General features: G+C 70.8%; 93 protein-coding genes and 1 pseudogene (1 of these 94 only partly in view). 37 read left to right on the top strand and 57 right to left on the bottom strand.

Going from position 1 to position 115,343, the window contains the following annotated elements:
• Positions 1-157: 157 nt before the first annotated feature.
• On the bottom strand, positions 158-736 hold the full coding sequence (locus tag ABD817_RS08525; protein ID WP_344916778.1) for a hypothetical protein: 579 nt from the start codon (positions 734-736) through the stop codon (positions 158-160).
• A gap of 123 nt (positions 737-859) precedes the next feature.
• Between ABD817_RS08525 and npdG the strand changes: the two genes are divergently transcribed.
• The 3 genes from npdG (at position 860) to ABD817_RS08510 (ending at position 3,830) form a co-directional block, all read left to right on the top strand.
• A complete protein-coding gene (gene npdG, locus ABD817_RS08520) occupies positions 860-1,525 on the top strand; it encodes an NADPH-dependent F420 reductase (RefSeq protein WP_344916776.1) in 666 nt (221 codons plus the stop codon).
• 120 nt (positions 1,526-1,645) lie between these two features.
• A complete protein-coding gene (locus tag ABD817_RS08515; RefSeq protein ID WP_344916773.1) occupies positions 1,646-2,818 on the top strand; it encodes a trans-sulfuration enzyme family protein in 1,173 nt (390 codons plus the stop codon).
• Positions 2,819-2,918: 100 nt separating this feature from the next.
• Positions 2,919-3,830: a threonine/serine dehydratase gene (locus tag ABD817_RS08510; RefSeq protein WP_344916772.1), complete on the top strand. Its 912-nt coding sequence runs from the start codon at positions 2,919-2,921 to the stop codon at positions 3,828-3,830.
• Positions 3,831-3,877: 47 nt separating this feature from the next.
• Here ABD817_RS08510 and panB read toward each other — a convergent pair whose 3' ends face one another.
• On the bottom strand, positions 3,878-4,723 hold the full coding sequence (panB, locus tag ABD817_RS08505; protein ID WP_329092631.1) for a 3-methyl-2-oxobutanoate hydroxymethyltransferase: 846 nt from the start codon (positions 4,721-4,723) through the stop codon (positions 3,878-3,880).
• A gap of 327 nt (positions 4,724-5,050) precedes the next feature.
• On the opposite strand from panB, the gene ABD817_RS08500 reads away from it, so the two are divergent.
• The 3 genes from ABD817_RS08500 to ABD817_RS08490 all read left to right on the top strand — a co-directional run bounded on the left by ABD817_RS08500 (position 5,051) and on the right by ABD817_RS08490 (position 8,592).
• Positions 5,051-6,253 carry an MFS transporter gene (locus ABD817_RS08500; protein ID WP_344916769.1) on the top strand — a complete coding sequence of 401 codons (1,203 nt, stop codon included), beginning with the start codon at positions 5,051-5,053 and terminating at the stop codon, positions 6,251-6,253.
• 142 nt (positions 6,254-6,395) lie between these two features.
• Positions 6,396-7,958, top strand: a complete 1,563-nt coding sequence (locus ABD817_RS08495; protein WP_344916767.1) for an MFS transporter — start codon at positions 6,396-6,398, stop codon at positions 7,956-7,958.
• A 7-nt stretch (positions 7,959-7,965) separates the two neighbouring features.
• Positions 7,966-8,592, top strand: a complete 627-nt coding sequence (locus tag ABD817_RS08490; RefSeq protein WP_344916765.1) for a TetR/AcrR family transcriptional regulator — start codon at positions 7,966-7,968, stop codon at positions 8,590-8,592.
• Positions 8,593-8,628: 36 nt separating this feature from the next.
• Here the strand turns inward: ABD817_RS08490 and ABD817_RS08485 are convergent, their stop codons facing one another.
• The 8 genes from ABD817_RS08485 to ABD817_RS08450 form a co-directional block, all read right to left on the bottom strand.
• Positions 8,629-10,413, bottom strand: coding sequence for an NAD+ synthase (locus tag ABD817_RS08485; protein ID WP_344916763.1), 1,785 nt, complete (start codon positions 10,411-10,413; stop codon positions 8,629-8,631).
• A gap of 353 nt (positions 10,414-10,766) precedes the next feature.
• Positions 10,767-11,744, bottom strand: coding sequence for a hypothetical protein (locus ABD817_RS08480; RefSeq protein ID WP_344916761.1), 978 nt, complete (start codon positions 11,742-11,744; stop codon positions 10,767-10,769).
• Between the two features lie 60 nt (positions 11,745-11,804).
• A complete protein-coding gene (locus tag ABD817_RS08475) occupies positions 11,805-13,919 on the bottom strand; it encodes a sensor histidine kinase (RefSeq protein ID WP_344916759.1) in 2,115 nt (704 codons plus the stop codon).
• A 14-nt stretch (positions 13,920-13,933) separates the two neighbouring features.
• Complete coding sequence (locus ABD817_RS08470; RefSeq protein ID WP_344916757.1) at positions 13,934-15,424, bottom strand: BTAD domain-containing putative transcriptional regulator; 1,491 nt, start codon at positions 15,422-15,424, stop codon at positions 13,934-13,936.
• Positions 15,425-15,509: 85 nt separating this feature from the next.
• Positions 15,510-17,474, bottom strand: a complete 1,965-nt coding sequence (locus ABD817_RS08465) for a sensor histidine kinase (RefSeq protein ID WP_344916755.1) — start codon at positions 17,472-17,474, stop codon at positions 15,510-15,512.
• 167 nt (positions 17,475-17,641) lie between these two features.
• Entirely contained in the window at positions 17,642-18,781 is a 1,140-nt protein-coding gene (locus ABD817_RS08460; protein ID WP_344916753.1) for a terpene synthase family protein, read from the bottom strand.
• Between the two features lie 71 nt (positions 18,782-18,852).
• On the bottom strand, positions 18,853-19,398 hold the full coding sequence (locus tag ABD817_RS08455; RefSeq protein WP_344916751.1) for an EF-hand domain-containing protein: 546 nt from the start codon (positions 19,396-19,398) through the stop codon (positions 18,853-18,855).
• Between the two features lie 35 nt (positions 19,399-19,433).
• A complete protein-coding gene (locus ABD817_RS08450) occupies positions 19,434-20,339 on the bottom strand; it encodes a terpene synthase family protein (protein WP_344916749.1) in 906 nt (301 codons plus the stop codon).
• Between the two features lie 194 nt (positions 20,340-20,533).
• Between ABD817_RS08450 and ABD817_RS08445 the strand changes: the two genes are divergently transcribed.
• Both ABD817_RS08445 and ABD817_RS08440 read left to right on the top strand, forming a co-directional pair.
• Positions 20,534-21,895: a glutamine synthetase family protein gene (locus tag ABD817_RS08445; protein ID WP_344916747.1), complete on the top strand. Its 1,362-nt coding sequence runs from the start codon at positions 20,534-20,536 to the stop codon at positions 21,893-21,895.
• Positions 21,896-22,296: 401 nt separating this feature from the next.
• Positions 22,297-23,031: a hotdog fold domain-containing protein gene (locus ABD817_RS08440; RefSeq protein WP_344916745.1), complete on the top strand. Its 735-nt coding sequence runs from the start codon at positions 22,297-22,299 to the stop codon at positions 23,029-23,031.
• A gap of 172 nt (positions 23,032-23,203) precedes the next feature.
• On the opposite strand, the gene ABD817_RS08435 is transcribed toward ABD817_RS08440, so the two are convergent.
• A complete protein-coding gene (locus tag ABD817_RS08435; protein ID WP_344916743.1) occupies positions 23,204-24,067 on the bottom strand; it encodes an alpha/beta hydrolase in 864 nt (287 codons plus the stop codon).
• A 169-nt stretch (positions 24,068-24,236) separates the two neighbouring features.
• Here ABD817_RS08435 and ABD817_RS08430 point away from each other — a divergent pair, with 169 nt between their 5' ends.
• From ABD817_RS08430 to ABD817_RS08420, 3 genes are all read left to right on the top strand, one after another.
• Complete coding sequence (locus ABD817_RS08430; RefSeq protein WP_344916741.1) at positions 24,237-24,947, top strand: type 1 glutamine amidotransferase; 711 nt, start codon at positions 24,237-24,239, stop codon at positions 24,945-24,947.
• A 262-nt stretch (positions 24,948-25,209) separates the two neighbouring features.
• Positions 25,210-28,200, top strand: a complete 2,991-nt coding sequence (locus ABD817_RS08425) for a bifunctional [glutamine synthetase] adenylyltransferase/[glutamine synthetase]-adenylyl-L-tyrosine phosphorylase (RefSeq protein ID WP_344917246.1) — start codon at positions 25,210-25,212, stop codon at positions 28,198-28,200.
• Positions 28,201-28,456: 256 nt separating this feature from the next.
• The gene (locus ABD817_RS08420; protein WP_344916739.1) at positions 28,457-29,695 is read left to right on the top strand and encodes a hypothetical protein; all 1,239 of its coding nucleotides are present in this window, start codon (positions 28,457-28,459) and stop codon (positions 29,693-29,695) included.
• A gap of 10 nt (positions 29,696-29,705) precedes the next feature.
• Here the strand turns inward: ABD817_RS08420 and ABD817_RS08415 are convergent, their stop codons facing one another.
• From ABD817_RS08415 to ABD817_RS08400, 4 genes are all read right to left on the bottom strand, one after another.
• Positions 29,706-30,542, bottom strand: a complete 837-nt coding sequence (locus tag ABD817_RS08415) for an LLM class flavin-dependent oxidoreductase (protein WP_344916737.1) — start codon at positions 30,540-30,542, stop codon at positions 29,706-29,708.
• 51 nt (positions 30,543-30,593) lie between these two features.
• On the bottom strand, positions 30,594-31,145 hold the full coding sequence (locus ABD817_RS08410) for a C40 family peptidase (RefSeq protein WP_344916735.1): 552 nt from the start codon (positions 31,143-31,145) through the stop codon (positions 30,594-30,596).
• 397 nt (positions 31,146-31,542) lie between these two features.
• Positions 31,543-31,731 carry a hypothetical protein gene (locus ABD817_RS08405; protein ID WP_344916733.1) on the bottom strand — a complete coding sequence of 63 codons (189 nt, stop codon included), beginning with the start codon at positions 31,729-31,731 and terminating at the stop codon, positions 31,543-31,545.
• Positions 31,732-31,907: 176 nt separating this feature from the next.
• Positions 31,908-32,816, bottom strand: a complete 909-nt coding sequence (locus ABD817_RS08400) for a maleylpyruvate isomerase N-terminal domain-containing protein (protein WP_344916731.1) — start codon at positions 32,814-32,816, stop codon at positions 31,908-31,910.
• Between the two features lie 216 nt (positions 32,817-33,032).
• On the opposite strand from ABD817_RS08400, the gene ABD817_RS08395 reads away from it, so the two are divergent.
• The 3 genes from ABD817_RS08395 to ABD817_RS08385 all read left to right on the top strand — a co-directional run bounded on the left by ABD817_RS08395 (position 33,033) and on the right by ABD817_RS08385 (position 36,206).
• Complete coding sequence (locus tag ABD817_RS08395; protein ID WP_344916729.1) at positions 33,033-33,587, top strand: carboxymuconolactone decarboxylase family protein; 555 nt, start codon at positions 33,033-33,035, stop codon at positions 33,585-33,587.
• Positions 33,588-33,886: 299 nt separating this feature from the next.
• On the top strand, positions 33,887-34,321 hold the full coding sequence (locus ABD817_RS08390; protein ID WP_344916727.1) for a carboxymuconolactone decarboxylase family protein: 435 nt from the start codon (positions 33,887-33,889) through the stop codon (positions 34,319-34,321).
• A gap of 316 nt (positions 34,322-34,637) precedes the next feature.
• Positions 34,638-36,206 (top strand): NAD(P)-binding domain-containing protein, encoded by a 1,569-nt coding sequence (locus tag ABD817_RS08385; RefSeq protein ID WP_344916725.1) that lies wholly within the window; start codon positions 34,638-34,640, stop codon positions 36,204-36,206.
• Here ABD817_RS08385 and ABD817_RS08380 read toward each other — a convergent pair.
• Positions 36,189-37,343 carry a carboxylate-amine ligase gene (locus tag ABD817_RS08380; RefSeq protein ID WP_344916723.1) on the bottom strand — a complete coding sequence of 385 codons (1,155 nt, stop codon included), beginning with the start codon at positions 37,341-37,343 and terminating at the stop codon, positions 36,189-36,191. The genes ABD817_RS08385 and ABD817_RS08380 overlap by 18 nt on opposite strands.
• 141 nt (positions 37,344-37,484) lie before the next feature.
• Complete coding sequence (locus ABD817_RS08375; RefSeq protein ID WP_344916721.1) at positions 37,485-37,691, bottom strand: hypothetical protein; 207 nt, start codon at positions 37,689-37,691, stop codon at positions 37,485-37,487.
• 201 nt (positions 37,692-37,892) lie between these two features.
• Between ABD817_RS08375 and ABD817_RS08370 the strand changes: the two genes are divergently transcribed.
• Positions 37,893-38,114, top strand: coding sequence for a DUF397 domain-containing protein (locus ABD817_RS08370; protein ID WP_344916719.1), 222 nt, complete (start codon positions 37,893-37,895; stop codon positions 38,112-38,114).
• Between the two features lie 83 nt (positions 38,115-38,197).
• Here the strand turns inward: ABD817_RS08370 and ABD817_RS08365 are convergent, their stop codons facing one another.
• The 10 genes from ABD817_RS08365 to ABD817_RS08320 form a co-directional block, all read right to left on the bottom strand.
• Complete coding sequence (locus tag ABD817_RS08365; protein WP_344916717.1) at positions 38,198-38,632, bottom strand: nuclear transport factor 2 family protein; 435 nt, start codon at positions 38,630-38,632, stop codon at positions 38,198-38,200.
• Positions 38,633-38,653: 21 nt separating this feature from the next.
• Positions 38,654-40,018 carry a phthiocerol/phthiodiolone dimycocerosyl transferase family protein gene (locus ABD817_RS08360; RefSeq protein ID WP_344916715.1) on the bottom strand — a complete coding sequence of 455 codons (1,365 nt, stop codon included), beginning with the start codon at positions 40,016-40,018 and terminating at the stop codon, positions 38,654-38,656.
• Complete coding sequence (locus tag ABD817_RS08355) at positions 40,015-41,181, bottom strand: FAD-dependent monooxygenase (protein ID WP_344916713.1); 1,167 nt, start codon at positions 41,179-41,181, stop codon at positions 40,015-40,017. The genes ABD817_RS08360 and ABD817_RS08355 overlap by 4 nt, the downstream gene beginning before the upstream one ends.
• Complete coding sequence (locus ABD817_RS08350; protein WP_344917243.1) at positions 41,178-48,329, bottom strand: amino acid adenylation domain-containing protein; 7,152 nt, start codon at positions 48,327-48,329, stop codon at positions 41,178-41,180. Before ABD817_RS08350 ends, ABD817_RS08355 begins: the two co-directional genes overlap by 4 nt.
• Positions 48,330-48,451: 122 nt before the next feature.
• Complete coding sequence (locus tag ABD817_RS08345; RefSeq protein WP_344916711.1) at positions 48,452-49,279, bottom strand: helix-turn-helix transcriptional regulator; 828 nt, start codon at positions 49,277-49,279, stop codon at positions 48,452-48,454.
• A 119-nt stretch (positions 49,280-49,398) separates the two neighbouring features.
• The gene (locus tag ABD817_RS08340; protein ID WP_344916709.1) at positions 49,399-54,657 is read right to left on the bottom strand and encodes a type I polyketide synthase; all 5,259 of its coding nucleotides are present in this window, start codon (positions 54,655-54,657) and stop codon (positions 49,399-49,401) included.
• A gap of 43 nt (positions 54,658-54,700) precedes the next feature.
• Complete coding sequence (locus ABD817_RS08335) at positions 54,701-60,256, bottom strand: type I polyketide synthase (RefSeq protein ID WP_344916707.1); 5,556 nt, start codon at positions 60,254-60,256, stop codon at positions 54,701-54,703.
• Between the two features lie 36 nt (positions 60,257-60,292).
• Positions 60,293-61,048, bottom strand: a complete 756-nt coding sequence (locus tag ABD817_RS08330) for an SDR family NAD(P)-dependent oxidoreductase (RefSeq protein WP_344916705.1) — start codon at positions 61,046-61,048, stop codon at positions 60,293-60,295.
• Between the two features lie 67 nt (positions 61,049-61,115).
• Positions 61,116-61,526, bottom strand: coding sequence for a RidA family protein (locus ABD817_RS08325; RefSeq protein ID WP_344916703.1), 411 nt, complete (start codon positions 61,524-61,526; stop codon positions 61,116-61,118).
• A gap of 32 nt (positions 61,527-61,558) precedes the next feature.
• The gene (locus ABD817_RS08320) at positions 61,559-61,681 is read right to left on the bottom strand and encodes a hypothetical protein (protein WP_344916701.1); all 123 of its coding nucleotides are present in this window, start codon (positions 61,679-61,681) and stop codon (positions 61,559-61,561) included.
• Here ABD817_RS08320 and ABD817_RS39560 point away from each other — a divergent pair.
• Positions 61,628-62,422: pseudogene (locus ABD817_RS39560) on the top strand (LysR family transcriptional regulator); the annotation flags it as partial. The gene ABD817_RS08320 and the pseudogene ABD817_RS39560 sit on opposite strands and share 54 nt — an antisense overlap.
• 108 nt (positions 62,423-62,530) lie before the next feature.
• Here the strand turns inward: ABD817_RS39560 and ABD817_RS08305 are convergent.
• Positions 62,531-63,442 (bottom strand): aminotransferase class IV, encoded by a 912-nt coding sequence (locus tag ABD817_RS08305; RefSeq protein ID WP_344916695.1) that lies wholly within the window; start codon positions 63,440-63,442, stop codon positions 62,531-62,533.
• Positions 63,443-63,608: 166 nt separating this feature from the next.
• Here ABD817_RS08305 and ABD817_RS08300 point away from each other — a divergent pair, with 166 nt between their 5' ends.
• Together ABD817_RS08300 and mtnP are read left to right on the top strand one after the other, a co-directional pair.
• The gene (locus ABD817_RS08300; protein WP_344916693.1) at positions 63,609-64,424 is read left to right on the top strand and encodes an SAM hydrolase/SAM-dependent halogenase family protein; all 816 of its coding nucleotides are present in this window, start codon (positions 63,609-63,611) and stop codon (positions 64,422-64,424) included.
• 7 nt (positions 64,425-64,431) lie between these two features.
• Positions 64,432-65,286: an S-methyl-5'-thioadenosine phosphorylase gene (gene mtnP / locus ABD817_RS08295; protein ID WP_344916691.1), complete on the top strand. Its 855-nt coding sequence runs from the start codon at positions 64,432-64,434 to the stop codon at positions 65,284-65,286.
• 1 nt (position 65,287) lies between these two features.
• Here mtnP and ABD817_RS08290 read toward each other — a convergent pair whose 3' ends face one another.
• Positions 65,288-66,244 (bottom strand): LysR family transcriptional regulator, encoded by a 957-nt coding sequence (locus ABD817_RS08290; protein WP_344916689.1) that lies wholly within the window; start codon positions 66,242-66,244, stop codon positions 65,288-65,290.
• Positions 66,245-66,378: 134 nt separating this feature from the next.
• On the opposite strand from ABD817_RS08290, the gene ABD817_RS08285 reads away from it, so the two are divergent.
• The 4 genes from ABD817_RS08285 to ABD817_RS08270 all read left to right on the top strand — a co-directional run bounded on the left by ABD817_RS08285 (position 66,379) and on the right by ABD817_RS08270 (position 69,410).
• Complete coding sequence (locus tag ABD817_RS08285) at positions 66,379-66,930, top strand: ClpP family protease (RefSeq protein WP_344917241.1); 552 nt, start codon at positions 66,379-66,381, stop codon at positions 66,928-66,930.
• 11 nt (positions 66,931-66,941) lie between these two features.
• Positions 66,942-67,577, top strand: coding sequence for an ATP-dependent Clp protease proteolytic subunit (locus tag ABD817_RS08280; protein ID WP_344916687.1), 636 nt, complete (start codon positions 66,942-66,944; stop codon positions 67,575-67,577).
• 211 nt (positions 67,578-67,788) lie between these two features.
• Complete coding sequence (locus ABD817_RS08275) at positions 67,789-68,508, top strand: MBL fold metallo-hydrolase (RefSeq protein ID WP_344916685.1); 720 nt, start codon at positions 67,789-67,791, stop codon at positions 68,506-68,508.
• A gap of 113 nt (positions 68,509-68,621) precedes the next feature.
• On the top strand, positions 68,622-69,410 hold the full coding sequence (locus tag ABD817_RS08270) for an SDR family NAD(P)-dependent oxidoreductase (protein ID WP_344916683.1): 789 nt from the start codon (positions 68,622-68,624) through the stop codon (positions 69,408-69,410).
• Between the two features lie 47 nt (positions 69,411-69,457).
• On the opposite strand, the gene ABD817_RS08265 is transcribed toward ABD817_RS08270, so the two are convergent.
• Together ABD817_RS08265 and ABD817_RS08260 are read right to left on the bottom strand one after the other, a co-directional pair.
• On the bottom strand, positions 69,458-70,684 hold the full coding sequence (locus ABD817_RS08265; RefSeq protein WP_344916681.1) for a cytochrome P450 family protein: 1,227 nt from the start codon (positions 70,682-70,684) through the stop codon (positions 69,458-69,460).
• A 62-nt stretch (positions 70,685-70,746) separates the two neighbouring features.
• On the bottom strand, positions 70,747-71,631 hold the full coding sequence (locus ABD817_RS08260) for an SDR family oxidoreductase (protein WP_344916679.1): 885 nt from the start codon (positions 71,629-71,631) through the stop codon (positions 70,747-70,749).
• Between the two features lie 457 nt (positions 71,632-72,088).
• Here ABD817_RS08260 and ABD817_RS08255 point away from each other — a divergent pair, with 457 nt between their 5' ends.
• A complete protein-coding gene (locus ABD817_RS08255; protein WP_344916677.1) occupies positions 72,089-72,679 on the top strand; it encodes a sensor histidine kinase in 591 nt (196 codons plus the stop codon).
• A 9-nt stretch (positions 72,680-72,688) separates the two neighbouring features.
• Here ABD817_RS08255 and ABD817_RS08250 read toward each other — a convergent pair whose 3' ends face one another.
• The 5 genes from ABD817_RS08250 to leuC all read right to left on the bottom strand — a co-directional run bounded on the left by ABD817_RS08250 (position 72,689) and on the right by leuC (position 77,634).
• Positions 72,689-73,522 (bottom strand): cyclase family protein, encoded by an 834-nt coding sequence (locus tag ABD817_RS08250; RefSeq protein WP_344916675.1) that lies wholly within the window; start codon positions 73,520-73,522, stop codon positions 72,689-72,691.
• Positions 73,519-74,301, bottom strand: coding sequence for a YmdB family metallophosphoesterase (locus ABD817_RS08245; RefSeq protein ID WP_344916673.1), 783 nt, complete (start codon positions 74,299-74,301; stop codon positions 73,519-73,521). Before ABD817_RS08245 ends, ABD817_RS08250 begins: the two co-directional genes overlap by 4 nt.
• A gap of 35 nt (positions 74,302-74,336) precedes the next feature.
• Positions 74,337-74,993, bottom strand: coding sequence for a response regulator (locus ABD817_RS08240; RefSeq protein ID WP_344916671.1), 657 nt, complete (start codon positions 74,991-74,993; stop codon positions 74,337-74,339).
• A gap of 77 nt (positions 74,994-75,070) precedes the next feature.
• Positions 75,071-76,237, bottom strand: coding sequence for a 3-isopropylmalate dehydrogenase (gene leuB / locus ABD817_RS08235; RefSeq protein WP_344916669.1), 1,167 nt, complete (start codon positions 76,235-76,237; stop codon positions 75,071-75,073).
• Positions 76,234-77,634: a 3-isopropylmalate dehydratase large subunit gene (leuC, locus tag ABD817_RS08230; RefSeq protein WP_344916667.1), complete on the bottom strand. Its 1,401-nt coding sequence runs from the start codon at positions 77,632-77,634 to the stop codon at positions 76,234-76,236. Before leuC ends, leuB begins: the two co-directional genes overlap by 4 nt.
• 167 nt (positions 77,635-77,801) lie before the next feature.
• Here leuC and ABD817_RS08225 point away from each other — a divergent pair, with 167 nt between their 5' ends.
• The 5 genes from ABD817_RS08225 (at position 77,802) to ABD817_RS08205 (ending at position 82,903) form a co-directional block, all read left to right on the top strand.
• Positions 77,802-79,391 carry a 2-isopropylmalate synthase gene (locus ABD817_RS08225; protein ID WP_344916665.1) on the top strand — a complete coding sequence of 530 codons (1,590 nt, stop codon included), beginning with the start codon at positions 77,802-77,804 and terminating at the stop codon, positions 79,389-79,391.
• Positions 79,388-79,993, top strand: coding sequence for a 3-isopropylmalate dehydratase small subunit (leuD, locus tag ABD817_RS08220; RefSeq protein WP_344916663.1), 606 nt, complete (start codon positions 79,388-79,390; stop codon positions 79,991-79,993). The genes ABD817_RS08225 and leuD overlap by 4 nt, the downstream gene beginning before the upstream one ends.
• A complete protein-coding gene (locus ABD817_RS08215) occupies positions 79,990-81,663 on the top strand; it encodes a dihydroxy-acid dehydratase (protein WP_344916661.1) in 1,674 nt (557 codons plus the stop codon). Before leuD ends, ABD817_RS08215 begins: the two co-directional genes overlap by 4 nt.
• Positions 81,558-82,430, top strand: a complete 873-nt coding sequence (locus ABD817_RS08210; RefSeq protein ID WP_344916659.1) for an SDR family NAD(P)-dependent oxidoreductase — start codon at positions 81,558-81,560, stop codon at positions 82,428-82,430. The genes ABD817_RS08215 and ABD817_RS08210 overlap by 106 nt, the downstream gene beginning before the upstream one ends.
• Before the next feature lie 95 nt (positions 82,431-82,525).
• Positions 82,526-82,903 (top strand): DUF1330 domain-containing protein, encoded by a 378-nt coding sequence (locus ABD817_RS08205; protein ID WP_344916658.1) that lies wholly within the window; start codon positions 82,526-82,528, stop codon positions 82,901-82,903.
• Between the two features lie 418 nt (positions 82,904-83,321).
• Here ABD817_RS08205 and ABD817_RS08200 read toward each other — a convergent pair whose 3' ends face one another.
• The 7 genes from ABD817_RS08200 to ABD817_RS08170 form a co-directional block, all read right to left on the bottom strand.
• Positions 83,322-84,449 (bottom strand): hypothetical protein, encoded by a 1,128-nt coding sequence (locus ABD817_RS08200; protein ID WP_344916657.1) that lies wholly within the window; start codon positions 84,447-84,449, stop codon positions 83,322-83,324.
• Between the two features lie 2 nt (positions 84,450-84,451).
• Positions 84,452-85,417, bottom strand: a complete 966-nt coding sequence (locus tag ABD817_RS08195; protein ID WP_344916655.1) for a thiopeptide-type bacteriocin biosynthesis protein — start codon at positions 85,415-85,417, stop codon at positions 84,452-84,454.
• Positions 85,399-86,553: a lanthionine synthetase C family protein gene (locus tag ABD817_RS08190; RefSeq protein WP_344916653.1), complete on the bottom strand. Its 1,155-nt coding sequence runs from the start codon at positions 86,551-86,553 to the stop codon at positions 85,399-85,401. The genes ABD817_RS08195 and ABD817_RS08190 overlap by 19 nt, the downstream gene beginning before the upstream one ends.
• 11 nt (positions 86,554-86,564) lie before the next feature.
• Positions 86,565-89,636: a lantibiotic dehydratase gene (locus ABD817_RS08185; protein ID WP_344916651.1), complete on the bottom strand. Its 3,072-nt coding sequence runs from the start codon at positions 89,634-89,636 to the stop codon at positions 86,565-86,567.
• Between the two features lie 70 nt (positions 89,637-89,706).
• Positions 89,707-89,898 carry an FxLD family lanthipeptide gene (locus tag ABD817_RS08180; protein ID WP_344916650.1) on the bottom strand — a complete coding sequence of 64 codons (192 nt, stop codon included), beginning with the start codon at positions 89,896-89,898 and terminating at the stop codon, positions 89,707-89,709.
• A 56-nt stretch (positions 89,899-89,954) separates the two neighbouring features.
• Positions 89,955-91,181: a methyltransferase, FxLD system gene (gene fxlM / locus ABD817_RS08175; protein ID WP_344916648.1), complete on the bottom strand. Its 1,227-nt coding sequence runs from the start codon at positions 91,179-91,181 to the stop codon at positions 89,955-89,957.
• Between the two features lie 30 nt (positions 91,182-91,211).
• Entirely contained in the window at positions 91,212-91,541 is a 330-nt protein-coding gene (locus tag ABD817_RS08170) for a hypothetical protein (RefSeq protein ID WP_344916646.1), read from the bottom strand.
• 215 nt (positions 91,542-91,756) lie between these two features.
• Between ABD817_RS08170 and ABD817_RS08165 the strand changes: the two genes are divergently transcribed.
• The gene (locus ABD817_RS08165) at positions 91,757-92,929 is read left to right on the top strand and encodes a helix-turn-helix domain-containing protein (protein WP_344916644.1); all 1,173 of its coding nucleotides are present in this window, start codon (positions 91,757-91,759) and stop codon (positions 92,927-92,929) included.
• Here ABD817_RS08165 and ABD817_RS08160 read toward each other — a convergent pair.
• Positions 92,906-93,763, bottom strand: coding sequence for an alpha/beta hydrolase (locus tag ABD817_RS08160; RefSeq protein ID WP_344916642.1), 858 nt, complete (start codon positions 93,761-93,763; stop codon positions 92,906-92,908). The genes ABD817_RS08165 and ABD817_RS08160 overlap by 24 nt on opposite strands.
• 306 nt (positions 93,764-94,069) lie before the next feature.
• Positions 94,070-95,494 (bottom strand): type I glutamate--ammonia ligase, encoded by a 1,425-nt coding sequence (glnA, locus tag ABD817_RS08155; RefSeq protein ID WP_344916640.1) that lies wholly within the window; start codon positions 95,492-95,494, stop codon positions 94,070-94,072.
• A gap of 319 nt (positions 95,495-95,813) precedes the next feature.
• Here glnA and ABD817_RS08150 point away from each other — a divergent pair, with 319 nt between their 5' ends.
• The 4 genes from ABD817_RS08150 to ABD817_RS08135 all read left to right on the top strand — a co-directional run bounded on the left by ABD817_RS08150 (position 95,814) and on the right by ABD817_RS08135 (position 99,095).
• A complete protein-coding gene (locus ABD817_RS08150; protein WP_344916637.1) occupies positions 95,814-96,275 on the top strand; it encodes an RDD family protein in 462 nt (153 codons plus the stop codon).
• Positions 96,276-96,439: 164 nt separating this feature from the next.
• Positions 96,440-97,486: an RNA polymerase subunit sigma-70 gene (locus ABD817_RS08145; RefSeq protein WP_344916635.1), complete on the top strand. Its 1,047-nt coding sequence runs from the start codon at positions 96,440-96,442 to the stop codon at positions 97,484-97,486.
• A gap of 59 nt (positions 97,487-97,545) precedes the next feature.
• Positions 97,546-97,785 carry a hypothetical protein gene (locus ABD817_RS08140; RefSeq protein ID WP_344916633.1) on the top strand — a complete coding sequence of 80 codons (240 nt, stop codon included), beginning with the start codon at positions 97,546-97,548 and terminating at the stop codon, positions 97,783-97,785.
• Between the two features lie 182 nt (positions 97,786-97,967).
• The gene (locus ABD817_RS08135) at positions 97,968-99,095 is read left to right on the top strand and encodes a serine hydrolase domain-containing protein (RefSeq protein WP_344916628.1); all 1,128 of its coding nucleotides are present in this window, start codon (positions 97,968-97,970) and stop codon (positions 99,093-99,095) included.
• 112 nt (positions 99,096-99,207) lie between these two features.
• On the opposite strand, the gene ABD817_RS08130 is transcribed toward ABD817_RS08135, so the two are convergent.
• The 9 genes from ABD817_RS08130 to ABD817_RS08090 all read right to left on the bottom strand — a co-directional run bounded on the left by ABD817_RS08130 (position 99,208) and on the right by ABD817_RS08090 (position 109,469).
• On the bottom strand, positions 99,208-100,002 hold the full coding sequence (locus ABD817_RS08130; protein WP_344916626.1) for a class I SAM-dependent methyltransferase: 795 nt from the start codon (positions 100,000-100,002) through the stop codon (positions 99,208-99,210).
• Positions 100,002-100,682 (bottom strand): DUF4191 domain-containing protein, encoded by a 681-nt coding sequence (locus tag ABD817_RS08125; RefSeq protein WP_344916624.1) that lies wholly within the window; start codon positions 100,680-100,682, stop codon positions 100,002-100,004. The genes ABD817_RS08130 and ABD817_RS08125 overlap by 1 nt, the downstream gene beginning before the upstream one ends.
• Before the next feature lie 316 nt (positions 100,683-100,998).
• Positions 100,999-101,928: a lipoyl synthase gene (gene lipA, locus ABD817_RS08120; RefSeq protein WP_344916623.1), complete on the bottom strand. Its 930-nt coding sequence runs from the start codon at positions 101,926-101,928 to the stop codon at positions 100,999-101,001.
• A 307-nt stretch (positions 101,929-102,235) separates the two neighbouring features.
• Positions 102,236-102,913: a lipoyl(octanoyl) transferase LipB gene (gene lipB / locus ABD817_RS08115; RefSeq protein ID WP_344916622.1), complete on the bottom strand. Its 678-nt coding sequence runs from the start codon at positions 102,911-102,913 to the stop codon at positions 102,236-102,238.
• A gap of 28 nt (positions 102,914-102,941) precedes the next feature.
• Complete coding sequence (locus ABD817_RS08110) at positions 102,942-103,679, bottom strand: Type 1 glutamine amidotransferase-like domain-containing protein (RefSeq protein WP_344916620.1); 738 nt, start codon at positions 103,677-103,679, stop codon at positions 102,942-102,944.
• A gap of 48 nt (positions 103,680-103,727) precedes the next feature.
• The gene (locus ABD817_RS08105; RefSeq protein ID WP_344916618.1) at positions 103,728-104,624 is read right to left on the bottom strand and encodes a TIGR01777 family oxidoreductase; all 897 of its coding nucleotides are present in this window, start codon (positions 104,622-104,624) and stop codon (positions 103,728-103,730) included.
• A 168-nt stretch (positions 104,625-104,792) separates the two neighbouring features.
• Entirely contained in the window at positions 104,793-106,298 is a 1,506-nt protein-coding gene (gene sucB, locus ABD817_RS08100) for a 2-oxoglutarate dehydrogenase, E2 component, dihydrolipoamide succinyltransferase (protein ID WP_344916616.1), read from the bottom strand.
• Positions 106,299-106,334: 36 nt separating this feature from the next.
• Positions 106,335-107,714, bottom strand: a complete 1,380-nt coding sequence (lpdA, locus tag ABD817_RS08095) for a dihydrolipoyl dehydrogenase (protein WP_344916614.1) — start codon at positions 107,712-107,714, stop codon at positions 106,335-106,337.
• 207 nt (positions 107,715-107,921) lie between these two features.
• Positions 107,922-109,469, bottom strand: a complete 1,548-nt coding sequence (locus tag ABD817_RS08090; protein ID WP_344916612.1) for a leucyl aminopeptidase — start codon at positions 109,467-109,469, stop codon at positions 107,922-107,924.
• A 102-nt stretch (positions 109,470-109,571) separates the two neighbouring features.
• On the opposite strand from ABD817_RS08090, the gene ABD817_RS08085 reads away from it, so the two are divergent.
• The 3 genes from ABD817_RS08085 (at position 109,572) to ABD817_RS08075 (ending at position 112,052) form a co-directional block, all read left to right on the top strand.
• A complete protein-coding gene (locus ABD817_RS08085; RefSeq protein WP_344916610.1) occupies positions 109,572-109,907 on the top strand; it encodes a GntR family transcriptional regulator in 336 nt (111 codons plus the stop codon).
• Positions 109,904-110,941, top strand: coding sequence for a DUF1648 domain-containing protein (locus tag ABD817_RS08080; RefSeq protein WP_344916608.1), 1,038 nt, complete (start codon positions 109,904-109,906; stop codon positions 110,939-110,941). Before ABD817_RS08085 ends, ABD817_RS08080 begins: the two co-directional genes overlap by 4 nt.
• Before the next feature lie 190 nt (positions 110,942-111,131).
• Positions 111,132-112,052, top strand: coding sequence for a CPBP family intramembrane glutamic endopeptidase (locus ABD817_RS08075; RefSeq protein WP_344916606.1), 921 nt, complete (start codon positions 111,132-111,134; stop codon positions 112,050-112,052).
• 73 nt (positions 112,053-112,125) lie between these two features.
• Here ABD817_RS08075 and ABD817_RS08070 read toward each other — a convergent pair whose 3' ends face one another.
• Together ABD817_RS08070 and ABD817_RS08065 are read right to left on the bottom strand one after the other, a co-directional pair.
• The gene (locus ABD817_RS08070; RefSeq protein ID WP_344916604.1) at positions 112,126-113,094 is read right to left on the bottom strand and encodes an adenosylcobinamide-GDP ribazoletransferase; all 969 of its coding nucleotides are present in this window, start codon (positions 113,092-113,094) and stop codon (positions 112,126-112,128) included.
• Positions 113,095-113,296: 202 nt separating this feature from the next.
• Positions 113,297-114,496 (bottom strand): bifunctional adenosylcobinamide kinase/adenosylcobinamide-phosphate guanylyltransferase, encoded by a 1,200-nt coding sequence (locus ABD817_RS08065; protein WP_344916602.1) that lies wholly within the window; start codon positions 114,494-114,496, stop codon positions 113,297-113,299.
• A 221-nt stretch (positions 114,497-114,717) separates the two neighbouring features.
• Between ABD817_RS08065 and ABD817_RS08060 the strand changes: the two genes are divergently transcribed.
• A complete protein-coding gene (locus ABD817_RS08060) occupies positions 114,718-114,924 on the top strand; it encodes a hypothetical protein (protein WP_344916600.1) in 207 nt (68 codons plus the stop codon).
• A gap of 291 nt (positions 114,925-115,215) precedes the next feature.
• Here the strand turns inward: ABD817_RS08060 and ABD817_RS08055 are convergent, their stop codons facing one another.
• A protein-coding gene (locus tag ABD817_RS08055) for an aldo/keto reductase family protein (RefSeq protein WP_344916598.1) crosses the window boundary here: on the bottom strand, positions 115,216-115,343 show its final stretch. It continues 871 nt past the right edge of the window; only the last 128 of its 999 coding nucleotides appear in the window; its start codon lies off the right edge, out of view; it ends in the stop codon at positions 115,216-115,218.

The raw sequence follows: 115,343 nt of genomic DNA, 5'->3' as shown, positions 1-115,343 counted from the left end.
TCCACGACGGCGTACGCGCGGACGGGGAAGATCCCTAAGCCGGTCGGCGGCGCGGCGTGGAGGCGGAACCCGCCGCCGGGCGGCGGCGGGTGCGCGGGCCGCTCACCGCGGGGCGGGGGGTCGTCGATCCCGCGGCACCGGCCGGTGATCCGCGGGGCTAGTCGGCGACCCTCGGGCCGCTGATCCGCTCCAGCAGCCCGGCCAGGCGGTCGCGCAGGCCGGGACGGCGCCCGGTCTCGCCCGCGGCCATGCTCACCAGGTGCTGGGCCCCGTCGAAGGAGAACGGCGCCCGCTCGGGCACCGTCAGCGCGTCGTGGGCCAGACCCGCCAGGTCCGGGTCACCGCCGTCCAGGGCCAGGATCGTCGTACCGGTCCTGCGGGCGTCGCTCACCCGTTCCAGCAGCGTCTCGGGGGCGCGCTCCTCGGCCACCACGAACAGCGTCTCGCCCCGCCCGGCCCGCTCGATCCGCTCCAGCCCGACCCGCAGGTGCGCGGGCGCCCCGGGGGCGGGCGCCCAGCGGACCAGTGTCGGGGCGAGCTGGGGCAGCCCGGCGAACCTGGCCTCGTCACTCAGGTGCGCGGTCAGGTGCCAGGGCTCCTCCTGGGGCGTGCCGACCACCAGCAGCCCACCGGGGGAGCGCGTCGCGCGGAGGGCGAGACCCAGCTCGCGGGTCCGCTCGATCCAGCCGGTCGAAGCGAGGATCTCGCGCAGCAGCGTCACCGATCCAGCGTCCATCGCACCATCGTGCCCCAGACACCCCACGCCGATCCTGGAAACGCGCCCCTGAGATGATCGGGACAGGCGATATGGTCGATGAAGTCCGGCCTTGAGCGACCGGGGGACGATGAGGAGCGGTGAGTGAGCACTGACATTCCGGATGTGAGCGGGATCTCGATCGGGATCCTGGGCGGGACCGGTGATCAGGGCAGGGGCCTGGCCCGGAGGTTCGCCCTCGCCGGGCACACCGTGCTGATCGGCTCGCGGAGCGCGGAACGGGCTCGGGCGGCGGCGGAGGGCGTCGACGGATCGGTGCGCGGCGCGGACAACGCGGCCGTGGCGGCGGAGGCCGACGTGGTGATCGTGGCCATTCCCTGGGACGGGCACCGCTCCACGCTGGAGTCCCTCCGCTCCGAGCTGGCCGGAAAGATCGTCATCGACTGCGTCAACCCGCTCGGCTTCGACAAGCAGGGCGCGTACGCGCTCGCGGTCGAGGAGGGCAGCGCCGCCCAGCAGGCAGCCGCCGTCCTGCCCGACAGCCGCGTGGTCGCCGCGTTCCACCACGTCTCGGCCGTCCTGCTGCTGGATCCCGAGGTCGAGGAGATCGCCCTGGACGTGCTCGTGCTGGGGGACGACCGCGAGGCCGCCGACACGGTCCAGGCGCTGGCGGGCCGGATTCCCGGCGTGCGCGGTGTGTACGCGGGCCGTCTGCGCAACGCCCACCAGGTCGAGGCGCTGACCGCGAACCTCATCTCGATCAACCGCCGCTACAAGGCCCACGCGGGACTGCGCGTCACCGACGTCTAGTGAATCGTCGGCTCGGTGGCCGCGAATACGGGGACGGTTGGCGGGATCCGGTCTCCAAGCCGGGCCAATCTTGCCCGATTGGATCTGACAAGTAGCTCGCTAACCGGACATCCTTGACGTATGACTGATTTTCGTCCGGAGACCCGTACCGTTCACCTGCCCCAACCGCCCCTGAACGGCAGCCGCTCCATCACGGTGCCGCTCTACCAGACCTCCGGATTCGTCTTCGACGACCCGGCCGTCTTCGCCGACGGGATGGGCCGCCCGGACGGAGCCTTCGTCTACGGGCGGCTGTCGAACCCGACGGTCCGCTCCCTCGAGGAGGCCGTCGCCGGGCTGGAGGGCGGGGTCGGCGCGGTGGCCACCGGCTCCGGGATGGGCGCCATCAACTCCGTGCTGCTCGGGCTGCTGGAGCCCGGTGACCACCTGATCGCGCAGAAGCCGCTCTACGGCGGCACCGCCTCGATGATCAACGACCTGGCGGGGCGGTTCCGGATCGAGGTCTCCTACGTCCCCGAGGACGACCCGGCGGCGTTGCGCGCGGCCGTGCGGCCGGAGACGAAGCTCGTCTACCTGGAGACCATCGCCAACCCGGTGACCCAGGTCGCCGACCTGCCGGGCATGTGCGCCGCGGCCCGCGAGGCCGGACTGATCTCCGTGGTCGACAACACCTTCGCCTCCCCGATCCTGTGCAGGCCGATCGAGCACGGCGCCGACATCGTGGTGCACTCCACGACCAAGTACCTGAGCGGGCACACCGACGTGCTCGGCGGGATCGCCGTCTTCGCCTCCGACGAGCTCTACCGCAAGGTGTGGTCCTTCACCGTCAAGCTGGGCACCACCGCGGACCCGTTCGCCGCCTGGCTCACCCTGCGCGGCATCCAGACGCTGCCGCTGCGGATGGAGCGCCACTGTGCCAACACCCGCGAGCTGGCCACCCGCCTGAACGCCCACCCCGCCGTCTCCGTCGTGCACTGGCCGGGACTGCCCTCGCATCCCTCGTACGAGCTGGCGGCCAAGCTCCTGCCCGACTTCGGGGGAGTCTTCTCCTTCGACCTGGTCGGTGGGCGGGAGGCGGGAGAGCGGTTCATGAGCTCGGTGAAGCTGGCCCTGCTGGCCCCGTCCCTCGGCGGCGTCGAGACGCTCATCCTGCATCCCGCGACCACCTCCCACCGTTCCCTGACGGCCGAGGAGCTCGCCCGGCACGGGATCGGCGAGGGTACCGTGCGGGTGGCGGTCGGCATCGAGCACGTCGAGGACCTGTGGGCCGACTTCGAGCAGGCGCTCGCCTGACGCCGCCGGGGGGCACGATCCGCGGTGTCTCCCGCCCGAGGCGCGGGGCCGTCCACGAGGCCGGACGGTCCGCCGGATCACTTCTGGGGAGGAAACACACGTGAGCGTGTCGATCGGGGACGTGGAGCGGGCCGCCGAGCGCATCGCCGGACATGTCCTGCGCACACCGGTGGTCGAGGTGTCGCCGGGGCTGTTCCTGAAACTGGAGGGGCTGCAGCACTCGGGGTCGTTCAAGGCGCGAGGAGGCTTCAACCGCGCCCTGGCCTGCGAGGGGATCCCGGAGGCGGGGCTGATCGCGGCGAGCGGGGGCAACCACGGCCTGGCGGTGGCGTACGTGGCGCGCGACCTCGGCGTTCAGGCGGAGATCTTCGTGCCGACGGTCGCCAGCCCGGTGAAGGTCGCCGGGCTGCGCGCGCTCGGCGCGCGGGTGACCCAGGTCGGCGCCGTCTACGCCGACGCGTACGAGGCGTCGGTCAAGCGCGCGGCCGAGACCGGGGCCCTGGACATCCACGCCTACGACCAGGCCGAGGTGGTCGCGGGGCAGGGCACGGTCGGCCTGGAGATCCTGGAGCAGACCGGGGGAGTGGACACGGTCGTCGTCGCGGTCGGCGGCGGCGGGCTCGTCGCGGGGATCACCGTCGCCCTCGGCGGCCGTGCCCGCGTGGTCGCGGTCGAGCCCGCGCTCATCCCGACCCTGCACCGGGCCCTGGAGGCGGGCGGGCCGGTGGGTGTCGAGGTCGCCGGGGTGGGGGCCGACGCCCTGGGCGCCAGCCGGGCGGGTGAGATCGCCTTCGAGATCACGAGCGCGGCCGGGGTGCGGAGTCTCCTGGTCTCCGACGAGGCCATCGTCGAGGCGCGGCGCGAGCTGTGGCGGAACCACAGGGTCGCCGCCGAGTACGCGGGCGCCGCGGCGTACGCGGCCCTGCTGTCCGGCGTCTACACCCCGGCTCCCGGTGAGCGGGTGGCCGTCGTCGTGTGCGGCGCCAACACCGATCCGGCCACGCTCGTCTGATCCCTCGCGCGAAGCCGCCCCGGTCTCCCCGGGGCGGCGGCGCGGCGTCAGCGGTAGCTGTGCTCGGCGGCGGGGAAGGCGCCGGTCGACACCTCGTCGGCGAAGCTGCGCACGGCCCTGTCCATCTCGTGGGCCAGGTCGAAGTACTTCTTGACGAACTTGGCGGGGCTGGCGGTCAGGCCCATCAGGTCCTGCCAGACGAGGACCTGCGCGTCGGTGCCCGGCCCGGCGCCGATGCCGATCGTGGGGATCGACAGGGACGCGGTGACCCGCTCGGCCAGGTCCGCGGGGACGCACTCCAGGACCACGGAGAACGCGCCGGCGTACTCCAGGTCCTTGGCGTCGGCCATCAGCTCGTCGCCCGACTGGCCGCGGCCCTGTACGCGGTAGCCGCCGAGGGTGTTGACCGACTGGGGGGTCAGGCCCAGGTGGGCCATCACCGGGATGCCGGCCGAGACCAGCGCCTCGACCTGGGGGAGCACCCGCCGCCCGCCCTCCAGCTTGACCGCGTGGGCCCCGGCCTCCTTCATGAAGCGGGCGGCCGTCTCCAGGGCCTGCTGGGGAGAGGACTGGTAGGAGCCGAACGGCAGGTCGGCCACGACCATCGCGCGGGAGGAGCCGCGGACCACGGCCGCCGTCAGGGGCATGAGATCGTCCACCGACACGGGCAGCGTCGAGTCGTACCCGTACACGACCATCGCGGCCGAGTCGCCGACGAGCAGCACGGGGATTCCGGCCTCGTCGAAGACCCTGGCGGTCATGGCGTCGTACGCGGTGACCATCGGCCACCGCTCGCCGCGCTCCTTGGCGGCGGCGACGTCGCGCACGGTGATCCTTCGTCCAGCCTGGCCGCCGTAGAGAGAGGTCGGCCGGTTGGTGACGGAAGAGGACATGGGACCTCCAGTGAAGTCTCGAGGCGCCCCTGTGGCGTCCCCGGACGGTTCCGATGATTGCACGCGTACGACAGGTTCAACAGACCCGGTCGGCGTGGTAATCCGATGAGGGGTATATGGACATATGACACGTTTGTACGGTTGGACCGGTAACGGAGGGTGACGGGGAAGCGTGTCCGTGAGGTGATCCGGCGGTGCGCGGCACATTCGAGGGGCTTTGGGGGGCCGAGCCGGGACGCGGGCGGTGCGCGGCGCCTCGGCGCGGTAATCCAGTGGCGGAAGTGTCGGGGGTGTACGGCACAATGCTCGCGGAGGTAAGTAATCACAATGGCTTTCGAACCTTACCGCCGCCTGCTGGCGATTCCGGGCGTGCGGTCGTTGCTGCTGGTGGGGCTGGTCGCCCGCATCCCCTCGACCGCGGTCGCCATCACGCTGACGCTGCACGTCGTCGACCCCAGCGGGCTCGGGCTCGGCTTCGCCGCGGCCGGGCTGGTGACCATGGCGAGCACGGTGGGGATGGCGGTCGGCTCACCGCTGGCCGGAAGGTTCGTCGACAGCCACGGCCTGCGCCCGGTGCTGGTGGTGACCACGCTCGCCCAGCTCGCCTTCTGGTCCACCGCGTGGGCGATGCCGCTCCCCGTGCTGCTCGCGGCGTCGATGCTCGCGGGCCTGCTCAGCCTCCCGGTGTTCAGCGTGATCAGGCAGTGTCTCGCGGCGCTGGTCCCGATCGACCAGCGCAGGATGGGCTTCTCCCTCGACTCCATGATCGTTGAAGTGTCGTACATGACCGGTCCCGCCCTGGCGGTCGCGGGGGTGACGCTCCTCGGCAGCGTGCCCACCATGGGCGTCGTCGCCGCAGGGCTGGTCGCCTCGGGGGCGACGCTGATCCTGCTGAACCCGCCCATCCGCTCGGACGAGGAGCTCCAGAGGCCGGCGGGGAAGGTCCCCCGGCGCCAGTGGCTCACCCCGGGCATGCTCGGGCTGCTCGGCACGGTCGCCGCGGCGGCCTTCGTGCTGGCCGCCACCGAGCTCTCCCTGGTGGCGACGATGAAGCAGGGCGGCGACACCGCGTGGATCGGGCTGGCGATCGGGCTGTGGTGCGCCTACTCGCTGACGGGCGGCTTCGTGTACGGCATGCTGCCCCGCGGGCTGTCGCCGCTGGTCCTGATCGGTGCCATGGGGGTGCTCACCGTCCCCGTCGGGCTGGCCGGCGCCGACTGGCGCTGGCTGCTGCTGGCCCTGCTGCCCGCCGGGGTGCTGTGCGCCCCCGCGTTGTCCTCCACGGTCGACACCGTGAGCCGCTGGGTGCCCGCCGGGGCCCGTGGCGAGGCGATGGGCCTGCACGGCACGGCGCTGCTGATCGGAGCGGGCTCCTCGGCGCCCATCGCGGGCTTGATCATCGACGGTCCCGGTCCCGGGTGGGGCTTCGCCGCCGCCGGACTGGTCAGCGTGATGATGGTGCTGATCGCCCTGCCGTTCTGGCGGCGCACCTCGGCCGTGGTCGGGGAGCCGCTCCCGATGGCCGCCTGACCTCGGCCGTCCCCGCTCTCGGCGGGCGCATCCCGGGGGCAGGATATTTCACGACAAATACGAAACGATACGGTTGCGTATCGTAATGATCAGCGCTACGGTTGTGTTTCGAAACTCAAGCGTATCGAATACGGGGCTTTTCGTGGAACAACAGCTCGGCCACCCGCGACGGTGGCAGATCCTGGGAGTGCTGGTCTTCAGCCTCCTGGCGGTCGTGCTCGACAACACCATCCTCAACGTCGCACTGAAGACGATCGCGGACCCCGTGGCGGGCCTGGGAGCCACCCAGAGCCAGATGGAATGGGCGATCAACTCCTACACGCTCGTGTTCGCGAGCCTGCTCTTCACCTTCGGGGTGATCGGCGACCGCACCGGGCGCAAGCGCATGCTCATGATCGGCATGGTCCTCTTCGGCCTGGCCTCGCTGGCCAGCGCCTACGCCCAGGACCCCATGCAGCTGATCGTCGCCCGCGCGTTCATGGGCATCGGCGGCGCCGCGATCATGCCGGCCACCCTGGCGATCATCTCCAACGTCTTCCCCCCGAGGGAGCGCGGCAAGGCGATCGGCGTCTGGGCCGGCGGGGTGGGCCTGGCCGTGGCGATCGGGCCGATCACCGGCGGCCTGCTCATCGAGCACTTCTGGTGGGGCTCGGTCTTCCTGATCAACCTGCCGATCGTGCTGATCAGCATGGTGCTCATCCGCCTGGTCGTGCCCGAGTCGCGTGACCCCAAGCCCTCCAGGCTCGACCCGGTCGGCGTGATCCTCTCCATCGTCGGCCTCGTCGCCGTCACCTACGGCATCATCCGGGGCGGAGAGCTGGCCACGATCGCCAGCGCCGAGGTGCTCGTCCCGACGATCCTCGGCATCGTCGTGCTCGCCGTCTTCGCCTGGTACGAACGCCGCATCGACCACCCGGCCTTCGACGTCGGCTACTTCCGCGACCCGCGCTTCGCGACCGCGGTCGGCATGATCGGCATCGTGTTCTTCGCGATGATGGGCGCGATGTTCTTCCTGGTCTTCTACCTGCAGATCGTGCTGGGCTTCAGCCCGATGCAGGCGGGTGCCCTGATGATCCCCTTCGCCGCCGCACAGCTGATCTTCGCCCCGCTGAGCCAGCAGATGGCCACGCGCTTCGGCGGCAAGCTGAGCGCCACCGTCAGCATGGTCATCGTGGCCGGTGCGCTGGCCTCGTACGCGCTGATGGACCAGAACACCCCGATCGTCCTGCTGGAGATCGTGTTCTTCGTCCAGGGCGCGGCGATGGCCAACATCATGCCCCCGGCGACCACCGCGATCATGGAGGCGCTCCCCAGGGAGAAGGCCGGCGTCGGCTCGGCCATGAGCAACACCGTCCGCCAGGTGGCCGGCGCGCTCGGCGTCGCGCTTCTCGGCTCGCTGCTCTCGGCCACCTACCGCGACCAGATCGCCCCCGCCCTGACCGGCCTGCCCGACCAGCTCAGGCACCTCGCGGGCGAGTCGCTGACCGGCACGCTGGGCGTGGCCCAGGGCCTCGGCGCCCGAGGCGCGGCGCTCGTCGAACCGGCCAAGCTCGCCTTCGTCGAGGGCATGCACACCACCGCCCTCGTCTCCGCGGTCATCGCGCTGCTCGGGGCACTGGTGGTGTTCAGGTGGCTGCCGGGAAAGTCCTCAGCGGCCCCCGTCCCCGAAGAGATCGGCTCGGACAAGGAACCAGCGGTAGTGTAGGAACGCCATGACGACCACCGACGAGATCCAGGCGGCCGAGGCCCGCACCCCCCGCCCCGCGGGCCGTCCCCGCAGTGCCAGGGCGGAGAAGGCCATCATCGACGCGACCCTCGACCTGATCGGGGAGAGCGTCGGCCTCTCCGAGCTGTCGATCGAGGCGATCGCCGCCCGCGCGGGGGTCGGCAAGACCACGATCTACCGGCGCTGGTCGAACAAGGAGGACCTCCTCGTCGACGCGCTGGCGACCCTCAAGTCGCCGCTGCCCCCTGTCGCGGGCGTCTCGGTCCGCGAGGATCTCGTCGCCTACGCGCGGGTGTTCCTGCGCGACGCGTGCGACGCGCGCAACCGCTGCGTGATGAACATCGCGATGAACGAGGCCGAGAGGCACCCCCGCCTGGTGGAGCGCATCCGCCAGGCGACCATCGAGCCGCGCAGGGCGGCGATCACCGCCCTGCTGCGGCGCGGCGTCACCACCGGCGAGCTGCGGGCCGGCCTCGACGTCCCCATCGCGATGGCGAACCTGGTCGGCACCGTGATGTGGTACATCCGCACCGAGGGGGCCGACGAGTGCGCCGCGTCCTCCGACCTGGCCGAACGGATCGTCGACCACCTCCTGGTGGGCCTCGGCCCCTGAGGTCTCCCGCACGATCGCCCGGAGACGGGCCGGGTGTCAGATGGTGGTCTCGCGCCAGCGGTTGGTGATGGGGAGACGGCGGTCGCGGCCGAAGTTCTTGGGAGTGATCTTCGGCCCCGGGGGATACTGGCGGCGCTTGTACTCGGCCAGGTCGACCAGGCGGATCACCCTGGTGACCAGGGCCGGGTCGTGTCCGGCGGCGACGAGTTCGGCGGATCCCATGTCCTTTTCGACGTAGTCGTCCAGTAGCCGGTCCAGGATCTCGTACTCGGGCAGGGAGTCGGTGTCGCGCTGGTCGGGGCGGAGCTCCGCGCTGGGCTCCTTCTCGATCGAGCTCTCCGGGATCGGCGGCACCGCGAACCCGTGCAGGAACTCGCCCGACCGGCCCGCCTGGGCGTTGCGCCAGCGCGACAGCTCCCAGACGAGGGTCTTGAGCACGTCCTTGATGGGGGCGAAGCCGCCCGCGGAGTCGCCGTACAGGGTGGAGTAGCCGGTGGCCAGCTCGCTCTTGTTGCCGGTGGTGAGGACGAGGTGGCCGTGCTCGTTGGACAGGCCCATCAGGATCATGCCGCGCACCCGGGCCTGGAGGTTCTCCGCGGCCAGGCCGGAGAGCTCGATCTCCTTCTCGAAGCCGCTGACGATCTCGGCGATCGGCACGGTCCTGGCGTTGATCCCCTGCCGGTCGACCAGCTCCCGCGCGTCGCTCACCGAGTGGTCGGAGGAGTAGCGGGAGGGCATCAGCACCACGTGCACCCGGTCGGGGCCGATGGCGTCGGAGGCGATCGTGGCGGTCAGCGCCGAGTCGATGCCGCCGGACAGGCCGAGGATGACCGACCGGAAACCATTCTTGGCGACGTAGTCGCGGACCGCGAGGACCAGCGCCGAGTAGACCTCGGCGGTGTCGTCGAGCTGCTCGGCGATCGTGGGGGCCTGCGGCTCGTACGGCTCGACGGGGCGGGCCGACAGCTCCAGCCGCTCCACCGTGATCACGGTGCCGTCCCCGGCGTCCACCTGGAACGTGCCGAGCCCCCCGTACCTGGCCTCGGGCAGCTCCAGGTCCGTGATCAGCAGCTCCTCCGAGAAGCGCGCCGCGCGCGCGACCAGCTCGCCGGAGGCGGAGACGACCACCGAGTCTCCGTCGAAGACCAGCTCGTCCTGGCCGCCGACCTGGTTGACGTAGGCGAGGGCGCATCCGGCCTCGCGGGCGCGCCTGGCCACCAGCGCCAGGCGTACGTCGTCCTTCTCCTTCTCGTACGGGGAGGCGTTCGGCACTACGAGCAGCCCGGCTCCGGCCTCGGCCACCACCGCGACGGGGCCGCCCTCCTGCCAGAGGTCCTCGCAGACCGCGATCGCCACGTCGACGCCGTGCAGCCTGAAGATCGGCAGCCGGTCGCCGCGGACGAAGTAGCGGTACTCGTCGAAGACGCCGTAGTTCGGCAGGTGGTGCTTGGCGGTCTTGACGACCACCTGGCCCCGGTGCAGCAGCGCGGCCGCGTCGAGCGGGGCACCCTTGGGCTGGCCGACGCGCGGGGCGAGCTTCGCGCGGTCCACGTAGCCGACCACCACGGGGATCTCGCCGAGCCCCGCCTCGTCCAGTCGTCGCGCGGCCTCCTCGATCGCCGCGATCGACGCCTCCACGAACGAGGTGCGCAGCACGAGGTCCTCGACGGGATATCCGGTCAGGAACATCTCGGTGAAGACGACCAGGTGCGCGCCGCGATCGGCGGCACGGCGGGTCCACTCGACGAGCCTGTCCGTGTTGGCGGCCAGGTCACCGACGGCGGGATTGCTCTGGGCCAGGGCGATGCGGAGTTGAGCCACGTGGACATCCTATTGGGGCGTGCCCGGCGCTCGCCGTTCAGGTGATCCCCGCCCGGTCGCCGAATCAGGGAACCGGGCGACCGGCGGTGTCCACGGGCCGCCGGGGAGGCTCTCACGGGTCCGTGAGGGCCCCGGCCTTGGGGGCTGCACCGATCGGTCGGCCGGTTTCGACCACTGAGATCCGCTGAGATCCGCTGAGATCCGCTGAGATCCGCCGGGATCCGCCGGTCCGCGCTGGGCGGCGCCGGGCGACGCCGCCGGGGTCGGCCGGAGGAGCCGATCGGCTGATTCCTCCGGGACCGGTGAATATCGGGCCGGGGAACTCAGGCTGGTGAATTCAGGCCGAGGACCCGTCAGCCGAGGACCCAGAGCAGCCCGAGGTTCTTCGCCCTGGCGGGCTCGGTCACCCGCTGGACCTCCCTGCCCGAGCGGGAGAGGACCACGATCGTGTTGGCGGCCGTGCCCTTGACCCGGACCGCCAGACGGCCGTCGCGCAGGTAGCGCGCGCCCAGCAGCCGCCCCCTGACCGGGATGGCGACCTTCGCGCCGGTCCTGGTGTCGTAGACCGACGGGGTGAACGACAGGGGCCAGGAGCCGTCGCCGCTCTCGGCGTTCGCGCCGATGGCGTTGACCACCACCCGGCGGCCGTCGGGCGACAGGCTCTCCACGTGGTTGGCGAGCCTGACGCCCGGGACGCGGCTGGAGGTCCGCCGCCTGGTGTCCAGGAGGTGGACACCGACGGTGTCGCCCGCGTACCCGGCGAGGGTCCTGCCGTCGGCCGACCAGGTCAGGTGGCAGGGGCCGAGGGTCTTCCCCGCGTCGAACCGGCCCCTGCCGTCGGCGCCGACCACCGCGACCGTCACCGCCTCGCTCGTGCCCTTCACCGGGTAGGCGATCCGCTTGCCGTCGGCCGTCCAGGCCGGGGTCAGGCAGGGGCCGCCGTAGGCCGCGTTCCTGGCGACCACCGTCTCCGCGCCGGACCCGGTGGCCTTGACGCGCAGCCTGTTCCTGTCGTCGATCCAGGCGACCTTCCGGCCGTCGGGCGCGACCGCGAACTGGCCGGCGAAGGCTCCGGCACCGGCCGTCAGGCTGGTCCAGCCTCCCCGGTGGGTCAGCACCTCGACCCCGCTTCCCCCGTGGCGGAAGTAGACGGCGCCCGAGACGGGGGCCGCCTCGTGCGAAGCCGCCGCGAGAGCGGTACCCCCGGTGCCCTCGGTGGGTCCGGCCACTCCGGAACCCCCGAAACCCCCGGTGGACCCGGCGAGCGCGGGAGTGATGGTGGTGGCCGTCAGGGCGAGTACGACGCCGGTGGCCAGGACCCAGTGCTTCAAGGGGATCTCCTCGGACGAATTCCGTAACGGCTGGTTAGAGTCCCGAGAAGCCGAAAAGGTTTACCGGCGGCCCGCCACGACCGGCGCGGCGGGGATCGGCAGCACGGCCTCCACGACCGTCCCGCCCCCGGGGGCCGCCCCGATCACGCAGGTGCCGCCCAGCTCGGCGGCCCGCTCGCGCATGGAGAGCAGCCCGACCCCGGAGCGCGGTCCCGGGGGCAGCCCGTCCCCGTCGTCCTCGACCCGTACCACCAGCGACTCCCCGCGCCGCAGCGAGATCACCGCGGAACCGGCCCGCGCGTGCTTGCGGATGTTGGTGAGCCCCTCCTGCGCGATGCGGTACGCGGCCACCTCGGCCGCCGCGGGCAGGTCCGACAGGTCGCCCTCGATCTCCACCGCGACCCTCGGCGTGCCCTCCTGGGCGAGGGCGCGTACGGCCCCCGCCAGGCCGAGTTCGTCGAGGGTGGGCGGGCGCAGGCCGTACACCAGTTCCCTGATCTCCTGGCTCACCGCGTCCATGCCGCCGCGCAGTTCGAGCAGGAGCCTGTCCGCCGAGGCGGGGGCGGTGCGCAGGCTGATCCTGGCCATGTTGATGGACATGGCCATGTCGGTCAGCGCGTGGCCGAGTCCGTCGTGCAGGTCCCTGCGCAGGCGGCGGCGCTCCTCCTCGCGGGCGGTGAGGATGCGCTCCCGGGAGCGCTGCAGGTCGGCGGTCATCCGTACGGCGTGCGCCACGTCGGCGACGTACGGGACGGCCACCGCGACCAGGCGGCCGTTGTGCGCGGCGGCGAACCGGCGAGGGCCGGGGGAGCCGAGGAGCAGCCGCCCGACCGGCTCGCCGTGCCAGATCAGCGGGACCTCGCGCGGCGCCGGGCCCAGCAGGCCGACCTGGACCTGCCGGGTGCCGGGCTCGTGGACCTCGACGGCGACGCCGGTGACGCTCAGCCCGTCCCTGACCACGGCGGCGACGGCGGCGAGCGCGTTGGCCGGTTCGGTCTCGCGGACCTCCCTGGCCAGGAGCGCGGCGAGCGCCTGCGGGTCGCCGTGCGTGCCGTACATGAGCCGGTCGACCAGGCTCCTGAGCCTGTGCCGGAGCGGGTGGAAGATGACCCCGGCGAGCAGGGCGGCCATCAGGCCGCCGATCCGGTCGTACCCCGACAGTGCCAGCCCGGCGACCGCGCCGACCGCGTACACGGCGCTGACCGCGGCGATGAGCCCGGCGGCGACGAAGGCGCGGCTGACCACCGTGTCGATGCCGTAGAGCTGGTAGCGCAGCACCGAGAAGACGATGGCCGCCGGGATCAGCCCGGCCCAGATCGTCCCGGGCAGCCACCAGGCGGGTCCGGCGAGCAGGAAGGCGACGTAGACGGCGAACGCGAAGATCGGCCAGGCGATCTGGCGGCGCAGCACCGGTCCGGCCCGCCGGAAGCGCAGCACCATCGAGAACAGCGCCAGGACCGCGAGGGCCGAGATCAGGACGGCGGTCACCTCGCGCGCCGCCATGTTGTACGGGGCGAGGAGGTCCAGCACGATCGGATTGGGGATGACTCTCGGCCAGGGGTACAGCGCGGGGTCGGGGTCCGGGCGGGTGAGGTTCAGCAGCAGGTCCGCCGCGAACACGACCACACCGGCCGTCACCAGCGGCCGCCACCGCCGCGAGGGCAGCCGCCCGTCGGGGGAGCACAGCGGGAGCAGGATCGCGAGCAGGAACCCGCCGATCACCTTCCCCGTGATCATGCTCAGCCGGAGGTACCCGGCGGACTCCATGTCGCCCGCCGCGGCGAAGGTGAACATCACCGAATCGGAGAACGCGTTGACCGCGCACATCAGGCCGCCCGCGCACATCAGCCACGCCGTGGCCGGGCGCGCGCGGTGGGCCAGCAGGAACGCGCCCACCACGGGGAACGTCAGCCCGGCCGCCAGGTCGGGCGTGGCGGGCACCTCCGGCTGCCACTCGGGCGGCAGGTCGAGACGGAACACGAAGCCGATCACGGTGAGCGCCACCGAGAGGACCGCCATCGAGACGGCGGCGAGCCGAGGCGGGGAGCGCAGCAGGCTACGCGCCACCGAGGTGGCGGGCCCCTCCTCGGCCACGGTGACGGCATCGACGACCCGCCTGGGTACGTCACCGACGCCGTCGAGCGTCCGGCCGAGGTCGGGTGGCCGAGGGCGCATCGCTATCGGCCCATCTATCTGGCCACGTCGCCGGGGTTGACCAGCCCGGACTCGTACGCGGTGACGACCAGCTGGGCCCGGTCGAACAGCCCGAGGTGGTCGAGCAGCCTGACCACCGACCGTGAGACCGCCCCCTCGGGGACCGCCAGGGTCGTCGCGATCTGCCGGTTGGTCAGTCCCCGGGCGACCAGCTTCATCAGGTCGAGGTCCGCGTCCCCGAGTCCGGCGAGGCCGGGCGGCGCCGACGGGTCGGTGCGCCCGGCGAAGGCCGCGATCAGGCGGGTGGTGACGGCGGGGTCGATCAGCGCGTCACCGGCCTGCGCGGCCCGCATCGCGGTGATGAGCTGCTCGGGCGCCGACGTCTTGAGGACGAACCCGCTCACCCCGGCCCGCAGCGCCGCGTAGAGGTTGTCGTCCGTGCCGAAGGTGGTCATCATGACGACCTTCGGCGGTGTCTTGTCGGCCAGGATCCGCCGCGCGGCGGTCAGCCCGTCCAGCCTGGGCATCTGGATGTCCATCAGCACCAGGTCGGGGGAGGTCTCCCTGACCACCGCGATCGCCTGCTCGCCGTTCTCGGCCTCCCCGACCAGCTCGAAGCCGGGTTCGCTGTCCAACACCACGCGCAGGCCGGTCCGGACCAGCGCCTGGTCGTCCACCACCACGATCCGCAGCCCCGGCAGCGACCGTTCCTCGGCGGGGGTCGCGCGCGCCGCCGGTTCCGTGGCCGGCACGGTGGCCCGTACGGTCCCGGCGGGCGGGTCGAGGTGGACGGCCTGGGCCAGCATGTCCGACTCCAGGCGCTGCAGGGTGGCGCCCAGGTCGAGGCCGAGCTCGTCGCGGAGCATCACCCTGGCGCGCCGGAGCGCTCCCAGCGCGTCCCCCTGCCTGCCGTTGCGGTACAGGGCCAGCGCGAGCAGCCGCCAGGCCTCCTCCCGCAGCGGGTGCGCCGAGGCGTGCGCCTCCAGGTCGGCGACCAGGGCGCCGGAGTGTCCCAGCAGGAGCCCGGCGTCGGCGCGGCGCTCGACCGCGATCAGCCGCAGCTCCTCCAGCCTGCCCGCCTCGCTCGCCGCCCACGGCAGGTCGGAGAACTCGGCCAGGGCCGGGCCGCGCCAGAGCGCGAGCGCCGCGTCCAGACGCCTCCACACCTCGGCGGGCTCGCCGCCCGTCTTGACCGCGCTCTCGAAACTCCAGGCGTCCACCTGGCCGGGGGAGGCGCGCAGCGCGTACCCCGGCGGGGCGGAGACCAGGACCTCGGCCTCCTCCCGGGGCGCGCGGCCGGGCTCCAGGGCGCGCCGCAGCCGCGACACGTATCCCTGGATGGTCGACAGGGCCTGGGCGGGAGGCTCGCCGGGCCACAGCTCGTCGATGAGCATGGTCACCGGGACGGCGCGGCCCCCGGCCACGAGGAGCCGGGCCAGCACCGCCATCTGGCGCTGGCCTCCGAGGTCGAGTGATGTCTCACCGTGCCGCGCCTGGAACGGTCCGAGAGCACGAAATGTCAGCATTGCAGGCGTAAGGGTAGGGCTACCTGGACCAACCTCATAGAGCAATACTCACCATCGTTCGCGGGCCGTAAGGAATCATCGGTGGTCAGATCTCCACATTCAACTTCACCGGAAGTATCGCCTCGACCACGGTTCCTCCCTCGGGGGGCGTGGTGATCACGCATGTCCCGCCCAGTTCGGCGGCGCGCTCGCGCATCGACGCCAGCCCGACCCCCGAGCGCCGCCCGGGGGGCACGCCGATCCCGTCGTCGCGCACCCGGACGCTCAGATCGTCCTCGTCCCGCTCCAGCGACACCCGCACCGTCGCCGCTCCGGCGTGCTTGCGCGCGTTGGTCAGCGCCTCCTGCACGATCCGGTACGCGGCGACCTCGGTCGCGGCGGGCAGCCCCGGCAGCTCGCCCCTGACCTCGACGGCGACACCGGGGCCCGCCATCTCCGCCACGGCCCCGGCCAGGCCGAGGTCGTCCAGCGCCGGTGGACGCAGGCCGTACACCAGGTGCCTGATGTCGCTGGTGACGCTGTCCATGCCGGAGCGCAGCTCGCCGAGCATGCGCTCGGCCGTCTCGGGGGAGGCGCGCAGGGAGAGCCTGGCCGCGTTGATGGACATCGCCATCCCGCTGAGCGACTGGCCGAGGCCGTCGTGCAGGTCGCGGCGCAGGCGGCGGCGCTCCTCCTCGCGGGTGGTGACGATCCGCTCCCGGGAGCGCCGCAGCGCGCCGACCAGCCGGACCGCGTGGGCCGCGTCGGCCACGTACGGCGTGAGCGCGGCGATGACCCGTTCGTTGTGCGCGGCGGGAAGGCGCCGGGCCCCCGGCGGGCCGATGAGCAGGCGGCCGACGGGCTCGCCGTGCCAGACCAGCCGGATGTCGCGCGTCACCTCCTCCAGCGTCCCCACCGTCGCCTCCTCGGGCCAGCCGCCCTGGAAGCGCACGCCGGTGCCGGTGACCGCCAGGCCCTCGCGCAGCACGTCCAGCGTCGCGGCCAGCCCGCCCGCGGGATCGGTGCGCTGGATCCTGCGCCCGAGTTCGGCGGCCAGCGCCACCGGGTCGCCCTTGCTGCCGTACAGCAGGCGGTCGGCGCCACGCTGGAGCACCCGCCGCATCGGGTGGAAGAACGCCCCTGCGCAGAGCGCGGCGAACAGGCCGCCGATCCGGTCCACGTCCGACAGGAACAGGCTGGAGGCGGCGCCCACCGCCACGTACACCCCGCCGATCACGCCGACCAGGCCCGCGCCGACCAGTGCCCTGGTGATGAGCGTGTCGATCCCGTAGAGGCGGTGCCGCAGCACCGAGAAGGTGATCGCGACCGGGACCAGCGGGATCGTGAACGACGCCAGCCACCACACCGGATTGCCGATCACCCAGGGGACGATGACGGTGGCGATCGCGACCAGCGGCCAGAGGATCTGCCCGCGCTCCTCACGGCCGGCCCGCCGGAACCGCGTGGCCAGCGAGGCGAAGGCCAGGATCATCATCGCGTTGGTGAGCATGTCCAGTGAGAACCGCAGCGGGTGGGTGGCGAGGCCCGTGTACCGCTGCCAGGAGAGGGACATGATGTCCATGACGAGCACGTCGGCGCCCAGGACGGCGACGGAGACCCAGACCAGCGCCCGCCAGCGCGGGGAGGGCAGCCTCCCGTCCGGGTAGAGCAGCGGCAGCAGCACGACCAGGAAGAGGATGGTCAGCTTCCAGCTCACCCCGGCGACCGCCCACATCACCTCCGGCGGGACCGCCCATGCCCGTGCCGTGTCCAGGAGCGCCAGGTTCACCGTGAGGCTGTTCAGCGCGGAGCACAGCCCGCCCAGGCAGAGCAGCCAGCCGATGACCAGCCGGGGTCGCTGGAAGACCAGCAGCGCTCCGAGGACGGGGAACGCGGCGCCGGCCACGTCCTCGGGCGCGAACGGCAGCGGCGTGTAGGAGGGCTGCGGAAGCTGCGCCGTGACCCAGATGTTGACGCACTCCATCGCCACCGACGCGGCGGCGGCCACCACCGCCGCCACCCGACGCTGGACGGGCGTCACCGTGGGGATCACCCGGTACAGCCCGCGCATGATGGTTGAGGCCCTTCACTTTGTACTTGAAGGGACCCTAACCGGCGCGGACCGCAATCCGATCAACGAGTGATCAAAACCGGTTGGACACCGTATGGCGCCTGACCTTCCCGGCCAAAGCCGAGGGGCTGAGGGGCCCCCGGGCGGCTCCACCCGGGGGCGGCGGGTCACGGCACGTCGTACCGGCTGGACTCCAGGAGCCATTCCAGCTGGGCCCTCGGCGCCGTGAGGAACGCGCACGCGACCTTGCTGACGTCCCTGGCCTGGCCGGTCGAGAACCCGAACCGGTCGAACAGCGCCGGCAGCCGGCGCGCGGAGGTCCGCAGGTCCTCGGCGCGGGCGGCGATCCGGTTGTTCACCCAGGCGACGGCGGCGGTGTCGGAGAGCCCGAACGCGGTCGCGGCGACCGTCACGTAGTTGTGCACGTCGCCGTTGGCGCGCTCCTTGTGGTGCGAGGCGACGTCGTTGCACCAGGCGGTGACGTCGTTGCAGGCGTCCACCAGCGTCCGCCAGGTCGTGCTCTCGCGCAGCCCCGCGGGCACCTCCACCCCCAGGCAGGGCTCCACCAGGTCGAACAGGTAGGGGCCCGCGGTGCCCCGCCGCAGCCGTGGGTACTCGGCGGGGGAGGGCACGCGACCCGCGCACCGGTTCTCGGCCTCGGTACGGCAGGCCGCGCCCTGCGCCGCCAGCCCCGCCAGGAACCGGTGCCGCCACCGGGTGCTCATCCGCTCGGTGGTGACCTTCCACAGGTCGCCGAAGGCCAGCTCGACGGGAGAGGAGGCGTGGGCGGGGGCACGGGCGACGAGGTCGAGCCGCGCGAAGGTGGCCTCGACGATCTCGGCCGCGCGCCCGGCGGGCTTCTCGTCCCACTCGTCGTCGAAGTGGAACAGCCAGGTCAGCCATTTGGCGAACAGCAGCGCCGACTCCATGCCGAACCCGCAGAAGGCGCGGCCCGCCATCCGCTCGAACCCGGCGCCCGGGGGAGGTTCGAGCCCCACCTCGCGGGCCCAGGCGGCGAGCTCGGCGCCGATCAGGCCGACCGAGGGGTGCATCGGGCACGGCGCCGACATCACCGGTACGAGCTCGGTGAGGGGCAGCAGCAGGGTCGCGGCCACCCCGGAGGGGCGCGGCGGCCCGGGATGTCCCGCCGTTCCGGCAGGCGTGACGGACGCGGGGTGCACGGGGTGCACGGGGTGCACGGGGTGCACGGGGTGCACGGTGGGCGTGGCGGGTGCGGTGAGTTCGGTGGGCGCGGTGAGTCCGGCGGGGTCGCTGGGGGAGGGACACGGGGACAGGGAAAGGGGCATTGAGGATGGCAAGGGCTTTTGAAGGGGTCGGGGACGGGTCAGGGGTTCGCCGAACGTCGGGGTGAGGGCCACTACAGCGGACCGAACAGCCAGTTGCCGGCCACGTCCGGATCGGCACTCGTGTAGAACTGCCGGGTCGCCTCGACCAGCTCGCCCACGGACACGACGCCGTCGCCGTCGCCGTCGAGCCGCTCGAAGGTGGCCCGCACGTCCTCGCGCGGGGTGCCGAACGCGGCCATCATGATCCAGAACTCGTCCGGCCCCACGGCCCCGTCGCCGTCGGTGTCGCACAGACCGGCCACCGCCTCGGCGGCGGGCGCGAAGACGGCGTCGAACCGGTCGCCCTCGACGAACGCGGAGGTCATCCCGGCGCGGAACTCCTCGGACGAGATCGAGCCGTCGCCGTCGGCGTCGATCTCCTCGGCCAGGGTCCGCCAGATCTCCTCGAAGCCCTGGGCGAGCCTGCTGCCGGCCCGCGAGGTCGGCGACTCGCCGAAGCCGACGAGGATCCGGGCACCGAGACCGAGGAGGTCCTCGCGCTCGATCGACCCGCTGCCGTCGACGTCCATGTGCCCGAAGGCGCGGTCGAGCTTGTGATTGAGGAGCGTGGTGCTCATCGTTTACTCCAGCGTTACCCATTGAAATCGAACAGTTACCGTAAGTGACGATAGCGAGGTGTTTCCAGCAGCCACTCCAGGTAGGCCCTCGGGATGGTCAAGAAAGCGCATGCCACCCGCGTCACCTCAAGGGAGAGGGTGAGGCCCAGGTCGTGCCGCTCGGTGAGCGCGGGGATGGCGCGGGCGGCCGTCCACAGCTCCTCCACGCGGGTGGCGACCCTGTCGATCGTCCACTCTTCCGCCGCCTGATTGGAGCGTTCCAAAAAAATGGTGTCCACCTGGCCGTGTCCGGCCACCGCCTCCTCGCACCGGGCGGCCACGTCGCCGCTCGCCTCGACGAGCGCCCGCCAGGACTGGCTCCGCCACACCTGCTCCGGCACCTCCACCCCCAGGCAGGGCTCCACCAGGTCGAACAGGTAGCGGCCGAAGGCGCCCCCGGCGGGCTTCCCGCGATCATCGGCCGGGGGTGTCCCGTAGGTATCGGCAGGGGGTGTCCCGCGGGTGAGGGACGCCTCGCGCTGGGCGGCCAGCCCGGCGGTGAAGCGCTCGCGCCACGCGCCGCTCATCCCCGGCGCGCACGCCGTCCAGAGGCCGGAGAAGGCCCGCTCCAGCGGCGCCGGGCCCGGTGCGCCGCCCTCGGCCACGGCGAGGACCGGGGTGAGGGCCTCGGGAGCCCGGCGCAGGTGTGACATCCAGGTCAGCCAGCGGGCCAGCGACGTGACCGCGCCGGTTTCGCAACGGGCGAACGCCCTCCCGGCCAGCCGGGAGGCGACGGGGTCGGGGGCGAGCCCGGCCGCGCGCGCCCAGTCGGACGTCGCGGCCTCGACCAGATGTGCCGACGGGTGGACGGGGCAGGGCATGGCCAGCGCCGCGAGGCGTTCGGTGAGCCTGGCCGGTGGCGAGGGCGCGGGCGGTGGTTCGTGGACCTCGGTGCGTGCCATCGCTTCCCCCCGGATCGAACTCCCAGCGGCTCCGGTCGCACACTGTAGGAGGAGAGGGGGGCCGGAACGCGGAGGCGCGGCGGTCCCGGTGCCACATCTCACCGTTCTTCCCCGTAACGTGTGCGAAACACTGAGAGGGCAAACTGGGAGACCACTAGGCGTGTTGCAGCACGTCGGGCAATGAAGGAGAAGCCTTGGACCGCCAGCAGGAGTTCGTTCTCCGCACCCTTGAGGAGCGCGACATCCGGTTCATCCGGCTGTGGTTCACCGATGTGCTCGGGTTCCTGAAGTCGGTGGCCATCGCCCCGGCCGAGCTCGAGGGCGCCTTCGCCGAGGGCATCGGCTTCGACGGCTCGGCCATCGAGGGCTTCGCCCGGGTCTACGAGTCCGACATGCTCGCCAAGCCCGACCCGTCGACCTTCCAGATCCTTCCCTGGCGCAGCGAGACGCCGGGCGCCGCCCGGATGTTCTGCGACATCCTCATGCCGGACGGCTCGCCCTCGCACGCCGACCCGCGCTGGGTGCTCAAGCGCACCCTGGCGAAGGCCTCCGACATGGGCTTCAGCTTCTACACCCACCCGGAGATCGAGTTCTTCCTGCTGAAGAGCCGGCCGGAGGGCAACGAGCGGCCCGAGCCGATCGACGGCGGCGGCTACTTCGACCACACCCCGCACAGCTCGGGCCACGACTTCCGGCGCAACGCGATCATGATGCTGGAGTCGATGGGCATCTCCGTCGAGTACAGCCACCACGAGGGCGGCCCCGGCCAGCAGGAGATCGACCTGCGCTACGCCGACGCGCTCACCACCGCCGACAACATCATGACCTTCCGCCTGGTCATGAAGGAGGTCGCGCTGGAGCAGGGCATCTGGGCGAGCTTCATGCCCAAGCCCTTCACCGAGCACCCCGGCTCCGGCATGCACACCCACATGTCGCTCTTCGAGGGCGACCGCAACGCCTTCTACGAGCCCGGCGCCGACTACCAGCTCTCCAAGATCGGCCGTTCCTTCATCGGCGGCCTGCTCACGCACGCCGCCGAGATCACCGCCGTCTGCAACCAGTGGGTCAACTCCTACAAGCGGCTGTGGGGCGGCGCCGAGGCGATCGCCGGAGCGGGCGGCGAGGCCCCGAGCTACATCTCCTGGGGCCACAACAACCGTTCCGCCCTGGTCCGGGTGCCGATGTACAAGCCGCACAAGGGCGGCTCGACCCGCATCGAGTTCCGCTCCCTCGACTCCTCCTGCAACCCCTACCTCGCCTTCGCCGTGATCCTCGCGGCCGGTCTGAAGGGCATCGAGGAGGGGTACGAGATGCCCCCCGGCGCCGAGGACGACGTGTGGGCGCTGACCTCGGCCGAGCGCAGGGCGCTGGGCATCCAGCCGCTGCCCCAGTCGCTGGACGAGGCTATCGCGGTCATGGAGCGCAGCGAGCTCGTCGCCGAGACCCTCGGCGAGCACGTCTTCGACTACTTCCTGCGCAACAAGCGCGCCGAGTGGAACGAGTACCGCAGGCAGGTCACCGAGTTCGAGCTCGGCCGCTACCTGCCGGTCCTCTAGCCGCCGCGCGGTTTCACGGGCAGGCGCGGGCCTCCGCAGGCACGGCGGGCCTCCGGGGCGCCCGCCGTGCCCGCGAGGGCCGCGCGCTCTGGGGCCGGTGGTCACGCCCGGCTCCTCGCACACCCGGCCAGGCTATGGGCGTACGCGGCCGGTGGCGGTCGTGCCGGGTGCCGGGTCTCGTGACCCGAGTGACCCAGGTGATCGGGGTGACGCGGGTGACGAGTTGCCGTGGCGGGTAATCCACGGCCGCCCGCCGAACGTCATACCGGCGTTACCTGCGGCTAATAAGGGCGTCATCGATCTCGAGTTGGCTGTATGTACAAGCAGTCCGATAAAATCGATCGGTCCCATTAACGTGATTTCTGAGGATTGATCGCCATAAAGGCGACAGGAGGTGCGGCATGACGACGACGTCCGAGCTGCAGACCGTGCTGACCGTTCCGGCGCGTTTCCGTGGTCCCGAGGGGGCCGCGAACGGAGGCTGGATCGCGGGTACGGTCTCCGAGGCGTTGCACGGCGCCCGGCACGACTCGGCCGTCGAGGTCACCCTGCACGCACCGACGCCACTGGACACCGAGCTGTCCCTGCGCCACCTCGCCAACACCGCGACCCTCACCCACGGTGAGCGGCTCCTCGTCGAGGCCATCACGGTCGCCGAGGAGCTCGACGTCCCGGACTTCGTGCCCTTCAACGAGGCCGCGCGGGCCGAGGGCGGCTTCGCCGGTCTCACCGGGCACGCCTTCCCCGGTTGCTTCGCGTGCGGCCTGCGCGGCCCCGGCGACGGCCTGCGGATCTTCCCCGGCCCGGTGCCCGGCACCGACCTGATCGCCGCCGGCTGGCGGGTCCCGATGACCATCACCGACGAGGACGGCACCGTCCCCGACGCGATCGTCTGGGCCGCCCTCGACTGCCCCACCGGCTGGGCGCATTTCAAGCCCGGCGAGTTCGCCCTGCTCGGCCGCCTGACCGCGCGGATCCACCGCCGGGTCTACCCCGGCGGCGCCTACTCCGTCGTCGCCCGCGCCACCGGCCGCGAGGGCCGCAAGCTCTTCGGCGAGAGCGCCGTCTACGAGGCCGACGGCACCCTGGTCGCCGCCGCCAAGGCCACCTGGATCACCCCCGCCCAGGCCGGCTGACCAGCGTCCGATCCACGGGGCGCGCCTCTCGCGTTCCGTACGGTCTGGATCACTCCCGCCCGGACCGGCCGACCCGCGCGTCCGGTCCAGGGGCTTCTCGCGTTCCGTACGGTGGTGACCCGGCCCCGGGTGGCGCGGGTCGCCGCCGGGTCCTCAGCGGGGCTCGGTGGGCTCAGCGGGAGAGGTGCCCGGCGACCAGCGAGGCGCAGCGGTCCTCGAAGAGGATCGTGTAATGGTTGCAGTCGTCGACCACCTCGTCCTCCAGCGCGGGTAGCCGCCTGGCCCACGCGGCGGCCAGCTCGTCGGGCAGCATGCCGACAGGCTGGTTCAGCAGTCCGCGCGGGGCGCGCAGCAGCGACAGGGGAGAGGTGATCGCGCGCAGCGCGGCGCCGACCGCCTCCCCCTCGGTGAGCAGCCACCGGCCGTCCTCGCGGACCGCTTCCCGGCGCGCCCGCGAGCGCACCGCCCCCCGAGGTCCCGACGCGTCGTAGCGGACGTACTCCTCCGCCTCCTCGGTCCACGCCTCGGCGAAGGCGGGGTGGGCCTTGAAGAAGTCCACGTACGCGCCGACGTCCGGGAAGGTCCGGTCCAGCCGGGCGAGGGCCGGGCCGAGCGTGGCCTCCATGACCGCGTCGGGGTCGGCGCCCGGGGGTAGCGGCAGCGGGAGCCCGCCGTCGATCAGCACCACCCTGGCGTAGTCGTGCCCCGCCGCGGCGAGGGCCGCGACGTAGGCGCCCATCGAGTGACCGGTGAGCACGATGCCGGACTCGGCGCCTGCCGACCGGGCGACGAGGTTCACGTCCTCGGCGTGCCCGGCCAGGCCGTACGGGCCGGGAAGGTCGGCGCTGTGGCCGCGGCCCCGCAGGTCCATCGCGACCAGCGACCACTCGGCGGGGAGCCTGCGGGCGACGCCTGCCCAGGCCATGAGCGAGGCGGTGATGCCGTGCACCGCGACGACCACGCGGGGCCCGGTGCCGAAGCGGGCGACGCGCAGCGCGCCGCCGGGGACCTCGACGTCACTCAGGACGGGGTTCATCGGTTCTCCTCGGGCATGGAGCCCCGCCTCCGGTTCCGGCGGGACCGATGCCACGGTGGCGGGTGCTCGCGTCCGAGGTCAATGTCCGTGGCCGACATGAAGGGTGGCGGTCTCGTAGTACCCCTCCGGCTGTGACCGTTCTGTATGCATATCAGCTCATAATTACCCTATGAGGATTACCGTCATCGAGCACGAGGCCGACGCGGGGCTCGGATTCCTCGCCGGATGGCTGTCCGGGGCCGGAGCCGTCTGCGAGGTCGTCCGGCCCTACCTGGGCGAGTCCGTGCCCGAGCGGGTCACCGGAGGGCTGATCGTCCTCGGCGGCGAGGCGGCGGCCTGGGAGGACGAGAGGTGTTCCTGGCTGCCCGCCACCCGTGACCTGATCCGCGTCTGCGTCGAGGAGGGCGTGCCGACCCTGGGGATCTGCCTGGGGGCACAGCTCATGGCGCTCGCCTGCGGCGGGGCCGTCGGGCGCGGGGAGCACGGGCTGGAGGTCGGCGTGACCGAGGTCGTCCCCCTCGCCGCCGCCGGAGCGGATCCGCTGTTCACCGGCCTCGGCCCCTCTCCCGCCGTGCAGTACCACCGCGACGCGATCACCGAACTCCCCCCGGGCGCGGTGCCGCTGGCCACCGGGGACCCGTACCCCAACCAGGCCTACCGGCTGGGGGAGAACGCCTGGGCGGTGCAGTTCCACCCCGAGGCCACCCCGGAGATCTTCGCCGGCTGGACGGCCGGATCGGCCGACACCCTGACCGGCCTGGGCCACTCGGTGGAGGAGCTCAACGCGCGGGCGAAGGAGGCCGAGGACGGCCTGGTCGCCGCGTGGAGGCCGCTCGCCGAGCGTTTCGCCGCCGCCGTCACCGCCGTCCAAACCGCGTGACCGCGCGATTACGGTCCGAATCCGCTAACGACGCCGCACAGTTTCGGGATTAACCTGTGCGGCGACGCTCCGAACGCCTGGGACGCGAGCCAGGGTGGGGATACGAAGGCGGTTCACGCCGATACCCCCCGCCCATTGGGGGGACCGAGGCCCATGCGACCGTGGGGGGCGTGCACCTTTGATCGCTCGGGGTAGGGATTGAGGAAGGGCACCCGTGCTTGTGATCGAGGACCATGGAGGGTCGGTGGAAACCGTGCCCCGGATGCAGACGACGGCCGGACGCCTGGCGAGACTCGGCTTCGCCGACGGGGCCAGGGCCGAGCGGCTGCTCGACGAGCTGGGGCCGGAGGCCGTCGGCGACATCGACCTGCTGACCTCGCTGGTCGCCGCGGCCGATCCCGACCTGGCGCTCACCTCGCTGAACCGGCTCGCCGAGCAGGATCCCAGCGTCCTTGGGGCGCTCCGCGCCGACCCCGGCCTGCGCGAGCGGCTGCTCGGCGTCTTCGGCGTCAGCGCCGCACTCGGCGACCACGTCGTCAGGCACCCGGACCACTGGCGCATGCTCGGCGGGGCGTTGGCCGTGGACCGCCCGAGCGAGGAGGAACTCCGCTCGGAGCTGCTGCTCGCGGTCGGCGCCGAGCCGGACGATTCCGAGCCGAGGGCGGCCGACGCCTCCACCGCCACCCTGTCGGCGCTGCGCGCCGCCTACCGGGGGCGCCTGCTCCACCTCGCCGCCCGTGACGTCACCGGGGTCGTCTCGCTGTCCGGGGTGACCGCCGAGCTGTCCGACCTGGCCGGAGCCGCCCTGGAGGCGGGACTCGCCATCGCCAGGTCCGAGCACCCGGAGGCGGGGGCGGTACGGCTCGCCGTCATCGGCATGGGCAAGTGCGGGGCACGCGAGCTCAACTACATCAGCGACGTCGACGTCATCTTCGTGGCCGAGTCGCGCGAGGGCCCCGACGGCTCTGACGTTTCTCTCGACGAGCACGAGGCCATCAAGCTCGCCACCCGGCTGGCTCAGGGCATGATGCGCGCCTGCTCGACCAGCACCCCGGAGGGCGCGCTGTGGGAGGTCGACGCGGCGCTGCGCCCCGAGGGCAAGGCCGGGCCGCTGGTCCGCACCCTCGCCAGCCACCTCGCCTACTACCGGCGCTGGGCCAAGACCTGGGAGTTCCAGGCCCTGCTGAAGGCGAGGCCGGTCGCGGGCGACGCCGAACTCGGCCAGCAGTACGTCGCCGCGATGAACGAGATGGTCTGGCAGGCCGCCACCCGCGACAAGTTCGTCGAGGACGTCCAGGCGATGCGCCGCCGGGTGGAGGCCCACGTGCGCAGCGGCGAGGCCGACCGTCAGCTGAAGCTCGGACCCGGCGGGCTGCGCGACATCGAGTTCGCGGTGCAGCTGCTCCAGCTCGTCCACGGTCGCCTCGACCCGCTGTTGCGCCGCCGCGCCACGCTCCCCGCGCTCGGCGCCCTCTCGCGCGGCGGCTACGTGGGCAGGGACGACGCCAAGGCCCTCGCCGAGGCGTACACCTTCCTGCGCCAGGTCGAGCACCTGATCCAGCTGCACCGGCTCCGCCGCACGCATGTGGTGCCCGAGGGCAACGCCGACCTGCGCCGCCTCGGCCGGAGCCTGGGCATGACCGCCGACCCGGTGGGGGAGTTCACCACCCGGTGGCGGCGGCACGCGATGGAGGCCAGGCGCCTGCACGAGAAGCTGTTCTACCGGCCGCTGCTGCAGGCCGTGGCCCGGCTGCCCGAGTCGGAGGACCGGCTCTCCACGGCCGCGGCCAAGGCCCGCCTGGAGGCGCTCGGTTACGCCGACCCGAGCGGGGCGCTGCGCCACATCAGCGCGCTGACCACCGGGGTCTCCCGCCGCGCCGCGATCCAGCGGACCCTGCTGCCGGTCATGCTCGGCTGGTTCGCCGACGCCCCCGACCCCGACGCCGGTCTGCTCGGCTTCCGCCAGGTCTCCGACAAGCTCGGCTCCACCCCCTGGTACCTGCGGCTGCTCCGCGACGAGACCGCCGTGGCGTCGCGCCTGGCCAGGATGCTCGGTACCAGCCGCTACGTGACGGGGCTGCTGATGAACGCCCCCGAGGCGGTCGCGATGCTCGGTTCGGACACGGAGCTGGCCTCCAGGCCCGTCGAGGCGCTGCTGTCCGAGGCGCGGACCGTGGTCGCCCGCCACCCCGGGGACGCCGAGGGCGCGGTGGCCGCGGTCCGGGCGCTGCGCCGCAGGGAGCTGTTCCGCACGGCCGTCGCCGACCTCTCCGGCATCATCGGCATCGAGGAGGTCGGCCAGACGCTGTCCGGGCTCAACGACGTGACGATCCAGGCCGCGCTCGACGCCGCCATCGACAAGGTCGAGATGGAGCGCCGCACCTCGCTGGGCACGAGGTTCGCGGTGATCGCGATGGGCCGCCTGGGCGGGGTCGAGTCCTCGTACGGCAGCGACGCCGACGTGATGTTCGTGCACTCGCCGCTGGAGGGCGTGCCGGAGCGCGAGGCCACCGAGACGGCGTTCGAGGTGGCCAACGAGCTGCGCCGCCTGCTGGCCCTGCCCGCCCCCGACCCGCCGCTGCTCATCGACCCCGGCCTGCGTCCCGAGGGCAAGGCGGGGCCGCTGGTCCGCACCCTGGCCTCCTACGCCGCCTACTACGAGCGGTGGTCGTCGCCGTGGGAGTCGCAGGCGCTGCTGCGCGCCCGCTTCTCCGCGGGGGACGCCGAGCTCGGCGTCGGGCTGCTGCACCTGGCCGACCCGCTGCGCTATCCGGAGGGGGGCCTCTCCGACTCGGCCGTGCTGGAGATCCGCAGGCTCAAGGCCAGGATGGAGGCCGAACGCCTCCCGCGCGGGGTCGATCCCGCCCTGCACACCAAGCTCGGCCCCGGCGGGCTGTCCGACGTGGAGTGGGTGGCCCAGCTGATCCAGCTCCGCCACGCGGGGATGCGGCCCTCGCTGCGTACCACCCGCACCCTGGAGGCGCTGAGCGCGGCGGTCACGGAGGATCTGCTGTCGGAGGCCGACGAGGCCGTGCTCGCCGAGGCATGGCGGTTCGCCTCGCGCATCCGCGACGCCATCGTCGCGGTGAGGGGCCGCGCCTCCGACACGATCCCGGTGGACGCCCGCGAGCGCACGCTCATCGCCCAGGCCCTCGGCTACCCGCCCGACGGCGCGTCGGACTTCGTGGACGACTACCGCCGCGCCACCCGCCGCGCCCGCCGGGTCGTGGAACGCGTCTTCTACGAGGACTGATCCGGTCTGGTTTCCGGGAGGGTTCTCGGAAGAGTTCCGGGCTTCGGGGGCGGCCGGTTCCTCGCCGGGGGCCGGTCCCTCCGGGAGGCCGGCTCGCCCGGCGCGGCGCGTGGGGAGCCGGCCCGCGCCGGAGGGGCCACCCGTTCGTCCGTGTGCTCTCCGGGTCCTCGTTCGTGTGCTCTCCGGGTCACGAAAACCGACCTGTTTTGAGTGATCGCGTTGCGTCGCCGGGGGCGGGCGTGTATCAACGGTCCGGGTGATCCTTTTGATATCCGTTTACATTGATCTGGCCATCGGCCTGATCCTGGCCTTCCTGCTCCTGTCGCTCCTGGTGAGCGGGATCAACGAGGCCTTCGTCCGGCTGCTCGGGATCCGCAGCAAGTTCCTGTGGGCCTACCTCAGGGACACCCTGGACGGCTCCGGGGACGGCAGGTCGTGGATCCCGTCGAAGATAGCCGACGTCTTCGCGAAACTGCCCTTCTCCAAGGACGATCCGCGACCGGTGCACAGTCCCGACCCCGCGCCCTCGGTGGTCGAGCCGATGCGGGTCGATCCCGCCACCATCCTGGCCGCGGAGGAGGCCAGGGAGGCGGGGGAGAGGGTCTCGGAGGAGATCGTCGAGGAGGCGGGCACCGGCGGACCCCTCGGCTCCCCCGGATCTCCTGACGCGTCTGAAGCGTCCGGTTCTTCCGGTTCCTCGGTGGACGATGGCCCCGCCGAGAGGCCGGTGCCGCCGGTCGACATGACCGCGCGGCTGTACGAGCGGCTCCAGGAGATCGACCACCCCAAGGGCGCCCGTACCAGCATCGCCAATATCCCGCCCGAGCGGTTCTCCGGCGCGGTGATGGAGCTGGTCGCCGCCGAGGAGGGCGGGATCGAGGGCCTGCTCGCCAAGCTGGAGGCGATCAACAGTCCCCTCGCGGGCCATCTCAAGGGCGTCTGGGAGGGCGCACAGCGGGACCTGCCGAGGTTCCGCAAGGGCGTCGAGGACTGGTTCAACGGGGAGATGCAGCGCCTGTCCACGCTCTACGCCCGCTACGTGAAGTGGGTGGTGTTCGCGCTGGGCGTGGTGCTGACGCTGGCGTTCAGCATGGACGCGCTGGAGTACGGCAAGACCCTGCTGCGCGACAACGCCTACCGCGCGGGGGTGAGCGCCATCGCGGGCGGCGGCGGGGACGGGTACGCCGCGCTCAAGGACAAGTGCGCCGGTGGCGAGATCGGTCTCGCCGAGCCGTACCAGTGCGTGACCGAGTCCCTCAGCTCCCCGGCGCTGGTCAAGATCTTCGACCACTCGATCGTGAGCATCACGATCCCGCCCGACGGCTCCGCCGATGACCCGTCCTTCCACTGGAACGGCGGAGCGTGGTGGGACCGGCTGATCACTCCCGGGCACTGGCCCGGCTACCTGCTCACCATGGTCGCGCTGCTGTTCGGCGCCTCGTTCTGGTGGGACGTCCTGCGCCGCCTCACCGGTGTCCGGGGCGACCGCTCCTAGCTCCTAGCTCCTAGCGGAGCCGCTCCAGGAGCAGGTCCACCTGGGGCAGCGGGTCCGGTCCGTACGGGCGGACCACGACCGTACGGGCACCCGCCTCCCACAGCGACCTGATCCGGTCGGCGGCCTCCTCGGGAGAGCCCACCGCCATCACGACCTCCTCCGGGGCGACCTTCAGGAACCCGGCGGAGTCCTCGGCCAGGCCGGTGACCACCGAGGCGTCGTCGCCGAGGTAGAGGTGGACGAAGACCACCATCTCGTGATCATCCTCGCCGGTCAGCTTCAGGGCCTCCTCGATCTGCCGGGGGCCGACCCCCTCGGGCAGGATCGTGCCCTGCGCCACCCGTCCCGACAGCTCCAGCGAGCGGGGCCGTACCACCCCGGCCAGCAGTGGCGGCACGACGGCGGGGGGATGCACCAGGCTCACCCCGTCGAACCGTACGGCCCTGCCCTGGAGGGTGACCGTCTCGCCGCGCAGCAGCCCCCGTACCGCCGTGATCGTCTCCTCCAGCAGTGCCAGCGGCGAGGGCGCGAGGGCGCCCACCTGGCGCATCCAGTCCTGGACGCCGTGCCCGATACCGGCCGCGAGCCTGCCCGGGTGCAGCCTGGCCAGGTTGCCCAGCTCCATGGCGAGCAGGGCCGGGTTGCGCAGCGGCGCCGGGGTGATCCCGATGCCCACCCGGAGGCGCTCGGTGACGGCGAGCGCGGTGGCCGCCGACGAGACGGCCCCGGTCCAGCCGAGATCCTCCACCACCCAGACGTCGTCCACCTCGGTCGTCTCCAGATGACGGCAGAAGGGGACGAGTGACTCGGGGGGAAGGTCACGGTCGAACATGACGCCCAGACGCATATCTCTCCTAGTGAACGGCGGGAGTTCCCGCTGTGCCGTTTTCGCGGGACCTCAGAGGGGCTTCGCGTAGCGGAAGTAGCCGGCGAGGTCGTCGATGGCCGCGACGCGATCGATTCGCACCTCGGTCCCGGTCCTCCGCGCATTGATCATCTTGCCCTGGCCGACATAGACGCCGACGTGGTGGGTCCTGACTTTACGCTTGCCGACCTTGCCGTAGAAAACGAGATCCCCCGGCCTGGCCGCCGAGGCGGGGATCCTCTTGAGCCGCCTGACGTGGTCGTCGGTGTTGCCCGGCCCCAGCACGTCGCGCCCGTAGGCGAGGTGGTAGACCCAGCGGGTGAGACCGGAGCAGTCGAGGCCGAGGGTCCTGGTGGCGGGGCAGGGCCGGATCGATCCCCGGTAGCCCTGGCAGGTACCGAGGGAGGGGCCGGGGTCGTCGTCGTGGCCGCCGCCCCAGGAGTAGGGGATCTCCCCGCCCGACCAGCCGGGCTGGTGCTGTCCTGCCTCGATCGCGTACGCGATGGCGGTGATCCGGTTGGGGGTGACGGGCCGGGTCGGTACCCAGGCGGAGGAGCTCAGCAGCAGGAACGTTCCCAGGAGCACGGCCGCCGCGGCCTGCTTCCGGTGTCTGTGCGGGCCGTGATTACGAGGAAGGTCGGGAAGGCTGGGCAGTCCGAGGAATTCCCGACGTCCGGGGCGCGGTTCCCCGGCCCGGGGAGCCCCGAGACGCGCCTCTTCGTCCCGGAGCGCCGCCACGTCACCTCGCCTGGTCGATCCATGTGAGTCATGACCAGTCTGCCCAACAAGCCGGTGATGCGCGTCGTGTGGTGGTTTGCCCTATGTGGGGGCTTGGTGACGGGCGCTGCTTTCGGCCGTGGAACGGCCCAGGGGGTCCCGACACGCGGCGACCCGCGTGCGGGGCACGCGGGTCGCGGTAGTGGTGGGCACGCCGCCGGGGCGATACGGAGGTCGCCGTCCGGCCGTGCCTCGCGGACGGTCGTCAGTTGCCGTCCCCGTCGTCGTCCCCGTCGCCGTCGTCGTCCACGCCGGGTCCGGTCGTCGTGTTCACCACGTCGGGGCCGTCGTCCCCGTCGTCGTCACCGCCGCCCCCGCAACCGCCGACCAGGCCGACGAGCGCCGCCATCGCCGCCGCGGCCAGCGCCGCCTTCCGCGTGGTCTGAGCAAGCATGCATAACCTCCAGCTGGTGGGCTTCGACCGGGCGCGTGTCGTACCCGGCCCCACCCTTCTGTCCCGTACGGCGGCGATCTAACGGCGGGACGGAATGTCGTGTTGGCCGGTCTCGCCACGTACCCGGTGCGGGATCCGGTGGGAGCGCCGTATGGCGGCCGGAGGGCGAGCCCGGATCAGGCGTCGACGGCGGCCTCACCGGCGGTCGTCGCGTGGTGACGACGCGGACGCCGGTTGGCCGGCAGGCGGACCTCGCGCAGGAACGGCGGAAGCAGCCAGGGGCGTCGCCCCCAGGCGACGACCCTGCCGGTGAGTACGGCCCTCGGACGGCTGACCCGGCCGAAGAGCACCAGGTTCAGCGTCGGCGGGTCGAAGGCGAGATGGACGTCGGCGCGGGACGAGCGCTCCTCCACCGACACCCGGCCGTCCCGCAGCACCAGCGTCGCCGGGGTGGTGTACCGGGAGTGGAACCGGACCGCGATGCGCCCGGACCGTTTGGGCCCGGCCGTGTCCATCAGCCGCCCGTACCCCTCGCGGATCATCCCGACGAGGAACAGGTCGAAGAACAGCGCGGCCTCGCGCGGCGGTATCGTCCACGGCACGCGTCCGCTCCGGGCGATGTCCCAGCCGTGCAGGTGCGTCTCGTTGACCAGGTGGGCGAGCACCCCGGCGAGCGGAACGCCGGCCCCGCCGAGCCAGGGGACGGGCGTCGCCGGGTCCAGGCGCTCGGTCGCGCGCAGGATCTCGCCGATGTCGGCACGCAGCCGCCGGGCCAGCTCGGCCGGGTCTCGCTCGGGGTAGGAGCCCAGCGCGAGATCGTTGACGTCGGCCACGGTGTCCACGGTGGTGGAGGCGATCGGCCCGGCGAGCTCGGGCATCGGGTGCGGAGTGCCGTCCTGGCGCACGATGGCGGTGTAGAGGTGGGCGATGGCCGCGACGTGCGCGCCGGTCTCGGCGACGGTCCAGTCGCGCGTCGCCATCGTCCGGGGCGGGACGGAGGTCAGCAGGCGGGTGAACCGGTCACCGGCCCGCTCCAGCGTCGTGCGAACGGTCCGCCACTGATGGTTCGCTCTGGACACGGACATCGTCCCCTCATCCGGATCACGAGCACGCTAACACCGGTCTTCGCGGCGCGGTTCTTCCAAAGTGCGCTCCTCACCCCGGCACCCCGGCCGGCGAGCGCCGCCTGAGACCGGTCTCCGCTTCCCGTTCCGCCGTCCTCGGTCGAAAGGTTGACCGGGCGACGATGATCGCTCACGCTGCGCCTGAAGCGTGTCGATTCCCACCCTCAAGGAGCGTTCATGGCGCACATCACGCTGGGCAACGACCAGCCGGGCATCTCCGGCCTGTTCCACTACCGGCCGCAGACCGCGCGGCCGATGAGTGAGCTGGCCGAGGTGCTCCTCCGCGGTGACAACTCGCTGTCCCGGGGCGAGCGGGAGCTGATCGCGGCCTACGTGTCCGCGGGGAACGAATGCCGGTTCTGCTTCTCCTCGCACGCCGCGTTCGCCGAGGCGCAGCTGCCGGAGGGCACGACCCCGGTCGGGGAGATCTGCGCCGACCCGGCCGCCGCCGCCATCTCCGACAAGATGAAGGCGCTGCTGGACATCGCGGGAGCCGTACGGCAGGGCGGGAAGACGGTCACCGACCGGCAGGTGGCCGAGGCCAGGGCCGTGGGGGCCTCCGACGTGGAGATCCACGACACGATCCTGATCGCGGCCGCCTTCTGCATGTTCAACCGGTACGTGGACGGCCTGGCCGCGTTCACCCCGGACGACCCCGCCGCCTACAAGGTGATGGCCGACCGCATCGTCGAGAGCGGCTATCTGCGCGCGTTCCCCGAGCCGCAGGGCTGACCGGGGGACTCCGGGCGGTCGTCGCGCGTCGGCCGTGATCGCCCGGAGCTCTTCGCCCTCGCCCGGGAGCCCGGGAGGTCATGCCCCTCCGGGGGACACTGACATCACACGTCATGAGATGCGACGGAGAAACGAAAGACCAACGCTATAAGTATCCAAAGTTCCACGAAGGGGTACTCATGGCCTTTATCTCCCTGAACTCTGACGAACCGGGAGTCCGCAGTCTCTTTCGCTACCGTCCGGAGACCGCCGGCCCGTTGAACGAGCTGGTGGAGGTACTGCTGTGCGGAGAGAGCTCCATGTCCCGTGGTGAACGGGAGCTGATCGCGGCCTACGTGTCGTCGCTGAACGAATGCCGGTTCTGCTTCTCCACGCACGCGGCGATTGCCGCCGCCCACCTCGACGAGGGCATGCCGCTGGTGGAGCAGGCGTGCGCCAACCCGAGCGCGGCGCCGGTCTCCGGGAAGCTCCGGGCGCTGATGGATATCGCGGGCGCGGTGCAGCGGGGCGGGAAGGCGGTCACCCAACGGCACGTCGACGCCGCCCGAGCCCTGGGGGCCACCGACATGGAGATCCACGACACCGTGCTGATCGCGGCCGCCTTCTGCATGTTCAACCGGTACGTGGACGGCCTGGCCACCTACGCCCCGGACGACCCCGCCGTCTACGCCGAGCGGGCGAGGCGGTCCGACGGCTACGTGGCGGGACTGGCCGAGCTGCAGCGCCAGGCCTGAACACCTTGTGAGGGGGAACGCAGGAGGGGGTGCGGGGCCGTAAAGGATGACCACCGAAGCTGTTTTATCGCGAAATTTGAGAAATAATTCGCCTGTTGCCTGATCTGGCGCCGGATGAGGGTTGACCCGGCCGCGATGATCGCTCACGCTGCGCGTGAAGTGCTCCGTCGCCGATCCCTCAAGGAGTGTCCATGGCGCATGTCACGCCGGGTAATGATCAGCCGGGCGTTCCCGGCCCGTTCGGCCGTCGGACGCGGACCACACGCCCAGCGTGCGAGCGGGCCGGGGTGCCCGGCGAGCGAGGGCCGCGCGGCCGATGACAGCGACCTCCCCCCACCGTTACCTGATCATCGGCGCGGGACCGGCCGGGTTGCAGCTCAGCTACTTCCTGCAGCGGGCCGGGGCCGACTATCTCACGCTGGAGCGTGACGCCGCCCCCGCGTCCTTCTTCCGCCACTATCCGCGGCACCGCCGCCTGATCTCGCTGAACAAGGTGCACACCGCCCAGGACGATCCCGAGATCAAGCTGCGCTGGGACTGGAACTCCCTGCTCAACGACTCGCCCGACCTGCTGTTCCCCCGCTACTCGAAGGAGTACTTCCCGCGCGCGGACGACCTGGTCGACTACCTCGCCGACTTCCAGCGCGAGCACAAGCTCAACGTGCGTTTCTCCACCCCGGTGGACCTGATCGAGAAGGTCGACGGCCTGTTCGTCGTGCACGCCGCAGGTCAGGTGTTCCACGCGGAGTGCGTCATCGTGGCGACCGGCTGGGGCGGGCCGAACATCCCCGACATCCCGGGCATCGAGCTCGCCACCGGGTACGAGGACATGCCGACGGGCGGGGAGGAGTTCGCCGACAAGCGGGTGCTGATCATCGGCAAGGGCAACTCGGCGTTCGAGACCGCCCAGGCCCTGCTCCCGTACGCCGCCGTCATCCATCTTGCCAGCCCGCATCCCGTCCGGCTGACCTGGGCGAGCAAGCATCCCGGAGACGTGCGCGGCCAGTACGGCGCGCTGCTCGACAGCTACTGGTTCAAGACGCTCCACGGTGTGCTCGAATGCGACATCGACCGGATCTGGCGCGAGAACGGCACGTTCAGGGCCGCCATCACCTACACCCTGGCCGAGGGCGAGGAGGCGTTACTGGAGTACGACGCGGTGCTGCGGTGCACCGGCTTCCGGATGGACACCGGCCCCTTCGCCGACTCGTGCCGCCCCGAGCTCGCCCCGAACGGGCGGATCCCGGCGCTCGGCCCCGACTGGCAGTCGGTCAACGTCGACGGGCTCTACTTCGCGGGCACCCTGATGCAGGGACGCGACTTCAAACGCGCGTCGTCCGCGTTCATCGACGGTTTCCGGTACAACCTGCGCACCATGTCCAGGCTGCTCGCCGAGCGTTACGAGCGGACACCGCTCGACCACCGGGAGCTCCCGGCCGACCCCGGCGAGCTGGCCGGCACGATGCTCGACCGGGTCAACCACAGCTCGGCGCTGTGGACCCAGTTCGAGTACCTGTGCGACGCGTACGTGGTCGACCCGGCCACCGGGCGGATCCGGCACTACGAGGACCTGCCCGAGGACTACGCGGTCGAGCGGTTCGCCGGTGAGGCCCAGGTCTTCACCCTCACCCTGCGGTGGGGGCGCCAGGACTACGGCGACGTCTTCGCCATCCAGCGCCACCCCACCCCGGAGCGGGCCGACGAGAGCGCCTTCCTGCATCCGGTCATCCGCCACTGGCGTCGCGGTGACATGGTCGCCGAACGCCACCTCCTGGAGGACCTGCTCGCCGAATGGCGCCATCCCGTACGGCACGTGCGGCCGCTGCGCGCGTTCCTGGAGGAGGAGCTGGCCGCGCGGGACGGCACGTCAGCCGACGCCTCCTGAGGTGGTCTGCCTCACCAGGTAGTCGACCACGTCGGCGTGCCGCCCCCGCACGGCGAGGGCGGCACGCTGGCGTGCCGCCCCCGTGCCGACGGCGCGCAGCCACGCCAGCCGCTCGGTCACCATCTCCAGGTCACCGGTCTCCTCCAGGGCCGGCCGGCTGTAGCGTACGAGCGCGTCGAGCAGGTCGCCGGTGGCCAGCAGCTCGCCGGTGACGGGGGAGATGCCGTGCCCCTCCAGGCCGTCGCGGGCGGCCTGCCAGTACGCCGCGCGCAGGAGCTCGGCCGACAGCCTCGGACCGGGGTCGCTGGCCGTGACCCGCCCCAGCGCGGTCACCACCAGCGCCCGCACCACGGCGGCGAGCAGGCCCGCCTCCTCCGCGGTGGCGGGCACGTCGGTCACCCGGATCTCCAGCGTCGGCAGCCGGGAGGACGGCCGAATGTCCCAGAAGATCGTCCCCGGGTCCACCAGCACGCCCGCCTCGGTCAGCCTGCCGACCAGCTCGTCGAACTCGGCCAGCGAGGAGAAGTACGGCGGCGGACCGGCGACCGGCCACTTGCCCCAGCACAGCGTGCGCCAGCTCGCGTATCCGGTGTCGCGACCGGCCCACATGGGGGAGTTGGCCATCATCGCGATCAGGACGGGCAGCCACGGCCGCAGGTGGTTGGAGACCAGCACCGCCGCCTCCCGGTCGGGCAGGTGCACGTGGACGTGCCCGGCGCAGATGGTCTGTTCGTCGTGGAGCGATCGGTAGGTCGCGATCCCGACCCCGTACCGGGGATGATCGGTGATCAGGGGCGGCACGACGTCGCCCAGCACCGGGGTGCCCGAGGCCACCACGGCGAGCCCGTGCTCCCCGGCCGCCGCCGCCATGGCCGCGCGCATGTGCCGTACCTGCTCCTCCAGGCCGGAGATCCCCGCGTACGGCGGCGTCTTGGCCTCCACCTGGAACCGGGTGATCTCGGTGCTCGTCCGCTCACCCAGCTCCCGCGCGGCCTGCGCGATCACCTCCGCGGCCCGCGGGGACACCTCCCGTGTCAGGGGATCGACGACCAGGTACTCCTCCTCCACCCCCACCAGCGGGCGGGTGGCGTTGAAGGGCGGCGGCACTGGCTGCGCGGACTCGACGGTTTCCGTCATCGCTGCTCCGAAGGTGAGGGCTCGGCGGTGATCATTAACGTGTTCCGACGTAACCGTACTTATCCGCCTCCGCTTTCGCGGGCGATTCGGCCGCTCGTTGAAAGCCGGGGTACATCGACCCCCGGCCTTGGGGCACCCCGTTCACGCCGCAGAGTAGACCTGGTACCCATCGACCGTGCCGGTGAACTGGAAGTCATGCGGGATGATCCGGCCCTGTCCTGGACCGTCGAGCCGCATCATCAGAGGGAGCAGCGCGATCGCGTTCGCCGGCAGTTCGAGGTCGATCGGCACGTCGAACCGGCCCAGGATCCACTGCACCCGCCCGGACGAGGGACCGTCGGACAGCATGATCGCAGGGAGCGGCTGAGAAGGGCCCGGCTTTTCCCGTACGAAGAGCAGCCGACCCGGCGGCGGCACGATCAGCCGGTCTCCGATCCGATCGGGTCCTGGCGGACCCGGCGATCGCCGCATGGGCACCGCCACCTCGACCCGAGGTGGCGGTGCGTTCTCTCGTGCTGGGAGGTGCCGGTCAAGAAGCCGGCCGGTGATATGACCGAGGATCTGGCGGATGTCGCCTGGCGCGTCAGCACCCGGAGTCCTGACGGCGGTGGGCAGTGCGTCGAGGCCGGTCCGCCGGCCGATGGCAGCGGGCGCGTCGCCGTACGGCACAGTCGCCGCCCCGGTGCCGAGGTGATCGTCTACACCCACGCCGAGTGGCGGGCGTTCGTCGGCGGCGTCAAGAACGGCGAGTTTGACTTCTCCGCCAGGTAAACGGACACCTCGGCACGGGGCGACAGCGAGTCCGCCGCCCCGATGGTCTGTTCTCCGCGGGCAGGACGTGCGAACGGTCCAGCTCAGTGGTTCTCCACCGGCCCGGCCAGGGCCTCGGGGCCGCCGAGCGCCTGGATGATCACCCACGGGTCCCAGAAGTCGCGGTAGCGGGTGATCTTTCCGTTCGCCGTCCAGACCAGGCTCAAGTAGGTCTGGTGGAACCGGTTGCCCGTCATGAGGGCTCTGCCCTCGCTGGTGAAATCGGCGATGACCAGCCCGGGATCGGCGGCGTCATAGTAGACGGGGGTCGAGAACGTGACTTCGAGCAGCTGGGGGAAGTTCTTCATGTGCTCGTACAGGGCTTCCTTGCCCTTGATGTGAGGGGGGAAGCCGGGGGGCGGGAAGGGAAATTCCAATACCGCGTCCTCGGTGAACAGGTCCACCCATTCGCGGATCTTCCCGGCCGACACCAGCTCCATGTTGCGGCCGAAGATCTCGACAGCTTCCTTACTCGGCATTCTCTCTCCTTTGGTGCTCTCTCACTTGACGGCCGACTCGACCGCTTCCAGGCATCCGTCGACCAGGCGGTGTGCTCGATCGTCCGGGACCATGCGGTCGACGTAGGTGAAGTTCCAGGCCAGCCGGGCGTGACTGGTGTTGACCGTGGCGACGAACAGGCCGTTGACCGAGAGGCCGGCGATGAACTCGGCGTGCGACACGTGCAGGTCGCCGATCCTGTCCGGGAAGTCGAACCGCCCTACGTTGGACAGGCAAAAGGTGATCGGCCCCTTCTGGTCCATGAAGTTCAGGAAGCGCGTGCTGGTGGCCACTGTTTTCGGCGCGGCCCACCGCAACTGGTTGATCGATGAGATCGGGTCGCCACGGCGCCTGCGTTTGCTCAGGTCGGTGCTGATCTCGCGGGCCACCGGCCACAGGGAGTCCCCGGGGCGGTAGGCGACGATGGACGGCACCGTCGCCACGTACGTGCCCACCTCCCGACCCGAGACGGGGGGAACCAGGTCCGGGCGGATGTCGATGGGGGAGCCGATCGTGATGCGGCCCGAGGAGTTCGCGTCACCGGCGACCGAGGCCACCATCGCCGCGGCGAGCAGCCCCTGGACGGTGGCCCCCCTGCTGCGGCACGCGCTCGTGAGAGCTTCCAGCTGCTCGGTGTCCAGGGATCGGCGGATGAGCCGGGTCCGCCGATCCTCGAACGGCACCTTTTGGCTGGCCTCGAACCGCCGGGGCCGGAGCAGGGCGAGCGCCCCCTGGTCACGAGCGAACTGCCGGATCGTCCTGGCGGTCCCGGCCGCTCCCCGGTACCGGGCCGGGAGCATGTCCTCCGGCGCGGGCCTCTCCGGTTCGGACCGGCTTCTGTCCCCGTCACCCGGGGTGAGCCCAGAGCGCCCGGTGTTCTCCGCGGCCAGTTCGACCCACTGGCGGATCAGGGTCAGCACCGTGGTGCCGTCGGCGATGCAGTGCGGCAGGGTCAGGATGAGGTCGTGCACGTCCTCGTCGGTGTCGCCGCTCCCTGTCTGACTGATCACAACCGCGCGGGCCAGCGGTCCCGTCCGCCAGTCGACTGGCGTGACCAGTTCGACCTCGTTGAGCTGCCGTTCCCAGTGGGGCTGCGCGCCGCCCTCGGTTTCCAGGGCCGATGGCACGTTCACCGTGCGCATCGGTATGGGAGCCGGTGACGGTACGAAACAGGGATCCTCGTCTCCGGGGCCGGCCTCGATCGCGACCCGAAGCAGCGGGTGCCGCTGTTGCAGCATGTCCAGGCCGCTGCCGAACCGCTCATGGGAGAGGTGACCCCGGACGCGGACGTGTGAGATGACGTTGAGAGGGGAGATCTGGTCGGAGATCCAGTACCACCGCTCCAGCGGGCTGAGCGGCCGTCTCATCGGGTGCTCCGGAAGTCGAGCAGCAGGCGGTTGTGCTGGTCGAGGGCGGACTTGGAGGCGAATCGGAAGTACGAGTTGCGGGCCAGCACCTGAAGCGGCCGCTCGGCCTGTTCCATCTTGCTCAAGGAGTACGCCAGCTCGACCAGCTTGCGAGTACGCGGGCGGCGCTCGTCCTCGTAGGCGCGCAGCGCGGCGACGGTGTCGGAGGTGTCGGCGAGCCGCAGGGCCAGGACCGCCGCGTCCTCCATGGCGAGGGCGGCGCCCTGGCCGACACTGGTCAGCATCGGATGCGCCGCGTCGCCCAGCAGGGTGACCGGGCCCTCACCCCACCGTTCCAGGAAGGGGCGGTCCTGCGCGGGCACCGTGAGAATCTCCTCCTCCGGGGTGGCCCGGAGTACCGCGAGCACCTCGTCGGCCCAGCCGGCGTAGCTCCGGAGGATGTCCTCCTTGCCGCCGTGCCATGTGCGCGCCTGGGCGGCGGGCATGTTCTGGGTGCCCCACCAGTAGATCCGGCCCGAGCCGATGTTCGCGATGCCGAACCGCTTGCCCCTGCCCCAGTAGTGCGCCACGTAGGCATGGGGAAGGCGCGGATCCTCGTAGGACGGGGTGGCCAGCCAGCACACGTAGCCGGGCTCGCGCGGTTGCTCGGCCCCGGCGATCTGCCGCCGGACGGCCGAGCCGAAGCCGTCCGCACCCACCAGGAAGTCACCGTGGGCTTCCTCGCCGTTCTTGAAGTGGACGGTCACACCGTCGCGCCCGGTGGTGAACCCGGTGACCTCGGCGCCCAACGTGATCGGGGTGTCGCCGATCTCCTTGAGGAGGACCTGCTGCAGATCGGCGCGGTGGATGCCGTAGCTCGGCGCACCGAGCTCGTCGGCGAGCTCGGTGAAGCTCACCGTGCGGATGGGGCGGCCGCGTCTGGTGGCGAAGTGCAGCTTCGCGAAGACCACGCCGCTGTCCTCGAACCGTGGCTCGACACCGACGTCGCGGAGCGCGAGCACGCCGTTCGTCATCAACGACAGCCCCCCGCCCGCCGGCCGCAGCTCCGACGCCCGCTCGTAGATCTCGACGTCCAGGCCGACCCGGCGCAACGTGGCGGCGGTGCTGAGACCTCCGATGCCTGCGCCCACGACGAGCGCCTTCCTGGTTCTGGTGGCGGTCATTTACCCGTGCCTCCGCTCTGTGTCATGTTCGTGATGATCTGGGCGACGGTACGTACGTTGGGTTCGTCGAGCAGGACCAGATGGTCACCCGGGACGGGGACGACATCGACTCTGCCCGCGGTGTACGCCGTCCAGCCGTTGGCCGGATCGTGGTAGGCGGTCCGTGCCGTGTGCATGGGCTTGAGCACGTCGGGCAGCGGGTCCGTGGCTTTGAGCAGGGTCACGTCCACGTCGGTGGTGCCGGGGCGGTAGTTGAGCAGGGCCGACCAGTTCGCCTTGTACAGCTCGAACAGCCGGAGCACCGACGCCTGGGAGGTGCCGGGCGGCAGGATCCCGGCCTTGGTCGCGCGGTCGATGACGAACCCGATCCGGTCGGTTTCGGTGTTCAGCTCCGCTGGGATGGCCTCGACCTCGGACATGCCGCCCTGGTCGCTCCAGAGCAATTCCCAGAAGAACCACTCCAGGAGCGAGTCGTCGCCGGCGTCCGGGATGTGGCCGGGCTCCGGGCCGATGGTGTCCAACATGATGAGGGGTTCCGCCGTCTCTCCGGCGAGCTGGAGCTGCCGGGCCATCTCGAAGGCCACGTATCCGCCGAAGGACCATCCTCCGAGCGCGAGCGGGCCCTCGGGCTGGATCCGGCGGACCGAGCGCAGGTAGCTTGCCGCCAGGTCGGCCACGCTTCGCAGCGGTTCGGTTCCCGGCTCCGTGCCGGCCGCCTGCAGCGCGTAGACGGGCTGGTCGTCCGGTAGATGCCGGGCCAGCCGCAGGTAGCACAGAACGTTGCCGCCGAGCGGGTGGACCAGGAACAGCGGTCGGCGGCCGCCCTGTGGCCGGATCGGGACAAGCGGGTCGAACGTCGTCTCCGCCGAGCCGTCACGTAGCCGCGCGGCCAGGTCGGCGATGGTCGGGGTGGCGGTCAGGGCCGAGAGCGGCACGTGCACGCCGAAGTGCTTCTCGATCATCACGATCAGCCGCATCGCGGCCAGTGACGTGCCGCCCGACTCGAAGAAGTCGTCGTGCACGCTGTGCACGGGGGACGCGAGGAGGTCGGCGACGATGTCCGCGAGCGCCCGCTCGTACTCGTCTCGCGGTGCGGTGGCCTCCGCCGTGGAGCGGGTGGCGACCGAGGCCGAGCGGAGCGCCGTGTCGTCGCGCTTGCCACTGGGGGTGATGGGCAGGCGTGGCAACCAGGTGAAGTAGCTGGGCACCATGTAGTCGGGAAGGGTCGCACGTAGCCGCTTGCGCACTTCGCCCAGTTCGACGGCGGTCGGGTCGCCGACCAGAAAGGCCGCCAGGAACGCGTCGCCACCGTCTCTGCGCTGAGCGACCACTGCGGCCTCCCGGATGCCGGGATGCTCGGCGGCCAGTGCCAGGATGGCGAACTCGACCTCGGCGGGCTCCACCCGGAAGCCCCGCACCTTCACCTGGCCGTCCACGCGGCCGAGGAAGACCATGTCGCCGCCGGGTAGCGCGCGGGCCCGGTCGCCGACCCGGTAGAGGCGGTCGCCAGGTTTCCCGAACGGGTCCCGGACGAAGCTCCTGGCGGTCAGCTCGGGCTGGCCCCGGTAGCCGCGGGCCAGGCCGACGCCGCCGACGTAGACCTCGCCCGCGACCCCCTCGGGGACCGGCCGCATGCGCTCGTTCAGCACGTGGACGTCGAGGTAGTGCATGGGAGGCCCGATCGGTGGAAGGGAGGGGAACCGGGCCGGATCGCCGGTCATCGTGTACCGGCTCACCAGGTGGGTCTCGGTCGGACCGTACTGGTTCTCCAGCACCACGCCGGGGAGTGAGGTCAGCAGTTTGCGGATCTCCTCGGTCACCCGCAACTGTTCCCCCGAGGAGATGACGACGCGCAGCGCGTGTGGCCGGACCCCCAGGGCGTCGGAGGTCTCGGCGAGCTGCTGGAGCGCGACGTACGGCAGGAACACCCGCTCGACCGCCTCGGCGTCCATCAGCCTGGCCAGGGCGGAGGGATCTCGGCGCTGCTCCTCGGTCAGAAGTTGCAGGGTGCCGCCGCCGCTCAGCGTGGAGAATATCTCCTGGAACGAGACGTCGAAGCTGAGCGGGGCGAACTGCAGGGTCTTGCCGCCCGCCGCTCCGGTGCTGGACGTGATCTGCCATTCCAGGTAGTGGGCGAACGGTTTGTGCGGCAGCTCGACGCCCTTCGGTCGTCCGGTGGAGCCGGAGGTGAACAGCACGCACGCGATGTCGTCGAGTTCGATCCGTACGGGTACCGGCTCGCACGGTTCGTCGAGCGGGATCGATTCGATCGGCAGCAGCAGGGCCGGGTCGCCGGAGAGCCGGGCGTGCCGGGAGTGCGCGAGGACGCGCAGCGGCCTGGCCACCTCCACCATGACGGCCAGCCGCTCGGGTGGGTAGGTCACGTCGAGCGGTACGCAGGCCGCGCCGGTCTTCAGGATTCCCATGACCGCGGCGATCATCTCGGGAGAGCGGTCCATGGCGATGCCGACGCACTCCTCACGGGACGCGCCGCAGGCCAGCAGCCGCCGTGCGATCTGGTCGGAGGCCCGGTCGAGTTCCCGGTAGCTCCATCGCCGGTCGCCGAACGTCACGGCGGGCGCGTCGGGGCGTTCGGCGACCCGGGCCGCGAACCTGGTGACGACGTCCAGGGGCGGTGTCCCGGCCGGCGTGACCTCCCTCGGCGGCGGGGCGAGGAACCCGAAGTCCACGGGATCATCCGGTCGCTCGACGATCCGGCGCAACACGCGTTCGTATGTCCGGGCCACCACCTGGGCCTGTGATCGGGTGAACGTGGTCCCCTCGCAGTCCAGGCGGAGTGAGAGGCGCAGGTCACGAGGGTCGACGATGATGTGCAGGAGCAGGTTGAAATTGGTCTGCTCGAAGGGCGTCAGGTCGAGCAGTCTCAACCCCGGCAGGCGCAGCAGTGGTTCCAGCACATGCAGGTGCACGTAGTTGAAGGCGGTCTCGATGGTCGGCACGCCGCCGCGGTCGTCCTGGATCGCGCTGAGCGGGTAGCGGCGGTGCGGGTGGGCCTCCCGCTCCTTGCGCACCAGCTCACGCACCGTGTCCAGCCAGCTCTCCTGACCGGGACGTAGCCGGATCGGTATGGTGTTGAGGAACAGCCCGGTCATCCGGTCTGATCCCGGGGTTTCCGGACGGCCGTGGATGACCAGGCCGGTTGTCACGTCGGGCGCACCGGACAGGAGCCGCAGGGTCAGGCAGTGCGCAGTGAGAAACACGGACCCGACGGCCAGCGCGTGATCGCGGGCGAACTCCCGGACGGCCGAGGTCAGGTCGTCCGGGATCGGGACCTGGTGCGCGAAGAACTCGCCGGTCCCCCGGGGCTCGTGCGGGACGTACGGGTCGAACTGCACGAGCGTGGCGCCGTCGAGTTCGTCGCGCCAGAACCGCCGGGAGGCGTCGTTCTTCAGGGACCGTCGTTCCTCCCGCACGTAGGTGGCCGCCGAGAGCGGATCGGCCGCCGCCACGGCCGGGGCGCCGGTGCCGAGCGCGTGCATGTAGTCCTGGAGCAGCTCGCCGACGAGCGTCGCCGCGCTCCATCCGTCGAGGATCGCGTGGTGGAAGCTGAAGACCAGGTCCAGCGTGCCGTCACGGACGTGGGCGCGGAAATGGCCGAGCGAGGCCTGCTCGAAGTCGTATCCGCGCAGTCGGCGTTCGTCGATGTGGGCGCGGGTCCGCGCTTCGGCGTCCTCCGCGGTCAGGCCGCGCAGGTCGTCGATCGAGTGGGCTCCGGGAGCCCGCGGGTGCACGATCTGGAGCGGTTCCGAGTATCCGGCCAGCGAGAACGACGAACGCAATACCGGGTTCCTCGCCACCACACGGTCCGCCGCCCACGCGAACGCGGTCGCGTCCCATGCGACTTCGAACGTGTAGCGGAACACGTCGTGGTACATCGCCGATCCCTCATGGGTGCGGCTGTGGTAGAGCAGCCCGAGCTGCATGCGGGTCACCGGGTACGCGTCTTCCGCGCCCGTCAGCCGGGCACGGTCGATGCCCGCGACAAGTGCGAACGGCTCCGCCCCCGGCTCCGGCGCGGGATCGGTGCGGGCGTGCGCGGCCAGCGCTGAGAGCGTGGGGTTGCGCACCATGTCGGCCAGCGTGACGTGCACTCCGCGGGCGGCGGCCTCGGCGCGGATCCGCAGCATGAGGATGGAGTCGCCGCCGAGGACGTAGTAGTCGTCGTGCGCGCCGACACGCGGCACGCCGAGCACCCGCGCCCAGACCGCCGCCAGCACCGCCTCGGCCTCGGTGCTCGGCTCGTCGTCGCCGCCTGACCAGGTGGGCTCGGGAAGCGCACGGCGATCCGTCTTGCCGTTGGGCGTGAGCGGGATCGCGTCGATTCGTACGAACCGGGCGGGAATCATGAACTCGGGGAGTGCGGAGACGAGGTGGGCGCGGAGCACGGACGGGTCGAGTTCGCTCTCCGCCACGTAGTAGCCGACCAGGTGCGCGCCGCGTTCCGGTGTGTCGCGGTCGATCACGACGGCCGCGCCGACTCCGGGGGCCGTGGCGAGGTGGTGTCGGACCTCCTCCAGCTCGACCCTGTTGCCGCGAATCTTCACCTGTCCGTCGAGCCGGCCGAGGTACTCCAGCTCGCCGCCGGCGAGCCGGCGCGCCAGGTCGCCCGTCCGGTACATGCGCTCGCCCGGGACGAACGGGTCGGGGACGAAGACGGCGTCGGTCAGGTCGGGCCGTCCCAGGTACCCCCGGGCCACGCCGACGCCCGACACGCACAGTTCTCCCGGCGCGCCGACGGGCTGCGGCAGGCCGGCCGGGTCCAGGACGTAGAGCCGGATGTTGTCGATGGGCCGCCCGATCGGCACCCGGGTCACGGGCCCGGCGGGGCAGTCAAAGTACGACACGTCCACCGTGGCCTCGGTGGGTCCGTACAGGTTGACGAGGCCGGGGCCTTCACCGTCCGGGCGGAAGATCCGGTTGAACCGGGTGACCTGCGAGGGCGTCAGTGCCTCTCCGCTGCAGAAGACATGGCGCAGTGACGCCGCGCGGGCGCGGGCGTCGGGGATGTCGTCGGCCAGGTCGAGAAAGGCCTCGAACATCGACGGCACGAAGTGCAGGACCGTCACCCGTTCCCGCTCGATCGCCCGGAGGATCTCGGCAGGGTCCTTCTCAGCGCCCGGTGGCAGCTGTGCCAGCCGCGCGCCCTCGATCGCCCACCAGAACAGTTCCCACACCGAGACGTCGAAGGAGATCGGGGTCTTCTGGAGGATCACGTCGCCGTCCCCGATCGGGTAACGGCGCTGCATCCAGGCCAGCCGGTTGACAACCGACCGGTGCTCGACCATCACCCCCTTGGGATGACCCGTCGAGCCGGAGGTGTAGATCGCGTACGCGAGGTCGCGTGAGGTCACCGGCGGCGAAGGCGGCTCCGTGCGGGGGGTGGCCGTGCCGCCTGCCGTGCCGCCTGCCGGGTCGGTGACGAGCCGGACGCGCGGCCCGCTTCCGGACACCGGCTCCGGCAGGTCGGTCGAGGTGATGACGACCCGGGCGCCGCAGTCCGCGAGGAGGAGCGCGATCCGGCCGGCGGGATATCCCGGGTCGATCGGGACGTACGCGCCACCGGCCTTGAGGACGGCCAGTATGCCCACGAGCATGTCGGGGCTCCGGTCCAGCATCACGGCCACGCGGTCGCCCACGCGCACGCCGTCCTCGCGCAGCGCCCACGCCAGCCGGTTCGCGCGCTCCTCGAGTTCCTCGTACGAGATGCCGGACGGGTCCGCGTGCGACGCGGTGACGGCGGTGCGGCTCCCCATGAGACCCGCGCGTCTGCCGATGAGCCCGTGCAGCGTCTGGTCGGCGGGGAACGCGCGGGCCGTCGCGTTGTGGAGTTCGATGAGGTCTGCCCGCTCCTCCCGGGGGCTCATCGGCAACGTCGCCAGGCCCCGGCCGGGCTCGGCGACGGCGCCGGCGAGGAGAGTCGACACATGCCGGGCGAGGGCTTCGATCGGGAAGTCCTCATCGAACACGTCGAGCGCGTAGTCGAGATCCACGGTCATGCCGGCTCCGTCGCCCGGTTCGTTGACCACGACCGCCAGCGCTTCCTGGTCATGCGCGCGGGTACCGGTGCCGGCGGCCTCGTGCCGCAGCCTTGGGACGGGCTCGACGTCGGGCCACTGGATGTACGAGAGCGTCACGTCGAACATCTCGCGTGGCTCTCCACGGGGCCGGTCGCGGAGCAGGTCGCCCATGGAGAACCGTTCGTGCCGTTGCAGCAGGCGCCCGCCCGCCTGAATCTGGTCGACCAGGTCGCGCACGGTTTCGGCGGCGGAGACGTTCACGCGCAGCGGTAGCGTGTTGGCGAAGTGGCCGACGGTTCGCCGCGCCGCCGCGCTGCGCCGGTCGGCCAGCGGAACGCCGAGTACGACCTCGCCGCAGCGGTGGATCCGGGACAGGTAGGTGGCGAAGGCCGCCGCGACGTAGGCGAACGGTGACTGCCCGCGCGCCCTGACCGTCTCGGCGAGGCCGCTGGGCAGGGGGAAGGAGTGGCGGGCGCTCGTGCGGGTCCCACTCGGCGCGCGTCTCTCGAAGAGCGCCGGCGTCACACCCGACAGCGCGGTACGGAAATACTCCCGGTCGGCGTCGTGGTCCGGTGAGGCGAGATACGCGGTGTCCTCGGCCACGCGGTCCAGGTAACGGGGCGGGTCGTCGACCTGTTTGCCGGCGTAGTCCGTTCTCACCTGGTCGAAGGCCAGTTTCAGTCCCCACGCGTCGGCGATGATGTGGTGCACCTTGAGAGACACGTACGCCGCCGTCTCGCTTTCCCGCAACACCGTCGCCTCGACCGTGGCGCCCTCCCGTACGTCGAGAGGCCGGTCGAACGACTGGCGCAGCCACTCCTCGCAGGCCACTCGGGGGTCGGCCGCGCCGGACAGGTCCACGATCCGCACGGCGGGCACGTCCTCACCGGCCCACTGGTACGGGGTGCCGTCCCGTTCGTCCTCCCCGAACCGCAGCCGGAACGCGTCGTTGCGCCGCAGCACCTGCTCCAGGCACGCGGCGAACCTGTCCGCGTCCACCGGTCCGGTGAAACGCTGGTACATCAACGCGTTGAACTGCGCGGAGTATGGAAAACGGGCGTGCGCCACCCAGATATCCCGTTGGGGCGCCGTCAAGGAAATCCGCGCCACTCCGGTCACGATTTCACCTCTGTTTTCTCCCGCAGAGTCGATACGAATTGACTCTGCGGGAGGCCGCTCCCGAGATCCAGTAGGTGGCTGGGGTGGCAGTGACAGTACCAGGAAAAGATGTTCTACCCGGTATGTGTGGCTGGAACATGAATGACGATTTTTTCGCCGTTCGGGTGGCCTATGTAAAGATCGATAATGGTCATGTCGATGATTTCCGTGCGAGTGTTTCGCATTTTGCTTGATCTTGTATTCGGCCCTAGGACGTGATGTTCCTCCCACCATCTCCGAAAATGGGGGCTACTTTCGTTGAGATTTTCTATCAATTCGGTCAGGCGTGGGTCGCCGTACCATCCCACCGCTGCCGTGCGGAACCGGGCGACGAGTTCACGGGCTTCTGTCTCCCAATCGACAAAACATTTCCGGGAGACCGGTGAGGTGAGCATCCACAGGACGATATTGCGTCTCTCCTTGGCCAGTTCGGAAAAGTCCGAGTACCACTCGTCGGCGGCCTCGTTCCAGCTGATGATGTCGCACAGGCATGTGGTCACATATGCGGGAACGGGGTTGAGCGACTCGACGATGCGTGTCCATTGATTCTCCGTCTGGTCGTTTCCCTCGGAAGCGTGGGAACTCTGACGGGACCTCTCAGAAAGCCTGCGTAAGTACTGCCTCTCGTAACTGGACAGGCGGAGTACGGTGGCCACCCGCTCCAGCGCGGCCGGAGATGGGGCGATGTCTCTGGCCTGCTCCAGGTAGGTGTACCAGGTCGGGCTGAGCCCAGCGAGAATCGCTACCTCCTCCCGGCGCAGTCCGGGAGTCCGGCGGCGGGAACCGGTCGGCAGGCCGACATCCTTCGGTGTGACGCGCTCCCGATTCTTCCGCAGGAAGTGGGCAAGTTCCAGCCGCTGGTCTTTCGCGCTCACAATTAACCTCCGGTTGATTGTGTGCACCGCTCTTCCGAGTCGGATACTACAAAGTTGACCGGCAAGGGTCGAGAACTGCGGGGCTGTCGCTCCGCGCATATTCAAGGGATTTGTGATTCGATGTCGATACGGGATGGAGGTCGGTGTCAATTGGTGGTGCCGGTATGGTCGAATCTCTTCTCCAGGGTCGTGTGCAGCCACTCGGCCAGCTCGTTGGGAGTCGGAAGCTCAAGCACCAGGGTCGTCGGTGGCCGCAGTCCCGTCCGGGCGCCAAGCCGGTTGCTCAGCTCGACGGCCGTCAGCGAGTCGAACCCGGCGTCGAACAGCACCTGTGCCGTGTCGATCGCGCTGGGGGATTGATGCCCCAGCACCGTCGCCACCTCTGCTCTGACCATTTCGAGCAGCGTTTCGCGCCGGTCCGCCGGAGACATTTCCGCCAGCCGTTCCATCAGAGGCTCCCCCTTTTCGCGCTTTTCCCGGCCGGGCGGATCGAGTTTCGCGAGGACCAGCACCGCCTCGTCGGCCGCGAGCGCCGCGTCGAAGAGCACCACCCCCTCCCCGGTTGTCATCGGCCGCCCCCCGGTGCGTCCCAGCCTGGCGCGGTCAGCCCGGCTCAGCCCCGCCGTCAGGGCGCTCTCGGTGGCCCACAACCCCCATGCCAGAGAGGTCGCCGGCAGTCCGAGACCGCGCCGATGCTCCGCGAGAGCGTCGAGGAACGTATTGGCCGCCGCGTAGTTGCCCTGTCCCGGCTGTCCGACGACCCCCGAGAGCGAGGAGAACAGGACGAACGCGGAGAGGTCCTGTTCCCTGGTGAGGTCATGCAGATACCAGCTCGCATCGAGCTTCGGCCGCAGCACGGTGTCCAGCCGGTCCCGGGAGAGTCCCCCTACCGTGCTGTCGTCGATGATCCCCGCCATGTGCACGACACCCGTGAGCGGATGCTCGGACGGGATCTCGGCGAGCAGTCCCGCCAGCGCGTCACGGTCGGCCACGTCGCACGCGGCGACGGTGACATGCGCTCCCAGCCCGGCCAGTTCCTCGCGGAGTTCCGCGGTTCCCGCCGAGTCGCCCCCGCTCCGGCCGGCCAGCACCAGCCGCCGTACCCCGTGTGCCGTGACCAGCCGACGCGCGATCAGCGCGCCCAGTGTTCCCGTCCCGCCCGTGACCAGTACGGTTCCGTGCGGGGAGAAGGCGCTTCCCGTCCGTGCGGAGGGCGCCGGAGGTGCGTCCGGGGTCAGGCGGGGCGCGTAGGCCCGGCCGCCGCGCAGTGCCACCTGGGGCTCGCCCGTCGCCAGCACCGCCGCCACCGTGCGGTCCGGCTCGCCGTCACCGTCCAGGTCGAGCAGGACGACCCGGCCGGGATGCTCGGCCTGGGCCGAGCGGCCCAGCCCCCACACCGGCGCCGCGGCAAGACCACTCAGCTCGTCGTCGGCCGTCGCGCGCACCGCTCCCCGGGTGACCAGAACGATCTGACAGCGCGCCGGCCGGTCGTCGGCGAGGAACGCCTGAACGCGGGCGAGGGCGTCGCCGGTAATCGCGTGCGCCTCCGCCACGAGGTCGCCGTCTCCGCCGCGGCCGATCGGGCAGTCGACGACGAGAACGTCCGGGGCCCGCTCCCCGGCGAGCCCCACCGCCGCCTCGAAGGGGGCGATCCGCAGCGGTGCCGGATCGGAGGGCAGATCGATCTCCTCCCAGCGGACCCGGTGGATCCCACGCGCCGCCACCGTGCCGGCCGGATCGGTGAGTTCGGCGAGCTTGACCAGGGCCAGCGGACGCATCGTCAGCTCCGCCACGTCGGCCACCACGTCGTCGTTGGAATCGGTGATCGTCAGAGCCACCACGCCGGTCCGTACCGGACGTATCCGCACCCGCAGCGTCCCCGCGCGGGACCCGTACGTCCGCACCCCGCTCCAGGAGAACGGCAGCCGTATGTGGTCATCGGCTCGCCCGTCCCCGTCCGTGCCCGCCATGCGAAGGACGAGGGAGTGGAGGGTGGCGTCGAGAAGCGCGGGGTGAACGGTATAGCCACCGGTGTCGAGCGTGCCGACGGGTTCGACCTCCGCGTACAGCTCCTCGCCCCGCAGCCAGGCCGCTCGCAGACCGCGGAACGCGGGACCGTAGTCGAACCCGTACGCGGCCAGCCTGTCGTAGGCGGCGTCGGCGGTGACGGGTACGAGTCGCTCGGCCCCGTCCGGCGGCCAGGCGGACGGGCGCCCCGGCAAGTCCTCTCCCACACCGTCGTCTCCCGCGTCCGCCCGGGGGGCGGGGGTGAGGACGCCCTGGGCGAGCCTCATCCAGACCGGCTCGGTATGGCCGGCGCCGTCACCGGCCGGCCGGGCGTGGACGGTCAGCTTCCGCCGGCCGTTCTCGTCCGGGGCCTCCACCTTGACCTGCAGGTCGACGTCCCTGTCCGGCGGCAGCGCCAGCGGACGTTCCAGGACGAGATCGTCGAGCACCGGGGAGCCGAGCCGCCGCCCGATCTGAAGGGCGAGTTCGACGAGCGCCGTGGCGGGGAGCAGCGGGACGCCGGCGATCTCGTGGTCGGCGAGCCAGGGCTGAATCCGCTGTGACAGCGTGCCGGTGGCGACCACGCCGCCGTCGGCGAGCTCCACCAGGGTGTCGAGGAGAGGGTGGGGCCGGGGCGCGGCCGCGGCCGTCGCGGTGAGCCAGTAGCGGGTGTGCCGGAAGGCATAGGTGGGCAGTTCGCATGGGCGTGTCGCGGCGGGGAAGAACGCGGGCCAGTCCAGCCGCGCGCCCGCCACGTGCGCCTCTCCCAGGGCGGTGACCACCGACAGCGTCTCGGACCGCCCCCGCCGGAGCGTCGTGATCGTCCTGGGGGCGTCCAGCGTCGCGGTCACGCTGGGAGTGAGCGCGGGGCTCGGCGAGAGTTCCAGATAGGCGTCGACCCCGCGTTCCGCCAGGGTGCGGACGCCTTCGGCGAAGCGCACGGTCGCGCGGATGTGGCCGGCCCAGTAGTCCGGTGAACCCAGTTCGTCATCGGTGGCGAGCCTGCCGGTCACGTTCGACACGACCGGAATACGCGCCGGGGCGTACGACAGACCGGCCGCGATCCGCCGGAACTCAGCCAGCGCGCCGTCCATGTGCGGGGAGTGGAAGGCATGGCTGACCCGTAGCCGCGTCGTCCTGCGACCACGACTCCGCCACGACTCCGCCACGGCCAGCACGGTCGCCTCGTCCCCCGACACGACGACCGAACCGGGCGCGTTGACGGCCGCGATCGTCACCTCCCGGCCGTCGAAGGAGTCCAGCACCTCCTCCTCGGAGGAGTTCACGGCGACCATGGCGCCGTCCGCCCTGGCCGCCTGCATCAACCTGCCCCGTGCGGCCACGAGCGCGCATGCGTCGGGCAGCGACAGCACACCCGCGACGTGGGCCGCGGTGAGCTCACCCAGCGAGTGACCGATCAGGTGGCTCGGGCGCAGCCCCCAAGCCTCGAACAGCCGGTACAGCGCGACCTCGACCGCGAACAGCGCGGGCTGCGCGTACGCCGTCCGGTCCAGCAGGTCCAGAAGGAACAGTTGCTCCTCGCGCGCGAGGACGATATCGCGGAGGGGCCGGTCCAGATGCGCGTCGAACAACGCGCACGCCTCGTCGAAGGCAGCCGCGTAGATCGGATACGACATGTACAGTTCACGGCCCATGCCGGGACGCTGGGTGCCCTGCCCACCGAACAGCACGGCGACCGACCCGCCGGCGCCGGTGTTGCCTCCGGTGACCACCTCGGGAGCCGTCGCTCCGGAGCTCAGCGAACGCAGGCCCGCCATCAGCTCCTCCCGTGACTCGCCGACGACGGAGGCGCGGTGCGCGAAGGCCGTACGGGTGGTCGCCAGCGCCAGCCCCACCGACGCGGCGTCGTCCTTCCGCGCGTCGAGGTACCCGGCGAGCCGCGCCGCCTGCGCCCGCACACCGTCGGCGGTGGGCGCCGACACCAACCATGGGACGGGAGCCCGCGGTCCCGTGTCCGGCGCCGTCGCCGGGACGGACTGCTGGACGGGTGCCTCCGGGGCCTGTTCGAGGATGATGTGGGCGTTGGTGCCGCTGATGCCGAACGAGGAGACGCCCGCTCTGCGGGGGCGGCCGGTCTTGGGCCACGCCGTGGTCTCGGTGAGGAGTTCGACGGTTCCGGAGGACCAGTCGACGTGCGGGGTTGGTTTGTCCAGGTGCAGGATGCGGGGGAGGAGGTCGTGGCGCATGGCCATGACCATTTTGATGATTCCGGCGATGCCGGCGGCGGCCTGGGTGTGGCCGATGTTGGATTTCATCGATCCCAGCCGGAGGGGCCGGTGGGCGGGGCGGTCGTGGCCGTAGGCGGCGATGATGGCCTGTGCCTCGATGGGGTCGCCGAGCACGGTACCGGTGCCGTGTGCCTCGACGGCGTCCACGTCGGCGGGGGTGAGGCCGGCGTTGGTGAGGGCGGTTCGGATGACGCGTTGCTGGGAGGGGCCGTGGGGTGCGCTCAGGCCGTTGCTGGCTCCGTCCTGGTTGACGGCGGAGCCGCGGATGAGGGCCAGTACGGGGTGTTTGTTGCGTTGGGCGTCGGAGAGTCGTTCGAGGAGGAGGAGTCCGGCGCCTTCGCTCCAGGCGGTGCCGTCGGCGGTGGCGGCGAAGGGTTTGCAGCGTCCGTCGGGAGCCAGTCCGCGCTGTCGGCTGAACTCCACGAACATGCCGGGGGAGGCCATTATGGTGACGCCTCCGGCCAGGGCGAGGGTGCATTCGCCGCGGCGTAGTGCCTGGACGGCCAGGTGTATCGCCACCAGCGACGACGAGCAGGCGGTGTCCACCGTCACCGCCGGCCCCTCCAGGCCGAGGACGTAGGAGACACGGCCCGAGGCGACACTGGGCTCGGAACCGGTCAGGATGTACCCGTCACAGGCCTTGACCTGTGATCCCCCGAGGGAGGCGTACTCCTGCGGCATCACCCCGGTGAAGACACCCGTGTCGCCGCCGCGGAGGGAGGACGGGGATATGCCGGCTCGCTCCAGCGCCTCCCACGAGATCTCCAGCAGCACCCGCTGCTGGGGGTCCATCGCCAGGGCCTCACGCGGGTTGATGCCGAAGAAACCGGCGTCGAAGAGGTCGGCGTCGTGCAGGAAGCCACCCCGGAGGGTGTACGTCTTGCCCGACGCGTCGGAGTCCGGGTCGTAGAGCTCCTCCCCATTCCACCCGCGGTTGGCGGGGAACTCCGAGATCGCGTCCCGTCCCTCGGCGAGGAGCTCCCACAGCCCTTCGGGGGAGTCGGCGCCGCCGGGGAAACGGGAGGCCATCGAGACGATCGCGATCGGTTCCCGATCCCTCGCCTCGATCTCTCGAAGGCGCTGACGGGTCTGGTGCAGGTCGACGGTGACCTGCTTGAGATAGGCGCGAAGTTCGTCCGCGGTCGCCATGCGAGCTCAGTCCTTTCCGATGGAGTCGAATGACCGGCGCATTTCACAACCCCGCGTCGATGATCTGGAAGAGCTCGTCGTCGGAGGCCGAGCCGAGCTTCGTGGCGATGTCGTCCCGCGCTCCGCCGAGCCGTTCAAGGAAACCTTTGAGACGGGTCACGAGCTGTGCCCGGGTCTCGTCGTCGGGTGGCTCGGCCAGCACCCTCGACTCCAGTCGCTCCAGCTCGGCGAGCGGGGGCGGGTTCCGGTCCGGTTCCGGTGCGAGTTCGGCTCTGAGCCGCTCGGCGAGCGCGACCGGAGTGGGATGGTCGAAGATCACGCTGCTGGGGAGGCGGAGATCGAGGACGACACCGAGGCGGTTGCGGAACTCGACGGCGGTCAGCGAGTCGAATCCGGCGTCCTTGAACGCCTGGTCGTCGGCGATGGACGACGGGCTGGCATGGCCCAGCACCGTGGTGGCCTCGGCACGGACCAGCCGGGTCAGCTCGTTGTGCTGTTCGGTGCCGGACATGGCGGCCAGGCGTTGCCTCCACCGCCCGGCGGGAGAGGCGCCCGGTGTGACGACGGGGCGTGCGGCGCGGCGGGCCCGGACACCGGTCAGCTCGCGCAGGAGCGGTGGTGCCCCGGCGGTGCGGTCGAGCCGCGCGAGGACCGCCAGCGGGCCGCCGCCGGCGCAGGCCGAGTCAAAGAGGGCCAGGCCCCGCTCGGCCGAGAGTGGGGTCACGCCCGAGCGTGCCATGCCGGTCAGGTCGTTCCGGTCCAGCCACCCGGCCATGCCGCCGGTCCGCTCCCAGGGACCCCACGCGAGCGAGACGGCGGGAAGGCCGAGGGAGTGCCGGTACGCCGCGAGGGCGTCGAGGAAGGCGTTGGCCGCGGCGTAGCCGGCCTGGCCGGCGTTGCCGAGGATGCCCGCGACCGAGGAGAAGAGCACGAACGCGGTCAGGTCCAGCTCCTTGGTGAACTCGTGCAGGTGCCAGGCGGCGTCGGCCTTCGGGCGCATCACGCCACCGAGACGCTCGGGGGTCAGGGAGTGCAGGGTGCCGTCGTCGAGGACACCGGCGGCGTGCACGACCGCGGTCAGCGGATGTTCGGCGGGTACGGTGGCCAGCAGCGCGGCGAGGGCCTCGCGGTCGGCCACGTCGCACGCGGCGACGGTCACCTCCGCACCCGCCTCGGTGAGATCGGCCCGCAGTTCCGCGGCGCCGTCGGCTCCGAGGCCCCGTCGGCCGGCCAGCAGCAGTCGCCGCACCTCGTACCTGGAGACCAGATGGCGGGCGACCAGTCCGCCGAGGTCGCCGGTGCCGCCGGTGACCAGTACGGTGCCGTCCGGGTCCGGCCGCCAAGACGGCCCGTCGTCCGGTGGCGCCGACTCCCGTCCGGCGGTGCTCGCGATCCTCAGCCTCGGTGTGAGAACGGTTCCCTCGCGTACGGCCAGCTGCGGCTCCCCAGCCGCCGCGACGGCCAGCGCGGCGGGTAGCGTCCGCTCCGAGACGTTCTGATCGTCGATGTCGACCAGCACGATCCGGTCCGGGTGCTCCGACTGCGCGGCGCGTAGCAGTCCCCACACCGCCGCATGGGCGAGATCGCGGGCTCCCTCGTCGTCGCGGGTGGACACCGCACCCCAGGTGATCACGACCAGGCGTGCGGCGGTGAACCGGTCGTCGGTGAGCCAGTCCTGGACCAGGGTCAGCATCCGGCCGGTGGCGACGTGCGTCGCGGCTACCGGGAGACGGTCCCGGTCGGGAACGCAGACGACGAGCACCGCGTCCGGTACCGGTACGCCGGCGTCGACGGCCCTGCCCAAAGCCGCCAGGTCGGCGTACGCGGTGACCCGGATCTCCGGTGAGGAGAGGACAGAGGCCAGGCCGCGGTCCCCGCCGAGGACGGCCATCGTTCCCGGTCCCGGTTCCGCCGCCGGCGCGGGAGGCCACTCCAGGCGAAGAAGCGAGCCGTCGGTGGACCCGGGGGCGAGCAGCTCCACGCGGACCTGCCGGAACGTCAGCGACTCTGCGGAGAGGACCGGGGCGCCGGTGGCGTCGGCGACCGCCAGCGCCACCGAGCCGGGACCCGCCCGGGAGAGCCGCACCCTGGCGGGGAGCGTGTCGGCGTGCGATGTCACACCGGTCCATACGAACGGCAGGCGCGGGGCCGGCAGACCCGTGCCGTCCAGGACGAACGGGTGCAGCGCGGCGTCGAGGAGCGCGGGGTGGACGGTGAAGCCGGAGGTGTCCAGCCCGTCGGGCGGGGTGACCTCGGTGAAGAGCACCTCCCCGTCCTCCCAGGCGGCGAGCAGGCCCTGGAAGGCCGGCCCGTACTGGAGACCGGCCTCGGCGAGGCGCTCGTAGGCGTCGTCGAGACGGATCGGGCGGGCGCCGCCGGGTGGCCAGACCCCGGCGAGGCCGGAGAAGTCCGGGACGGGGCGTGCGGATCCGGACCCGGCCTCGGCCTCCGCGGAGAGCAGGCCTGTGGCGTGGAGGGTCCATTCGGTGTCGGCCGGTGCGTCATCCCGCCTGGATCGCACCGTGACGGGCTGGGGGGCCGTCTCGCCGGCCGGGGCGAGGATCACCTGGACCTGTACGCCGCCTCGCTCCGGTATGACGAGGGGTGCCTCGATGGTCAGCTCGTCGACGCGGTCACGGCCGGTGAGGCGGGCGGCGTGCAGCAGGATGTCCACGTAGGCGGTGCCAGGAAGGATCACGGTATCGGCGACGGTGTGGTCGGCGAGCCACGGATGGTCGTCGGGGGAGAGACGCCCGGTCAGCAGGAGGCCGCCGCCGGGGAGTTCGGCCATGGCGCCGAGCAACGGGTGGGCCGCCGGTTCCAGGCCCGCCGATCTCATATCCCCACCGGCGACGGTGGAGGAGGACCAGTACCGCCTGCGCTGGAAAGGGTAGGTGGGTAGCTCTACGGGTTCGGCCGGTGGCCCGGGATACGACGTCTGCCACGGGACGGCCATGCCGCCGGTGTAGCCCCCGGCGACCGAGGTCAGGAACCGGGTCATGCCGCCGTCGTCGCGTCGCAGTGATCCCACCACGAGCGCCTCCGGTGCGCTTTCCTGGATCGCGGCGGTCAGTACGGGGTGCGGGCTGATCTCGACGAAGGTGTCGTAGCCGCGTTCCAGCAGCCGGCGGATGGTGGGTGCGAACCGCACCTGCCGGCGTAGGTTGCGGTACCAGTAGGCGGCGTCGAGTTCGCGCGTGTCCAGTTCGTCGCCGGTGACGGTGGAGAAGAACGGCACGGTGCCGCCGGCCGGGGTGACGGAGGCGAGGGCGGTCAGCATGTCGTGTTTGACGGGGGTGACCGCTGCGGAGTGGGAGGCGTAGTCGATGGGGAGGCGGCGGGCGCGTATGCCGTCGGTTTCGCAGGTGGCGAGCAGGGCGTCGAGGGGGGCGGGGGCGCCGGAGACGACGACGGAGGCCGGGCCGTTGACGACGGCGATGGCCAGGTGCCCGGGTTGGCGGGCGGTGGCCCGTCGGATGAGGCGTTCGACCTGGTCGATGGGGAGGGGGAGGGATACCATGCCGCCGGTGCCGGCCAGTTTGGTCAGGGCCTGACTGCGCAGGGCGACGAGGCGGGCGGCTTCGGCAAGGGGCAGGGCGCCGGCCACGTACGCGGCGGTGATCTCTCCTTGGGAGTGTCCGATGACGGCGTCGGGGTGGATGCCGTGGGCTTGCCAGAGGGCGGCCAGGGAGATCATGACGGCGAACAGCGCCGGTTGCACGACGTCGGCTCGGTCGTAGCCGGGGGCGGTCGGCGCGCTGTGGAGTACGTCGTGCAGGTCCCAGGGCACGTGGGGGGCGAGGGCTTGGCCGCATCGTTCGATGTGCCGGCGGAAGACGGCGGAGGAACGCAGGAGGTCGAGGGCCATTCCGGTCCATTGGGGGCCTTGCCCGGGGAAGACGAAGGCGGTGAGGCCGGTGCGTCTGGTGGCGGTGCCGGTGATGAGGGCGGGGTCGGGGCGGCTGTGAATGAGGGCGTCGAGTGCGCGGAGCATGGTGGGCTGGTCGGGCGCGAGGAGGACGGCTCGGTGGTCGAAGGGGGTGCGGGTGGCGAGGGTGCGGCCGATGGCGGTCAGGTCGCCGCCGGGAGTGGTGGTGATGTGGGTGCGGATGTTGTGGGCGTGGGTGCGGAGGGCTTGTTCGTCGCGGGCGGAGATGGGCCACACGGCGACTTCCCGGTCGTCCTGGCTCGCGGGCGCCGGGTCGGTGGTTTCGCGGGGGGCCTGTTCGAGGATGATGTGGGCGTTGGTGCCGCTGATGCCGAACGAGGAGACGCCCGCTCTGCGGGGGCGGCCGGTCTTGGGCCACGCCGTGGTCTCGGTGAGGAGTTCGACGGTTCCGGAGGACCAGTCGACGTGCGGGGTTGGTTTGTCCAGGTGCAGGATGCGGGGGAGGAGGTCGTGGCGCATGGCCATGACCATTTTGATGATTCCGGCGATGCCGGCGGCGGCCTGGGTGTGGCCGATGTTGGATTTCATCGATCCCAGCCGGAGGGGCCGGTGGGCGGGGCGGTCGTGGCCGTAGGCGGCGATGATGGCCTGTGCCTCGATGGGGTCGCCGAGGACGGTACCGGTGCCGTGTGCCTCGACGGCGTCCACGTCGGCGGGGGTGAGGCCGGCGTTGGTGAGGGCGGTTCGGATGACGCGTTGCTGGGAGGGGCCGTGGGGTGCGCTCAGGCCGTTGCTGGCTCCGTCCTGGTTGACGGCGGAGCCGCGGATGAGGGCCAGTACGGGGTGTTTGTTGCGTTGGGCGTCGGAGAGTCGTTCGAGGAGGAGGAGTCCGGCGCCTTCGCTCCAGGCGGTGCCGTCGGCGGTGGCGGCGAAGGGTTTGCAGCGTCCGTCGGGAGCCAGTCCGCGCTGTCGGCTGAACTCCACGAACGCGCCGGGGGAGGCCATTATGGTGACGCCTCCGGCCAGGGCGAGGGTGCATTCGCCGCGGCGTAGTGCCTGGACGGCCAGGTGTATCGCCACCAGCGACGACGAGCAGGCGGTGTCCACCGTCACCGCCGGCCCCAGCAGTCCGAGCACGTACGCGATCCGGCCGGAGATCACGCTGGTCGTGTGACCGGTCAGCAGGTAGCCCTCCGCGCCGTCGGCAGGCTCGTGCAGGCGGGGACCGTACTCCTGGGGCATGGCGCCGACGAACACCCCGGTGGAGGAGGAACCCAGGGAGTGAGGCGGGATGCCGGCTCGCTCCAGCGCCTCCCACGAGATCTCCAGCAGCACCCGCTGCTGGGGCTCCATCGCCGCCGCCTCGCGTGGGCTGATCCCGAAGAAGTCGGCGTCGAAGAGGTCGGCGCCGTACAGGAACCCGCCCCGTCGCGTATATGAGGTGCCCGGAGTGTCGGGGTCGGGGTTGTACAGGCGATCGAGATCCCAGCCCCGGTTGTCAGGGAACGTCCCGATGGCGTCTCGCTCTTCGATCAGCAGCTTCCACAGGTCCTCGGGGGAGTTGACCCCGCCGGGATAACGGCAGCCTATCGAGACGATCGCCAGCGGCTCCTCCGCCGCCCCGGCCTGCGTGACCTCTGAGGCGGCCTCCCCGAACCCGGTCGTACGACGGGCTACGCCGCTCACCGCGACGCCGATCTCATCGGGCATGTGATGGTCCTTCTCGTATCGAGGTACGTGGCCTCGTCACCACATGAACTGGCCGCCGTCTACGATGAGCTTTTGACCGGTTATGTACCGGGCGGCGTCACCGATCATGAATTCCAGTGCGCTCGCCATCTCGTCGGGTGATCCGATCCGGCCTTGCGGGATGCCGGTGAACATGCTGTCGCGGTGCTCGGGTGCCGCGGTTCGGCAGCGCATCTGCATGTCCTCGGTGTCGATCATCCCGGGGATCAGGCAGTTCACCCGGATGGTCGGTGCCAACTCCAGGGCCAGGCACTTGGTCAGATGCAGCAGCCCGGCCTTGCTGGCGCAGTAGTTGGCGCCGTTGAACCTCGGCCGGATGCCGGTCGTGGCGCCGACGTTGACCACGGACCCGCCGCCGGCCGTCAGCATGGCGGGGGCGAACGCCTGGGTCAGATAGAAGGGCGCGGAGAGGTTGGCGTCCAGGACGGTGTGCCAGTCGTCGTCCGTCAGTTCCAGAAAGGGACGGTCGATGTTACGCCCCGCGTTGTTGACCAGTACGCGCGGGGTGCCGTGGTCGCGGAGGATTTCCGCGGCGGTGTGGCGGGCAGCCGAGGGGACGGAGACGTCACAGGGGATCGCGGTAAATCCGTCGGGCAGCATGGCCCTGGCGGTTTCGGCGGCACCCTTGTCGTGCCTGAAGAGGGCTACCACCTGGTATCCCAGTTCTGTCAAGCGCTGGCTGAACGAGAGTCCGATCCCCTTTGTTCCGCCGGTGACGACGGCCAGCGGCTTTGCCGATGACAGGCTGTTCATCGAGATCTCATCTCCGGTGCGGTGTGAATAATGAGTGCCGATATATATTTCAGACAGGACCGACCGGTTATTGGACGATAGCGTCCGCCTCGATTTCGACCAGCAGGGCGGGATCGGCCAGAGCGGATATCTCGACGAAGGTGGTGGTCGGCCGGATGTCCGCGAAGACGGCCACATGGGCCCTGGCCACGGCGTTGAAGTCGGCGATGTCTGTCAGGTAGACGCGCGTGCGCACCACATCGGAAGCGCTCGCTCCGGCTTCACGCAGCGCATTGACTATCCTGTCAAGGATTTCGGCTGCCTGTTTTCCGGCGTCGCTCCCTCCGATAGGGCCGTTTGGGGCACCCGCGGTAGTACCAGAGACGAAGACGAATGGGCCTGTGCGTACTGTGCGTGAGTAACCGACCAATGATTCGTATGGGGATCCAGAGGAAAACAGCTGCCGTGAGGGGGCTGATGACACGGAACGCTCATTCATGTCAGTAAGCTTGTGTAGGCATCATGGCGATGTCAATTTAAGATTGAAACATGGAAGGCATAAGCAAGGGCTTCATGATGGATTTGCGTCGCCTGCGCGTCTTGCGAGAGCTGCGTGATCACGGTAGCGTAACCGCCGTTGCCGAAATACTTCATCTGACCCCTTCAGCGGTTTCCCAGCAGATCGCCAAACTCTCCCGCGAGTTTGGTATTCCGCTGACCGTTCGTTATGGACGTCGCGTACGAATCACCGACCAGGCTCAGCTGCTGCTCGAACACGCAGAGATGATCTCCTGGCACATCAAGAACGCGCATGCCGACCTGATGGCGTACGAGGAGGGGAAGGTCGGCAGCGTCCTGGTCGGAGGACTCTCCTCGGCGATCAGGGATGTGATCGCCCCGGCCCTGAGCGAGCTGGGCCGTACCGATCCGGGGGTGAACGTCCTGGTGCGCGAGGCCGAGCCACCCGGCTGCTTCGCCGATCTTGAGATGGGCAACCTCGACATCGTCGTCGCCGGCGAGCACCGGAACAGCCCGATCCGCTCCGATGTCCGTTACACCCGGGTCGACCTGCTCGCCGACCCGCTCTACGCCGCCCTGCCGCTGAACCATGTCTTCGCCACGCGGGACTCGGTCGAGCTCGCCGACCTGGCCGCTGAGCCGTGGATCGTCGGTATGGACGGCGACCCGTACGCGGACGTGGTGCGGGCCGCATGCATGATGGTGGGCTTCACTCCGGACGTGCGGCACCGCGTCAGCGAGTGCTCTGCGGCACTCGCCCTGGTCGCCGTGGGCAGGGGGGTCGCGCTGGTGCCCAGCCTCGCCATGGCCGTCCAGCCGCCCGGTACGGTTCTGCTGCCGTTGTGCGGCCCTCCGGTCACCCACACTCTGTATGCGGTGCTCCGCGCGGGATCCCAACGTATCCCTACGTACCGGACAGTGCTGGACGCCTTGCGCGGTATCGCTCACACGGTCGGTGCGACAGACGGGTCGCGCTGCCGGCGCTCAATCGCGTACAGGTGTGAGCCAGCCGAGTCCGGTGAAGTCCAGGCCCGTCGTGGCCTGGCGGAACGCTCGGGAGAGGGTGTCGAAGACCGGCCGGCAGGCGGGGAGGTCATGGTCGCCGATCGAGGCGACCGGAACCAGCTCGCTGGCCGTGCCGGTGAGGAACACCTCGTCGGCCGTGAGCAGATCCCGCACCTCCACGGGCTCCTCGACCGTCGGCATGCCGATCTTGCGGGCGATCACCAGCACCGTGTCGCGGGTGATGCCGGGTAGCAGGCTGTCCGTGAGCCAGGGGGTGATCAGGCGGCCCCCGCGCACCAGGAACACGTTGGCCACGCTCGCCTCGGCCACCCGCCCGGACTCCGGGTCGAGCTGGATCGCGTCGTCGTATCCGGCCTTGGCCGCCTCGGTCCTGGCCAGTGCCGAGACCACGTACATGCCGGTCGCCTTGGCGCCCGGCGGGAACGTCGCGGGTGACGGGCGACGCCACGTGGAGATCATGAGCCGGGCCGGTGGAGCGGTCGGCGGCCGGAACGAGGTCGCCGGCCAGACCTCGACGGCCAGGGTGAACGGCGTGCCGGACAGGTCGATCGACAGGATCGGATCGGCTGTGAACAGCGCGGGCCGGACGTAGCACCGGGGCAGCCCGCTCGCCGCCGCGGCCGCCAGGACGTCGGCCTCCAGCCGCTCGATCCCGTAGTCGTGCGCCATGCCGAGCAGCGCCGCCGACCGCAGCAGCCTGGTCAGGTGCTCCTCCAGCCGGAACAGCGCGGGGCCGTCCTGTGTCAGGTAGCAGCGGATGCCTTCGAAGACGGCTGTGCCGTGCTGCATGCTGCTGCCTCCGAACGGGATGCGCCGCTCGCTCACCGAGCCGTCCCAGAACGTGAGTACGGACGCCGAAGCCATGCCCATGATGTCTCTTCCCTCCTCGAGGCTAGCTACGACGCTAGAAGTCGATCACGTCCTCGCCAATACGACCAACGTCGCATTACGACTCGGTCGATTGGTCGGATGCGGCGGCTCGGCTCCGGCACCGAGACTCGTCAGCAGTCGATGTCACCGACCTGAAGGATCGTCCATGTCGCACCGCCTGATCGCTTTCCTGTCCGATGTGGGAGCCAACGACGAGGCCACCGCCCTGTGCAAGGGGCTCATGCTGAGCATCGCTCCCGGCGCGACCATTGTCGACATCACCCACGCGGTGACGCCGTTCGACATCCGCGAGGGCGCGCTCTTCCTGGAGGACGTTCCCGCGTCCTTCCCGGCGGAGACCATCATCGCCGCCTACGTCTATCCGCAGACCGGCACCGACACCCGATGCGTCGTCGTGCGCAACGAGAAGGGCCAGCTCCTGGTCGCGCCGAACAACGGGCTGCTCACCTTCGCGATCGAGTCCGTGCCTGCGGTCGAGGTGTACGAGGTGACCTCGCCCGACGTGATGCACCAGCCGGTCACTCCCACCTGGTACGGCAAGGACGTGGTGGCCGCCTGTGCGGGACACCTCGCGGCGGGGGTGCCGATCGACGCGGTCGGGCCCGCACTGGACTCGGCCGGCCTTGTGCGCCTGTCGCACACACAGGCGAGCCGGGCCGCGGGCGGCGGCGCCGAAGGTGAGATCACCCGTATCGACAAGAACTTCGGGAACGTGTGGACCAACGTGCCCGGTGCCCTCCTCGGCACTTCGGAGGAGATGCGCGCCGGGATGCTGCGGGTCGTTTTGGACGGTGAGACGCTGGAGATCCCGTTCCGCGACACCTTCGGCGAGGTCGGGGTTGGTGAGCCGCTGGCGTATGTCAACAGCAGGGGCAAACTGGCGCTCGGCCTCAACCAGGGCAGCTTCGTCGAGAAGTGGGATATCGTCCCGGGAGCCCAGATCACCGTGACGCTGAGCTGAGGCTGAGATGTCCATAGGGGTCATCGGTGGCAGCGGGCTCTACGACCTGCCAGGGCTGACCGCGGTCGAGGAGGTCCGGCTCGGCTCGCCGTACGGCGAGCCGAGCGGGCCGCTGATGGCCGGGACGCTGGCCGGTCGGCGGGTCGTGTTCCTGTCCAGGCACGGCCGGGGACACACCCTGTCCCCGGCCGAGGTTCCGGCACGGGCCAACATCCACGCGCTGAAGAGCGTCGGCGTCCGCCAAATAGTCAGCGTCAGCGCGGTGGGCAGCCTCCGTGAGGAACTCGCACCCGGTGACGTCGTGGTTCCCGACCAGATCGTGGACCGCACCCGTGGCACGCGCGCCTCGACGTTCTTCGGCGGCGGCGTGGTCGCGCACGTCTCCTTCGCGGATCCCTTCTGCGCGCGGCTGCGGCCTCTGCTCGCCGAGGCCGCCAGGTCGGCCGGGGCCCGTACACACGACACGGGCACCTACTGCTGCGTGGAAGGCCCGCAGTTCTCCACCCGTGCCGAGTCCGACCTCTACCGGTCGTGGGGGATGGACGTCATCGGTATGACCGCGTTGCCGGAGGCCAAGCTCGCCCGCGAGGCCGAGCTCTGCTACGTGGGGCTCGCGCTGGTGACGGACTACGACTGCTGGCGACGGGACGACCCCGGTACGGTGAGCGCGCACGCCGTGGCCGACGTGATGCGGCGCAACGTCGACCTGGCCAGGGAGGCCGTCGTCCGGCTCGTGGAAAGGCTGCCGGACGACTTCACCTGTCCCTGCCAGGAGGCGCTCGGCGATGCGGTCATGACCGGTCCGGAGGTGGCCGTGCCCGGACATGCGCGCTGGCTGTTGCGCAAGGAGACCCGGGTCTGACTCAGCCGGACTGGTTGGAGGGGTGTCGCCGGTCCACGTCGGGAATCCAGGTCCGCTGATCGTTTTGGGCGGGCAGCGTGGGCGCGGGCATCAAGGCGAGCAGCCGCCCGAGGTTCGCACTGGTGTTACGCCGGTCCCACACGATCGACCAGGGGTACGGCACCTCCGGTCCCGTGAGCGGGATCCGGCGTAACCCGGAGTCACCCGCCAGGCGGATACCGGCCTCCCCGAGCGCCACCGCGTGCCGCTCGCGGTGGATCTGCTCGATGAGGTGCTCGATGCCGAGCGCGGGCTCGTTGTAATGCAGCGGGATGCCGAAGTAGCGGGCGAACCGGGCCAGGTAGCCCCGCCACTCGGACGCCTCGCCGGGGTCGGGCATCGCGACTCCGGCCCCTCGCAGGTCGTGCGGTTTCAGGACGGGCCGGTCGGCCAGCCGGTGCGTCAACGGCACGTACACGTGGATGGGCTCCAGGTGGACCAGCCGGTGCTGCAGGGTGCTCGGCCACGGCTGCCCCAGATCGTGCACGCGCCCGAACCCCGCGTCGATCTCACGGCCGCGTACGGCCCGCACGGCGACCGGGAACGCCTGCCGCATGCTCGCCTCGATCTGGAGGCCGGGTTCGCGCTCGCTGACGGCGCGGACGATTCGCAGCGGGGTGAACCGCTCGTCGTGGATGTCGATCAGCAACCGCCCCCCGGTGTCCTTGGCCGTCTGGACCGCGTTGTCGAAGGCGTCCACGGCCTCCTTGACGAGCGGGAGCAGCCGCCTGCCCGAGGCCGTCAGCACGACGCGGCGGGTGGTGCGCTCGAACAACGTGACCGACAGGGCGTCCTCCAGCCGTCGGATGCGTTTTGACAGCGCCTGCTGCGACAGGAACAGACGCTCGGCCGCCCTGGTGAAGTGCAACTCCTCGGACGCGACCACGAAGGCGCGCATTCCCTGCAGATCCGCATCCATTCCAGCAATCTACAACGTTGAGATGTCAATCGCGTGGAAAACGTTGTTGGACAGGGATGTCCGGCCACCGGTTTCCTAGGGATATGCGATTCACTTCTCGAAGCACGCTCAGGGCCGCCCAAGCGCCCGCGCACATGGGAATGGACCTGCTGTCCCAGCGGCTGCTCCGCCAGCGCATCATTGTGCTGGGACAGCAGGTGGACGACGAGATCGCCAACCGTATCTGTGCCGAGATGCTGCTGTTGTCGGCCGAGGACAGCAAGAGCGACATCCAGCTGTACATCAACTCGCCCGGTGGCTCGGTGACGGCCGGCATGGCCATCTACGACATCATGCAGTACATCCCCAATCACGTCTCTACGTTGTCAATGGGCTTCACCGCCTCCATGGGCCAGTTCCTGCTCTGCGCCGGTACCCCCGGTAAGCGCAGGGCCCTCCCGCACGCCCGGATCCTCATGCACCAGCCGTCCGGTGGCATCGGCGGCACGGCGTCCGACATCAAGATCCAGGCCGAGCAGATGCTCTTCACCAAGAAGGTGGTGCAGGAGCGCATCTCCTTCCACACCGGCCAGCCGGTCGATCGGATCGAGATCGACTCCGACCGCGACCGCTGGTTCACGGCCGAGGAGGCCAGGGACTACGGCATCGTCGACGAAGTGGTGTCCTCGACGCCCAGCTTGACCTAAGGAGACCTCCCATGTATCCGATCGACAACCGGTACGTCCTGCCCTCGTTCGTGGAACGCACGTCGTACGGGGTCAAGGAGATGAACCCCTACAACAAGCTCTTCGAGGAGCGGATCATCTTCCTCGGGGTGCAGATCGACGACGCGTCCGCGAACGACGTGATGGCCCAGTTGCTCACGCTGGAGTCACTCGACCCGGACCGCGACATCCAGGTGTACATCAACTCGCCCGGTGGCTCCTTCACGGCCATGACGGCGATCTACGACACCATGCAGTTCGTCAAGCCCGACGTCCAGACGGTCTGTATCGGCCAGGCTAACTCGTCGGCCGCGGTGCTGCTGTGCGCCGGCGCCCCCGGTAAGCGGGCCGCGCTGTCGAACGCCCGCATCCTGATCCACCAGCCCTCGATCGAGAGCACGTACGGCCAGGCCAGTGACATGGGGATCCAGGCCCGTGAGATCATACGGGTCCGCGAGCATCTGGAGACGATCCTGGCCACGCACACTGGTCAGCCGCTGGAGCAGGTCCGCAACGACATCGAGCGCGACAAGATCCTCACCGCCGAGGAGGCCAAGGCGTACGGGCTCATCGACGAGGTGTTCGGCAGCCGGAAGCGGCAGGGGCGGGCTATCACCCAGTTCGGTTGACCCAGGCCGAACCGAGGTCCGTTCCACGGGCCACGGAAGCCGATCCGGGGTGGTGGCCGGCGAGACCCGGGAGTGGCAGGTGACCGAGCGCCAGGCCGATTGACTGGCGCTCGGCACCGCAGGGCGGTCGCCGATCAAGGTATGTCCTGGGGCGAACCACGGTTGCGTCAATCCGAGATCACCAGGCGGGGCGTGTTCCTAGCGTCGCGCCATGCGACCCATCCAGATCGCCCCTGGGGTATGGCAAGTCCCCTTCCCCGTCGGGCACGTCTACATCGTGCGCCTGTCCGACGGATACGCCCTGATCGACACAGGCGTGCCGGGATCCGCCCCCGCGATCCTCGACGCCCTGGCGCGGCTCGGAGGTCACCCCCGGGACCTGCGGCAGATCGTGCTGACCCACTCTCACCTCGACCACATGGGCTCGGCTGCCGATCTCGTCGCGGCCACCGGCGCCGACGTCCTGGCCGGAGCCGCGGACGCTCCGTTCATCCGCGGTACGCTCCCCGAACCCGAACCGGCGTTCACCACCTCGGAACGCGTCTTCTACGAGCAGATCGCGGCGGGTCTCGCCGAGGCGAACCTGCCACCCCTGCTGAATGTGGGGGTGGACGTGGAACTGGACGACGGCGACACCCTTGGCGGCTGGGCCGAGCCCGTCCGTGTTCTGCACGTGCCCGGTCACACGCCGGGAAGTATCGCGCTCCACCTCCCGCACAGCGGCGTGCTGTTCCCGGGCGACCTCATCGCCGTCATGGAGGGGCAGGTGATCCTCGGACCGTTCAACGTGGTCAGGGAAGAGGCCGTCGCCTCCTTCACGCGCCTGGCGGAGCTGAACGTGGAGACACTGTGCGTGCCGCACGGGGAGCCGGTCGCGGAGGGCGCGGGCGTGCTGTTGAAAGGGGCCACTCCGGAGAAGGACTGGCTGTGAGGCGCGGATAGGGCGATCCCGGGCGGCCCGTTTACGGGTGTCACCTTTCGCCCGGTGAGGAGTCCCACCTTCGTGCGATGCCCCGGCAGGGGGTTCCACGGCACGCTGGTGGAGTGACCGAATCAAATGGCCGCGTGGCCGTCGTCACCGGTGCCCGGCAGGGCATCGGCCGGCGGATCGCAGAAGTGCTCGCCGTCCAGGGTTACGACCTGGCACTCATCGACGAGATCCCCCCCGATGCCACCGTGCAGGCGCTGAAGGACACCGGGGTCTCCGCTCTCGGTATCGTGGCCGACGTCTCCCGGGAGGAGGACGTGGAGGCCGCGATCACCACCGCGCTGGATCGTTTCGAACGGCTCGACGTACTGGTGAACAACGCCGGAATCAGCCTCATCGAGGCGGCGGAGAAGACCACCCCCACACAGTGGCGACGTGTTCTCGACGTCAACCTGACCGGCCCCTTCCTGCTCTGCAGGGCGTTCGCGGCGGGATTGCTGGAGACGGGACGCCACGGTTCGATCGTCAACGTCTCCTCGATCGCCGGGGTGGGCGGTATCCCGGATCGAGCGGCGTACAACGCCAGTAAGCACGGCCTGCTCGGGCTGACCCGGACGCTCGCCCTCGAATGGGGAGCGCGCGGTATCCGGGTCAATGCCGTCTGTCCCTCGTTCGTCACGACCGAGATGGACACGGCCGACATGGACTCGGGTGCCTACACCGAACAGGACATCCTCCAACGCGGGCCGCTCGCCCGGTTCGCCATGCCCGGCGATGTGGCCGAGGCGGTGGCGTTTCTGGCCGACGATTCGCGCAGCGGATTCATCAACGCCGTGGCCCTGCCCGTGGACGGTGGCTGGCTCGCGGACTCGGGCTGGACGTCTCTGCGCATGAGCAAGCGGTGATGTTCCACCATGAAGGGGTCCTCTTCGAGGAAGGCTCAAGGAAGAGGTTAGAAGGGGGAGGCCGGGCCCTTCGGCAGCACGGGCAGGCTGAGCAACTGGTGGACGAGGGTTCCGTCCATCCAGGTCAGCCGGTTCGGGTCGGTGCCGAGGGCCAGATCGGGAAACCGGTCGATCAGCCGGCCGATGGCTATCTCGCCTTCCAGCCGGGCGAGGGGGGCACCGAGGCAGTAGTGGATGCCGTGCCCGAATCCGAGATGCCCCGCGGAATGCCGGGTGATGTCGAGCCGATCCGGGTCCGGGAACTGGTCGCCGTCGTGGTTGGCGGCCTGGTAGGAGACGAAGACGAACTCCCCTTCGGGGATCTCCACGCCGCCGACCCTCACGGGCGCGTCGGTGTAGCGGAGCATGGACATGGACGCCGGGCCGTCGAACCGCATGAACTCGTCGATGGCCCCGGGCAGCAGTGCGGGGTCGGATCGGAGCAGCGCGAACTGGTCGGGATTGCGCAGCAGCGCGAGCGTACCGTTGGTGATGAGGTTGACGGTCGCCTCGAATCCGGCCACCAGCAGAAAGTAAACCATCGCCGGTAACTCGTCGTCGCCGATGTTGTGCGCCTCATGGTCCCGGAGTAGCGAACTGATCAGGTCGTCGCCGGGGGTGGCGCGTTTGACCTCGATGATGGCGTTGACGTCCTCGAGGATGCCCAGGGCGGTCGCCGCGGCTTCCTCGGTGTCGGAGAACCGGGGAAGCACTTCCGCCCAGCGGTGCAGCCTGCCCATCTCCGAGTCGGGGATGCCGAGCAGGTCGCAGATGGTCATCATCGGCAGCGGGAGCGCGAAAGCGGAGATCAGGTCGACCTGGTCCTGTCCCTCCATCGCGTCCAGCAGCGTCGAGACGGTCGCCTCGATCTTGGGGCGGAACCGCTCTATCGCCTTGACGGACAACGGCCTGCTGACGAGCCTGCGAAGCCGCGTGTGGTCGGGCGGATCGACGTTGAGCATGTGCGCCGCCAACCGGCCGCCGATCAGCGGCCATTTGACGCCGGCCTTGTGGTTGTAGAGCTCCACGGCACCTCGGACGTCCTTGACGACGTGGGGGTCGGCCAGGATCGTCTTGGCGTCCTCGTATCGAGTGACCAGCCAGAGACGGCGTCCCTCCGGGACGTAGGGCGGGCGTGGATCGCTCTCGGCGCGCACACCATAGTAAAGAGGATGAATCGGGCAGATAAGCTCTTCGCCGGGCATCAGCAGGTACGGGTCCTGGTCCGCGGTCACGGTGACTCCTGTCGTGGGGGAAGTTCCGGCCGGACGCTCACCGGCCGACCTGCCGGACCGCGTCACGTGGCGCCGTCGGCGGAGCCGGGCGGCGTGACGACGGCGGCGAACTGACGGTCGAGAAGCGCGGTGGGCAGGAACCGGGACACGAGGCCCGCGGCGGTGGCGTCGCGGCCGACAGGGTAGTGCCGCCGGGGACGGCGGCTGGTCAGTGCTCGCAGCACGGCCCTGGTGAAGTCCAGCGACGTGGTCTTGCTGGCACGGGCCGTCTCGGCGTTGGAGTCCAGAAAACGCAGGAACGGTTCACGGTGGTAGGGGTCTCCGGCGGATACGGCCCGGTGGCCGTCGGCGGTGACCTTGTCCCAGATGGGGGTGACGATCGCGCCGGGCCGTACCACGCAGACGGCGATGCCAAGGGGCGCCAGCTCGCGGCGGAGCACATCGCTGAAGCCCTCCTTGGCGAACTGCGACGCGACGTAGGCGCCAAGGAAGGGGACGGCGACCCGGCCGAGCCCGGAGGTCACGTTGACGATGCGGCCGCCGCCGTTCCGCAGCGACGGCAGAAACGCGCGCGTGACGGTGAGCGTTCCGACGACGTTGGTGTCGAGCTGCCGGCGCAACTGGCCGGGTTCGAGCCAGGCCAGAGGCGAGGGGACGCATATCCCGGCGTTGTTGACCAGACCCCACAGCCCGGAGCCGGTCAGCCGGCCGGTGACGGTGCGGGCCGCGTCCGCGACGCAGTCCTCGTCGGTCACGTCGATGGTCACCGGAATGAGGACGCCGGTGGCGGTACGGCGCAGCCGCTCGCCGTCGGCCTGTTTGCGTACACCCGCGAACACCTGGAACCCGGCGCGGGCGAGGAACAACGCGCAGGCCTCGCCGAGTCCCGACGACGCACCCGTGATCAGTACGGCGCGGCCCGCGCCGAGGTTCGGCCGGGCGCTCACCGGGTCTCCCGCCTCGCGGCGTCCGGCGGCGCCGATGGCGATCGCTTTCTCCGTGTCACCGTGCCTGTCCTCCCGTTCACACTCCCGGCGCCGAGCTCGGTGGGCGCCGGTGGAACCGTCATGTGTTTTTCCGTCTCACGGGTCCGACACTGCATCGCGCCGTACACGGCGTCCAGAGCGCGGTTAGTCTGGTATTCGGGATACCACGATGAGAATGCGAAAGACGATGGCCGGCGAGGGCGCCATCATTTACCAGCTGAATTCAGGAAACGCGCCCCGGTGTCAATGTCGAGGATTTGACCGGGCTCGGCTTTTCCGTCCGGGCAAGGCCGCAGGTGACAGCCAGGGCCGGTGACGGCCCACCCGGCCGTCGACACGCCGGAACCGTGCTGGTAACGGTACTACCAGGATATGCGCCTTCTGGATTCGCCACCCTGCCTCCCGCATGGTTGGCCGCATGATGAGTAGTGCGCTGGACTGCGTGGAGCCGGCCGGGTTGCCCCTCGCCTTCGCCCGGGCGGTGAGCCGTGACCTACACGATCGGGTGGCCCACGCGATCGTCACCGGGCTCAACCTTCTGGAGCTGAGTGAGCACTACCGCCGGACCGGGGCGCCGGAGCTGGCACAGGATCGCAGGGAGCGGGCGGAGCAGGTGCTGCGGCAGACCCTCGGCGTCACGAGGGAGCTGTCCGCCCGGCTCCGCACGGCCTGCGAGGAGGACGAGAAGGTCTGGTGTCCCGACGCCGAAGCCGAGCCGCCGGACGCGCGGTGCGAGGAGGTCTTCCTGATCGTCCGCGAGGCCCTCGACAACGCCATGACCCACGCGGGGGCCGAGCACGTCACCGTCCACCTGTCGACCGAGCTCGGCCAGCTGGTCGCCTCGGTACGGGACGACGGCGGCGGCTTCCCGGCGGAACGCGCCGGGTCGCCGACGAGCCTCGGGCTGCAGTCCATGCGGGAGCGGGCCATGCTGCTCGGCGGCACCTTCCTGGTGGCCTCCCACGAGGGCGCCGGCACACAGGTCCTCCTCACGGTGCCGCTGCGCTGAGACCACGTCTCACCCAGCGGGCACCAGGGCGAACGCGCGTCCCGGCGCACCGGTTCCCCCCTCCAGCCGCAGCGGCACGAAGCAGAACCACGCGCCGCGTGCCGGAAGGTCACCCAGCCCGGTCAGGCTCTCGACGAAGACCATGCCCGAGGAGAGTCCACACACGTGTACCGCCGCGCCGTCGTGGGCCGCGCCGATCGATGGCGCGTCAATCCCCACGCACCGCACACCGCGGTCGAGCAGCGTCTCGATCGCGGACACGTCCGGCGCGGGCCATCCCGGACTCTTCCGCGTGACGACCACGTCGTACAGGTATCCGTCGCCGTCCGCGCCGCGCAGGTACCTGCGGTCCCAGCCCGTCCGGAGGAGGACGACCTGCGCCGGCTCCAGGCGGCCGTGCGCACGCTCCCACGCGGTGATCACCTCGGACCCGAACAGCGTGCTCACCCCGCCCTCCGCGGCGAGGGGGAGGCCGGACACGTCGATGACCGCGGCGGCCCCCATGAGCTGTTCCAGCGGCACTCTCTCCGCCGAGATCTCCCCGGCCGGCCCCGCATGAGGCAGCCCCGACCCGGGAGGTGGCACGAAATGGCTCGGCGCGTCGAAGTGCGTGCCCGTGTGCTCGTCGATGGCCATCCACCGGGTCGTATACGGGCCACCCCGGTTGTAGACCGAACCCGAGGAGTTGGGACGGTCGGCGAACCAGGTCCAGGTCTTGTGCTGGAACGGCTGGTGGGTCGACCAGTAGCAGGGCAGGTCCTCGGCGATCGTGAGCGACAGGTCGACGGCACGGTGACCGGGGAGGGGAAGCGCCAACGCGAGCGGTACGGCGGGGGCGTTCACGAGGCCACTCGCCGCAGATCCGTCGTACGGCCGTCGTGGATCTCGATGCAGACCGCGCCCAGCGTGATCGGCCCGTCACCCGGCGCCGGCAGATCGCCTGAGAACGGGTTGCCGGTCGTCCGCAGACCCGCGACCATGACCTCCGGGGCGAACCCCTGCACGCCGCCCGCCGGGCCGGTCATACCGACCTCGGTCACGAATCCCGTACCGCCCGGCAGCAGGTGCAGAGCGGTGGTCGCCTCGTGCGAGTGGGTACCGATCACGGCACTCGCCTCGCCGTCCACCGCATGGGCGAAGATCTGCTTCTCCAGCACGTGGTCGCCGTGGTAGTCGACGATGACCGTGCCTATCCGCTCGGCCGCCAGCCATCCCTCGTAGGCCGGGCGAAAGCCCGCCGCGACCTTCTTGACGGACTTCATCGCGCAGTGGTCGGCAAGGTTGATCACCGTGATCTTCTCGCCGGCCGCGTCGAGCGTGAGGACGCCGCGTCCCGGCACGTCCGGGGCCAGGTTGGCGGGGCGTAGAACCTGTTCGAGGGCGAGTAGCCCGGTCGACTCGTCGCTGTCCCAGGAGTGGTTGCCACCGGTGATGACGTCAACACCCGCGAGCAGCAGCTGGTCGATCTGCTTGGCGGCCATGCCGAGCCCGTTGGGTGCGCAGTTCTCCGCATTGGCTATCACGAGATCGGCGTCGTATTCGCGACGCAGGTCGCTCAGGCGTTCGGCGATGTGGGCCGTCGCGCGGTCTCCCACGATGTCACCGAAGAAAAGGATACGCATGTATTGAAGTGTCCTTGGGCGCCCGGTCGTCCGCATCACCAAAGAGTCGTATCCGCGAGTGGGCCGATCGGGTCATCGCGCTCGTTCGCGAGCATTCCCGAAGCCAGGGCCTTGTTCACCGCGTTCATGCGCGAGTCCACCTCCAATTTCAGATAGATGTTCGTCAGATGACGTTTGACCGTGCCCTCGGAGATGTGCAGCCGGGCCGCGATCTGTGAATTGCGAAATCCTGCGGCGACCAGCTCCAGCACCTCCAGCTCGCGTGCGCTGAGCGGTCCCAGGGTGGGCTCGTCGAGCCGTTTCATGGTCTCGCTGGAGATCGACAGCATCACGTGGTCCCGGTTGTCGCGGATCGACCTGATCGCCGTCAATAGTTCCTGCCGGGTCGCGCCTTTGGAGATGTACGCGCGCGCCCCCAGCGTCATCAGCCTGTTCACCAGCCGCGCGTCGTCGTGCATGGTCAGGATCGCCACCTGGGGCGCCGGGTGGATCCGCAGGAGCCGGCGGAGGGTCTCGGCGGCGTCCGTGCCGGGCATCTCGATGTCCAGGAGTACGACGTCCGGAAAGGTCTGGCCGACGAGGGAGACGGCGTCCGCGCCGTTGTCCACCTGCCCGATCACCAGCAAATCCGGTTCGTTATTACATATTTCGGCTATTCCCTCACGGAACAGTCGGTGGTCGTCGACGATCACGATGCGATGTCTGTCCACCTGATAATGCCTTTCCGGGAGAACGCGACGAAGGCTGCGGGGCGTCGTGTGTCAGTCTTTCACAGTGACTTGACAATCGCGTTTGTCATTTGTGTGGTCGTCGCGTCACCGCCGAGGTCGGGTGTGCGCGTTCCGGCCGCGAGGGCGTTCTGGACGGCCGCCTCGACGGCGTTCGCGACCTCGGCCATCCGCAGGCCGAACCGGAGCATGAGCGCGACGGAGAGGATCATGCCAACCGGATTGGCGACACCCTTGCCGGCGATGTCGGGCGCGGAGCCGTGCACCGGCTCGAACAGGCCGCCTCCCGCGCCGAGACCTGTCAGGGACGCGCTGGCCAGGCACCCCAGCGACCCGATGATCGCGGCCGTCTCGTCGCTGAGGATGTCGCCGAACATGTTCTCGGTGAGGATCACGTCGAACCGCCCGGGGTCGGTGACGAGCAGCATCGCCGCGGTGTCCACGAGCAGGTGATCGAGGACGACGTCACCGAAGTCGCGGTCGGCGACCTCTTGCACCACCTCCCGCCACAGCCGCGACGTCGTCAGCACGTTGGCCTTGTCCACCGACGTCACCCTCGGCGGACGCCCCGGCCTGGCACGCTCCCTGGCGAGCTCGAACGCCGTCCTCGCCACCCGCTCGATCTCATCCGCCGAGTAGACGCACGTGTCGAAGACGGCACGCCGCGCCGGACCGTCTCCGGCGGGCCGGGGTACCCCCTCGCCGGGCATGTCGCGCACGTCCCCTCGGGGCCCGTAATATATGCCGCCGGTCAGCTCGCGCACCACGACCAGGTCCACGTCCGCTGCCCGGTCGGTTCGCAGCGCGCTCAGGTGGGTGATTCCCGGCATCGTGCGTACCGGCCGCAGGTTCGCGTACACCCCGAGCCCGGAACGCAGGTCGAGTACCCCCTGCTCGGGTCTGGGGGCGTCGTGCGGCGCCCCGGCGCCCGCGCTCCCGGCCGCCCCGGCACCGGCTCCCACGGCACCGGCTCCCACGGCACCGGCTCCCACGGCACCGAGGAGGACCGCGTCGGCCTCCGCGCAGGCGGCGAGGGTCCGGTCCGCCAGGGGGACGCCGTACGCGCGGATCGCGTCGGCCCCGATCGGGTGCTCGGCCAGGTCGAACGTGCCAACGGCGGCGAGCACCTCGGTGGCGGCGGCCATTACCTCGGGGCCTATGCCGTCGCCGGGCAGCAGCACGATCCTGGGGACACCGGCCCTCCTCACAGCTCCTCCGGAGAGCCGAGGCGGCCGAGGATCGCACTGGCGGCGGCGACCGGGGGAGAGACCAGATGCGTACGGGCGCCCGCCCCCTGCCTGCCCTCGAAGTTCCGGTTCGAGGTGGACGCCGAGCGTTGCATGGGGCCGAGCCGGTCGGGGTTCACCCCGATGCACATGGAGCAACCGGCCGCGCGCCACTCGGCTCCGGCGGCGGTGAACACCTTGTCCAAGCCCTCGGCCTCGGCCTGGTGGCGCACGGCCGTGGACCCGGGAACAATCAGCATCCGGACCCCGGCCTTGATCGGCCGACCGCGCAGCACATCGGCCACCGCGCGCAGATCCTCGATCCGGCCGTTGGTGCAGGAGCCGACGAACACGACGTCGATCGGGATGCTCCGGAACGGGGTCCCGGGCGTCAGCCCCATGTAGACCAGTGCCGACTCGGCCGCGGCCCGCTCACCCGGATCGCGGAAGGAGGCGGGGTCGGGCACCGCGCCGTCGAGCTGCCCGCCCTGGGCAGGGTTCGTGCCCCAGGTGATGTACGGGCGCAGTGCCGTCACGTCGATGTCGACCTCCCGGTCGAAGGAGGCGTCGTCGTCGGTGCGGAGTGACCACCAGTGGGCTGTGGCCTCCTCCCACGCGTCGCCGCGCGGCGCGAACGGCCTGTCGCGAAGGTAGGCGAAGGTGGTCTCGTCGGGAGCGACGAGACCGGCGCGTGCCCCGGCCTCGATCGACATGTTGCAGATCGTCATCCGCCCGGCCATCGACAGCGCCCGTACCGCTTCGCCGCGGTACTCGATCACGTGTCCCTGACCTCCGCCCGTGCCGATCTGAGCGATGACCGCCAGTATCAGGTCCTTGGCGGTCACCCCCGCCGGTAGAGAGCCCGTGACGTTCACCGCCATCGTCCGGAACGCGGGCAGCCGCAGTGTCTGGGTGGCCAGCACGTGCTCGACCTCGCTGGTGCCGATGCCGAACGCCAGTGCCCCGAGGGCGCCGTGCGTGCTGGAGTGGCTGTCGCCGCACACGATCGTCATGCCGGGCTGGCTGAGCCCGAGCTGCGGACCGATGACGTGGACGATTCCTTGGTCGTCGTGGCCCAGACCGTACATCTCGATGCCGAACTCGGCGGTGTTGTCGCGCAGGGCGCGCAGCTGGGCGCGGGAGACCGGGTCAGTGACGGTCAGCCGGTCGGCGAGGCCGGTGGGGACGTTGTGGTCCTGTGTCGCGACCGTCAAGTCCGGTCTGCGCACCCGGCGTCCGGCCGCCCGCAGTCCGTCGAACGCCTGAGGGCTGGTCATCTCGTGCATCAGGTGAAGGTCGATGTAAATCAGGTCAGGCAATCCTGTGACCTGGTCGACCACGTGCGACTGCCATATCTTCTCAGCGAGTGTCTGACCCATGCCGTCAGACTACGTTCGCGGTTTCGGCACCGCAGTTGGCTGATGTCCCATTGTCGCCTACCACCAAGGCGCCAGAGGGATGTGACCATCGTGGGATGCGGGCCCGAAGTCCCTGTGATGACACTCAAACGGTGACATACATCCCGCACAGTCAGCGACCGAGTGGCATGCCGATCCACAAGTACCGGCATTACCAGCCGTTCACTCTGCCGGACCGGACCTGGCCGGACCGGGTCGCCGAGCGAGCACCGCTGTGGTGCAGCGTCGATCTGCGAGATGGGAACCAGGCACTCATCGACCCGATGGATCAGGATCGCCGCTGGGCGATGTACAACCTCCTGGTCCGGCTCGGGTTCAAGGAGATCGAGGTGGGGTTCCCCCTGGCCAGCCGCGCCGACTGGGACTTCACCCGGGCGGTGATCGAACAGGACGCGATCCCCGACGACCTCACGATCCAGGTGATGAGCCCGATCAAGGACGGGATGATCGAGGAGACGGTGCGGTCGATCGTCGGCGCGCCCCGGGTGGTGCTGCAGGTCTTCAACCCCACCTCGACGACCCAGCGGCGCGTCGTCTTCGGGATGACCCGCGACGAGGTCAAGGCCGTCGCGCTGCGTGGGGCCGAGACCGCGCTCAAACTGCGCGACTCGTTGCCGGGCACGGAGATCTACCTCCAGTACGGTACGGAGTCGTTCACTCAGACCGAGCCCGAGTTCGCGCTGGAGGTTTGCAACGCGGTCCTGGAACTGTGGCGGCCCGAGCCGAGGGAACAGGTGCGGATCGTCCTGCCGTCCACGGTCGAGTGCTATCCGGCCAACGAGTTCGCCGACCGGATCGAGTGGATGAGCCGTAACCTGGCCTACCGGGAATCGATCATCCTCTCCCTGCACACCCACAACGACCGGGGGGCGGGTGTGGTCACCACCGAGCTCGCGCTGCTCGCCGGGGCGGACCGGATCGAGGGCACCCTCTTCGGCAACGGTGAGCGTGCCGGGAACGTCTGCCTCGTCACCCTGGCGATGAACCTGTTCTCCCAGGGGATCGACCCCCAGCTCGACCTCTCCGACATCGACGAGGTCCGCCGGGTCGTCGAGTACTGCAACCGGCTTCCCGTCTCCCCCCGGCACCCGTGGGTCGGTGACTTCGTCTACACCTCGTTCGCCGGCTCGCACCAGGACGCCATCAGCAAGGGGCTGCGCGCGATGGCCGACGACGGCGCGACCGTGTGGGACGTGCCCTACCTCCCGGTCGACCCGCACGACGTGGGCCGGGGCTACCAGGCGCTGATCCGTATCAACCAGCAGTCGGGGAAGGGGGGCATCGCGTATCTGATGCGCACCGAATACGGCTTCGACCTGCCGAGGCGACTGCAGATCGAGTTCGCCGGAATCGTCCAGGCGGTTGCCGAGAACGGCGGGGAGGTCACTCCGGAGACAATGCTCCGCTGGTTCGAGGGGGAGTACCTGCACGACGCCGACCACGAGCCCGCCGACCAGTCCGGCGGCGCGGAGACCGCGCTGGCCGAGCTGCTGCGGCCGTACGGGATCGAAGGCGCGCTACGCGGCCTGCACCTCCAGCCGCTGGGCGAGGCCGGCGGCGGCGGTGAGGCGGACCCCGGCCGGTGGGTGGCCTACGTGGAGGCGGCGGCCGGTACGGCGGTGCGCTGGGGGGTCGGCGTCGGCGCGTCCCGGGAGGAGAGCACCGGCCGTGCCCTGCGCTCCGCCGTGAGGCGCCTGGCCTCGAGGGGCGTCCGATGAGCACCGCCAACCCCGGGATCTCCGCGCACACGGGCAGGGCGGTGCCGCTGCGCCGCCGGGACGTCGACACCGACCAGATCATCCCCGCCGAGTTCTGCAAGCGGCTCGGCCGGACGGGCTACGAGGACACGTTGTTCCACCGCTGGCGGCGGGAACCCGGGTTCGTGCTCGGTCAGGCGGTGTACACCGGCGCGAGCGTGCTGGTCGCGGGGGCGGACTTCGGCATCGGGTCGTCACGGGAGCATGCCGTGTGGGCGCTACGCGACTACGGGTTCGCGGCACTGGTCGCGCCGAGCTTCGGGGATATCTTCCGCGCCAACGCCACCCGGAACGGCGTCATCACGGCCAAGGTGGGGGAGGCGTTCGTCGAGCGGCTCTGGGAGACGGTGGAGGCGGACCCCGCCACCGAGATCACCGTCGACCTGGCCGACCGTGTGCTGCGGTGCGGTGGCCTGACGGAACCGTTCGAGATCGACGAGTTCAGCCGGCAGCAACTGATCAGCGGGTTCGACGACATCGAGGTCACGTCGCGCAGCGCCGCCGCCATCGACGCCTACGAGGCGAGACGGCCGGGCTGGCTGCCTCGGGTGGTGGCACGGTGAGGCTGCGCAGCCAGGCCCTGTACGCCGGACGCGATCGCGCGCCGGCCCGTGCCGCGCTGCGTGCGATCGGGCTGACCGCCGAGGACCTGGCACGGCCCATCGTCGGCGTCGTGCACTCCTGGATCGGGACGATGCCCTGTAACTTCACCCACCGCACACTCGCCCAGGACGTCATGGGCGGCGTGCGTGAGGCGGGCGGTACCCCGATGGAGGTCAACACGATCGCCGTCTCGGATGTCGTGACCATGGGCAGCGAGGGCATGCGGACATCCCTCGTGAGCCGCGAGGTGATCGCCGACTCGATCGAGCTGGTCGCCCGAGGTCACATGTTCGACGCCCTGGTGACGATAGTCGGCTGCGACAAGACCATCCCGGCCGCTGCGATGGCGCACGCCCGTCTGGACATCCCGGGCGTCGTCCTCTACTCCGGCCCGACCATGCCGGGCCGGTTCGAAGGCGCGGCGGTGACGGTCGCCGACGTCTTCGAGGCCGTCGGCGCGAACGCCGCGGGAGCCATGAGCGATGAGGCGCTGCGGCGGCTGGAGGCGGTCGCGTGCCCGGGGGCGGGTGCCTGCGGCGGCCAGTACACCGCCAACACGATGGCCATGGCCATGGAGTTCCTCGGGTTGTCGCCGTTGGGCTCGGGCAGCGTGCCCGCCCTCGACCCGCGGAGACGGGAGGTCGGGGCCGAGGCCGGACGGCTGGCCCTGGCGGCCCTGGAACACGACCTGACCCCGCGTCGCATCGCCACCAGGACCGCCTTCGAGAACGCGATCACCGTTGGGGCCGCCACCGCGGGCTCCACGAATCTGATCCTCCATCTGCTCGCCATCGCCCACGAACTGGACGTGCCGCTGGACCTCGCCGACTTCGACGCGATCAGCGCGAGAACGCCCGTGATCACCAATCTCAAACCGCACGGTACGTGCACCGCCGTCGACCTCGACCGGGCGGGCGGCACCCCGCTCGTTGCGCGGCGGCTGGTCGAGGCGGGTCTGGTCGACGGGGAGGCGCTGACCGTCACCGGGCGGACGCTGTGGGAGGAGTCCGACGGAGCGGTCGAGACCGAGGGCCAGCGGGTCGTCACCGATGTGAAGAACGCGACGGGACCGGCCGGGACGCTGATGGTTCTCAGGGGCAACCTCGCGCCGGGGGGCTGCGTGGTAAAGGTTCCCGCCCGGGGCCGCCCCGTCCACACCGGCCCCGTCCGTGTTTTCGAGAGGGAGGAGGCCGCCATGGCCGCGGTACAGGCCGGACAGATCGTGCCGGGAGAGGTGGTCGTCATCCGTAACGAGGGGCCGAGGGGTGGGCCGGGTATGCGGGAGATGCTGGGAGTGACGGCGGCCCTGGTCGGCCGGGGGCTGCTGGAGGAGGTGGTCCTGCTCACCGACGGCCGGTTCTCCGGCGCGACGCGCGGCCTGATGGTGGGGCATGTGAGCCCGGAGGCCGCGGACGGAGGCCCGATTGCGGCCCTGCGGGACGGCGACATCGTCACGGTCGACCTGCCCGGACGTCAGGTGCGGGTCGAGCTCACCACCGAGCGGATCCAGGCCCGGCTGGCAGAGTGGACCCCCCCGTCGCCCCTCTACCCCACCGGCGTCATGGCGAAATACCGCGCGCTGGTCGGCTCCGCCGAACACGGTGCCGTCACCTGGACGGGTGCGCTGTGAACGGGAGGCTCGCGGGCAGGTCATGCGTGATCACAGGGGCGGCCAGCGGAATCGGCCGGGCCACCGCGGAGCTGTTCGCCCGCGAGGGCGCCCGGCTCGTGATCACCGACGTGGACGCCGCCGCGCTGGACAGGTGCCGTGCCCGGCTCCTCGACGACACCGCCGGAGTGGAGGTCGGCGCCGTCGTGGGTGACGTCTCGATCCCGAACGACGCGTGCCGCATGATCGATGCGGCCGTCGACCTCTATGGACGGATCGACGTGCTGGTGGCGAACGCCGGCGTGATCCCGCTGCTCGACATCACCCAGGCGACCGCCGAGGACTGGGATCACGTGATGGCCGTCGACGGCCGCGGCATGTTCCTCACCTGTAAGTACGCCATCGAGGCCATGCTCCCGGCCGGACACGGGTCGATCGTCTGCCTGTCGTCCATCTCCGGGATGGCGGGGCAGCGGGGTCAGGCCACGTACGGGCCCGCCAAGTTCGTCGCCTCCGGTCTGACCCGGCACCTCGCCGTCGAGTGGGCGGGGTCCGGCATCCGGGTCAACGCCGTCGCGCCGGGCACGATCGGGACGGAACGTGTGCGTCGCCTGCCCGACGAGCCGGGTGGAGCCGAATATCTGGCCGAGATCGAGCGGCTGCATCCGATGGGCCGTATCGGCGAGCCGTGCGAGGTGGCCGAAGCCATCTGTTTCCTCGCCTCCGACGCCGCGTCGTTCATCACGGGAGCCATCCTCCCCGTCGACGGCGGCTATCTGGCGCAGTGAACGAGTAAGGGACCAGGTCTGGACACCTCATCGCCCACGTTCCGGCGGCCGTGATATCGATGGTTCCACAAGGAGTCGAACACGAGGAGTAGATCATGGCGGTGGATCCCCGGGGAGCCGACCTCAAACGCCTGCTCGCCGAAGACCAGGGCGGTCCGGTGGTCATGCTCAACCTGCTCCGGTTCGCCCCCGGCGGCCGTCCCTCCTACGCGCGGTACACGCAGCGGCTGCGGGATCGTTTCCTCCGTCGCTACGGCGCGGAGGTCCTGTACGTCGGGCAGGGATCGACCGCACTCGTCGCAGAGGACGGACAGGCATGGGACGCCGTCCTGCTGGTGCGCTATCCCAGCGCCGAGGCCTTCAGCCGTATGGTCGCCGACTCCGAATACCAGGAGATCACCTCCCTGCGCACCGACGCGCTGAGCGAGGCGGTCCTGCAGGCGACGATCCCCTGGGAGATCCCCGACGCTTGAGTGATGGCCGCCGGGTGACGCGAACGCGGCGGTCCGCGTGACTCACGGACCGGTATGCCGTCGGGGGAGGAGCGCATGCGAAAGGCCGTCGAGCGTGCCCTCGACGGAGAGACGATCGACGGCCTTTCACGGGACGCCTGAGTGCCCTGGATGTGCCCTGCCGGGTTAACTGTCAGTGTTTTTCCCAGGTCAGAAGCTTGATGGCTCAGACGTCGTAGGTGTGACATAGGTAGCTTTCCAACCTGGCGATTCCTTGATCGTTGATAGTGCTGTTCCGGCTCTGTTCCGGCTCCTCCCGGTGGAGCGCCGTGCCGATCGCCTTTCGAGCCGGGCCGTCGCTGCCCAGCATCAGGTGTGTGTAGGCAGGCGTGGCCCACCTGGAGGATCCCCGCGATCGGCTCACCGTGGAAGCGCCGATTCATCGTGGGACGGGATCTGCCAGAGCTTGGAAAGCGGCGGCCTGGCTGGTGGTCACCGCTGCCAGGAGGTCGGACATCAGGTGTGTGGGTATCGCGCCGCGCCCGAGCCCCGAGGACTGCACGACCGCGGACAGCGCCCGATCCTGGGCATCGGACAGTCGTATCCCGTCCTTGCCCCTGGTGTGCTTGAGCACTTCTCTCGCGGCGTACCCGTCACCGGCTTCAATCACTTCCGTGGCCACATGGACGAGGATGCGACCGGCCGCATCCGGGTCGGCCGTGGTGGCCAGGGTGACCACGGTCAGTCCAAGCCGGGCACGGAAGTCCGCATACCCCGGTGTCGGCTCGGACCCGAGGAAGTGCCCGACCATCGCGGTGATGTCCCGGCCGGCCGAATTCGGGGCCGCGCACATCACCCGCAAGCAGGAGGCGACCTGCTGCTCCCACGGGTGCACCGGTGTGCTCTCCTCCAACAGCGCGCGCGCCACCCGCGGATCGCCGCGCAGGAGGCGGGCGACGATCGCAGCCTGCCTGCCCTCCATGAGGTGCACGCCGATTCCCTGGTGTGCTTCGGCGAGTGTGACCGCCTTGTCCCAGCGGCCGGCGAGAGCCAGGGCACGGATCCCGTCCCCCAGGTATTGCAGCCAGACCCACTCGCGGAGCTTGTGGTGCTCCTGCCGGGTGCCGATCGGGTCGGCCGACGGCAGCGTGTGTCCCTCGACGACCAGATCAGTGTTCGCGGTGACGGCCTGGTACATCGCCTCCAGCAGTCGCAGGGCCTGAGCGCCACTGTCGGCGCGGATCTGGAGCCGGGCGAGGTTCGTGACGGGTTCGAGCATGTACCTGGCCTGCCGCACGGTGAGCCGGAGCCCTGCCGCGCGGTAGAGGTTGATGTGCTGCCAGCACAGGTCGCGAGCCAGGTCTGCCCGGCCGCAGTCGCTGGCCAGCAGTGCGGCTTTGTTCAGGGCGTGCGCCCCTTCGACCATGCCGTCCGCGCCTTGTTGTCCGGCCGCGGCCGCGATCTCGATGATCTCCTTGACCCGTTCGGGAAGTGATGGGCAGGCGGGCCGGGGGCGGCCCAGGAGCGGGAAGCGGCGCGCGGCGGCGTTCAGCGTCGCGATATCCATGATCAACTCCGGGGCAGGGTGGCGGTGCGTGCCGCGTGGGCGAGGATGCCTTGAGTGGTGGCCGGCAGGTCGAGCCGGTTCCAGTGGAAGACCACCACGTGGGTGAGGGCGGCGCGTACCCCGCGGTGAAGGCGGCCCTGGCTCGCCGCTTCACCGAGTCGACGGCCGGCGATCTGGTGCGCGGCGAGCCAGGGTGCGGCGAACGCGACCGGCCCGCCGACCTCGAACAGGGCATTGGCGGCTGGTGCGGGTAGGGCCAGCAGGGTGCGCAGGCTGTCGGCCAGCTGCTCGACGCGTACGTCGTCGGCATCGGGTGCGGGGCGTAGCCGGGCCACCCGGTCGAAAACGTCGCCGAGCTCGAACCAGTCCAGCCCTGCCTCGCGGCACAGGGCATTGATCAACAGGACGGACAGTTCTCGGCGGCCGAGGCTCGGTGCGCTCTGGCGGGCGTAGTCCAGCACGCCGCGGCTGTCAGCGCCGAACAGGTCGTGGACCACGTCCATCCCGGTCGGCCCGCCGAAGGCCGCGATCTCCGGCTCGTACACGGTCGGCCACCAGCGGGTGAGCAGCCCGGCCATGAGCAGCTCGTCGAGCATCTGGTCCACTGCCGCGCTGTCGGCGTCGCGTAGCCGCAGCCTCCAGCAGGGGTATTTGCGCAAGAACCACCACCCGGTGGTGGCTCCGCCGGCCTGGAGCTCGTCCAGGCGCGGCCCGAGATGCGTGGCGCCGATGGTCTCGGCGGCACTCCAGTCGGGGAACTGGACGCGCAGCTGGTACCACCCCCGCTCGGCTCGCCGCTCCAGTGCGGCGAGCCCCGCGGCCCGGTAGACCTGCAGAGCGTCGTCGAGGTCGTCGGGGTCCACGCCGCTGGTCGCCCCAGTGGCGTCAAGGTCTGCGCCCGCGAGGATCGCGAGCACGGCGGCCGCGAGGTGGTACGGCGGGGTCGTGGTCAGGTGATCAGCAGGCATGCGTCCCATCCCGAGCGGGGCGGCGTGGTGCACCGCGTGGTTTCCAACGCCAGATCGACCCCGGCGTCTCCGGTCAGCAGCCCGGCCTGCCCGCCTGTAGCGGCGGCGGCGTGCCGGGTGAGTGCGGTGGCCACCGCAGGCAGACGTTGGCTGATCGCGGGGTCCGCCGTGTCGGCGGCGGCCCGATAAGCGGTCTGATACACCCCGGCCATGCCGTGGCACAGTCCCGCGTCGGTGATGCGGTGCAGTTGCCGGGCCGACAACGCCGCGACGATGGTCTTCTCCGCGGCCGCGCGCCGAGTGGAGCCGCCGGTGGCGATGGCCGCGAGCTGCTGGGCGCGGCCGATCCCTAACGCGCCGTAGCACCAGGACGGCCGCCCGGGAATCTCCTGGGTGGGGCGTCCGGTCCGTAGATCTTCCCGGGTGACCCATTCGGGCCACCACGGCCCGTCCGCTGAGTCCTGCTGCCATCCGTCAAACCAGGAGAGCAGGCGCTCGATCGCTTCTTTCTGCCCCTCGACGGCGCACCCGTGGGAGGTGGCGAGCGCGAGCAGGGCAAGCAGCCCGGCCGCGCCGTGCGCCATTCCCAGGTTGCCGTGCCCGCCAGGGGTCGGCCGGATCGGGTCCGGGTCGTGGCCCGCCCACCAGCCCGGCAGCTCACGCCCGTCCTCGTGGCGCGGTTGCACAAGTCGGACGATGTAGCGCAGCACGTCGCCGAGGGTGTCGCTGCCCGGAGCCCGGCGCAGCAGTAGCGCGCCGATCCCGGCCAGCCCTCGAAACAGGTCGTATTCGTCGAACGCCGCTGCCCGCCCGTGCTCCATGCGGTCGGCGGCCTCGGCCAGGCGCCGACGGGTCACGCGCAGCACGTGCTCGTCGAGGGTGTCGGCCGCCGCCCGGTAGGCGGGGTGGCCGCCCGTGGCGGCGGCGTGCAGCACGAAGGCGACGGCCGGCGCCCCGTAGTACAGGCCGGTGTGCGCTCCCGCGTCGACCGGGCCGGCCGCGACCTGCCGGACGCGGGTGTGGGCCTCGCTCCACTGGCCGGAACCGGTCAGGGCGCGCTCGATGTGCAGGAGCGCGACCCCGGCCGCCCCGTCGGCAAGTCCCTGGGGGGCCGCTTCCTCGGCGGTGAGGGTCACCGGGCCGGAGCTCACAGGGCACCGGCCAAGGCCAGGCGGCGCAGTGCGGCGGCGCGGGCCAGACGACCGGTGGCCTTCTCAAATTCCGGGTCTACGCCGAGGGCGCGCATGTGATGTTCATGCAGCAGGGTGCGCAGCACAGTGCCCGCATCACGCTGGGAGGACAAAGCATGGTGGTAGGCGGCCAGCGCCTCACCCCGCACCTGCCATGCGGCGGCCACCGCGTCGCCACCGGGCAGAACCCGCACGGCCTGGAAGTCTTCGGTGGGGTCGGCCAGGCGCAGGGCATGGTCACGCACCGACGACTCCACCGGTCCGGTCTGCTGTTTCAGACAGCCGACCAGCGCCCGGTACCCAGAACTCGGATCGCAGGAGAACGCGGCGCTCAGATGCGCCATGGACGCGGCGGCCAAGGCCTGGGCGGGAATCCCCGCGGCGTCGACCATCCTGATCTGGGCGATGGCCGCCGCCGTGTCCGCGGCGAACACCCGTTCGGCCGCGGTGAGGGCCGGGCCGTGCCCGTAGCGGGCGGGATGCTGCAGATGGGAAATCAGGCTGAGGTGGGCGGGCAGACCGCGCGCCTGCAGGCCGGTGGCGAAGGCGGCCAGACGAGCCGCGACCGGCCCGTACTCCTGGGGGGAGGTGAGCCGCACGATCACGGCCAGGTGCTGGTCGGTGTCGAGCCGGATCATGTCGCGGTAGCGGCGCACCCACCAGTCCTCCACCAGGTCGCCGAGCTCACCGGCGAAGGCGGGCAGGTGTCTGGCCAAGATCTCGTCGAACCGCGCGGGGTTGCCCACGATCTGCGCGTGCACCACCGCGGAATCCCCGGGACGAAGGACAGCGCCCGGCGCCGCGGTCACGGGGAGCCGACGCGGCGGCGGATTGAGCGCGGTCATCGGGATCAGGAGTTCTGCTGGCCGTCCTGCGATCCAGCCTCGGCCGTCCGGGCGGTCCTCTTGTACTTCGACCCGCCCGGATCGCTCCAGCCGCGCCCGGAGCAGGGCGCGGTCCAGCCGTTGTTCGAGGTCGAGCGGCAGGCGCATCTGACCGTCGCACAGCACCACCCGCGCCGGTATGTGCCGCCGCTGCCGCCAGGCGCTCACGGCCGCATCCCACGCTGTCCCGGCCGGGATGGCCGAGACACCGGTGGAGGTGACGATCCAGCGGGCAGCCGACAACACGGTGCGCCGGTAGCGGATACGGGGAACGTAGGGCAGGGTGCGGGCAGCAGCCCCGAGATCGAACGGCCCGAAGATCGCGGTGCGCGCGTCGGCGACCTCGGCGATGAACCGCGCCAGCGGCGGAGTATGGACGCTGGCGTCCAGCGCGTGCGGGATCCGGGGGATCACGCGCCGCCCGGTGGAGCGCTGCACCAGATACATCTGCTCGGCGTCGACGGTCACCGCCAGGTCGTCGACGCCGATCACCGCCCCGTCAGGGTGCTCGGACAACGACACGACGTCGGGCAGGAGGCGTGGGACGCGCACCACGTTCGCGGTGTGTGCGCGACGAGGCGGAAAGGACAGCTGCATCGCTACCGCGTCCTGGTCACCGGCCGCATAGGAGGCGGCCAGGAGCGCCCGGTCGGTGTCGCCGAGCAGAGGGGCGAATCGTCCGGCCATGCTCGTGTAGGCGCGGGGTGCGGCGGTGATCTGCAGCTCGAACGTTCCGGCGTCGATCGCCGCGGTGGAGGCGGCGTGCACCGTGACGCCGAGCTCGATGCGCTGCGGCGGCACGATGTCGGTGTGCTCGCCCACGGTCAGCGCCTCGATGTCGGCTCCGGTCAGTGCGATGTCGGTGCCGTCCCGGGCGGCCTGCTGGATCAACGCCAGCAGGACGGCGTCGCGTTCGGTCAGCATCCGCCAGGAGGGCCGGGCGCGTGGCGCGCCGAGGTAGCCGCCGGGGTAGCCGAGCCCGGAGTCGGCGACCAGCTCTCGCACCGGCACCAGGGTTCCGGGACCGTAGCGGGTACGGAAACGGGCGTGGTAGTCGAGCCAGGCCGCCGTGCCGAAGGGGGCGGTGGTCAGGCGCAGCAGGACACTTGCGGCGCGGGTGGCCTCCTCCAGCACCCGTTCGGGCACGGTGATCTGCCCGTCCAGCGCTACGTCAACAGCCAGCACAGGCCCGATACCAGGGGTGAGCCTGGTCATCTGCGCGGCGGCCGATGCCGGGATCCCCGCGCTCTGCGGGCTGGCGGTGGTGGGGTGGGCCAGATGTTCGCTGAGCGCCTCCAGCTGGTCCAGCACCGCCGCGGTGTCGGGCAGGTCCTCGGCCCCGGCGGCGCGCAGCGCACCGATCACGTGAGCCAGGGGGTCGGCGGCCGTCGGCGGCGGGCACAGACTCGTGATCAGGATGTGCTGGTCGACCAGGCTGTGCAGCAGGCCGCGAATCTGCTCCGGTGAAGCCGTCGAGAAAGAACCGGCCAGGGCCTCGGCCAGGGCGTCGAACCGTATCGGCGAGGCGGCCGCGCTCAGCGCGGCCTGCAGGGGCCGGGTGAGGGGTATGACGATCTCTCGCATCGGCCCAGGGGTTCGGGCGCCCACCCGCGCCCGCTCGGCCACGATGAAGCTGCCATCGCGCACGATTCCGCCGCTGTCGGCCACCAGCGTCAGGTGCGGGCGCAACCCTGGATGCGATTCGAGCTGGTCGACCAGCATCTGCAGCCATTCGGCATCGACATGGGCCAGCGCGCGGTGCCCGGCGCCGATCTTCGCCGCCGCGGGCCCGATGGCGGCGGCGGTGACCCCAGCGAACATCCCGAACGGTGTGGGCCGCCGCTGCCAGCGCAGCAGGTAGGAGGCTGTGCTCATGATGGCGCGGCGCAGATCCTTGATGGGGGCCGGTCTGGTGCCGGGGGTGAGGAACTGGTCGATGCGCGTGGCCAGGGTTGGGCTGGCCACCTGCAGTGCCTCGCGTACGTCGTCTCGGGACCAGATCATCGCCAGCCACGTGCGGCCTTCGGCTTGGACCGCGGCCGGGTCGCTGGCGTCCAGATGCGCCGGCACCACCAGGTCGCCGGGGTCTGTCGTGGCGCGCACCAGCACCAGGCCGGTGTGTCGGTAACGCGTGGGTACGGTCATCCCGCCTCCTTCGGCCGGTCATGAACCGCGCCACCGGCGCCCGAACCGCGGGCGCCGGTGGCAGAAGGGGTCAGGACGGGTCGTTGGAGCTGGTGGCGCACGCCGAGCCGCTGCAAGTGCTGCCGCACCCGTCGCCGGTGCTGCACGCCATGACCGCGAGCGGCGTGGTGGCTTCCACCACGCGCATGTCCAGCACGAACTCGTCATCGGACAGGGGCAGGGTCTCGTCGAGGGTCGGGGCCTCGGGGATCAGCAAGGACATCGGACACGCTCCTTAACTAGAGGGCTGGGTGTGGTGCATCCTGATCCGCGAGTCGCTCAACTCATCGCAGGCCAGGAGATCGTGACCAGACCGTGGGCCTTGGCAAGAACCGCCGCACGATCGGGTATCTGAGGGGCGGTGCCGGTCGGCCAGAAGGCGATCGTGGGAGCCGGGCCGCTCCGGGCGCTGTGGTCCCACGCCTGGATCTGCTCGACCATCGCGGTCGCGGCCTCCTGGCCGTGCGATCCGTAGGCGCGCGCCCCGAACTCGAATCCGGCACCCTCGGCGGCCGGGCGTATCGCCAGGTAGGCGAATGAGTCACCCCGCACGACTCCGAAGGGGAACCAGGTACCGCGCTCCCCGGCCAGGTCCGTTCCCTGCTCGGCGGCGACCCTGCAGAATCCGGGCAGAAAGGACACGAACCACAGGTGCAGGTCGGCGAACGACACCCCGTTCGCGATCGTGATGCCGGACCACACGTCGGTGCGCCCGGTCGCCAGAACATCGTTGAGCAGACCCGGGTTCTCTGGTGCCCCATTGTCGAACTGCAGATCGATGTGGTGGCCATGGGCATCGGGGAGCCGGAATATCTGGTCGATGTGCTCCCCTTCGCCCTGCATCGCAACAAATCCGCATACTTCGGCGGAGTCGCTCACCAGGTGATCGGCCTCGCGGTGGAACGCGATCGAGCGGGTGACGCCGTTCATGCGCAGTGGCACGACGAGCACGCCGTCCCCGGCCAGCTGGTCCAGCCAGGCCGGCGGGATGTCCCAGGCGCCGACCGTCACGATGATCGCGTCGAACAGTCCCAGGTCGGGCACACCGTGCTCGGCGTCGGCCAGGATGACCCTGACCCGGTTGCCGTACCCGGTGGCCTTCAGGGCGGCGGAGGCCCGGTCGGTCACGTCCTGGTCGATGTCCACGCTGACCACGCGCCCGCCGGGGCCGACGATCTCGGCCAGGAGCGCGGCGTTGTAGCCGCCGCTGCCGTACTCAAGCACGTTCATGCCTGGCTGGATCCCAGCCTGTTCGATCATCCGCGCCTGGAGGAACGGTGCGCTGGTCGAGGAGATCAGCACACCACGCTCGTCCTTCTTGATCGCCACCGACTCATCGGCGTTGTAGGTAGCCTCCATCGGGGTGCCGTCCGGGACGAACGCGTGTCGGGGCACCACGCGGAACGCGGCCTCAACCTGGGCTGCTGTGATATGCCCGGCGGAGATGAGCTCATCGGCGAGCTTGTCGCGCAGCTCGGCGGCACGGTCAGCAGTCGCATTTGTCAAAGTAATTCCTCTCTGGAGGTACGGAGTCGATCACTGGGGAAGCTCGATGGAGGCGCTGGCTTTCGCCACGGACGGCGATAGACGGGGGTGGGGGCGGGCCGGCGCGGTGCCGTCCGGGTGTGCGGGGCTGCCTGGCCACGAGATCACCTGCTCGGCGATCTCCTCCTGCCGGGCGGCTGCGGCCTTCAGGTCGTCGAAGGTGTCGGCGTCCAGGTCGGGTTTGGCTCCAGCGAGCAACGCCTCCTGGGGGAACGCCCTTTCGCGGAAGGCCCAGAAGCGGCCCCGGTCACTACGGATCAGTCGCCAGCCCGGAATCATGTGACTCGCGGACCCGGGCATCATGGCTCTACGCTTCTTCACAGGTCAGGACCTCGATTCCTGATCAAGGCCCCGGAACTCCCCCCGGTGTTCGTCGCGCCGGGGGCCGGGGCCGCCTTTTGTAGTGAGAGCGCCGGTAGAAGCAGCCCTTGGGGATAGCGTTGTCGGCACCACTAGTCAGGGTCTAGGAGTGGACTGTCCGCAGGGTGTCCGCGAGTCTGCGGACACCACCGTGCGGACACGGCAAGGAGCACCGCGTGGGCATTGAAACGTTCGGTGAGGCGCTTCGACGTCTACGTGCCGGAATGTCACTCCGCGAGCTGGCTCGTATAGCCCACTGCAGCAAGAGCTACATCGCCGATCTCGAAAGCGGACGACGGTCACCGACCATGACGGTCGCCACGGCACTTGACAAGGTTCTCAGGGCGAACGGTCAACTCGTAACCCTGGCTGACCGCAGACAGCGCGCCGTTGTCTGGCCGGCGGCAAGCATGGAGGCACTACCACCTGCCGGGGAGGTCATGACGGATCCTCGTCGCTACATGGGTGGGTCCGTGGTGAAGGAGCTACGCCTCCGGCTCGACGCAAGCAAGGCGGAGGATGGCACTCTCGGATCATCAGCGGCTCTGCCTGGAGTGCGGGCCGTGATCACGGTCGTGCAGCACTGCGTCCGCGAAGTTCGCCCTCAGATTCGGCGGCAACTGCTGACGGTGGGAGCGGAGGCCGCGGAATTCATCGGCTGGCTGTACCGCGATCTACGGGATCTGCCCACGGCAACGTACTGGTACGACCGGGCGGTCGAGTGGGCGCAGGAAGCCGACGACAGCCCCATGCAAGGCTACGTGTTGCTACGCAAATCCCAACTCGCCTATGACCGGCAGGACGCCTTGAAGGTGCTGACGCTGGCGGAAGCGGCGCAGCACAGCAGCACGCGGCTCCCGATCGGGGTGCGAGCAGAAGTGCTACAGCAGCAGGCGTTGGGACTGGCCATGATGGGGGAGCCGGTGCGCGAGGTCGAGATGAAGCTCGACGAAGCGCGCGGATTGCTGCCCGCCGTATCGGAGGAGCCGGGGACACTGGGCAGTTCCTTCACGGAGCACGTGCTGTTGCTGCGCAGCAGCGCGTGCTTCACCGAGGCGGGCAAGCCCGCCAGGGCGGCCGAGATCCTTGAGTCGATCATCGCCGGCGGCAGCCTGTCATATCGCGACGTCGGCTACTTCCAGGCCCGTCACGCGGCCGGTCTGGCTCTGATCGGCGAACCCGATCAGGCGGCCACCCTGGGGCTCGCAGCGGGGCGCGTTGCGCGGGCCACTCGTTCGTGGCGGACGATCACGGTCTTGGGCGACGTGGTGGAGTCGATGGACCGCTGGCGGCGTCGGCCGCAGGTGCGCGCCCTGCGAGACTTCTTAGCTGATCGTCCTGTCGCGTAGGCGTCCGTCCCGCAGCCACTCGGCGACCGTTCGGATCACCGCGGTCTGCCATGCCTGGCTTTGGGGGTTGTGATACTGCGGGTCATCGTGGACGGCGAAGGTGTGCTGTGAGCCTTCGACCTCGACCAGGTCGCACGGGGCGGTGAACCGGGGCACGGCCGCTCGGGAGGACTCGATCGGCACGAGAGTGTCCTTGGTGCCATGCACGATCAGGGTCGGGGCCTTGATGGAACCGAGGATGGTGTGCGGCTGCAGCCAGAAGACCTCGTTGAGGAGTGGTCGGCCGTGGCGCAGAGTGGGGGTGAAGGTGATGGATCCCTGCTCGGTGAGCTGGCGGGCGACGTCTTCATCCAGGTAGTCGTCGTGCCAGTAGGGGCGGCTGTCGATGGTGCGCTTCTTGTAGTCGAGCTGGGGGTTGAGCAGTACCAGCCGGGACACTTCGTCGGGCCGGTGAGCGGCGTAGTATCCGCAGATGCCGCCGCCGAAGCTCGTGCCGAGCAGGCTGAGTCTGGGGGCCTCGGTCGTCTCGCGGAGCTGCCGCAGCGCGGCACGGATGTCGTTGAGGATGGTCGAGAGGGTCAGTTCTTCTTGTCTGCCTTCACTCTCGCCGTGGCCGCGCAGGTCGAAGCGGAGCGATGCCAAGCCGTGGTCGGCCAGTCCGTGGGCCATCCGGGTGAAGAAGCCGCTTTCGTGACGCGTCACCCCGCCGCCGTGGACCAGGACGACGGCGTGTTCTGGCGGTCCATCTGGTGTGACGAGCGTTCCGGCGAGCTGTTGGCCATCGAGAGTCCGGAAGGTGATCTCATGCTCTGTCGAAGTCACCTTTAGCAGCATAGGCACGGCCCTGGACCGGTGGAAGCATTCGCGATGGTCCGGAGAAGGGGGCGCAGTTCAAGGCGAGATGAGCGGCAGGCGTCGGTCTGCGACGTGGCCCACGCTGCAGCAGGGCATCGTCGACCCGCCGAGCGAGATCAACACTCCCCAACAGCGCAGAACGGCCCGGCACCGATTTACGGTGCCGGGCCGTTCTGTTCCGGGTCTGTTCCGGCCGACGTTGCTCGGCAAGGACAAGCAACGACAAGCTTTTCCCAGCTCAGCGCCCATTTCCGGGAAGATCGCCGAGGCCGGAAAACCGGGCTGTTAGACGTCGTAGTAAAGCTCGAACTCGTGGGGGTGGGGGCGGAGGCGGATCGGGTCGATCTCGTTCTCGCGCTTGTAGGCGATCCAGGTCTCGATCAGGTCCGGCGTGAACACGCCGCCCTCCAACAGGTACTCGTGGTCGGCCTCCAGGGCCGCGAGCACGTCCGACAGCGAGCCCGGGACCTGCGGGATGTTGCGGGCCTCCTCCGGGGGAAGCTCGTAGAGGTCCTTGTCGACCGGCTCGACCGGCTCGATCTTGTTGCGGATGCCGTCGATGCCCGCCATGAGCTGGGCGGCGAAGGCGAAGTACGGGTTGCAGGAGGGGTCGGGGACCCGGAACTCGATGCGCTTGGCCTTCGGGTTGGAGCCCGTGATCGGGATGCGGATGCACGCCGAGCGGTTGCGCTGGGAGTAGACCAGGTTGACCGGGGCCTCGTAGCCGGGCACCAGGCGGTGGTAGGAGTTGACCGTCGGGTTGGTGAACGCCAGCAGCGACGGGGCGTGCTTGAGCAGGCCGCCGATGTAGTAGCGGGCGGTGTCGGACAGGCCCGCGTAGCCGACCTCGTCGTAGAAGAGCGGCTCGCCGTCCTTCCAGAGCGACTGGTGGCAGTGCATGCCGGAGCCGTTGTCACCGAAGATCGGCTTGGGCATGAAGGTGACCGTGTGGCCGTGCTCCAGGGCCGTGCTCTTGACGATGTACTTGTACAGCATCAGGGTGTCGGCGGCCTTGAGCAGCGTGTTGAACCGGAAGTCGATCTCCGCCTGACCGGCCGTGCCCACCTCGTGGTGCTGCATCTCGACGTCGATCCCGGCGTCGATGAGCTTGCGGACCATCTCCGAGCGCAGGTCGGTGAAGTGGTCCATCGGCGGGACCGGGAAGTAGCCGCCCTTGAAGCGCGGCTTGTAACCGAGGTTGCCGCCGTCCTGGGCCTTGCCGCTGTTCCAGGCGCCCTCGATCGAGTCGATGTGGTAGTAGCTCGAATGGGCGTTGGTCTCGAACCGCACGTCGTCGAAGATGTAGAACTCGGCCTCTGGGCCGAAGTAGACCGTGTCGGCGATCCCGGTGCCCTTGAGATACTCCTCCGCCTTGCGAGCGACGTTGCGCGGGTCGCGGCTGTAGGCCTCACCCGTCAGCGGGTCGTGCACGAAGAAGTTGATGTTGAGCGTCTTGTGCTGCCTGAACGGGTCGAGCACCGCCGTGGACGGGTCGGGCAGCAGCAGCATGTCCGACTCGTGGATGGCCTGGAACCCGCGGATCGACGATCCGTCGAACATCAGGCCGTCGGTGAAGACGCCGGCGCCGAAGTTCTCCGAGGGGAACGTGAAATGGTGCGTCGTCCCCGGCAGGTCGGTGAACCTGACGTCAACGAACTGCACCCCTTCGTCCTTGATGAACTTCAGGACGTCGTCAGCGGAGTTGAACACGCGAACCTCCCATGGGACGGGCTAACAGCCCGAAAGTATGCCTGTGCCGTTACCGTCCCGTGTCTCGTTTGTTTCACCCGTGTTAAGCGAAAGTCGCCTCCACGCTAGTCCTCAAGTCCGCTTCGGGCGGGTATGGAGGGCTCTTCTTTTGCTGGAGCTTCACGTCCGCGACTGCTGGAGCTTCACGTCCGCGACGTCATGCGGGAGCGGTCCTTCTCCGAGGGGGAGAAGAGATCCACGGGACCCGTGGGACATGTGAGGCCCGTGGCCGGTCCGGGTGGATGCGGGGGCGGCGTCCGGGGCGGCTACCGTTGGGGGCATGAGCAGCAAGCAGCCGCGTTGGACCCAGACCTGGCTCGGCGGCGTCAGGTCGGCCGGAGTCGATCTCGGCTACCCGGGGGAGCGGCTCGGGCTGCCCGCCGAGGGCAGCGGCTCGGTGGCCGGGTTCGGCCGCAGGATCGGCGCCATCGTGATCGACTGGCTGATCTGCACCTGGGCCATCACCCAGGGGCTCCTGCGGATCGACCCCGTCGAGGCGCCCTGGGTGCCGGTCCTGATCCTGGCCGCCGAATACCTCCTGCTGGTGGGCACCATGGGGATGACCTTCGGGATGCGCCTGCTCGGCGTCCGGGTCGCCGCGCTCGGCGGCGGCGCCCCAGGGTTCGTCTCCGTGCTGGTACGGACCTTCCTGCTCTGCCTGGCCGTGCCCGCCCTCGTCTGGGACCGCGACCAGCGCGGCCTGCACGACCGCGCGGCGAACACCGTGGTCGTGCGTCTCTGAGCCGGTCCCCCGCCCGGCTTCCCGGCCTTCCCTTTCAGGCGTCCGTCCCGCGCCCGTGATCGCGCCCGCGCCGAATTCCGCGGTGCCGATTCCTTTTCCGCCCGGTGGCCGTCATACCGTGGGCGCCCGCGCAGGGCGGGACGCCGTACGGGAGGTATGAGGCTGTGACCGAGGACGAGACGGGCCGGGAACGGGTGGAGGACGGCGAGGTCCTGGCCGCGGCGCTGGCGGGCGACGAGCCCGCGTTCGGCGCGCTCGCCGAGAGGCACCGGCGGGAGCTGCGGGTGCACTGCTACCGGATGCTCGGCTCGTTCGAGGAGTCGGAGGACATGGTGCAGGAGACGTTCCTGCGCGCCTGGCGCAAGCGGGAGAGCTTCCAGGGGCGCTCGACGTTCAGGGCCTGGCTGTACCGGATCGCGACCAACGCGTGCCTGGACTTCCTCGACCGCCACCCGCGCCGCCCGCGTCCGCGCGAGGCGCCGGTGCTGGCCACTCCCGGCGTGCCGTCGCCGTCGCCGACCGAGGTCTTCTGGCTGCGCCCCTACCCCGACCACCTCCTGGAACCGGCCGCGCCCGCCGGTGCCGAGCCGGACGCCGCCGTGGTCGCCAAGGAGACGATCGAGCTGGCGTTCATGGCCGCCATCCAGCACCTGCCTCCCCGGCAGCGAGTGGTGCTGATCCTGCGCGACGTGCTCGGCTGGTCGGCGCAGGAGGCCGCCGCCCTGCTGGAGGTGAGCGTCGTCTCGGTGAAGAGCACCCTGCAGCGGGCACGGTCGACGATGCGGGAGCACCTGCCCGAGCGGCGGCTGGAATGGGCGCCCTCCTCGGACCCGACCGGTGAGGAACGCGCGGTGCTGCAGCGCTACATCGACGCCGTCGAGCAGGCCGACCCCTCCGTCCTGGCCGGGGTGCTGCGCGCGGACGCGTGGCAGGCGATGCCGCCGGCGCCGATCTGGATCCTGGGAGGGCCGTCGATCGTCGACGCGTGGCGCCCGGCGATGGTCGGCCCCGAGGCGTGGGGCGACTGGCGCGTCCTGCCCACCCGCGCCAACCGGCAACCCGCCGCGGCGGCGTACGTCAGGCGTCCCGGCGAGTCCGAATACCACGGTTCGTGGCTCGGTGTCCTGCGGGTCGAGGAGGGGCTGGTCACCCAGATCACGACCTTCGGCGCCGACCTCTTCCCGGCCTTCGACCTTCCCCGGACGCTGTGACGGGCGCCGGTGAGAACCCGGCGCCCTCGCCTCCCGGGCGGTCCGGGCCGTCGTTCGACGTGCGGAAGGTCGTCGTGGAGCCCGGTGACTCGCGCGTCCACGACGAGGACGAGTGGCGGGGGGCGATCGTCCTGCTGGAGCGCGGGCGGATCGAGCTGGTCTGCTCCGACGGCGACCAGCGGACCTTCCTGCGCGGCGACGTGCTGTGGCTGGACGGGCTGCCGGTGCGTGCCCTGCGCAATCCGGGACCGGAGCCCGCCGTCCTGATCGCGATCTCCCGGCGACCCGCGCGGCACTGATCTCCCGTCGCGGGGACTCGGGCCGCGTTGCTCTCCCGTTCCGATGGCCCGCGCGGCCTCTGGAAAGCGGCGCCGATCTCTCGCTCCGGAAACTCGTACGACGACCGGAGCCCCGCACCGATTCCTTTTACGGCGTCCGGCCGTCATACGGGTCACACGCCTCATCACGAAGGGAAAGACCCATGAACGACACGCAGAAGCGGGTCCAGGAAGCGGCCGACAAGCTCGTGGAGTCCGGCACCGAGCGGGGCCTGCAGGTCGCCGCGTACCGGTACGGCGAGCAGGTGGTCGACGTCGTCGCGGGCGTCGCCGATCCGGCCACCGGGCGCCCCGTCACGCCGGACGTCCCGTTCTGGAGCGCCTCGACCGGCAAGGGCGTCACCTCGACCGTGGCACACGTGCTCGTGGAGCGGGGCCTCTTCGGCTACGACACGCCGATCGTCGAGCTGTGGCCGGAGTTCGGCGCCCACGGCAAGGAGCGCGCGACCGTGCGGCACGCCCTGAACCACTCGACGGGCGTGCCCGGCCTACCGGTGGCCACCACGCCGGAGGACCTGTGCGACTGGGAGGGGATGTGCGCGGTGATCGCCGACGCCAGGCCCTGGTGGGAGCCCGGCACCAGGAGCGGCTACCACCCCCAGTCGTTCGGCTACATCGTCGGCGAGATCGTCCGCCGGGCCACCGGCAAGCCGATCTCCCAGGTCCTGCGGGAGGAGGTCGCCGGACCGCTGGGCGTGGCGCACGAGCTGTTCTTCGGCGTCCCCGAGTCCGAGCTGGGCAGGTTGGCCCGCCTGGAGGACGCGCCGAGCGACTTCGAGATGTCCCCGGAGATGTTCGCGGACATCCCGTTCTTCAAGGTCGTGGACGGCTACACGGCGGCACCGATGGCGGCGATGCCCGACGCCGGTTTCGGCAACCGCGCCGACGTGCTGACCTCCGACATCCCGGCGGGCGGCACCATGTCCGCCCGCGCCGTGGCCCGCATGTACGCCGCCCTGCTGGACGAGGTGGACGGCGTCAGGCTCGTCTCCCCGGAACGGCTCCGCGAGATCACCGCGGTGGAGTTCGGCGGCGTGGACGAGGTCACCGCCTTCCCGGGCACCAGGTCCCTCGGGTACGCCCTCGGCGCCACCCAGCTCCTCGACAGCCCCACCCTGTTCGGCATGGCGGGCAGCGGCGGATCGGCCGCGTACGCCGACACGGCCACCGGGATCTCGGTCGCGGTGACCAAGAACGTCGTCTCCGGCGGGGACTTCACGACCTTCGACGCCCTCGGCGGACTCGTCCTGAATGTCGAGGGCGACCACTAGGGTGCCGCGCCCGTGCCGCCCGGCGGATCCGCGGGGCGGCGCGAGCGCCCCTCACCCGGCGTGCCGGGCGTGAACGGTCCCCACCGGCCCGGCCGTCCGGCCGGGTCCCGCGCTATCGCGCGCAGGTGAAGATCGCGGTACCGGGCAGGTGACGGCCGCGCAGCGGGCTCCAGCCGCCCCACTCGCGGTCGTGACCGGGCGGCCACTCGGGCTCGGTCAGCCCCCGCAGCACCAGCCCCGACGCGGTGATGAGCCCGACCCAGTCGGCCATCGTGCGGTGGTGCTCGACGTAGGACGGCCGCCCGTCGTCGCCGATCTCCACGTACGCGGAACGGTCGAAGTAGGAGCGGTCGGAGGTGAGCCCGGCGGGGCCGGGGTCGTCGGGGAAGGCCCAGCGGACCGGGTGGCTCACCGAGAAGACCAGCAGGCCCCCGGGCCGCAGCACCCGGTGGATCTCGGTCAGGACGGCCCCGGCGTCGGCCACGAACGGCAGCGCGCCGTACGCCGAGCAGGCCAGGTCGAAAGCCTGGTCGGCGAAGGGCAGGACCTCCGCGTCCGCCTGGACCACCGGCAGCGCGGACCCGGCCTCCAGGTCGATCCGGCCGGAGTGCTGGAGCTGCCGGAAGGACAGGTCGAAGGCGGCCACCCTGGCGCCCTGCCCGGCCAGCCAGCGCCCGCACTGTCCGGCGCCGCAGCCGATCTCCAGCACGTCCTTGCCCGCGACGTCGCCCAGCAGGCGGGCGTCGGCCTCGTCCAGGCCCTCTGGGCCCCAGACGAATCCGGAGTCGCGCAGGAACTCCCCGTGCTCCGCCTGGTACTCGTCGGCGGCGCCGTCCCACCAGCCGCGGTTGGCCCGGGAGGTGGCCGCGGCGTCCACCCGGTGGCGGCCCACCCCGGCGAGGCTCATCAGCGCATCTTCGGGCGGGGCATCCTCGCGCCGCGCGGCAGCGGGCCCTTGGGCATCGGCAGCGTCTGGGGGAGGGCCTTCAGCCGGTTGTTGATCTCGTACAGGGCGGGCTTCTTGAGGTTGCGGGGCAGCTTCATCAGATGCCGCTGCAGCTTGGCCAGCGGGATCTGCCCGTCGCCGTCGCCGGACTGCACGTCGTAGACGGGGACGTCCAGCGCGACCCGCTGGACGCGCTTCTTCTCGGCGACCAGCATCTTCTGCACGCGGCTGCCCGGCCCCTCGGAGACCAGGATGATGCCGGGGTAGCCGACCACGCGGTGCACGATGTCCTGGTCGCGGGTGACGGCGACGGCGGGGGTGACCTCCCAGTTGCCGCGCATGCCCTGCAGGATCGCGGCGGCGGCGCCGACCTGTCCGTGCAACATGGAGTACTGGGCCCGCTGGGCGAGCTGGCCGAACACCACCAGCCCGACGGTGAGGGCCAGCATGATCCCGATGAAGAGGAGATACCAGAACCAGCCCGTGACCAGGCCGATCACCACGCACAGCGCGAGCGTGCCCAGCGCCGAGGCGTAGACGATCGGCATCCCCTTGGGGTTGGCCTCCTTGATGATCTTCGCGATCATGCGGAGCTGCTTGATGCGCCCCGGGCGCTCTGAGTCTTCGGGCTTCTTGGCCATGTTCTGAAGGATACAAATCCAGGGGTCAAGAAGTGAAAACGTGACCTGCCGGGTGCCGGGGCGGGGTCACGGGACGCCCGTGACCGTACGTCACGTCTTCACCGGCGGGCGGCCCGTGCGAGCCCGCGAACGCTCGTACGAGCCTGCGAACGCCCGTATGAGCCCTGCGAACGCCCGTGCGAGCCCGCGAACGCCCGTACGGTCGCGGATGTCCTTCGGCCGTGCCGGGCGGAGGGGGCGGGGGGCGGGGGCCGGAAACCGGAAGGACCCCGCTCGGGAGCGGGGTCCTTCCGGTTTCACGGGTTCGCCGTGGGGCTCAGGCGTGCTGGCGAGCCTCGATGGCCTGCTTGTACAGCCGGCCCGCCCGGTAGGAGGAGCGGACCAGCGGCCCGGAGAGGACCCCGGCGAAACCGATGGCCTCCGCCTCCTTCTGGAGCTCCACGAACTCCTCCGGCTTCACCCAGCGCTCGACGGGGTGGTGGCGCGGGGTGGGCCGGAGGTACTGGGTCACGGTGAGCAGGTCGCACCCGGCCTCGTGCAGGTCGCGCATGGCCTGGACGATCTCCTCGCGCTCCTCGCCCATGCCGAGGATCAGGTTGGACTTGGTCACCAGACCGGCCTGGCGGGCCTTGGTGATCACTCCCAGGGACCGGTCGTAGCGGAACGCGGGCCGGATGCGCTTGAAGATCCGGGGCACGGTCTCGATGTTGTGCGCGAACACCTCGGGCCTGGAGGAGAACACCTCCTCCAGCTGGGCCTGGTCGCCGTTGAAGTCGGGCACCAGCAGCTCGACGCCACAGCCGGGCAGGAGCGCGTGGATCTGCCGCGCGGTCTCGGCGTACAGCCACGCGCCGCCGTCGGGCAGGTCGTCGCGGGCCACACCGGTCACGGTCGCGTAGTTGAGCCCCATCTGCCGCACCGAGTCGGCCACGCGGCGCGGCTCGTCGGTGTCGTACGCCTTGGGCTTGCCGGTGTCGATCTGGCAGAAGTCACACCGCCGGGTGCACTGGTCACCGCCGATGAGGAAGGTGGCCTCGCGGTCCTCCCAGCACTCGGAGATGTTGGGACACCCGGCCTCCTGGCAGACCGTGTGCAGCCCCTCGCGTTTGACCAGCGCCCGGAGCTCGGTGTGGTTCGGGCCCGTCCTGAACTTGGTCTTGATCCAGTCGGGCTTCTTCTCGATGGGGGTCTCGGCGTTGCGGACCTCGAGGCGGAGGAGCTTCCGCCCCTCGGGGGCGACGGTCATGCGAGCTCCTTCGTCGGTCGGGGGACCGAGGTGGTGCACATCGAGGTGCTGTAAATGTCGTCACGCTCGCTCACCTCACCAGCTTATGTCCCGCCGTAAGCTGCGGCGGACCCGGGGCGCGGTGCGCGGAGCGGTACGGAAAACGGTGCCGGAGGCGGTGCCGGGAACAGCGTCGGGATCAGCATCGGGGAACGCCGGGAACGGCGTGGGGACCGGCCCCAGGGCCGGGATCAGCGCTGGGAACGCCGGATACGCCGGGAACGGCCCCGGAGACGGTCCGGGGCCGGTGCCGGAGGCGGGGCCGGGATCAGCGCCGGAAGAGGTCTTCCTCGGGGAGTTCGAAGGCCTGCGCGCCGAGCGCCTCGGCCAGGTGCTTCTCTGCGTACGGCAGGACCTCGTCGACCACGATCCGGCGGCCGGTCTCGGCCGACAGCGAGGAGACCCCGGCGTCGCTGATGCCGCACGGGACGATCCGGTTGTACCAGCTCGGGTCGTTGGAGCAGTTGAGTGCGAACCCGTGCATCGTGACGCCGCCCGAGACCCGGATGCCGATCGCCCCGACCTTCCTGTCCGGCAGGCCGTGCGAGGGGTCTCCGGCCACCCAGACGCCCCCGCGTCCCTCCACCCGGCCCGCCTGGACCCCGAAGTCGGCGCAGACCTGCACCAGGGTCTCCTCCAGGAGCCGCACGTAGGCGTTCACGTCGAGCGGGCCGCCGAGCCTGACGATCGGGTAGCCGACCAGCTGGCCGGGGCCGTGCCAGGTGATCCGCCCGCCCCGGTCGACCTCGACGACCGGGGTGCCGTCGGAGGGCCTCTCGTGCGGCGCGGTGCGTTTGCCCGCCGTGTAGACCGGCGCGTGTTCGAGCATCAGGCAGGTGTCGGGAATCTCCTCGGCCACCCGGCGCGCGTGGATGCGCCGCTGAAGATCCCATGCCTGCTCGTAGGGGAAGTCAACGCCAAGACGGACGATTGCCAGGTCACTCACGTCTCAAGAGTAGTTGACCCGTTCGTGGTTAAGACGTGAGAAGCCGAGGCTCGATGCGGAACTCCTTCGCCCCACCCGCCCCGTCGTGCTCCACCTTGTAGGCGTAGGCGTCCGGGTGCACGCTGACGGCCTGGATGAACTCGGTGCCCACGTAGTGCAGGGCGACGCCCTCGTCGGCGGCGTAGCCCTCGGGCAGCTCGCCCGAGGCCACCGCCTCGTGCAGCAGCTGCCGGCGCTGCGGGTCGGAGTTGTAGTGGACGCCGCAGGAGTAGGGGAGCATGCCCAGGCCGTCGGACCACACCCGTAGCGTCGGCCCGAAGGAGTCGGTGTTGCCGCCCACGTGCCAGCAGAGCGCCCCGGCGCTCTGGCCCGCCAGCACCACGCCCGCCCGCCACGCCTCCTCGAAGATCTCGTCGAAGCCGTGCAGCCGCCACAGGGCCGCCAGGTTGGCCACGCTGCCGCCGCTGACGTAGATGATGTCCTGGCTGAGAACCCACTCGCGCGGGTCCTCGACGTTGGGCATCGGGAACACGGTCAGGTGGCTGACCTCGACGTCCCACGTGCCGAAGGCGCCGTACATCTTCAGCAGCCACTCCGCGTCGTCGCCGGTGGCGGTGGCGAGCAGGCCCAGGCGGGGCCGGTCCTGGCCGGTGAGGTCGAGGGCGTACCTGAGCAGCGGGCTCGCCTCCATGGTCCCCTGGCGGATGGAGACGCGGAACGAGCCGCCTCCGATCGCGAGGATGTGCGACTGCCCGGGGCTGCCCATGTCTGTCTCCCAGTGGTTTCATCGGCCGGAACGCTGAAAACAGGGATCTTAGAGTACGGCGGTCAGTGCCTCGTTGAGACGCGTATGCCGGAACGCGTGACCGCTGTCGAGCAGGCGCCGCGGGATCACCCGCTGGCCGGTCAGCACCCCCTCCTCGGCGAACTCCCCGAGGGCCGTGCGCAGCACGAAGCCCGGCACGGCCAGCGGCATCGTGGGACGGTGGAGGGCCGCACCGAGCGCCTTGGTGAACTCGGCGTTGGTGACCGGTTCGGGTGCCGTCAGATTCACCGGCCCCGAGATTTCAGGATTTTTCAGGATGTGTCGTACGGCGAGCACCCAGTCGTCGATGGAGATCCACGACCAGTACTGCCGCCCGGAGCCCAGCGGGGCGCCCAGCCCCGCCTTGAAGATCGGGAGGATCCGCGACAGCATGCCGCCCCGGCCGCTCAGCACCAGGCCGGTACGGAGCCTCGCCACCCGGATTCCCGCCTCCTCGGCGGGCGCCGTCTCCGCCTCCCAGGGCACCACGACCTCTCGCGCGAGGAACCCGGCACCCGCGGGCGCCGTCTCGTCCACCGCCACCTCCCCGGTGTCGCCGTAGAAGCCGATCGCCGAACCGGACAGCAGCACCGCGGGCTTCGACTCCAGATCGGCGAGCGCGCCCGCCAGTGTCCTGGTCCCCTCGACCCGGCTGCGGACCACCTCGCGCTTGTAGTCATCGCTCCAGCGCCGGTCGCCGATGCCCGCGCCCGCGAGGTGGACCACCGCCTCCGCGCCCTCCAGCGCCGCCTGCTCGACGACCCCCTTCGCCGGGTTCCAGAAGGCCTCGTCGTCGCCTTCCGGCACCCGCCGGACCAAACGGACCACCCGGGCGCCGTCGTCCCGCAGAGCCCTGACCAGAGCCGACCCCAGCAGGCCCGAGGACCCGGTCACGATGATCGTCATACCGTCCAATGTAATCGACCTCCCCCTGGACTCTTCGGGAACCGGGCACCCACCGGATTCGCGTCGCCGGGTTCGTACGGGAACGCCCCTCGCATCGCCGGGACGGGGAAGAACGAGCCGGGCCGGTCCGCGACGTCGCGGACCGGCCCGGTGGGAGAGAACGGGTGACTAGCCGTGCAGGCCCAGCTGGTTCTCGAAACGGCCCTCCTCGAGACGACGCTTGATCGTCGTCAGGAAGCGGGCGGCGTCGGCGCCGTCGACCAGGCGGTGGTCGTAGCTGAGCGCCAGGTACATCATCGAGCGGACGGCGATGACCTCGCCCTCCGGGGTGTCCAGGACGACCGGGCGCTTGACGACGGCGCCGGTGCCCAGCATGCCGACCTGCGGCTGGTTGAGGATCGGCGTGTCGAACAGCGCGCCGCGGCTGCCGGTGTTGGTCAGCGTGAACGTGCCGCCGGTGATCTCGTCCGGGCTCACCTTGTTGGTCCGGGTGCGCTCGGCGAGGTCGGCGATCTTACGGGACAGCCCGGCGATGTTGAGGTCGCCGGCGTCCTTGATCACCGGGACGAGCAGGCCGCGCTCGGTGTCCGTCGCGAAACCGAGGTGCTCGGTGTCGAAGTACGTGACCTCGTTGGTCTCGCTGTTGATCGTGGCGTTCAGCTTCGGGTGCTGCTTGAGCGCCTCGATCGTGGCGAGGGCGAAGAACGGCGTGAACGTGAGCTTGACGCCCTCGCGCCGCTGGAACTCGGCCTTCGCCTGGTCGCGCAGCCGCGCGATCTTGGTGACGTCGACCTCGACCACGCTGGTGAGCTGGGCCGAGACCTGCAGCGACTCGACCATGCGCTTGGCGATGGTCTGGCGCAGCCGCGACATCTTCTCGGTGCGCCCGCGCAGCGTGGTGTCCACCGCGACCGGCTCCGGGGCCTGCGGTGCCGCCTGGGCCGGGGCCTGGGCGGCGGCCTGCGGGGCCTGGGGCTGGGCCTGAGCCGCACTGGCACGCTCGCGCTGGGCGCGGGCGGCCTCCAGGACGTCCTGCTTGCGGATGCGCCCGCCGACGCCGGTGCCGGTCAGCGCGTCGAGGTCCACGCCGTGCTCACCGGCGAGCTTGCGCACCAGCGGGGTGACGTACGGGCTGTCGCCCGACGGCTGCGCGACGGGCTCGGCCGCCGCGATCGGGGACGGCGGCGCGGCCTGGGAGGGCTGGGCGGGCTGCTGCTGGGCGGGCTGGGGCGCCGGGGGGGCCTGCGCCGGGGCGGGAGCCTGCTGCTCCTGCGCGGGCGCCGGGGCCTGCTGCTGCGGTGCGGGCGCCTGCGCCTGCTGCGGGGCGGGCTGCGGGATCGAGGAGGCCGGCTGCGCCTGCTGCTGCGGTGCGGCCTCGGGCTCCGGCTCCGGCTCCGGGGCCTTCTCCTGCGCCGGGGCGGCGGCGCCCTCGGTGCCGTTCTCGTCGATGACGGCGAGCTCGGCGCCGACCTCGACGGTCTCGTCCTCGGCCACCACGATCTTCGTGAGGATGCCCGCCGCCGGGGACGGGATCTCGGTGTCGACCTTGTCGGTGGAGACTTCGAGAAGGGGCTCGTCGGCCTCGACGCGCTCACCCTCCTTCTTCAGCCAACGGGTGACGGTGCCCTCCGTGACGCTCTCACCGAGCTGGGGCATCTGTACGGACTTCGGCATTGGTGTCTTCTCTCGCGTTCCGAGTGAGGGCTTGCGTTAGTTGTGGACGTGGAGCGGCTTGCCGGCCAGCGCCAGCATCGCCTCGCCGACGGCCTCGGACTGGGTGGGGTGCGCGTGGATCAGCTGCGCGACCTCGGAGGGCAGGGCCTCCCAGTTGTAGATCAGCTGCCCCTCGGTCACCAGCTCGCCGATGCGGCGGCCGACCATGTGCACGCCGAGCACCGGGCCGTCCTTCTTCGCGATGATCTTGACGGCGCCCTGTGTCTGCAGGATCTGGCTCTTGGGGTTGCCCGCGAGGTCGTAGGTCAGCTCGACGATCTCGTGGCCGCGCTCCTTGGCCTGGGCGGAGGTGATGCCCACCGAGGCGACCTCGGGGTCGGAGTAGGTGATCCGGGGCACGCCGTCGTAGTCGATCGGCACGGGGTTCAGCCCGGCGATGTGCTCGGCCACCAGGATGCCCTCGGCGAAGCCCGCGTGCGCGAGCTGCAGGGTCGGGATGAGGTCGCCGACCGCGTACACGCCCGGCACGCTGGTCTGGCAGAACTCGTTCACCGTGACGGTGCCGCGCTCGATCGCGACGCCCGCCTCCTCGAAGCCCATGCCCGCGGAGACCGCGCCGCGGCCGACCGCGACGAGGAGCAGCTCGGCGTCGAGGGTCTTGCCGTTGGCCAGGTTGACGACCACGCCGGTGTCGGTGGTCTTGACGCCCTCGAAGAAGACGCCCAGCTCCTGCTTGATGCCGCGGCGGCGGAAAGAGCGCTCCAGCAGCTTGGAGCTGGACTCCTCCTCCAGGGGCAGCAGGTGCGGCAGGGCCTCGACGATCGTCACCTCGGCGCCGAAGGAGCGCCAGACGCTGGCGAACTCCACGCCGATGACGCCGCCGCCCAGGACGACCACCGAGGTGGGCACCCGGTCGAGCTTGAGCGCGTGCTCGCTGGTGATGACCCGCTCGCCGTCGATCTCCAGGCCCGGAAGGGACCTGGGCGCGGAGCCGGTCGCCAGCACGATGTTGCGGCCCTCGTAGACCTCGGAGCCCACCGCCACCCGGTTCGGGCCCGCGAGACGGCCCTCACCCTCGATGATCGTGATGCCCTTGCTCTTGAGAAGGCCCTGCACGCCCTTCCAGGCGCGATTGACGATCTTGTCCTTGAACGCGTGGACCGAGGGCACGTCGATGCCCTCGAAACGGGCCTTGACGCCGTAGGTCGCGCTTTCCCGCGTCTCGTCGGCGACCTCCGCGGAGTGCAGAAGCGCCTTGGTGGGAATGCATCCACGGTGCAGGCACGTGCCGCCGATCTTGTCCTTCTCGATCAGCGCGACCGTCTTGCCCAGCTCGGCCGCCCGCAGAGCGCAGGCATACCCTCCGCTACCGCCACCTAGGACGACGATGTCGTAGGGGCCGCTGCCATCAGCCACAGGAAAGCTCCTTGTCGGATCGAAATACCGTCTTCACGGTCGCGCCCCTCGTCGCGCCCTGGGCGGCCGCGCGGATCCTCGATCGCATCCACACCGCCGCCGGGCCCGGCTCGGCGCCGCGCCGGTGCCCGCCCTTGGCCTGACCCCGGCAACCGCATCTTTTCATTTGTCTAGGTTGCTTGTGACCCGCTCGCGCGGCGACAACGGTTACCGAGGGGACTCGCCCGCGTAGCGCTCGGCCAGGCCGACGAGCGTCCGGGTGATCGCCCCGGTGCCGCCCTTCGGCGTGTAGCCGTGGGCCTCGCCCTTGTTGAAGGCGGGACCGGCCATGTCAATGTGTGCCCAACGGACCCCGTCCGGCACGAATTCCCGCAGGAAGATGGCGGCCGTCAGCATCCCGCCGAAACGCTCGGGGTGCAGGTTGGCGATGTCGGCCACCGGGGAGTCGAGACCCTTGCGGAGCTCGTCGGGCAGGGGCATGGGCCACGCGGCCTCGCCCTGCTCGCCCGCCGTCGCGACGATCTCCGCGCGGAGGTCGTCGTCGTTGCCCATGACGCCCGCCGTCCGCCAGCCCAGCGCGACGATCTGCGCGCCGGTGAGCGTCGCGACGTCGACGATCACGTCGGGGTCGTCCTGCCCGGCGCGGGCGATGCCGTCGATCAGGACCAGGCGGCCCTCGGCGTCGGTGTCGAGCACCTCGACGGTCTTGCCCGCGAAGCTGGTGAACACGTCGGAGGGGCGCTGCGCGGTGCCGCTCGGCATGTTCTCCGCCAGGCAGAGGTAGCCGACCGCGTTGACCTTCAGGCCCAGCCTGGCGATCGCCAGGAGGGCGCCGAAGACCGCGCCCGCGCCGCCCATGTCCGACTTCATCCAGTCCATCGAGGTCGTCGGCTTGAGCGACAGGCCGCCCGAGTCGAAGGTGATGCCCTTGCCGACGTACGCGAGCTTCGTGCCGGCCTCGGGGTGGCTGTAGGAGAGGCGGACCAGCCGGGGCGGGTTGGCCGACCCCTGGCCGACGGCGACGATGCCGCCGTAGCCGCCCTCCTTGAGCTCCTTCTCGTCCAGGATCTCCACCGACAGGCCGGCCTCGGTGCCCACCTGCTCGGCGATCTCGGCGAAGCGGGCCGGCCACAGGTCCGACGGCGGGGTGTTGACCAGGTCGCGGACGAGCGAGACCGACCCGGCCAGGGTGGTGGCGCGATCGATCGCGGCCTGGGCGCCCTCGGCGTCGGTCAGCACGGCCAGCTCGGACACCGGGGAGCTCTGCTCTCCGGCGGTGCGGTATCTGGTGAAGGAGTAGGCGCCGAGAAGGCCGCCCAGGGTGACGGCGCCCGCGTGCTCCGCGCTCGCGGCGGGCAGGGCGAGCGCCACGCGGCCGGTACCGGCCAGGGCGCGGACCGCGGTGCCCGCGGCGCGGCGCAGGACCTCGGCGTCGTAGCCGCCGGCGGGACCGTCATCGGGGACGTCGCCCAGGCCGACGACGACCAGCAGGGGAGCGGTCAGCGCGCCGAAGGTGGGGATCTTGGAGATCTCGCCCGGCTTACCCTTGGCGCCCACGCTCTCGAGCGTGGCGGCGAGCCTGCCACCGAGCGCCTGGTCGAGGCCCTCGGCCCCGGGAGCGGGAAGCGGACCGTCCGGTCCGGTGTGGACGCCGACGACCAGCGCGTCGGTATCGAACGAGACAGCGTTGTCAGTTGGGGTAAGCCGCACAGTGGTCACGTAGGCCGATGCTAGTCGGGCTGGCGCAGTACGCATAAACGAGGGTTCGTCCTACGAATTGTGCCGCCCGATGGTGCTATTTGGAGTGGCACCATCGGGCGACTTGGTGCTAATGTCGATAGCACTATGTTGCTTACCTTGGATCTGAACGATCCCCGGCCACTGCACGAGCAGGTCGCCGAGGCGATCAGACGCGCCGTCGCCGAGGGTTCGTACGCTCCGGGAGACCGGCTCCCACCGGCCCGCGACCTGGCCGCCGCGCTGGGCATCAACGCCAACACGGTGCTGCGCGCCCTGCGGGACCTGCGCGACGAGGGGGTGCTGGAGTTCCGCCGGGGGCGCGGCGTGAGCGTGCTCAGCCGCCCCAACCCGCGCAGCGTCATCGAGGAGAAACTCCGCTCCCTGCTCGACGAGGCGGTCCAGTACGGCTACCGCCACGACGACGTCATCGAGCTCATCAGAGAACTGTCATGACCGGGCCGGGAGCCCGGTCCTTCGAAGGGGTGACCAACGTGGGGCTGCGAGCCCGATTCCTGTCCATCGCCGCCGGTTGGGGCGCGCTGGTGACCGCCGCGCTGATCGCCGCGCCGCTGATGCTGCGAGACCGGCTGCCCGATCCGATCGCCACGCACTGGGGCCCGTCCGGCGCCCCCGACAACTCGATGCCGTTCGTCGCCTCGCTGCTGTTCCAGGTGGGCCTGTGGGTGCTGCTCGCGGGCGGGGCCTGGGTGCTCGCGCTCACCAACACCGCGATGTTCCGGCGCAGAGCGAGCCGCATGGGGCTCGGTGCCCTGCTGGGCGGTGCCGGCCTGTTCCTCCCGGGGTTGCAGGCGGTCACGCTGACGGCCAACCTCGACGCCCCCGGCTGGAGGCAGGCCGCCGACCTGGGGTGGAGCGCGCTGCTCGCGGTCGCGGGGCTGGTGCTGGGCGGCTGGCTCGGCACCCTCGCCGCCCGCCCGGGGCCCGACGACCGCCCCGAGCCGTCCGCCGTCCCCACGCGGCGGCTCCCGCTCCGCCCCGGCCAGCGCGCGGTGTGGGTCTCCTCGGTGAGCAACGGCCCGCTCGTCGCGCTCGGCGGTTCCGTCCTGGCCGCGGGCCTGGGGTGCGCCGTGCTCGCCCTGATCGGCGGCGACGGCACGCTGTGGGTCCCCGCGACGATCATGTCCCTCGCGGGCCTGGTGGGGGTGACCTTCAGCTCGGTGCGGGTGCAGGTCACCGAGGAGGGGCTCTCGCTCTTCTACGGGCCGTTCCGCCTGCCTCGCAAGCACATCCCGATCGAGCGGGTGGAGCGGGCCTGGTCGGAGGAGCTGTTCCCGTCCAACGTCGGAGGCTGGGGCGTCAGGGGGCTGCCGGGAGCCGTGACGGTCATGATCCGCGGCGGGGAGTGCCTCGTGGTGGGGTACGTCTCCGGTGGCCGCCTCGCCGTCTCGATCGACGACGCGGAGAGCGGTGCCGCCCTGCTGAACACCCTCGCGGACCGGGCGTCCACCGGGCCGTCCGCCCGCTGACCCCCGCTCCGGCCCGTCCATCCCTTTCCTTTTCTCTCCTTCGCCTGTTTTCCTCCGCCCGTTCTTTTCCACCGCGGTCTTCCGGCCCCTTCATCCTTCTCGCGGTTGACGACCCTCTCGCGGTCGCGTCCGCCGCCTTTCCAGTCCTCTCGCCCGGTCCTCTCGCGTCCAAGCGCCCGAAGGCGGTGTCATGCTTCGTCGATTCCCCGACCTGTGGTTGTTCCTGCTCGTCGCGTTCGGCCTGTCCTGGTTGTTCGCCCTCCCCCTCTGGCTGGCGGACGCGCCGACCGGCACGCTCGTGTTCACGGCGATCGGGGTGGCGATGATGTTCACCCCGGCGCTCGGAGTCCTCGCCGTCCGGCTGCGCGGCAGGTGGCTCGGGGATCCCGCCACCGGGCGCGAGTGGGCGGCGCGAACCGGTCTGTCGGCGGGCGGGAGCCGGGGCCGCATGCTCGCGCTGATCGCGCTGGCCTGGTTCGGCATCCCCGTGCTGGTCGTCGCCGCGATCGCGCTCAGCGCCGCCCTCGGCCTGCTCTCCGTCGACCTGCGAGAGTTCAGCCTGTTCCGCGAGAGCCTGGCGGCCACGCCGGGCGGGCCGCCCCCGGTGGCGACCGGACTCCTGGTGGCCGCGCAGGTCGCGGCGATCGTGCTGATCGCCCCGCTGGTCAACTCGGTCGCGGCCTTCGGCGAGGAGTGGGGGTGGCGGGGCTGGCTGCTGCCACGTCTGGCACCGCTCGGCACCTGGCGGGCACTCCTGGTGTCCGGGGTGATCTGGGGACTCTGGCACTTCCCGCTCACCCTGCGCGGATACAACTACCCCGAGCTGGGGGCGTGGGCCGCGCCGATGTTCATCGTCTTCTGTGTGAGCTTCGGAGCCCTGCTCGGCTGGCTCCGCCTCTATTCGGGAAGCGTCTGGCCCGCGGTCGTCGGGCACGGATCGCTGAACGCCTCGGCGGGTCTGATGCTGCTCGTCGGCGACGCGGCCGACCCGCCGGTGTTCGCCGTCGCGGGGATCACGGGCCTGGTCGGCTCGGCGCTGCTGGCGGTGGTCTCGGCGTTGCTGTTCACATACCGGCCGGTCGAGCGGCCGGTCCCGGCCGCCGTCGCGTGAGAGCCGGGCGGGGAAGGTCTTTCGGATCTCTTCGGGTCTCTCCGGATCTCTTCGGGTCGGGCCGGGAGGGAGATCAGTTCGTGAGAATCGTGCAGGCCAGCAGGGTCGTCGCGGTGGCGATCTCGACGAGGGCACCGAGCACGTCACCGGTGACGCCACCGAGCCGCCGTACGGCCCTGCGTCGTACGGCCCAGGCCACCAGCAGCCCCACGAGCATGGCGAGAGGGAGACCCCAGGGGGTGACGAACGGCCCCAGACCCGACATGAGGCCCACGCCGGGGGTGCTTGCCTCGATCACGGGGAGGTGGTTGGTGATGTCCGCATAGGCCACATAGCCCTCCCCGAACCCCCCGTAGGGCTCGGACGAGGGGCCGGAGGACCACAGGTCGAGGGCGCCGACGCCGTGGAGATAGACCAGTGCCGCCGTTCCCGCGAGTGCCAGCACGGTCACGGCCACCGCGACGCTCCGCCGTACGGTGCCCGCGACCATCGCGCCGAGCCCGTCGGGGCGCGCCGGGGGGATGCCCGCGCGGCAGGCCCACGTGAGGGCGAGCCGTCCGGCCGCGCAGGCCGCGATCAGGGTGATCGCGCCCGTCCCCGCTCCCGCGCGGGTGGCCTCCCACAGGGCCGCCACCTGTACCAGCAGGACGAAGATCAGCGTTATCACGCCGAAGGGGCCGATGTCCGACCGCTTCATGATCTCCAGTGCCCGCTCGGCGGGTTTGGCGCTGCCCAGCCCGTCGGCGAGGTCGGCCAGCCCGTCCAGGTGCAGCCCCCGGGTGAGCATCGCCACGGTCGCCACGGCCAGCACCGACGCCAGGAACGGTGCCGTCCCCAGCGACAGGGAGATCATCAGCACCAGCCCGCCGCCTGCCCCGATCACCGCTCCCACCAGCGGGGCCGTCGCCATCGCGATCCCCCCCGCCCGGCGGTCGACCACTCCGGGACGGACCGGGAACACGCTCAGCGTGCCGATCGCGAGACGTACCCCGTCGGCGAAGGTGGACGGACCGTCCGGGAGCGGGGACGAGGGCTCGGACATGACCGATGATCGTAGCGCTCGGCCTCTCCCGTGCCGCGACCGCACACGTCCACCGGATTCGGCGGTGTGCCACCTCCGGGACGGCCTCGGCCGGGGTCGCCCCGGAGACCCGATGGGGGTTACCGGTCGCAACGGGTGTCAGCCGCGACGATTGTCGATCACGGCACCGGGGGATCGGGGGCAGAGGTCGGATGGGGAGGGATCAGATGGGGAGGGGGAGGAGGCGGCCGGCGACGACGAGGGTGACGTCCTCGGACTCCAGGGCGAGGCGCTGGTTCAGCCGGCCGAGGGTGTCACGGAACATCCGCCCGCTGGCGGTACCGGGCACCACGCCGAGCCCGACCTCGTCGGAGACCGCCACGACCCGGGCCCGGGTCTGTCTCCAGGCCGCCACCAGGTCGTCGCACCGGGCCGCGACGGCGTCCGCGCCGTCCCCGCTGTTTCCGCCGGTTCCGTCCGGCCAGGCGTCGCACTCGTCGAAGACGGCGGCCACCCAGGTGCCGAGCCCGTCGATCAGCAGTGGGGTGTCGGCGGACCGCAACAGCCCGGCCAGGTCGGTGGTCTCGGCGGTCCCCCAGTGGGCGGGCCTTCGGTCGCGATGGGCCCGGACCCGGCGCAGCCACTCGGGGTCGCCGTCGCCGGACGGCCCGGTCGCGACGTAGAGCACCTCGGGTTCGGCCGCCAGTCGCAGTTCGGCCTCCGCGGACTTGCCCGATCGACTCCCCCCGAGCAGCAGGGTCCTCCTGGGCGGGGGAACCGGGGCGGGAGGGGGCTCGCTCGTGTCGACGACCGTGCCGTCCGGTACGACACGCACCCCCCACAGCGCGGTCCGCCGGATCAGTTCCGCCTCCGTGGGCACCCGGTGGTCGACGCCGACGGCCACCACGTGTGTCCGTTCACCGACCAGGCCCCGGCGGCGCAGGTCCCCAAGCCGTTCCGGCCGATCCAGCACATCCAGCAGTACCAGGTTCAGCGCCTCCTCCGCGTCACCGGTATCTCCCTCCTGCCCGCCCCGCTCTTCGCGCGAAGCCCCCCCGTGCGGAGATTCGCCGTGCGGAGATTCGCCGTGCGGAGACTCACCGTGCGGGGGAGGAACCGGCGGGGAAGAAGGGGAGGAAGCGGCGTAGAGGACGCGCTGGCCGCCCGGGATGGTGACGGTGAGGCCGTCCGGGCCGGGCGAGGCGCGACAGCCGGGCGGGAGCGGGCCGGAGAGCGGCAGCCGCACGGCGCCGTCGAGCGCCGCCGAGCCGTCGAGCGGTAGGGAACCGCCAAGCGTCAGGGAGCCGTCGAGTACCACGGAGGTGGGGCGGCGGCCCGGCGTGACGCGGGCACAGGAGGCGCATCCGCAGTCCGGGGCAGGCCACCCGCTCGCGCCCGCTGTGCCGGAGATCAGGACCTTCACCCCCGATCTCCCCTCACGTTGAGACGCTGATCGGGAAGCCGCGAATCTCCGCCTTCGGGCGAAGGCCGACGGCACCCGAGGTGTACGGGGGATGCCGGGAACATCCCGGCGGCGTAGCACGAGGTCATGATCTCGCCTTCATGCCCGGGAGTGCCCGGGAGAGGTAGGGTTCGCTGAGCCGCCGAGGGGCACCGGCAGGACCCGCGAGAAGGAGCTATGGCATGACTTGGCGCTGGCGTTATGAAAACGCGAATGGTGGCGAGGTAATCGAGGGTGTTTCGCCGTCCGACACGTTCCCGAGCCAGGCCGATGCCGAGTCGTGGCTCGGTGAAAGCTGGCGTGAGTTGCTGGAGTCCGGGGTTGAGAAAGTCACCCTGATCGAAGGCGAGCGTGTCGAGTACGAGGGAATGCCACTCCGCCCGGAATGAACCTGAACGACCCGAGTGAATGGAAACCCCTCGGCCCCTCGATGACGACGAGGAGCCGAGGGGTTCTTTCTGTCCCGCGAACGGGAATTCCGCGAGCGGGCTCCCGCGTACGAACGCGGGGACGAGCTCCCATGTACGAACGTCCCGAGAGCAAGCTCCCGCATGCGAACGCGGAGACGAGCTCCCGCGTACGAACGTGGGGAGGCACGGTCGACGCCCCCGGCGTTCACGGTGATCGTTCACCGCTCACCGGAGCACCGCTCACCGTGACCCGCTCCTGTGCTCACCGCGCTAGGGGCGCCGCTCGGGGCTCACCGTCTTGGCGGGGTCGCGCTCGACGATCGGGCCGAGGACGTCGTCGATCTTCTTCAGGACCTCGGACTCCAGTTTCACCCCGGAGGCCTTGACGTTGTCGCGGA

It is taken from the genome of Streptosporangium oxazolinicum, assembly GCF_039537505.1.
GTDB classification, from domain to species: Bacteria; Actinomycetota; Actinomycetes; order Streptosporangiales; family Streptosporangiaceae; genus Streptosporangium; species Streptosporangium oxazolinicum.
Note: the sequence above shows the minus strand (reverse complement) of the source record. Positions and strands in the feature narration are given on the sequence as shown.

Coding starts and splice junctions, on each gene's coding strand:
- ABD817_RS08525 (WP_344916778.1), bottom strand. CDS start 736: ATGGACGCTGGATCGGTGACGCTGCTGCGCGAGATCCTCGCTTCGACC.
- ABD817_RS08515 (WP_344916773.1), top strand. CDS start 1,646: ATGACTGATTTTCGTCCGGAGACCCGTACCGTTCACCTGCCCCAACCG.
- panB (WP_329092631.1), bottom strand. CDS start 4,723: ATGTCCTCTTCCGTCACCAACCGGCCGACCTCTCTCTACGGCGGCCAG.
- ABD817_RS08500 (WP_344916769.1), top strand. CDS start 5,051: ATGGCTTTCGAACCTTACCGCCGCCTGCTGGCGATTCCGGGCGTGCGG.
- ABD817_RS08490 (WP_344916765.1), top strand. CDS start 7,966: ATGACGACCACCGACGAGATCCAGGCGGCCGAGGCCCGCACCCCCCGC.
- ABD817_RS08475 (WP_344916759.1), bottom strand. CDS start 13,919: ATGCGCCCTCGGCCACCCGACCTCGGCCGGACGCTCGACGGCGTCGGT.
- ABD817_RS08470 (WP_344916757.1), bottom strand. CDS start 15,424: ATGCTGACATTTCGTGCTCTCGGACCGTTCCAGGCGCGGCACGGTGAG.
- ABD817_RS08465 (WP_344916755.1), bottom strand. CDS start 17,474: ATGCGCGGGCTGTACCGGGTGATCCCCACGGTGACGCCCGTCCAGCGT.
- ABD817_RS08460 (WP_344916753.1), bottom strand. CDS start 18,781: ATGCCCCTTTCCCTGTCCCCGTGTCCCTCCCCCAGCGACCCCGCCGGA.
- ABD817_RS08455 (WP_344916751.1), bottom strand. CDS start 19,398: ATGAGCACCACGCTCCTCAATCACAAGCTCGACCGCGCCTTCGGGCAC.
- ABD817_RS08450 (WP_344916749.1), bottom strand. CDS start 20,339: ATGGCACGCACCGAGGTCCACGAACCACCGCCCGCGCCCTCGCCACCG.
- ABD817_RS08440 (WP_344916745.1), top strand. CDS start 22,297: ATGACGACGACGTCCGAGCTGCAGACCGTGCTGACCGTTCCGGCGCGT.
- ABD817_RS08435 (WP_344916743.1), bottom strand. CDS start 24,067: ATGAACCCCGTCCTGAGTGACGTCGAGGTCCCCGGCGGCGCGCTGCGC.
- ABD817_RS08430 (WP_344916741.1), top strand. CDS start 24,237: ATGAGGATTACCGTCATCGAGCACGAGGCCGACGCGGGGCTCGGATTC.
- ABD817_RS08425 (WP_344917246.1), top strand. CDS start 25,210: ATGCAGACGACGGCCGGACGCCTGGCGAGACTCGGCTTCGCCGACGGG.
- ABD817_RS08415 (WP_344916737.1), bottom strand. CDS start 30,542: ATGCGTCTGGGCGTCATGTTCGACCGTGACCTTCCCCCCGAGTCACTC.
- ABD817_RS08405 (WP_344916733.1), bottom strand. CDS start 31,731: ATGCTTGCTCAGACCACGCGGAAGGCGGCGCTGGCCGCGGCGGCGATG.
- ABD817_RS08400 (WP_344916731.1), bottom strand. CDS start 32,816: ATGTCCGTGTCCAGAGCGAACCATCAGTGGCGGACCGTTCGCACGACG.
- ABD817_RS08395 (WP_344916729.1), top strand. CDS start 33,033: ATGGCGCACATCACGCTGGGCAACGACCAGCCGGGCATCTCCGGCCTG.
- ABD817_RS08390 (WP_344916727.1), top strand. CDS start 33,887: ATGTCCCGTGGTGAACGGGAGCTGATCGCGGCCTACGTGTCGTCGCTG.
- ABD817_RS08385 (WP_344916725.1), top strand. CDS start 34,638: ATGACAGCGACCTCCCCCCACCGTTACCTGATCATCGGCGCGGGACCG.
- ABD817_RS08380 (WP_344916723.1), bottom strand. CDS start 37,343: ATGACGGAAACCGTCGAGTCCGCGCAGCCAGTGCCGCCGCCCTTCAAC.
- ABD817_RS08375 (WP_344916721.1), bottom strand. CDS start 37,691: ATGCTGTCCGACGGTCCCTCGTCCGGGCGGGTGCAGTGGATCCTGGGC.
- ABD817_RS08370 (WP_344916719.1), top strand. CDS start 37,893: ATGACCGAGGATCTGGCGGATGTCGCCTGGCGCGTCAGCACCCGGAGT.
- ABD817_RS08365 (WP_344916717.1), bottom strand. CDS start 38,632: ATGCCGAGTAAGGAAGCTGTCGAGATCTTCGGCCGCAACATGGAGCTG.
- ABD817_RS08360 (WP_344916715.1), bottom strand. CDS start 40,018: ATGAGACGGCCGCTCAGCCCGCTGGAGCGGTGGTACTGGATCTCCGAC.
- ABD817_RS08355 (WP_344916713.1), bottom strand. CDS start 41,181: ATGACCGCCACCAGAACCAGGAAGGCGCTCGTCGTGGGCGCAGGCATC.
- ABD817_RS08340 (WP_344916709.1), bottom strand. CDS start 54,657: ATGGCGACCGCGGACGAACTTCGCGCCTATCTCAAGCAGGTCACCGTC.
- ABD817_RS08335 (WP_344916707.1), bottom strand. CDS start 60,256: ATGCCCGATGAGATCGGCGTCGCGGTGAGCGGCGTAGCCCGTCGTACG.
- ABD817_RS08330 (WP_344916705.1), bottom strand. CDS start 61,048: ATGAACAGCCTGTCATCGGCAAAGCCGCTGGCCGTCGTCACCGGCGGA.
- ABD817_RS08325 (WP_344916703.1), bottom strand. CDS start 61,526: ATGAATGAGCGTTCCGTGTCATCAGCCCCCTCACGGCAGCTGTTTTCC.
- ABD817_RS08320 (WP_344916701.1), bottom strand. CDS start 61,681: ATGAAGTATTTCGGCAACGGCGGTTACGCTACCGTGATCACGCAGCTC.
- ABD817_RS08305 (WP_344916695.1), bottom strand. CDS start 63,442: ATGGGCATGGCTTCGGCGTCCGTACTCACGTTCTGGGACGGCTCGGTG.
- ABD817_RS08300 (WP_344916693.1), top strand. CDS start 63,609: ATGTCGCACCGCCTGATCGCTTTCCTGTCCGATGTGGGAGCCAACGAC.
- mtnP (WP_344916691.1), top strand. CDS start 64,432: ATGTCCATAGGGGTCATCGGTGGCAGCGGGCTCTACGACCTGCCAGGG.
- ABD817_RS08290 (WP_344916689.1), bottom strand. CDS start 66,244: ATGGATGCGGATCTGCAGGGAATGCGCGCCTTCGTGGTCGCGTCCGAG.
- ABD817_RS08285 (WP_344917241.1), top strand. CDS start 66,379: ATGGGAATGGACCTGCTGTCCCAGCGGCTGCTCCGCCAGCGCATCATT.
- ABD817_RS08280 (WP_344916687.1), top strand. CDS start 66,942: ATGTATCCGATCGACAACCGGTACGTCCTGCCCTCGTTCGTGGAACGC.
- ABD817_RS08275 (WP_344916685.1), top strand. CDS start 67,789: ATGCGACCCATCCAGATCGCCCCTGGGGTATGGCAAGTCCCCTTCCCC.
- ABD817_RS08255 (WP_344916677.1), top strand. CDS start 72,089: ATGATGAGTAGTGCGCTGGACTGCGTGGAGCCGGCCGGGTTGCCCCTC.
- ABD817_RS08245 (WP_344916673.1), bottom strand. CDS start 74,301: ATGCGTATCCTTTTCTTCGGTGACATCGTGGGAGACCGCGCGACGGCC.
- leuC (WP_344916667.1), bottom strand. CDS start 77,634: ATGGGTCAGACACTCGCTGAGAAGATATGGCAGTCGCACGTGGTCGAC.
- ABD817_RS08225 (WP_344916665.1), top strand. CDS start 77,802: ATGCCGATCCACAAGTACCGGCATTACCAGCCGTTCACTCTGCCGGAC.
- leuD (WP_344916663.1), top strand. CDS start 79,388: ATGAGCACCGCCAACCCCGGGATCTCCGCGCACACGGGCAGGGCGGTG.
- ABD817_RS08205 (WP_344916658.1), top strand. CDS start 82,526: ATGGCGGTGGATCCCCGGGGAGCCGACCTCAAACGCCTGCTCGCCGAA.
- ABD817_RS08200 (WP_344916657.1), bottom strand. CDS start 84,449: ATGGATATCGCGACGCTGAACGCCGCCGCGCGCCGCTTCCCGCTCCTG.
- ABD817_RS08195 (WP_344916655.1), bottom strand. CDS start 85,417: ATGCCTGCTGATCACCTGACCACGACCCCGCCGTACCACCTCGCGGCC.
- ABD817_RS08185 (WP_344916651.1), bottom strand. CDS start 89,636: ATGACCGTACCCACGCGTTACCGACACACCGGCCTGGTGCTGGTGCGC.
- ABD817_RS08180 (WP_344916650.1), bottom strand. CDS start 89,898: ATGTCCTTGCTGATCCCCGAGGCCCCGACCCTCGACGAGACCCTGCCC.
- ABD817_RS08160 (WP_344916642.1), bottom strand. CDS start 93,763: ATGCTGCTAAAGGTGACTTCGACAGAGCATGAGATCACCTTCCGGACT.
- ABD817_RS08150 (WP_344916637.1), top strand. CDS start 95,814: ATGAGCAGCAAGCAGCCGCGTTGGACCCAGACCTGGCTCGGCGGCGTC.
- ABD817_RS08135 (WP_344916628.1), top strand. CDS start 97,968: ATGAACGACACGCAGAAGCGGGTCCAGGAAGCGGCCGACAAGCTCGTG.
- ABD817_RS08130 (WP_344916626.1), bottom strand. CDS start 100,002: ATGAGCCTCGCCGGGGTGGGCCGCCACCGGGTGGACGCCGCGGCCACC.
- ABD817_RS08125 (WP_344916624.1), bottom strand. CDS start 100,682: ATGGCCAAGAAGCCCGAAGACTCAGAGCGCCCGGGGCGCATCAAGCAG.
- lipA (WP_344916623.1), bottom strand. CDS start 101,928: ATGACCGTCGCCCCCGAGGGGCGGAAGCTCCTCCGCCTCGAGGTCCGC.
- ABD817_RS08110 (WP_344916620.1), bottom strand. CDS start 103,679: ATGGGCAGCCCCGGGCAGTCGCACATCCTCGCGATCGGAGGCGGCTCG.
- ABD817_RS08105 (WP_344916618.1), bottom strand. CDS start 104,624: ATGACGATCATCGTGACCGGGTCCTCGGGCCTGCTGGGGTCGGCTCTG.
- sucB (WP_344916616.1), bottom strand. CDS start 106,298: ATGCCGAAGTCCGTACAGATGCCCCAGCTCGGTGAGAGCGTCACGGAG.
- ABD817_RS08090 (WP_344916612.1), bottom strand. CDS start 109,469: ATGCGTACTGCGCCAGCCCGACTAGCATCGGCCTACGTGACCACTGTG.
- ABD817_RS08080 (WP_344916608.1), top strand. CDS start 109,904: ATGACCGGGCCGGGAGCCCGGTCCTTCGAAGGGGTGACCAACGTGGGG.
- ABD817_RS08075 (WP_344916606.1), top strand. CDS start 111,132: ATGCTTCGTCGATTCCCCGACCTGTGGTTGTTCCTGCTCGTCGCGTTC.
- ABD817_RS08070 (WP_344916604.1), bottom strand. CDS start 113,094: ATGTCCGAGCCCTCGTCCCCGCTCCCGGACGGTCCGTCCACCTTCGCC.
- ABD817_RS08060 (WP_344916600.1), top strand. CDS start 114,718: ATGACTTGGCGCTGGCGTTATGAAAACGCGAATGGTGGCGAGGTAATC.